General features: G+C 69.5%; 91 protein-coding genes, 7 tRNA genes, 1 rRNA gene, 2 pseudogenes and 1 riboswitch (1 of these 102 cut by a window edge). Of the genes and pseudogenes, 55 read left to right on the top strand and 46 right to left on the bottom strand.

Annotated features, from left to right (window positions below):
* Nucleotides 1-19: 19 nt before the first annotated feature.
* Both G4Z16_RS18160 and G4Z16_RS18155 read right to left on the bottom strand, forming a co-directional pair.
* Nucleotides 20-1546, bottom strand: a 16S ribosomal RNA gene (locus tag G4Z16_RS18160).
* Nucleotides 1547-2110: 564 nt separating this feature from the next.
* The gene (locus G4Z16_RS18155) at nucleotides 2111-2656 is read right to left on the bottom strand and encodes a MarR family winged helix-turn-helix transcriptional regulator (RefSeq protein ID WP_037977614.1); all 546 of its coding nucleotides are present in this window, start codon (nucleotides 2654-2656) and stop codon (nucleotides 2111-2113) included.
* 134 nt (nucleotides 2657-2790) lie between these two features.
* Between G4Z16_RS18155 and G4Z16_RS18150 the strand changes: the two genes are divergently transcribed.
* Nucleotides 2791-4137, top strand: a complete 1347-nt coding sequence (locus G4Z16_RS18150; protein ID WP_197354728.1) for an MFS transporter — start codon at nucleotides 2791-2793, stop codon at nucleotides 4135-4137.
* Nucleotides 4138-4225: 88 nt separating this feature from the next.
* Here the strand turns inward: G4Z16_RS18150 and G4Z16_RS18145 are convergent, their stop codons facing one another.
* Together G4Z16_RS18145 and G4Z16_RS18140 are read right to left on the bottom strand one after the other, a co-directional pair.
* Nucleotides 4226-6094: an ATP-binding SpoIIE family protein phosphatase gene (locus G4Z16_RS18145; RefSeq protein ID WP_197351795.1), complete on the bottom strand. Its 1869-nt coding sequence runs from the start codon at nucleotides 6092-6094 to the stop codon at nucleotides 4226-4228.
* A 211-nt stretch (nucleotides 6095-6305) separates the two neighbouring features.
* Nucleotides 6306-7700 (bottom strand): NAD(P)/FAD-dependent oxidoreductase, encoded by a 1395-nt coding sequence (locus tag G4Z16_RS18140; RefSeq protein WP_246531318.1) that lies wholly within the window; start codon nucleotides 7698-7700, stop codon nucleotides 6306-6308.
* Nucleotides 7701-8103: 403 nt separating this feature from the next.
* On the opposite strand from G4Z16_RS18140, the gene G4Z16_RS18135 reads away from it, so the two are divergent.
* On the top strand, nucleotides 8104-8997 hold the full coding sequence (locus tag G4Z16_RS18135; protein WP_197351793.1) for a TetR/AcrR family transcriptional regulator: 894 nt from the start codon (nucleotides 8104-8106) through the stop codon (nucleotides 8995-8997).
* A 256-nt stretch (nucleotides 8998-9253) separates the two neighbouring features.
* Here G4Z16_RS18135 and G4Z16_RS18130 read toward each other — a convergent pair whose 3' ends face one another.
* The gene (locus tag G4Z16_RS18130; RefSeq protein ID WP_197351792.1) at nucleotides 9254-9688 is read right to left on the bottom strand and encodes an Lrp/AsnC family transcriptional regulator; all 435 of its coding nucleotides are present in this window, start codon (nucleotides 9686-9688) and stop codon (nucleotides 9254-9256) included.
* A 114-nt stretch (nucleotides 9689-9802) separates the two neighbouring features.
* On the opposite strand from G4Z16_RS18130, the gene G4Z16_RS18125 reads away from it, so the two are divergent.
* A complete protein-coding gene (locus G4Z16_RS18125) occupies nucleotides 9803-10882 on the top strand; it encodes an EamA family transporter (RefSeq protein WP_197354727.1) in 1080 nt (359 codons plus the stop codon).
* Between the two features lie 31 nt (nucleotides 10883-10913).
* Here G4Z16_RS18125 and G4Z16_RS18120 read toward each other — a convergent pair whose 3' ends face one another.
* Nucleotides 10914-13517, bottom strand: a complete 2604-nt coding sequence (locus G4Z16_RS18120) for an asparagine synthase-related protein (RefSeq protein WP_197351791.1) — start codon at nucleotides 13515-13517, stop codon at nucleotides 10914-10916.
* Nucleotides 13518-14980: 1463 nt separating this feature from the next.
* Between G4Z16_RS18120 and G4Z16_RS18115 the strand changes: the two genes are divergently transcribed.
* The 3 genes from G4Z16_RS18115 to trmB all read left to right on the top strand — a co-directional run bounded on the left by G4Z16_RS18115 (nucleotide 14981) and on the right by trmB (nucleotide 19005).
* Nucleotides 14981-16468 carry an NsdA family TPR-like regulatory protein gene (locus tag G4Z16_RS18115; protein WP_197351790.1) on the top strand — a complete coding sequence of 496 codons (1488 nt, stop codon included), beginning with the start codon at nucleotides 14981-14983 and terminating at the stop codon, nucleotides 16466-16468.
* 227 nt (nucleotides 16469-16695) lie between these two features.
* Nucleotides 16696-18021, top strand: coding sequence for an L-2-hydroxyglutarate oxidase (lhgO, locus tag G4Z16_RS18110; protein ID WP_197354726.1), 1326 nt, complete (start codon nucleotides 16696-16698; stop codon nucleotides 18019-18021).
* A gap of 204 nt (nucleotides 18022-18225) precedes the next feature.
* Complete coding sequence (gene trmB / locus G4Z16_RS18105) at nucleotides 18226-19005, top strand: tRNA (guanosine(46)-N7)-methyltransferase TrmB (protein ID WP_197354725.1); 780 nt, start codon at nucleotides 18226-18228, stop codon at nucleotides 19003-19005.
* Nucleotides 19006-19150: 145 nt separating this feature from the next.
* Here trmB and G4Z16_RS18100 read toward each other — a convergent pair whose 3' ends face one another.
* Complete coding sequence (locus G4Z16_RS18100) at nucleotides 19151-20080, bottom strand: PRC and DUF2382 domain-containing protein (protein WP_197351789.1); 930 nt, start codon at nucleotides 20078-20080, stop codon at nucleotides 19151-19153.
* Nucleotides 20081-20905: 825 nt separating this feature from the next.
* On the opposite strand from G4Z16_RS18100, the gene G4Z16_RS18095 reads away from it, so the two are divergent.
* On the top strand, nucleotides 20906-22258 hold the full coding sequence (locus G4Z16_RS18095) for a PrsW family intramembrane metalloprotease (RefSeq protein ID WP_197351788.1): 1353 nt from the start codon (nucleotides 20906-20908) through the stop codon (nucleotides 22256-22258).
* Nucleotides 22259-22463: 205 nt separating this feature from the next.
* Complete coding sequence (locus tag G4Z16_RS18090) at nucleotides 22464-22934, top strand: SseB family protein (protein ID WP_246530924.1); 471 nt, start codon at nucleotides 22464-22466, stop codon at nucleotides 22932-22934.
* Between the two features lie 44 nt (nucleotides 22935-22978).
* On the opposite strand, the gene G4Z16_RS18085 is transcribed toward G4Z16_RS18090, so the two are convergent.
* Complete coding sequence (locus tag G4Z16_RS18085; RefSeq protein ID WP_281393697.1) at nucleotides 22979-23755, bottom strand: PIG-L deacetylase family protein; 777 nt, start codon at nucleotides 23753-23755, stop codon at nucleotides 22979-22981.
* Between the two features lie 179 nt (nucleotides 23756-23934).
* Here G4Z16_RS18085 and G4Z16_RS18080 point away from each other — a divergent pair, with 179 nt between their 5' ends.
* Nucleotides 23935-27081, top strand: a complete 3147-nt coding sequence (locus tag G4Z16_RS18080; RefSeq protein WP_197351786.1) for a DEAD/DEAH box helicase — start codon at nucleotides 23935-23937, stop codon at nucleotides 27079-27081.
* Between the two features lie 9 nt (nucleotides 27082-27090).
* Here G4Z16_RS18080 and G4Z16_RS32585 read toward each other — a convergent pair whose 3' ends face one another.
* Both G4Z16_RS32585 and G4Z16_RS32580 read right to left on the bottom strand, forming a co-directional pair.
* Nucleotides 27091-27516 (bottom strand): (deoxy)nucleoside triphosphate pyrophosphohydrolase, encoded by a 426-nt coding sequence (locus G4Z16_RS32585; RefSeq protein WP_246531317.1) that lies wholly within the window; start codon nucleotides 27514-27516, stop codon nucleotides 27091-27093.
* Between the two features lie 66 nt (nucleotides 27517-27582).
* Nucleotides 27583-27996, bottom strand: a pseudogene (locus tag G4Z16_RS32580) (ATP-binding protein); the annotation flags it as partial.
* A gap of 120 nt (nucleotides 27997-28116) precedes the next feature.
* Here G4Z16_RS32580 and G4Z16_RS18070 point away from each other — a divergent pair.
* From G4Z16_RS18070 to G4Z16_RS18060, 3 genes are all read left to right on the top strand, one after another.
* On the top strand, nucleotides 28117-28965 hold the full coding sequence (locus tag G4Z16_RS18070) for a helix-turn-helix domain-containing protein (protein WP_197351784.1): 849 nt from the start codon (nucleotides 28117-28119) through the stop codon (nucleotides 28963-28965).
* Nucleotides 28949-29161, top strand: coding sequence for a DUF397 domain-containing protein (locus tag G4Z16_RS18065; protein WP_028437605.1), 213 nt, complete (start codon nucleotides 28949-28951; stop codon nucleotides 29159-29161). The genes G4Z16_RS18070 and G4Z16_RS18065 overlap by 17 nt, the downstream gene beginning before the upstream one ends.
* A gap of 62 nt (nucleotides 29162-29223) precedes the next feature.
* Nucleotides 29224-29652, top strand: a complete 429-nt coding sequence (locus tag G4Z16_RS18060) for a PPOX class F420-dependent oxidoreductase (RefSeq protein ID WP_197354723.1) — start codon at nucleotides 29224-29226, stop codon at nucleotides 29650-29652.
* A 101-nt stretch (nucleotides 29653-29753) separates the two neighbouring features.
* On the opposite strand, the gene G4Z16_RS18055 is transcribed toward G4Z16_RS18060, so the two are convergent.
* Together G4Z16_RS18055 and G4Z16_RS18050 are read right to left on the bottom strand one after the other, a co-directional pair.
* On the bottom strand, nucleotides 29754-30764 hold the full coding sequence (locus G4Z16_RS18055) for an aldo/keto reductase (RefSeq protein WP_197351783.1): 1011 nt from the start codon (nucleotides 30762-30764) through the stop codon (nucleotides 29754-29756).
* Between the two features lie 677 nt (nucleotides 30765-31441).
* Nucleotides 31442-32386: a M23 family metallopeptidase gene (locus G4Z16_RS18050; protein WP_197354722.1), complete on the bottom strand. Its 945-nt coding sequence runs from the start codon at nucleotides 32384-32386 to the stop codon at nucleotides 31442-31444.
* A gap of 338 nt (nucleotides 32387-32724) precedes the next feature.
* Nucleotides 32725-32883: riboswitch (cyclic di-AMP (ydaO/yuaA leader) on the bottom strand.
* Nucleotides 32884-33625: 742 nt separating this feature from the next.
* Here G4Z16_RS18050 and G4Z16_RS18045 point away from each other — a divergent pair.
* Nucleotides 33626-34552, top strand: coding sequence for a Rieske (2Fe-2S) protein (locus G4Z16_RS18045; RefSeq protein ID WP_197351782.1), 927 nt, complete (start codon nucleotides 33626-33628; stop codon nucleotides 34550-34552).
* 175 nt (nucleotides 34553-34727) lie between these two features.
* Nucleotides 34728-36008, top strand: a complete 1281-nt coding sequence (locus tag G4Z16_RS18040) for a PP2C family protein-serine/threonine phosphatase (protein WP_246530922.1) — start codon at nucleotides 34728-34730, stop codon at nucleotides 36006-36008.
* Between the two features lie 238 nt (nucleotides 36009-36246).
* On the opposite strand, the gene G4Z16_RS18035 is transcribed toward G4Z16_RS18040, so the two are convergent.
* Entirely contained in the window at nucleotides 36247-37158 is a 912-nt protein-coding gene (locus tag G4Z16_RS18035) for a D-alanyl-D-alanine carboxypeptidase family protein (RefSeq protein ID WP_197351781.1), read from the bottom strand.
* 194 nt (nucleotides 37159-37352) lie between these two features.
* On the opposite strand from G4Z16_RS18035, the gene G4Z16_RS18030 reads away from it, so the two are divergent.
* The gene (locus G4Z16_RS18030; RefSeq protein WP_197351780.1) at nucleotides 37353-38180 is read left to right on the top strand and encodes an SDR family NAD(P)-dependent oxidoreductase; all 828 of its coding nucleotides are present in this window, start codon (nucleotides 37353-37355) and stop codon (nucleotides 38178-38180) included.
* Nucleotides 38181-38232: 52 nt separating this feature from the next.
* Here G4Z16_RS18030 and G4Z16_RS18025 read toward each other — a convergent pair whose 3' ends face one another.
* From G4Z16_RS18025 to G4Z16_RS18005, 5 genes are all read right to left on the bottom strand, one after another.
* A complete protein-coding gene (locus G4Z16_RS18025; protein WP_197351779.1) occupies nucleotides 38233-39717 on the bottom strand; it encodes an APC family permease in 1485 nt (494 codons plus the stop codon).
* Nucleotides 39714-41324 (bottom strand): GMC family oxidoreductase, encoded by a 1611-nt coding sequence (locus tag G4Z16_RS18020; protein WP_197351778.1) that lies wholly within the window; start codon nucleotides 41322-41324, stop codon nucleotides 39714-39716. Before G4Z16_RS18020 ends, G4Z16_RS18025 begins: the two co-directional genes overlap by 4 nt.
* A gap of 42 nt (nucleotides 41325-41366) precedes the next feature.
* On the bottom strand, nucleotides 41367-42833 hold the full coding sequence (locus tag G4Z16_RS18015; protein ID WP_197351777.1) for an aldehyde dehydrogenase family protein: 1467 nt from the start codon (nucleotides 42831-42833) through the stop codon (nucleotides 41367-41369).
* 441 nt (nucleotides 42834-43274) lie between these two features.
* A complete protein-coding gene (locus G4Z16_RS18010; protein WP_197351776.1) occupies nucleotides 43275-44033 on the bottom strand; it encodes a MerR family transcriptional regulator in 759 nt (252 codons plus the stop codon).
* Nucleotides 44034-44144: 111 nt separating this feature from the next.
* Entirely contained in the window at nucleotides 44145-45422 is a 1278-nt protein-coding gene (locus tag G4Z16_RS18005) for a citrate/2-methylcitrate synthase (RefSeq protein WP_197351775.1), read from the bottom strand.
* Nucleotides 45423-45529: 107 nt separating this feature from the next.
* On the opposite strand from G4Z16_RS18005, the gene G4Z16_RS18000 reads away from it, so the two are divergent.
* The 3 genes from G4Z16_RS18000 to G4Z16_RS17990 all read left to right on the top strand — a co-directional run bounded on the left by G4Z16_RS18000 (nucleotide 45530) and on the right by G4Z16_RS17990 (nucleotide 49720).
* Nucleotides 45530-46696 carry a citrate synthase/methylcitrate synthase gene (locus G4Z16_RS18000; protein WP_197351774.1) on the top strand — a complete coding sequence of 389 codons (1167 nt, stop codon included), beginning with the start codon at nucleotides 45530-45532 and terminating at the stop codon, nucleotides 46694-46696.
* Between the two features lie 68 nt (nucleotides 46697-46764).
* Nucleotides 46765-47649, top strand: coding sequence for an FkbM family methyltransferase (locus G4Z16_RS17995; protein ID WP_197351773.1), 885 nt, complete (start codon nucleotides 46765-46767; stop codon nucleotides 47647-47649).
* 367 nt (nucleotides 47650-48016) lie between these two features.
* Nucleotides 48017-49720: a glycosyltransferase family 2 protein gene (locus tag G4Z16_RS17990; RefSeq protein ID WP_197351772.1), complete on the top strand. Its 1704-nt coding sequence runs from the start codon at nucleotides 48017-48019 to the stop codon at nucleotides 49718-49720.
* A gap of 139 nt (nucleotides 49721-49859) precedes the next feature.
* On the opposite strand, the gene G4Z16_RS17985 is transcribed toward G4Z16_RS17990, so the two are convergent.
* The 4 genes from G4Z16_RS17985 to G4Z16_RS17970 form a co-directional block, all read right to left on the bottom strand.
* Entirely contained in the window at nucleotides 49860-50393 is a 534-nt protein-coding gene (locus tag G4Z16_RS17985) for a hypothetical protein (RefSeq protein ID WP_197351771.1), read from the bottom strand.
* Nucleotides 50394-50491: 98 nt separating this feature from the next.
* On the bottom strand, nucleotides 50492-51745 hold the full coding sequence (locus tag G4Z16_RS17980) for a putative T7SS-secreted protein (protein WP_197351770.1): 1254 nt from the start codon (nucleotides 51743-51745) through the stop codon (nucleotides 50492-50494).
* Nucleotides 51746-51755: 10 nt separating this feature from the next.
* Nucleotides 51756-52070 carry a WXG100 family type VII secretion target gene (locus G4Z16_RS17975; RefSeq protein ID WP_197351769.1) on the bottom strand — a complete coding sequence of 105 codons (315 nt, stop codon included), beginning with the start codon at nucleotides 52068-52070 and terminating at the stop codon, nucleotides 51756-51758.
* 259 nt (nucleotides 52071-52329) lie between these two features.
* On the bottom strand, nucleotides 52330-53016 hold the full coding sequence (locus tag G4Z16_RS17970; RefSeq protein ID WP_197351768.1) for a hypothetical protein: 687 nt from the start codon (nucleotides 53014-53016) through the stop codon (nucleotides 52330-52332).
* A gap of 221 nt (nucleotides 53017-53237) precedes the next feature.
* Between G4Z16_RS17970 and G4Z16_RS17965 the strand changes: the two genes are divergently transcribed.
* On the top strand, nucleotides 53238-54029 hold the full coding sequence (locus tag G4Z16_RS17965; protein WP_197351767.1) for a hypothetical protein: 792 nt from the start codon (nucleotides 53238-53240) through the stop codon (nucleotides 54027-54029).
* Nucleotides 54030-54093: 64 nt separating this feature from the next.
* Here the strand turns inward: G4Z16_RS17965 and G4Z16_RS17960 are convergent, their stop codons facing one another.
* Nucleotides 54094-54408, bottom strand: a complete 315-nt coding sequence (locus G4Z16_RS17960) for a DUF4333 domain-containing protein (protein ID WP_197351766.1) — start codon at nucleotides 54406-54408, stop codon at nucleotides 54094-54096.
* Between the two features lie 400 nt (nucleotides 54409-54808).
* Complete coding sequence (locus G4Z16_RS17955; RefSeq protein ID WP_197351765.1) at nucleotides 54809-56002, bottom strand: CdaR family transcriptional regulator; 1194 nt, start codon at nucleotides 56000-56002, stop codon at nucleotides 54809-54811.
* Nucleotides 56003-56219: 217 nt separating this feature from the next.
* Here G4Z16_RS17955 and G4Z16_RS17950 point away from each other — a divergent pair, with 217 nt between their 5' ends.
* The 3 genes from G4Z16_RS17950 to G4Z16_RS17940 are packed head-to-tail and all read left to right on the top strand — an operon-like array spanning nucleotide 56220 to nucleotide 59725.
* A complete protein-coding gene (locus G4Z16_RS17950) occupies nucleotides 56220-57590 on the top strand; it encodes an MFS transporter (protein WP_197351764.1) in 1371 nt (456 codons plus the stop codon).
* Nucleotides 57587-58846, top strand: a complete 1260-nt coding sequence (locus tag G4Z16_RS17945; protein WP_197351763.1) for an NAD(P)/FAD-dependent oxidoreductase — start codon at nucleotides 57587-57589, stop codon at nucleotides 58844-58846. Before G4Z16_RS17950 ends, G4Z16_RS17945 begins: the two co-directional genes overlap by 4 nt.
* 54 nt (nucleotides 58847-58900) lie before the next feature.
* Nucleotides 58901-59725, top strand: a complete 825-nt coding sequence (locus tag G4Z16_RS17940) for an alpha/beta fold hydrolase (RefSeq protein ID WP_197351762.1) — start codon at nucleotides 58901-58903, stop codon at nucleotides 59723-59725.
* A gap of 150 nt (nucleotides 59726-59875) precedes the next feature.
* On the opposite strand, the gene G4Z16_RS17935 is transcribed toward G4Z16_RS17940, so the two are convergent.
* From G4Z16_RS17935 to G4Z16_RS17910, 6 genes are all read right to left on the bottom strand, one after another.
* Nucleotides 59876-59948, bottom strand: a tRNA-Lys gene (locus tag G4Z16_RS17935).
* A gap of 77 nt (nucleotides 59949-60025) precedes the next feature.
* A complete protein-coding gene (locus G4Z16_RS17930; RefSeq protein ID WP_197351761.1) occupies nucleotides 60026-61861 on the bottom strand; it encodes a DEAD/DEAH box helicase in 1836 nt (611 codons plus the stop codon).
* A 221-nt stretch (nucleotides 61862-62082) separates the two neighbouring features.
* Nucleotides 62083-62664, bottom strand: coding sequence for a hypothetical protein (locus G4Z16_RS17925; RefSeq protein WP_197351760.1), 582 nt, complete (start codon nucleotides 62662-62664; stop codon nucleotides 62083-62085).
* A 69-nt stretch (nucleotides 62665-62733) separates the two neighbouring features.
* The gene (gene crcB / locus G4Z16_RS17920) at nucleotides 62734-63108 is read right to left on the bottom strand and encodes a fluoride efflux transporter CrcB (protein ID WP_197351759.1); all 375 of its coding nucleotides are present in this window, start codon (nucleotides 63106-63108) and stop codon (nucleotides 62734-62736) included.
* The gene (locus tag G4Z16_RS17915; protein WP_246531316.1) at nucleotides 63105-63557 is read right to left on the bottom strand and encodes a fluoride efflux transporter FluC; all 453 of its coding nucleotides are present in this window, start codon (nucleotides 63555-63557) and stop codon (nucleotides 63105-63107) included. The genes crcB and G4Z16_RS17915 overlap by 4 nt, the downstream gene beginning before the upstream one ends.
* A gap of 119 nt (nucleotides 63558-63676) precedes the next feature.
* Nucleotides 63677-64039, bottom strand: coding sequence for a metallopeptidase family protein (locus G4Z16_RS17910; protein ID WP_197354720.1), 363 nt, complete (start codon nucleotides 64037-64039; stop codon nucleotides 63677-63679).
* Nucleotides 64040-64129: 90 nt separating this feature from the next.
* Here G4Z16_RS17910 and G4Z16_RS17905 point away from each other — a divergent pair, with 90 nt between their 5' ends.
* From G4Z16_RS17905 to G4Z16_RS17880, 6 genes are all read left to right on the top strand, one after another.
* Entirely contained in the window at nucleotides 64130-65857 is a 1728-nt protein-coding gene (locus tag G4Z16_RS17905; RefSeq protein WP_197351757.1) for a metallophosphoesterase family protein, read from the top strand.
* A gap of 84 nt (nucleotides 65858-65941) precedes the next feature.
* Nucleotides 65942-66014, top strand: a tRNA-Glu gene (locus G4Z16_RS17900).
* Between the two features lie 39 nt (nucleotides 66015-66053).
* Nucleotides 66054-66128, top strand: a tRNA-Asp gene (locus G4Z16_RS17895).
* Between the two features lie 63 nt (nucleotides 66129-66191).
* Nucleotides 66192-66265 (top strand) — tRNA-Phe (locus tag G4Z16_RS17890).
* 250 nt (nucleotides 66266-66515) lie between these two features.
* Nucleotides 66516-66863 carry a VOC family protein gene (locus G4Z16_RS17885; RefSeq protein ID WP_197351756.1) on the top strand — a complete coding sequence of 116 codons (348 nt, stop codon included), beginning with the start codon at nucleotides 66516-66518 and terminating at the stop codon, nucleotides 66861-66863.
* 77 nt (nucleotides 66864-66940) lie between these two features.
* Nucleotides 66941-67165 (top strand): hypothetical protein, encoded by a 225-nt coding sequence (locus G4Z16_RS17880; protein ID WP_197351755.1) that lies wholly within the window; start codon nucleotides 66941-66943, stop codon nucleotides 67163-67165.
* A 100-nt stretch (nucleotides 67166-67265) separates the two neighbouring features.
* Here G4Z16_RS17880 and G4Z16_RS17875 read toward each other — a convergent pair whose 3' ends face one another.
* Together G4Z16_RS17875 and G4Z16_RS17870 are read right to left on the bottom strand one after the other, a co-directional pair.
* The gene (locus G4Z16_RS17875; RefSeq protein ID WP_197351754.1) at nucleotides 67266-67496 is read right to left on the bottom strand and encodes a hypothetical protein; all 231 of its coding nucleotides are present in this window, start codon (nucleotides 67494-67496) and stop codon (nucleotides 67266-67268) included.
* A gap of 219 nt (nucleotides 67497-67715) precedes the next feature.
* Nucleotides 67716-69977 (bottom strand): phosphoinositide-specific phospholipase C-related protein, encoded by a 2262-nt coding sequence (locus G4Z16_RS17870; RefSeq protein WP_246530921.1) that lies wholly within the window; start codon nucleotides 69975-69977, stop codon nucleotides 67716-67718.
* Between the two features lie 675 nt (nucleotides 69978-70652).
* On the opposite strand from G4Z16_RS17870, the gene G4Z16_RS17865 reads away from it, so the two are divergent.
* Both G4Z16_RS17865 and G4Z16_RS17860 read left to right on the top strand, forming a co-directional pair.
* On the top strand, nucleotides 70653-71711 hold the full coding sequence (locus tag G4Z16_RS17865) for a family 2 encapsulin nanocompartment cargo protein terpene cyclase (RefSeq protein WP_197351753.1): 1059 nt from the start codon (nucleotides 70653-70655) through the stop codon (nucleotides 71709-71711).
* Between the two features lie 57 nt (nucleotides 71712-71768).
* Nucleotides 71769-72644, top strand: a complete 876-nt coding sequence (locus tag G4Z16_RS17860; RefSeq protein WP_197351752.1) for a geranyl diphosphate 2-C-methyltransferase — start codon at nucleotides 71769-71771, stop codon at nucleotides 72642-72644.
* Nucleotides 72645-72818: 174 nt separating this feature from the next.
* On the opposite strand, the gene G4Z16_RS17855 is transcribed toward G4Z16_RS17860, so the two are convergent.
* Nucleotides 72819-74291, bottom strand: a complete 1473-nt coding sequence (locus G4Z16_RS17855; RefSeq protein ID WP_197351751.1) for a VCBS repeat-containing protein — start codon at nucleotides 74289-74291, stop codon at nucleotides 72819-72821.
* A 314-nt stretch (nucleotides 74292-74605) separates the two neighbouring features.
* Here G4Z16_RS17855 and sph point away from each other — a divergent pair, with 314 nt between their 5' ends.
* Nucleotides 74606-75661: a sphingomyelin phosphodiesterase gene (gene sph, locus G4Z16_RS17850; RefSeq protein ID WP_197351750.1), complete on the top strand. Its 1056-nt coding sequence runs from the start codon at nucleotides 74606-74608 to the stop codon at nucleotides 75659-75661.
* Between the two features lie 118 nt (nucleotides 75662-75779).
* Here the strand turns inward: sph and G4Z16_RS17845 are convergent, their stop codons facing one another.
* Both G4Z16_RS17845 and G4Z16_RS17840 read right to left on the bottom strand, forming a co-directional pair.
* Nucleotides 75780-75989, bottom strand: coding sequence for a hypothetical protein (locus G4Z16_RS17845; RefSeq protein WP_197351749.1), 210 nt, complete (start codon nucleotides 75987-75989; stop codon nucleotides 75780-75782).
* A 121-nt stretch (nucleotides 75990-76110) separates the two neighbouring features.
* Nucleotides 76111-77112: an ABC-2 transporter permease gene (locus tag G4Z16_RS17840; protein ID WP_246531314.1), complete on the bottom strand. Its 1002-nt coding sequence runs from the start codon at nucleotides 77110-77112 to the stop codon at nucleotides 76111-76113.
* Between the two features lie 320 nt (nucleotides 77113-77432).
* On the opposite strand from G4Z16_RS17840, the gene hrpA reads away from it, so the two are divergent.
* The 3 genes from hrpA to G4Z16_RS32575 all read left to right on the top strand — a co-directional run bounded on the left by hrpA (nucleotide 77433) and on the right by G4Z16_RS32575 (nucleotide 82198).
* Nucleotides 77433-81557 (top strand): ATP-dependent RNA helicase HrpA, encoded by a 4125-nt coding sequence (gene hrpA / locus G4Z16_RS17835; RefSeq protein ID WP_197351747.1) that lies wholly within the window; start codon nucleotides 77433-77435, stop codon nucleotides 81555-81557.
* Between the two features lie 91 nt (nucleotides 81558-81648).
* A tRNA-Asp gene (locus G4Z16_RS17830) sits at nucleotides 81649-81723 on the top strand.
* Between the two features lie 298 nt (nucleotides 81724-82021).
* The gene (locus G4Z16_RS32575) at nucleotides 82022-82198 is read left to right on the top strand and encodes a DUF6274 family protein (RefSeq protein ID WP_246530920.1); all 177 of its coding nucleotides are present in this window, start codon (nucleotides 82022-82024) and stop codon (nucleotides 82196-82198) included.
* A gap of 578 nt (nucleotides 82199-82776) precedes the next feature.
* On the opposite strand, the gene bldC is transcribed toward G4Z16_RS32575, so the two are convergent.
* Nucleotides 82777-82983: a developmental transcriptional regulator BldC gene (gene bldC, locus G4Z16_RS17825; RefSeq protein WP_027749187.1), complete on the bottom strand. Its 207-nt coding sequence runs from the start codon at nucleotides 82981-82983 to the stop codon at nucleotides 82777-82779.
* A gap of 539 nt (nucleotides 82984-83522) precedes the next feature.
* Complete coding sequence (locus G4Z16_RS17820; protein WP_197351746.1) at nucleotides 83523-84398, bottom strand: DUF8083 family protein; 876 nt, start codon at nucleotides 84396-84398, stop codon at nucleotides 83523-83525.
* Nucleotides 84399-84666: 268 nt separating this feature from the next.
* Here G4Z16_RS17820 and G4Z16_RS17815 point away from each other — a divergent pair, with 268 nt between their 5' ends.
* Nucleotides 84667-85797, top strand: a complete 1131-nt coding sequence (locus G4Z16_RS17815; protein WP_281393811.1) for a Leu/Phe/Val dehydrogenase — start codon at nucleotides 84667-84669, stop codon at nucleotides 85795-85797.
* A gap of 258 nt (nucleotides 85798-86055) precedes the next feature.
* Nucleotides 86056-86307, top strand: a complete 252-nt coding sequence (locus G4Z16_RS17810) for a DUF3073 domain-containing protein (protein WP_197351745.1) — start codon at nucleotides 86056-86058, stop codon at nucleotides 86305-86307.
* Between the two features lie 150 nt (nucleotides 86308-86457).
* Here the strand turns inward: G4Z16_RS17810 and purM are convergent, their stop codons facing one another.
* Nucleotides 86458-87537: a phosphoribosylformylglycinamidine cyclo-ligase gene (gene purM, locus G4Z16_RS17805; RefSeq protein WP_197351744.1), complete on the bottom strand. Its 1080-nt coding sequence runs from the start codon at nucleotides 87535-87537 to the stop codon at nucleotides 86458-86460.
* A gap of 76 nt (nucleotides 87538-87613) precedes the next feature.
* Complete coding sequence (gene purF, locus G4Z16_RS17800; protein ID WP_197351743.1) at nucleotides 87614-89215, bottom strand: amidophosphoribosyltransferase; 1602 nt, start codon at nucleotides 89213-89215, stop codon at nucleotides 87614-87616.
* 311 nt (nucleotides 89216-89526) lie between these two features.
* Between purF and G4Z16_RS33300 the strand changes: the two are divergent.
* A pseudogene (locus tag G4Z16_RS33300) lies at nucleotides 89527-89865 on the top strand (aromatic-ring hydroxylase C-terminal domain-containing protein); the annotation flags it as partial.
* Nucleotides 89866-89888: 23 nt separating this feature from the next.
* Here the strand turns inward: G4Z16_RS33300 and G4Z16_RS17795 are convergent.
* Nucleotides 89889-90707, bottom strand: a complete 819-nt coding sequence (locus G4Z16_RS17795; protein ID WP_197351742.1) for a maleylpyruvate isomerase family mycothiol-dependent enzyme — start codon at nucleotides 90705-90707, stop codon at nucleotides 89889-89891.
* A 104-nt stretch (nucleotides 90708-90811) separates the two neighbouring features.
* A complete protein-coding gene (locus G4Z16_RS17790) occupies nucleotides 90812-91819 on the bottom strand; it encodes a LacI family DNA-binding transcriptional regulator (protein ID WP_197351741.1) in 1008 nt (335 codons plus the stop codon).
* 496 nt (nucleotides 91820-92315) lie between these two features.
* On the opposite strand from G4Z16_RS17790, the gene G4Z16_RS17785 reads away from it, so the two are divergent.
* The 4 genes from G4Z16_RS17785 (at nucleotide 92316) to arfA (ending at nucleotide 97018) form a co-directional block, all read left to right on the top strand.
* Nucleotides 92316-93611 carry an extracellular solute-binding protein gene (locus G4Z16_RS17785; RefSeq protein WP_197351740.1) on the top strand — a complete coding sequence of 432 codons (1296 nt, stop codon included), beginning with the start codon at nucleotides 92316-92318 and terminating at the stop codon, nucleotides 93609-93611.
* Complete coding sequence (locus G4Z16_RS17780; protein WP_197351739.1) at nucleotides 93608-94522, top strand: carbohydrate ABC transporter permease; 915 nt, start codon at nucleotides 93608-93610, stop codon at nucleotides 94520-94522. The genes G4Z16_RS17785 and G4Z16_RS17780 overlap by 4 nt, the downstream gene beginning before the upstream one ends.
* A gap of 5 nt (nucleotides 94523-94527) precedes the next feature.
* On the top strand, nucleotides 94528-95421 hold the full coding sequence (locus G4Z16_RS17775; protein ID WP_028437564.1) for a carbohydrate ABC transporter permease: 894 nt from the start codon (nucleotides 94528-94530) through the stop codon (nucleotides 95419-95421).
* A 67-nt stretch (nucleotides 95422-95488) separates the two neighbouring features.
* A complete protein-coding gene (gene arfA / locus G4Z16_RS17770; RefSeq protein WP_197351738.1) occupies nucleotides 95489-97018 on the top strand; it encodes an arabinosylfuranosidase ArfA in 1530 nt (509 codons plus the stop codon).
* Between the two features lie 175 nt (nucleotides 97019-97193).
* Here the strand turns inward: arfA and G4Z16_RS17765 are convergent, their stop codons facing one another.
* From G4Z16_RS17765 to purS, 5 genes are all read right to left on the bottom strand, one after another.
* The gene (locus G4Z16_RS17765; RefSeq protein ID WP_197351737.1) at nucleotides 97194-98258 is read right to left on the bottom strand and encodes a tartrate dehydrogenase; all 1065 of its coding nucleotides are present in this window, start codon (nucleotides 98256-98258) and stop codon (nucleotides 97194-97196) included.
* 70 nt (nucleotides 98259-98328) lie between these two features.
* Complete coding sequence (locus G4Z16_RS17760; protein WP_197351736.1) at nucleotides 98329-98547, bottom strand: hypothetical protein; 219 nt, start codon at nucleotides 98545-98547, stop codon at nucleotides 98329-98331.
* Nucleotides 98548-98762: 215 nt separating this feature from the next.
* Nucleotides 98763-101042: a phosphoribosylformylglycinamidine synthase subunit PurL gene (purL, locus tag G4Z16_RS17755; protein WP_197351735.1), complete on the bottom strand. Its 2280-nt coding sequence runs from the start codon at nucleotides 101040-101042 to the stop codon at nucleotides 98763-98765.
* Entirely contained in the window at nucleotides 101039-101725 is a 687-nt protein-coding gene (gene purQ, locus G4Z16_RS17750) for a phosphoribosylformylglycinamidine synthase subunit PurQ (protein WP_197351734.1), read from the bottom strand. The genes purL and purQ overlap by 4 nt, the downstream gene beginning before the upstream one ends.
* Nucleotides 101722-101979, bottom strand: a complete 258-nt coding sequence (purS, locus tag G4Z16_RS17745) for a phosphoribosylformylglycinamidine synthase subunit PurS (protein WP_028437559.1) — start codon at nucleotides 101977-101979, stop codon at nucleotides 101722-101724. The genes purQ and purS overlap by 4 nt, the downstream gene beginning before the upstream one ends.
* Before the next feature lie 382 nt (nucleotides 101980-102361).
* On the opposite strand from purS, the gene G4Z16_RS17740 reads away from it, so the two are divergent.
* The 14 genes from G4Z16_RS17740 to G4Z16_RS17675 all read left to right on the top strand — a co-directional run.
* Nucleotides 102362-102679: a histone-like nucleoid-structuring protein Lsr2 gene (locus G4Z16_RS17740; protein ID WP_028437558.1), complete on the top strand. Its 318-nt coding sequence runs from the start codon at nucleotides 102362-102364 to the stop codon at nucleotides 102677-102679.
* Between the two features lie 140 nt (nucleotides 102680-102819).
* A tRNA-Gly gene (locus G4Z16_RS17735) sits at nucleotides 102820-102891 on the top strand.
* A 102-nt stretch (nucleotides 102892-102993) separates the two neighbouring features.
* Nucleotides 102994-103069: transfer RNA gene (locus tag G4Z16_RS17730), tRNA-Gly, on the top strand.
* Nucleotides 103070-103330: 261 nt separating this feature from the next.
* On the top strand, nucleotides 103331-104317 hold the full coding sequence (locus G4Z16_RS17725) for an ABC transporter ATP-binding protein (protein WP_197351733.1): 987 nt from the start codon (nucleotides 103331-103333) through the stop codon (nucleotides 104315-104317).
* The gene (locus tag G4Z16_RS17720; RefSeq protein WP_197351732.1) at nucleotides 104314-105126 is read left to right on the top strand and encodes an ABC transporter permease; all 813 of its coding nucleotides are present in this window, start codon (nucleotides 104314-104316) and stop codon (nucleotides 105124-105126) included. The genes G4Z16_RS17725 and G4Z16_RS17720 overlap by 4 nt, the downstream gene beginning before the upstream one ends.
* A 22-nt stretch (nucleotides 105127-105148) precedes the next feature.
* Entirely contained in the window at nucleotides 105149-106486 is a 1338-nt protein-coding gene (locus G4Z16_RS17715; protein WP_246530919.1) for a sensor histidine kinase, read from the top strand.
* Complete coding sequence (locus G4Z16_RS17710; protein WP_484600481.1) at nucleotides 106483-107136, top strand: response regulator transcription factor; 654 nt, start codon at nucleotides 106483-106485, stop codon at nucleotides 107134-107136. The genes G4Z16_RS17715 and G4Z16_RS17710 overlap by 4 nt, the downstream gene beginning before the upstream one ends.
* Before the next feature lie 731 nt (nucleotides 107137-107867).
* Nucleotides 107868-108041 (top strand): hypothetical protein, encoded by a 174-nt coding sequence (locus G4Z16_RS17705; RefSeq protein ID WP_158677079.1) that lies wholly within the window; start codon nucleotides 107868-107870, stop codon nucleotides 108039-108041.
* Between the two features lie 106 nt (nucleotides 108042-108147).
* Nucleotides 108148-108327, top strand: coding sequence for a hypothetical protein (locus G4Z16_RS17700; protein ID WP_028437555.1), 180 nt, complete (start codon nucleotides 108148-108150; stop codon nucleotides 108325-108327).
* Nucleotides 108328-108639: 312 nt separating this feature from the next.
* Nucleotides 108640-110577, top strand: coding sequence for an alpha/beta fold hydrolase (locus G4Z16_RS17695; protein WP_197351731.1), 1938 nt, complete (start codon nucleotides 108640-108642; stop codon nucleotides 110575-110577).
* Nucleotides 110574-111290 carry a hypothetical protein gene (locus G4Z16_RS17690; protein WP_197351730.1) on the top strand — a complete coding sequence of 239 codons (717 nt, stop codon included), beginning with the start codon at nucleotides 110574-110576 and terminating at the stop codon, nucleotides 111288-111290. Before G4Z16_RS17695 ends, G4Z16_RS17690 begins: the two co-directional genes overlap by 4 nt.
* A gap of 289 nt (nucleotides 111291-111579) precedes the next feature.
* Complete coding sequence (locus G4Z16_RS17685) at nucleotides 111580-112338, top strand: class I SAM-dependent DNA methyltransferase (protein WP_197351729.1); 759 nt, start codon at nucleotides 111580-111582, stop codon at nucleotides 112336-112338.
* 7 nt (nucleotides 112339-112345) lie between these two features.
* On the top strand, nucleotides 112346-114367 hold the full coding sequence (locus G4Z16_RS17680) for an ABC transporter ATP-binding protein (RefSeq protein WP_197351728.1): 2022 nt from the start codon (nucleotides 112346-112348) through the stop codon (nucleotides 114365-114367).
* Nucleotides 114364-115025 carry the 5' end (the start) of a phytoene desaturase family protein gene (locus G4Z16_RS17675; protein ID WP_197351727.1) on the top strand. Its footprint extends 805 nt past the window's final position, so only the first 662 of its 1467 coding nucleotides appear in the window; the start codon lies at nucleotides 114364-114366; its stop codon lies beyond the right edge, outside the window. The genes G4Z16_RS17680 and G4Z16_RS17675 overlap by 4 nt, the downstream gene beginning before the upstream one ends.

Raw genomic sequence — 115025 nt, 5'->3', positions numbered from 1 at the left:
GACGCCACATGCTCCTTAGAAAGGAGGTGATCCAGCCGCACCTTCCGGTACGGCTACCTTGTTACGACTTCGTCCCAATCGCCAGTCCCACCTTCGACGGCTCCCTCCCACGAGGGGTTGGGCCACCGGCTTCGGGTGTTACCGACTTTCGTGACGTGACGGGCGGTGTGTACAAGGCCCGGGAACGTATTCACCGCAGCAATGCTGATCTGCGATTACTAGCGACTCCGACTTCATGGGGTCGAGTTGCAGACCCCAATCCGAACTGAGACCGGCTTTTTGAGATTCGCTCCACCTCACGGCATCGCAACTCATTGTACCGGCCATTGTAGCACGTGTGCAGCCCAAGACATAAGGGGCATGATGACTTGACGTCGTCCCCACCTTCCTCCGAGTTGACCCCGGCAGTCTCCCGTGAGTCCCCAGCACCACAAGGGCCTGCTGGCAACACGAGACAAGGGTTGCGCTCGTTGCGGGACTTAACCCAACATCTCACGACACGAGCTGACGACAGCCATGCACCACCTGTACACCAACCACAAGGGGGGCTGTGTCTCCACAGCTTTCTGGTGTATGTCAAGCCTTGGTAAGGTTCTTCGCGTTGCGTCGAATTAAGCCACATGCTCCGCCGCTTGTGCGGGCCCCCGTCAATTCCTTTGAGTTTTAGCCTTGCGGCCGTACTCCCCAGGCGGGGCACTTAATGCGTTAGCTGCGGCACGGACAACGTGGAATGTCGCCCACACCTAGTGCCCAACGTTTACGGCATGGACTACCAGGGTATCTAATCCTGTTCGCTCCCCATGCTTTCGCTCCTCAGCGTCAGTATCGGCCCAGAGATCCGCCTTCGCCACCGGTGTTCCTCCTGATATCTGCGCATTTCACCGCTACACCAGGAATTCCGATCTCCCCTACCGAACTCCAGCCTGCCCGTATCGAATGCAGACCCAGGGTTAAGCCCCGGGCTTTCACATCCGACGTGACAGGCCGCCTACGAGCTCTTTACGCCCAATAATTCCGGACAACGCTCGCACCCTACGTATTACCGCGGCTGCTGGCACGTAGTTAGCCGGTGCTTCTTCTGCAGGTACCGTCACTTTCGCTTCTTCCCTGCTGAAAGAGGTTTACAACCCGAAGGCCGTCATCCCTCACGCGGCGTCGCTGCATCAGGCTTCCGCCCATTGTGCAATATTCCCCACTGCTGCCTCCCGTAGGAGTCTGGGCCGTGTCTCAGTCCCAGTGTGGCCGGTCGCCCTCTCAGGCCGGCTACCCGTCGTCGCCTTGGTAGGCCATCACCCCACCAACAAGCTGATAGGCCGCGGGCTCATCCTGCACCGCCGAAGCTTTCCACCCCCAAGGATGCCCAAGGAAGTAGTATCCGGTATTAGACCCCGTTTCCAGGGCTTGTCCCGAAGTGCAGGGCAGATTGCCCACGTGTTACTCACCCGTTCGCCACTAATCCACCCCCGAAGAGGCTTCATCGTTCGACTTGCATGTGTTAAGCACGCCGCCAGCGTTCGTCCTGAGCCAGGATCAAACTCTCCGTGAATGCATACTCGACATCACGTAAGAGCGGCACAACCAGGAGGAATAATCCCAGTCGTGCACAGCGTCCTCGCTGTCATCAAAGAAATCCACACCCCCAAAAACCCGGGGATGCGGGGTATCAACATATCTGGCGTTGACTTTTGGCACGCTGTTGAGTTCTCAAAGAACGGACGCTTCCATCACAACCCTGTCACAGGCCACTCCGGGCGCTTCCCTCTCGGTGATCCCGACACTATCAGATCTGAATTCCCGCTCCGAACGGACCGGAATTTTCTGCTCTGATTCCCCTGCCGGGAGGGGGCCGTCTTCCGACGCGGCCGCCACAGTAGAGGAACTCCCCCGGCACCTCAAAATCGAGACGCCTCACAACCCACACCGAACTGATTTCCGCACACACAGGCACACGAAAAACAGCCCCGCGGGACGGGGAGAACACTTCAGTAGAGACTGCCATCGGAAGGCAAGAGTGTTGCCTCGGAAGCCCTAGGGCTCCGTGGCAACCCGGAGGACAATACGGATCGCCGCGTGCCGTGTCAACTTGCTGCCAGCCGCCGGCCCACGGCCCTCAGTCCAGGTCGGTCAGACGGCCGCCGGCATCGGGCTGGGCGTCCTCCACGCGGCGCAGGAGGCGTGTGAGCAACTCGCCCAGCAGCACCCGCTCCACTTTGGTCAGGTCCTGGAGCAGCTCCTCCTCGAAGACCGAGGCCTTGCGCATCACTTGGATCCACTTCTCACGGCCTTCGTCGGTGAGCCCGATGATGACCCGAACGCGGTTCTCCGGATCCCGCTCCCTGGTCACGAGGCCCTGAGCGAGCATGCGGTCGATCCGGTGTGTCATGGCGGCGGGCGTCAGTCCGAGGCGCTTGGCGATCGTGCCGGGCCACAGCTGGTACGGCGAGCCCGTCATCACGAGTTCCCTGAGGACCTCCCACTCGGCGTGGCCGAGTCCCAAAGTCCCGAGCTGTCGCCCGTACGCGACGTTCATCCGCCGGTCGAGGCGGCTGAGCGCGTTGACGACCTTCTCCACCTGCGGGTCCAGGTCGCGGTACTCGCGCTGGTAGATGGCGATCTGCTCGTCGAGGGTGGGCTGTCGGTCCGGCACTGGAGGCATGGCCCCGGAGTATCCCACGTGAAGTCGTTCGACATGAAGCCTTGCTCTGTGTAGTCTTTAGATTCGAAGTTTAGCTTTGAAGTCTCCTCGTGGATCGAGGACTTGATCAGAGGTAGGTGAGTGTGACCAGGGCGATGGGCGCTGCGCTGCGCCGGATCCAGTTCGGGAACGCCCTCGCGGCGTTCGGCAACGGCTTCACCGCGCCGTTCCTGTTCGTGTACGCGTCCCGCGTGCGAGGCCTGGGCGACGGCACTGCCGGCGCTGTGCTGGCGGTGTTCGCCGTCGTCGCGCTCGTGGTGCTTCCGTTCACGGGGCGGGTGATCGACCGGCGGGGGCCGATGCCTGTGGCCTTCGTGGGTTCGGCCTTCGGCATGGTCGGTGCGCTGGGGTTCGGCATATCCGAGAGCGCGGCCTCTGCCCTGGCCTCGTCGGCGCTCATGGGAGCGGGGGTGGCTGTTCTGCAGCCCGCACTCGCAACCATGATCGTTTCGTGCTCGACGACCGTGACTCGTTCGCGCGCGTTCGCGACGCAGTTCTTCCTGAACAACCTCGGCCTGGGTGTCGGCGGGCTCCTCGGAGGGCTGATGGTCGATGAGCACCGTCCGGCCACTTTCACGCTGCTGTTCGTCATCGAGGCCGCCATGTTCGTCGTGCTCGCGACGGTGCTGGCGACTGTCCGGCTCCCGCTCCCCCGAACAGGTGAGATGGACGCCCACGCCGCGGCGGCGCGCGAGTCGGCGGGCGGCAACTGGTCGGTGCTGCTGCGGGACCGGCCGATGGTGCTGCTGTGCGTGCTCGGCTTTGTGCTGTTCTTCGCCTGCTACGGCCAGTTCGAGTCGGGGTTGTCGGCGTACGCGGTGGAGGTCACTCGAATATCGACGGCGACGCTGGGCATCGCACTCGCTGCCAACACAGCCATGATTGTCCTGGCGCAGTTCGTGGTCCTGCGGCTGGTTGAGCGCCGGCGGCGAAGCCGGGTCATCGCTCTGGTCGGTGTCATTTGGGCCGTGGCCTGGGTGGCTGCCGGTGCCTCCGGTCTGGTTCACGGGACGCAGGCGGCGGCGACTGCGCTGCTCATCACGACGTACGCGCTCTTCGGGGTCGGCGAGACCATGCTGTCGCCGACGGTTGCGCCCCTGGTGGCCGACTTGGCCCCGAGGCGGCTCGTCGGCCAGTACAACTCGGCGTTCGCGCTGGTGAAGCAGCTGGCTCTGGCCGTGGGTCCGGCTGTTGGCGGGCTGCTGGCTGCCGTCGGCGCGTACGGGGTCTACATCGTGATGCTGGTGGGCTGCTCTCTGATGGTGAGCCTGCTCGCGCTGTGGCTGGGCCGGCGCCTGACGGTCGCGCAGGACCGGCCGTACCGGTCCCTCGTGGTTGCGGGCAGCAGCGGTCAGCAGCACACGGCCGAAACAGGAAAGGACATGTCGGCGGGCCTCATAGCTGAAGAGCGCGCGCCACGGGCCACGGTCCGCGTGGGCTGAAGGGCGCTCCAGTCAGCGCATTCGGCAAGTACGTCCGGAGGAGGCGAACAGGAGGCCGACGCCTCAGCAGCGCGGTCTCACCGTCGCGTCAGGTCGTCGGGAGGGTGAATTCGCACCACACCGACTTGCCTCCTCCGGGGGTCCTTCTCGAACCCCATGCCGAGGCGATGGTGGCGACGATGGAGATACCGCGTCCCGCTTCGTCCACGGCATCGGCGGCGCGCCGTCGCGGCAGGTGCTCGTCGCCGTCGGTGACCTCGACGATGAGACGCCGGTCCGTACGGCGCAGGCGCAGGCGCATCGGCGGGGTGCCGTGCTGGAGGGAGTTGGCGACGAGTTCGCTGGCTGCCAGTACGCCGAGGTCGTGCAGCTCCCTCGGGAATCGCCAGGACGAGAGCACTCCGGAGGCGAACGCACGGGCGCGAGGGGCTGCTTCGGTGCCGCCGAGCAGGTCGAGGGCGGCGTTGTGAAACAGCTCCGCGTCGTGGCCGGTACGGGCTGGGTGCTGGAGGACGAGGACGGCCACATCGTCGTCGTGTTCCGCGGTGATGCCGAGTGAGCGCAGCAGGCGGTCGCAGACGATGTCGGGGGAGCCGGTGGCGCCTGCGAAGGCTCGTTCAAGCTTGGAGACTCCGGCGTCGATGTCGGCGTCGCGCCGTTCGACGAGGCCGTCGGTGTAGAGAACGGCGGAACCTCCGGGCGGGAGCGGCAGCGAGTTGGAGGTGTGCACCCAGCCGCCCGTGCCCAGCGGGGGTCCGGTCGGTTCGGGGGCACGCTGGACCGTGCCGTCCGCATCGCGCACGATGATCGGCGGGTGGCCTGCGGAGGCGTAGTGCAGGAGCCCCTCGTTGGGGTCGTGCACGGCGTATACGCAGGTGGCGATCTGGCTGGGGTCGATCTCGGCGGCCAGCCCGTCCAGCAGCTGCAGGACCTCGTGCGGGGGGAGGTCGAGGCGGGCGTATGCGCGTACGGCGGTGCGGAGTTGGCCCATCACGGCCGCGGCGCGTACGCCGCGGCCCATGACGTCGCCGATGACGAGCGCCGTGCGGCCGGCGCCGAGGGTGATGACGTCGTACCAGTCGCCACCGACGGCCGCTTCCGTACCGCCCGGCTGGTATGTGGCGGCGACCCGCAGATCGTCAGGCTGCTCCAGTTCTTGGGGCAGCAGGCTGCGCTGGAGCGTGACGGCGGCCTCGCGCTGGCGGCGTTCGCTGGCGCGCAGCCGCTCGGCGGCTTCGACCTGGTCGGTGACTTCGGCGGCGAAGATCAGCACGCCGTTCTCGCCGTCTGCGGTGATGGGAGTGCAGGTGAAGGTGTAGAAGGCATCCCGGCTGTCACGCGAGTCGGCTGTGCGGGGTACCCGGCGCGACTTGACGGTGCGGGGCTTGCCGCTGCGCAGCACCTGGTCCATCAGGGGAAGCAGGCCGAGCTCGACGAGTTCGGGGAGGGCGTCGCGGGCGGCGTCGCCCTGGGTCCGGTGACCGAAGACAGCGATGTAGGCGTCATTGATGTAGGCGATGCGGTGGTCGGCGCCATGTACGACGGCGGCCAGAGCGGGGACCTGGCCGAGCAGATCGTGCACGGACAGCGCATCGATGCTGCGGGTTACATGCGCGCTGGAGGCCCCGGTGGTTCCGGATGCTTCGCTGCTCGTACGGGCCGGGGTGGAGGAAGTGGACTCAGGGGACGGGGCGGTCCGGCCCGGCCGGGTGGCCGGGCAGTCGGCATCCACTCCGTCCACGGGCGTGGCGTCGCGGCGCTCGGCCCGCGCCGCGGGGACAGTTCCTGCGCTTGCGGGTGCCGCATCATCGGCGGGGGCGGCAGTGTCGCTGTCGCCGTCGGCACCGTCCCCGGCGGACGCCTCGCGCGCCTGCGCTGCTGTTGCCCTCGCTGCCTGCGCTGCCGAGTTGCGCCGCTGTGTGCCGGGCAGTCGGGCGCTCCAGCGCGTGAAATTCACGGTCGTCCGATTCCTCGCGTAGTTCGGGAAGACGGCCCCCCGCTCGGCCGTCGTGCTGGTCACTGTGTGCGGATGCGAGCCCACTCATGGTCACACGCTCCGCGTGGTGCACGGCGCAGACATTGGATCACGCAACGGCCACCCGTCGGGTCACCCGGCGCCGCTCAGGGAGTCGGCTGCCCCGCCGTTGTGGGGCAGCAGACTCCCGCCCTCAGCTGTCCTCGGGGCGACGTACGCCGCCCGCAGCGAGTTCGAACTCGGCGCGGGGATGTTCGAGTGAACCGAGGGAGACGATCTCGCGCTTGAAGAGTCCCGCCAAGGTCCATTCCGCGAGAACTCGTGCCTTTCTGTTGATCGTCGGAACGCGGCTGAGGTGGTAGGCGCGGTGCATGAACCACGCCGGGTAGCCCTTCAACTTGCGCCCGTAGACGTGCGCGACGCCCTTGTGCAGCCCGAGCGACGCGACGGAGCCCGCGTACGCGTGACGGTAGTCGGTGGCGGGCGCGCCGCGCAGGGTCGCCGCGATGTTGTCCGCGAGACGTCTCGCCTGACGTACGGCGTGCTGGGCGTTGGGAGCGCACAGGGCGCCCTTCTCGCCCTTCTCCTCGGCCAGGACGTCGGGCACGGCGGCCGCGTCTCCGGCCGCCCACGCGTTCTCGACGCCGTCGATGCGCAGTTGAGCCGTGCATTTGAGCCTGCCGCGTCCGTTGAGGGGCATGCCGGCGGCGGCGATGACGGGGTTCGGCTTGACGCCCGCGGTCCACACGAGGGTGCGCGTGGGATGGCGGGAGCCGTCGCTGAGTACGGCGACCCGGTTCTCGCAGGAGTCGAGGCGCGTGTCGAGGCGTACGTCGATGTTGCGGGAGCGCAGCTCGCGCAGGGCGTAGGTGCCCATCTCCTCGCCGACCTCGGGGAGGATCTTGCTCGAGGCTTCGACGAGCAGGAACTTCATCTCCTCGGCCCGCACGTTGTGGTAGTAGCGGCAGGCGTAGCGGGCCATGTCCTCCAGTTCGCCCAGGGCCTCGACGCCCGCGTAGCCGCCGCCGACGAAGACGAAGGTGAGCGCGGCGTCGCGAACCTCGGGATTGCGGGTGGACGAGGCGATGTCGAGCTGTTCGAGTACATGGTTGCGGAGGCCGATGGCTTCCTCAACGGTCTTGAAGCCGATGCCGTGTTCCGCGAGACCGGGGACGGGGAGGGTGCGCGACACGGACCCGGGTGCCAGTACGAGTTCGGTGTAGGGGATCTCGATGGCACCGGTGCATTCCTCCTCCGTGGCGAGGGTCTTGACGTACGCGATGCGCTGTTCGTGGTCGATGGAGAGTGCCTCGCCGACGACGAGCCTGCAGTCGCGCAGCACTCTGCGAAGCGGCACGACGACGTGCCGGGGCGAGATCGAGCCGGCTGCCGCTTCGGGGAGGAACGGCTGGTAGGTCATGTAGGGCTCGGGGTCGACCACGACGACCTCGACTCCACCGGAGCCGGTCGAGCCGGTCGAACCGGTGTCATTGGAGCGGGAGCCGGAGGCGGAGGAGCCGCTGGAACCGTTCGCCGTTCGCCTGAGCTGGTGCTTCAGCTTCTGCTGAAGACGCAAGGCCGTGTACATGCCCACATATCCGCCGCCGATCACGAGAATGCGCGCGGTTCCGTTCTTCGCCTTCGTCACCAGTCCATGACGCACCCGCGACCGGGGGTTTGTCCACAGGCTCAAAGAATTGTGTGACCGACGGAGGGTATGCGTCCGCCACGCTCGAGGGCATGTCATCGGCGAGATATGAGCAGGTCAGATGCAGGATGACGAGAGGCCGGGAAGGGTGCGAGGGGGTGGGCGGGGGCGCCACTCTTGCCGCTCCAAGACGTCCGCGAGAACGCCCTCTTCTCTCTTGACCACGGCTCAACTATGTTCGTGGTCGTCGGAGGTGCGGTACCTGAGGACCACGGTATTGGCACCGCCGGCCGCGACAGCGTGAGGGTCTCCGGGGGGAGACTTGATGACCGGGGGAACATTGATGCGCATTCAGGGTATTCACGGCTCTTCTTCCGTTGCTGCTGCCATGTCGGCAGCTCCGGACAACGGGAGTCAGGGGGCGGGCGACGGCGGCGAACGATTCGGCCGCATCGACGGGACCACCAGTGCGAACAGGGCCGGCAGGGCCCCGCAGCCTGTGGCCGCTCCGCGTCCCACTCCACTGAGGGTGGACGCACAGAGGAATCTGGAACACGTACTGCGGGCAGCCCGCGAGGTCTTCGGTGAGCTGGGCTACGGCGCGCCGATGGAGGACGTCGCGCGGAGGGCCCGTGTCGGCGTGGGCACCGTCTACCGGCGCTTCCCGAGCAAGGAAGTACTGGTCCGGCGGATAGCGGCGGAGGAGACCTCCCGCCTCACCGAGCAGGCGCGGACGGCTCTGGGCCAGGAGCACGAACCGTGGTCGGCCCTCTCGCGCTTCCTGCGCACGTCGGTGGCCTCCGGGGCCGGCCGTCTGCTGCCGCCGCAGATACTGCGCGCCGACGGCTGGGGAGGCGATGCCTCCGTCACGGACGGCACCTCGGCGCGGGTGCCGCAGCAGCGGCAGCCCGCGTACGGGCAGGAGGGCCAGTCCGGGCTGAGGCTGGTCGAGGACGGCACGTCAACGAGCTCCGCCGCCCAGGGGCAGGCAGAGCGTGGCGGTGACGGTCTCGACGGCTTCGAGGACGACTCCGGCTGTGCGGAGTTGCTCAGCGTCGTCGGCCAGATGGTGCAACGCACCCGCGACGCCGGGGAGTTGCGCGACGACGTGACGGTCGGCGATGTGCTGCTGGTGATAGCCACCGCGGCCCCCTCGCTGCCGGATGCGGCGCAACAGGCGGCGGCCTCGAGGCGGTTGCTCGACATACTCCTGGAAGGGCTGCGCCCGCGGCCGTAGCAGCCGTAGGCACCACTGCGGGAGACGGAGCGCCAGCGGCGCAGGCGACGGCGTCGAAGGGCCCGCCCGGGTAGAGCTCAACGGGCGGGCTCCGCCAGGCCCGTACGCGCCGGGCTCCGTCGTGCGCGCTGCACTCACCGGCCGGCCGGCACAGCCGACGTCGGCCGGTGGGCGGCTACTTCTCCGCCGGGGGCCTCGACTCCGCTCGGCGGGCGGCTCGTCCGTCGTCGCCCCTATGCCGTCCGTCCGTGCTGGCTCACCCCAGTCCGGGTGTCCGGGGCTGTACGGGCGTGGACTGAACGATCGAGGTCGTGGTCTGCCCGAACAGGAGGAACCGGTCGAGGACTTCCTCGAAGGAAGCGACGTCCGCCGCGTGGACCTTGATCAGGAAGCAGTCCTCGCCGGTGATGCGGTGGCACTCGCTGACCTGCGGCAGGCTCTGTGCGAGTTCGGCGATCTTCGGTAGCTGTCCGGGCCCGGGCCGTACGCGCACGAAGGCGGCCACGGGGTAGCCGAGCGCCGCCGGGTCCACGTCCAGGTGGTAGCCGCGGATGACGCCGCTCTCGTGCAGCCGTCGCAGGCGGTCCCGAGCGGTCGGCACCGAGACCTCGATCCGTCGGGCCAGTTCGGCGGTCGGCAGACGTGGGTCGGCGTCGAGTTCGGTCAGGATCGCCCGATCCACAGCGTCCATCTTCACCATCGCCAAGTTGAGGAGTGATTTTCAGGGCAGACACGAAACCATTTCATGTCCAGGCTTGCGCTTTCGGCATGGCTGAGCGCATTCATGCTTGCGATCGTGTCAGGCATGGTCAAGGTCTGGCGCTTCCGTCGGGGTGTCTCGGGTGCCGGTGCTGGTTCCGCAGCCGGACGCAGTGCGGCTCGGTCCAGGGCCAGGTCGGCGGCGGGCGGGGCGGCCGCGCGGGCCGACCGTCTGCCACCGTCCGCGTACTTCGTGACCAGCGCGGTCTTCCACTACCTCGGGCCGGCGTTCGCGGTGCTGCTGTTCGCCCGCATCGAGGTGCTCGGGGTCGCCTGGCTCCGCTGCGCCTCGGCTGCGGTCGTCTTCGCGCTCTGGCGTCGGCCGTGGCGGGTGTGGGCGGCGTCCTCGTGGCGGCAACGACGGCTGCTGCTGGCGCTGGGGGCTGTGCTGGGGCTGATGAACAGCTCGTTCTATCTGGCCCTGGACAGGCTGCCGTTGGGGACGGTGGGGGCGATCGAGTTCCTCGGGCCGGTGCTGCTCGCCGCGTTCGGGCTCCGCTCGACGCGCAATGCATGCGCACTCGTCATGGCGGTCGGCGGGGTCTGGCTGCTCACGGACGTGCACTTCTCGGCCGAACCGCTCGGACTGGCCTTCGCGTTCGGCAACTGTGCGCTGTTCGTGCTCTATGTGGTGCTGGGCCACCGGCTGGCCGCTGACGGCGGCGCATCGGGCATCGACCGTCTCGGTGCGGCGATGCTCGTGGCGATGGCCGTTGTCGCTCCCGTCGGCATCGGTGAGGCCGCGATCGCGCTCACATCGCCGGTGCTGCTGGCGAGCGCGTTCGGGGTGGGGGTGTGCTCGTCCGTCATCCCCTACGTCTGCGATCAGCTCGCCATGTCACGGCTGCCTCGTGCGACGTTCGCGCTCATGCTGTCGCTCCTGCCGGCGACGGCCGTACTGATCGGATTCGCCGTGCTCGGTCAGGTGCCCACATGGCTCGAACTTGCCGGTGTCGCACTGGTCATCGGCGGAGTGGCGATCCATCAGGAACGGGCCGCGGGTGAGTCCGCCGAACGGCCTTCGTCCCGGACCGCGCCCCAGGTGTCACGAACCTCACCCGCACCGGCACCGGCACCCGCACCCGCACCCCCACCGCAGTCTCCCCGGCCTTCTGACGGGGGCTAAGCAGGAGAGACCGAAGCAGTAGGGACCGAAGTCAGAGCGCCGGCCGCTTCTGGGCGGCGGGGAGCACGCCCGAGGCGACGGCCCGTTGCCGTGGCGCGGCGGAGCCCGTCCAGCATGTGCCGCGTCGCGAGATGAGCCGCCGCAGCCACAGCTCCGTGGAGACCAGGTCGGCGAGACCGTCGAGGGGCAAGGGCTCGCCCTTGGATGCGGCACGGATGGCCTTCCGTACGACTCTCGCCTCGACGAGTCCCGCGTCGGCGAGCAGTGGGGAGTCGAAGAGGTCGATGAGTTCGCCGGCGGCGGCGCGCAGGCCCGCTCGTGCGGAGGCCGCCTGATACGCGGAGGAGGGGGCGCCCCAGCCCGCGGGCAGATCGTGCACGCCGGCCCCCGCCAGCACAGCGCGCAGCACCGACGCCCGGGCGCCCGGCTTGACGCGCAGGGCCTCGGGAAGGTCGCGGCAGGCCCGTACGACCTGGTTGTCGTAGAAGGGCGCGTGCAGCCGCTGGTTGCGGATCTCGGCGGCCTGCTCGAGCACGCGATGGTCAGCGGCCTGGCGGGCGAGGGCGGCGCGTGCGCGGCGCTCGCCGGGTCGTTCGACCGTCGGCCGGAGTCTGGCCGCGGCCTCGAGCCGTGCGGAGACCTCGGCCAGCGCCTCCCCCGTCAGCCATCGGGCCGCCGGTCCTGGCCGGCACCAGGTGAGAGCGGCGACGGAAGATCCGACCGCACCCTCGCTGCCGTAGCCGCCCGCGCCGCCGAATGGGCCGAGGTCGGCAAAACCTTTCCCCATGTCCGCGTCTGCGTCGGTGCCGGTACCTGCCCCGGCGCCGTTTCCGGCACCGCGCCCCTGACCGGCGCCGTTGCGCCCGTTTCCGTTCCGGCCGGTTCCGTTGCGTGCCGATCCGCCGGCCCGCAGACGCTCGGCGGTGCTGGTGACGCCGTCCCGGTACTGCGTGCGCGCGAGCTTGCGGGCCGCTCTGTAGACCGTCCACGGCACCAGGACCGACCGCCCCGGCGGTACGTCCTCCGATCGGGCCAACGCCGCGACAGGCCGCAGCAGATGGCGCCGGCGGCGGTCCATCAGCAGGTCGGCGAGGCGCGCCGGATGGGCGTCCATGACCTGGCGGGCGCCGTACCCGACGAAGTGGTCCGAGCTGCCGACGGCAAGCCGCTGCCGGTGCCTGTCCGCGACGACCAGGGACGGCCCGGGCTCGTCCGTGAGCGGCCCGTCCAAGTCGGCGTAGGGAAGGGCCTCTTCGCCCGCCGCGACGACGACATGGTGCAGCCGCGGATTCTCGGCGATGCTGCGCGCGCGCTCGAGTTCCGCGGCGGCCGAACCATCCGAACCGGTGCTGGTGGCAAGGTCGTTGAAGGTCACCGCCAGCAGCCGCGCACCCCCTTCAGATCCGTCGAGCGTGCCGTGCACCGTGCCCGGCACGCCCGGAAGGCCTGCGGCGAGAAGGGCGAGGGTGCCGGAGGCCGGTCCGCCGGAGAGGTCGGCCCCCACGCCGGGGGCGGGACCGCCACGTGCGGCGCGCCTGTCGGCCGGACCCATGCCCGGGACGGGGCCGGGGTCGCGGCCGTCCATGCCGTTCGCGGAGCGGGCGTTGCGCGCCCGCGAGGCGCCTTGTGCGGAACCTCCGGCACCGGCACCGGAGTTGCCGTACGCGGCACCTTCATGGAACTGGGGATGCGCGTCGCGTTCGTAGGCATCGTGCAGGTACTCGTCGTGTCCGTAGGCACCGCCGGGATGGACGTCGTCGCTGAACGCCCGCTCGGGGTGGCTCCGTTCGCCGTACCCCTCGTCCCCGTAGGCGGCACCCGGGTAGGAACCACCCGTGTACGCACCGCCGTTCCTCACGTACTCGTTGCCGTCCCCGTACGAACCGCCGTTGCCGTACGGGACGCCGTCGGCTCCGGAGCCGTATCCCAGGTCGCTCTCCGAGGCGTGCCGCGGGGCCGCCAGCCGGGCACGTACCGCTTCGATGAGGGCGTCGCGCACCCGGGCCACGGCGGTCTCCGGGTCGACGGGCGGTGGCGCGGAGACGACGAGCGAGGACGCGGGTTCGTAGCTGGTGATCTCGCGGCTGCCCTCGCGCAGGATCAGCGCGTGCCCCGGCGGTACGCGGCGCACGCCTTCGTACGGGGTGCCGTCGCCGAGCGCCTCGGGTGCGTCGGGGCACGCGAGCAGCGCGCCGAGGTGGCCGATGTCGAGCTGCGCCTCGGTGAGGTCGGCGAGCGGCAGGGCAGCGGTGGCGTAGGCGGTGCCGCCGTCCCACGGAGTATGGAAGACGGGCCGGGCGCCCGCGAGGTCGGCGGCGATGGTGAGCCGGCGGCCGACGCAGGCGACGGCCGTGTAACTGCCGGGCCAGGCGGTCAGGTGCCGGTAGGCGCCGCCGCGTGCCGCGGAAAGACCCAGGCGCAGTTCTTCGTCGCTGGCGCCGCAACATCCGAAGACGGCAAGGCGGTTGGCTGCATCGGCCTCGATGACGCGGACCTCGTCCGGACGCCAGTCCCCCACGGCCCACAGAGGGTCGGGATCACTCCACAGCAGCTGCGCGCCGACCGGCTCCAGGGAGCCCGGTGCATGGCGTCCGCGTCCAGAAGCGGCGCTGCTCCATCCCACCAACCATCGCATCGCCGCCCGCCTCCGCTGCCTGAGTGACGCCGTCCGGGGCGTGCTTTCCCCTGCCTCCGGCCGGGGAGAGCTCCCTGTCTCCGACGGGGTGCCCCGTACTGCCCTGCGGCCATGTTGCCACGAGAAGGGTGCACGAGAGGCGTGAAAGGGGCGCATATCTGGCCTCAACGCGCCGCTCATGAAAGCGGGTTGCATGGCTCGTGCGCCGGGTGGTGCGGCGATTCCCACGGGGTGCGGGCGGGATGTCCGGGGACGCCCGTAAGGCACGGCATATACCTCTGGCGTCAGCGTGCGGCACCGCACGGCTGACCGATGTTATTCGGCCAAGTATGGGAGCGCGGCTGCGCGTTGACGGGCCACCGGCGAGCGATCCGGTGGTCCCGGATTCCTACGCCCTGTGTTCACCGCGCTCGTACGTCCGTGCGGCACTGGTGCCCGTACGGACGACGACAGCGCCTTCTGTGACCAGGCCGCCACGACCCCGTGGGCCGGCCGCGAGGGAGACAGGAAGGCAGCGGGAGAGCGGCATCCCGAACGCGCGCGGCAACTCCTCCGTGGACGGGCCGAGATCGGCAACCGCGCAGCCGCGGGGGCGCCTGGAGCCCGGCACCACCGCAAGCACGGGCAGCGCAGCAAGTCGGCGAAAGAGGGGCACGAAGCGCGGACATCCGGCGCCTGACCACCCATCAGGCGCGGACGGAGGAGTCATCCCGGGGGTTCGCCGGCCCGGGAAGGCTTCTCCAACTTCCCGGGCCGGACCGTCGCCCGCGGGGAGCGGGGCGGCGGTTCCCCCAGCCCGCTGGTCCAGTTCAGCGGGCCGACCCACGCACCTCTCATGGAACCTCCCGCCCGCCGACCGGCAAAGGCGCATGCGCGGGCGCACGACCACACACCCGGAGCACGGGCGGCGCCCCGGAACCACCGTTGCCCGACGACTTCTCCACATGGATTTCGGCCGACTCCCGTGCGCCGTACGGACGTTGGCACGTGACGGACGCACGTACGCGCCCAACGTCAGGCGCACGTCCGCGCATCGGGACAAGCGGTGACACAACCGTCCACACGAAGACACCTCATACGGAAACGGCGACCGCGTGCGCCCGGTCCGTCCGGCCCTCCACGGCTCCACCCTCAGAACCCCTCGCGACCGAACATTCGCGCCCACGGGGACAGTTACGTCCCCCGGATCCGGCAACAGGCAGTACACGGCGGGGCGCCGGCCGATGCCCTGCCGCGCCGCCCTGCGCACGGACACGAATCCCGCCATCCCATCCGGCGCCCCTTAACGGTAGGGATCCGGCGAACTACGCTAAGTCTTCAGTGCGTCCCCGCGTCGTGCCTGTTCCACCGGTCCGGCGTTCAAGGGATGCATCCCGCGACTCTCGCGCGGGTAGCAGGTGCCTTGCCGTCGGTTCGCACCGGCCGGCGGGGCGGCCGTCGGTGTGTGTCAGGGGTGTGCGCGCATGTCCAGGGAGCCACGCGGGCCGAATGAGAAACTCGGCACCGTTCTCGCCCTCGCGGGAATCAGCAACGCCGGACTCGCCCGAAGAGTCAACGACTTGGGTGCCCAGCGCGGACTGACGCTCCGCTACGACAAGACGTCCGTGGCCCGTTGGGTCTCCAAGGGCATGGTCCCGCAGGGTGCCGCGCCGCACCTCATCGCCGCGGCCATCGGCAGCAAGCTGGGCCGCCCGGTGCCGCTGCACGAGATCGGCCTCGCAGATGCCGACCCCGCCCCCGAGGTCGGCCTCGCCTTCCCACGCGACGTACGGGCGGCAGTGAAGGCCGCCACCGACCTCTACCGTCTCGATCTGCACGGCGGCCGGCGCGGCGGAGGCGGCATCTGGCAGTCGCTCGCGGGGTCGTTCGCGGTCAGCGCGTACGCGACGCCCGCGTCCCGCTGGCTGATAACTCCGGCCGACAGCTCCGTCGCCCGCGACCCGGAGACCGCCGCCGCCTCAGGAACGGGCGCGGGAGCGGACGGGTCCGGCAACGGCCCTGACGGGGCAGGCGATTCGGAGCCCGCATCGCCACTGCGCGTCGGGCACACGGATGTCGCGAAGCTGCGCGAGGCCGCCGACGAGGCCCGCCGCTGGGACTCCAAGTACGGCGGTGGCGACTGGCGTTCGTCGATGGTCCCGGAGTGTCTGCGCGTGGACGCGGCACCATTACTTCTCGGCGCGTACACCGACGAGGTCGGCCGCTCCCTCTTCGGCGCCACCTCCGAACTCACGCGCCTCGCAGGCTGGATGGCCTTCGACACCGGGCAACAGGAAGCCGCACAGCGGTACTACATCCAGGCCCTGCGCCTCGCCCGCGCAGCCGCCGACGTCCCCCTCGGCGGCTACGTACTGGCCTCCATGTCGCTCCAGGCCACCTACCGCGGCTTCGCCGACGAGGGCGTCGATCTCGCGCAGGCCGCCGTGGAACGCAACCGCGGCCTGGCCACCGCCCGCACCATGAGCTTCTTCCGCCTCGTCGAGGCCCGCGCCCATGCCAAGGCCGGCGACTCACATGCCTGCGGCGCCGCTCTGTCCGGGGCGGAGAGCTGGCTCGAGCGGGCCCGTGAGGGCGACGCCGACCCCTCCTGGCTGGACTTCTACTCCTACGACCGCCTCGCCGCCGACGCCGCCGAGTGCTACCGCGATCTGAAGGCCCCACGCCAGGTGCGCCGCTTCACCGAGAAGGCCCTCTCGAAGCCGACGGAGGAGTTCGTACGGTCGCACGGGCTGCGCCTGGTCGTGTCGGCGGTCGCCGAGCTGGAGTCGGGCAACCTGGACGCGGCGTGCGCGGCCGGAGCCCGCGCGGTCGAGGTGGCCGGGCGCATCTCGTCGGCACGCACCACCGAGTACGTACGGGATCTGCTCAACCGGCTCGAGCCGTACGGGGACGAGCCTCGCGTGGCCGAGTTGAGGGAGCAGGCACGGCCGCTGCTGGCCGCACCCGCGTGAAATCTGCCCCTCAGAGTGGGTACTGCCTGAGCGGGTACTGCCTGAGCAAGGGCGGCGTCCGAGGGGGCACGATCACATCGTGACCTGCGTCGCAGCACGTTGTCAGTGGCGCGGTTCATGATGGACGACGTGCCCCCCGGCTCGCCCGCCCCGCCCACTCTCGCGCGATGAGCGAGCCGCGCCCGCACGACCCGTCCAGCATCTCCAGCACCACCCCGGGGAGGGCCATGCAGAAGCCGGCGCCCGCGACGCCCGGCGGCTCCCGCCGCGCCCGTCCCCGTCCCGGCTACGACTGCGACGTCGTGATCGTCGGCGGCGGCATCGTCGGGCTCTCCACGGCCTACGCGATCACACGCGCCTCGCCCGGCACGAGCGTCGTCGTCCTTGAGAAGGAGCCCGGCCCGGCCCGGCACCAGACGGGGCGGAACAGCGGTGTCATCCACAGCGGGATCTACTACCGGCCCGGCTCGCTCAAGGCGCGCTTCGCCGTGGAGGGCGCGGCGGAGATGGTCGCCTTCTGCGCCGAGCACGGCGTTCCGCACGAGGTCACGGGCAAGCTGATCGTCGCCACGGGGCGCGAGGAGCTGCCCCGGCTTCACGCCCTGATCCAGCGCGGCAGGCAACACGGCATCCCCGTACGGGAGCTGGGCCCCGCGCAGATCGCCGAGCGGGAGCCGCACGTCCGCGGCCTGGCAGCGATCCACGTCGGCACGACCGGCGTGTGCGACTTCGGCGCGGTGGCCGGGCAGCTGGCCCGGCTCGCCCGCGACGGCGGCGCCGAGATCCGCTTCGGCTCGCAGGTCACGGCCGTTCGGCGACGGCCGGGCGCGGGCGTCGCCCTCCGCGTCGAGACGGACCGCACGGCGGGACTCGGCTCGGCGGTGTCCGCGCCAGGCCCCTCCGTCGTACGGGCCCGCGCGATGGTCAACTGCGCGGGCCTGCACTGCGCGAGGATCGCGCAGCTGACCGGGGACGAGCCGGCGGCGCGCATCGTGCCCTTCCGCGGTGAGTACTTCGAGCTGAAGCGTTCCCGCGAGGATCTGGTGCGCGGCCTGGTGTATCCCGTGCCCGACCCGGCGTTCCCCTTCCTCGGCGTCCACCTCACGCGCGGCGTGGACGGCGGCGTCCACCTCGGTCCGAACGCGGTCCCCGCCCTGGCGCTGGAGGGATACGACTGGAGCACGGTCCGCCCGGCTGAGCTGGCCGGCATCCTCACCCACCCCGGCACGTGGCACATGGCGCGCCGGCACTGGCGTTACGGGGCGGGGGAGTTGCGGCGTTCCCTCTCCAGGCGCGCCTTCACGAGGGCGGTGCAGCGACTGCTCCCCGAGGTCTCCGAGAACGACCTGGTACGGGCTCCCGCGGGGGTGCGCGCGCAGGCGGTGCTCCACGACGGGACCCTCGTGGACGACTTCCTGATCACCGAAGGCCCGCACGCCGTGCACGTCCTCAACGCACCCTCCCCGGCGGCGACGGCCTCGCTGCCCATCGGCCGGGAGGTGGCGTCGCGCGCCCTCAGTGCCCTGAACGCGCTGGAGTCGGTGACGCGCTGAGCAGGCGGACGAGCCGGCACGGCGGGACGCGGGGGAGACGAGGCGCGGAGCCCCGGGAGGCGGGAGCGCGCCGCAAGCCCCGGTGAGCCGTGAGGCCACGCGGCCCGGGAGGCCCGCCGGCGGAAGATCCGGTGAGCAGCTCAAGGCCCTGCGCCGCGCCCGTACAGTGGACGTACTGTGCCTGAGACGCCTGAGAAACCTGCCATGTTCCCGGACGGCACCGGCCCGTCGGCCGACCCGGCCGGATCGCATCACGAGCGCCGCATCCGAAGCTTCCAGCCGCGCCGCAGCCGCGTCACGTCGGGGCAGCGGGCCGCGCTGCGCCGGCTCTGGCCACAGTGGGGCTTCGACATCGACGGGATGCGCCGTATCGACCTGGCCGAGCTGTTCGCGGACCCCGGTCGACCGGGGACGGTGGAGAAGTCCGCCGAGCGGGCCGGGCAGCGGGAGGAGGAGCGTCCCGTCGTCCTGGAGATCGGCTTCGGAATGGGGGAGGCGACGGCGGAGATGGCCGCCGCCGAACCGGAGACCGACCTCCTCGCCGTCGACGTGCACACCCCCGGCCAGGGCAACCTGCTGCGCCTTGCCGAGGAGCGCGGGCTGACCAACGTCCGCGTGGGCAACGGCGATGCGATCATCCTGCTCCGCGAGATGCTCGCCCCCGAATGCCTCTCCGGCCTCCGTGTCTACTTCCCGGACCCGTGGCCCAAGAAGCGGCATCACAAACGGCGCCTGATCCAGTACGAGTTCCTCGATCTCGCTGCGGGACCGCTCCGTTCGGGCGCGCTCGTGCACTGCGCGACGGACTGGGAGCCGTACGCCGAGCAGATGCTCGACGTCTTCTCCGGGCACCCCGCGTACGAGAACACCCAGCTCGACGGCGGGTTCGCGCCCCGGCCGGCGATCCGGCCCCGTACGCGCTTCGAGGAACAGGGCCTGGAGAAGGGGCACAAGGTGCGCGACCTGCTCTTCCGCCGCGTCTGAACGAGGGCCACGGGACGCGGCCAGGCACCTTTCGGGACGCGGCGAGGGCCGGGCATCAACCCGGCCCTGCACCGTTCCTTGTCGGTCGTTCGTTGTCGGTCGTTGTCGGTGTCTGTCCGCCCTGCCGGTCCTGGCGGGCCGTCCGTCAGGCGGCTGCTCCACCGGAGCCGTAGGCGGTCGAATCGTCGATTCCCTCGACCTCGATGCGCTCCTTGCGGACCGTCCCGCGGACGGTCTCCTGGTCGACGTGCTCCTCGGTGACCAGACGGATCCGTTCGACCGGCACCGCCTCGGTCTCCGTGACCGGACGCTCGTCGTGAAGGATGACCTCGTAGGTGTCCTCGGAGATCTCGGGCCCGCTCAAGGCGGCGTCCCTGTTGGCGTCGGTGATCGGCTCACGCTCGAGACGCACCTCTTCGTGGCGCACCGGAACGGTCTGCTCGACCTCCTCCGTGACCACGTACTTCAGCAGGCGCGCACGACCCGTCTCGTACCGTTCCGTGCCGACGCGCAGGTGCTCCTCGGAACGCGTCATGGCATCCTGCCCGGTCGCATAGGCGGGCGCGGCAGCGGCACCTGCCGTATCGCTCCCGTAGGGCATCGCGCCGGCGGGCGCTGCTCGGGTCGCACCGGCCGCTCCTGCCGCGCCGGCTGCTCCCGCCGCACCCGCCTCGGAGCCTTCGGCCGTCTGCGTGCCGGTGCCGGCGGCAGTGCCCTGAGTCTCTGATCCGGCGGCGTCGGGCGCTGCCTGCGACCCGTCCCATGCCAGGCCGTAGAAGCTGTAGAGCTCGCGCTCCTGCTGCTCCGTGAGACGGCCCCTCGAGACGTCCATGTGCGGCGCTTCCTTCACCTTCGTCCTGTGGAAGGGCACCTCGATGTTGTCCCCGACGACTCGGCCTTCATGGATCGGTACGAACGTCTCCTGAGTGCCGAAGAGTCCCGTACGGACCGTCGCCCACTCCGGCTCGCCCGTACGTTCGTCCAGGAACACGTGACGTGCCTCGCCAATCTTCTTTCCGTCGGGGTCGTAGATCATGTGATCCACCACTGCGGGGATCTGCTCCTGGGAGATCATGAAGAGCCTCCTACTCCCAATGGCGTATCGCTCCACTTCCAGGCAAACGCCGCTTGGATCCGCGCGCACGCCGGTACCAGAACATTCGTGAGCAAATCAGGCCAAACGGGTGAATGGCCGGCCCCGCGCGATCTCTCATGGCGGCCCTGTTCGCAGCCCTCGTCCGTCAATCCGGGGCACTCCGCTACAGGCCGTCGCGTGCCTCGTTACTGTCGAGTGGTGGACGACGAACCCTCCGGCGCGCGCGACGCGGCCCCGCACGGGCACGGCCCCTCCCAGGAGGGGCACGACGCAGCAGGTGCGGACACGCCCACGCCGGACCGCAACCGGACGGGCCAGGACGCGACGTCCGCGGCGGACGCGAGAGATACGGCGGCGACGTCCGCGGCGGACTCTGCGGATCCGGCCGAGACGGCTGAGGCGGCTGAGGCGACGGATCCACGGTCGGCAGGCGGCGCTGGCCCTGACGCCTCGGGGGCGTCGGGTGCCTCGGGTGCTGTCCCGCCGCAGCCGCCCCCGGCCACGGCTCCGTCTCCCGCCCAGCACCAGACGCCGCAATCAACACCGGATCCAGCACCGCAGGCAACACCGCAGCCAACGCCTCAACAGCAACACCAGCCGCAGCCGTACGGCGGTCCGCCGCCGCAACCCCAGCCCTACGGCGGCCCGCAGCCGCAGCCTGGCCCGTACACACACCCGTACGACCCGCCCAGGTCGCAATCCGGGTCGCAATCCCGGTACCAGCCGCCGACGCAGCCGGGTCCGCAGCCGCAGCCCCACACGCACCCCGTCCCGGCCTGGGACCAGCAGCCCCAGTTCCCGGCTATGCCCGCCTCCCCCGCCGAGTGGCGCTACCGCATACCCACGACGCCTTCCTGGTGGAGCCGGCACAGTCGCACGCTCCGCCTCCTGGCCCTCATCGCGCTGCTCGCGCTCTGCGGCCTGGTCATCCTCGGCATCGTGCGGGAGCAGACCGGCACGCTCGGCCTCCTGGTCGGCCTCGGCCTGGCCGTCCTGCCCGTGCCTCTGCTCATATCCACTTTCCGCTGGATCGACGGCGTCGAGCCGACACCCTGGCGCAACCATCTCTTCGCCTTCGCGTGGGGTGCGTTCGCCGCGACTCTGGTCGCTCTCCTCACCAACAGCCTCGCCGCCAGCTGGCTCGTGACGTCCTTCGCCGACGCCGACGCGCAGCCCCGCGCGGACCTGCTGGGTTCCGCCGTCGTCGCCCCGGTCGTCGAGGAGACGGCGAAGGGCGCGGCCATCCTGCTGCTCTTCCTGTTCCGCAGGCGGCACTTCAACGGCGTCATTTCCGGCATCGCGCTAGCGGGGATCACCGCCACAGGATTCGCCTTCACCGAGAACGTGCTCTACCTCGGCACCGCCTTCGGCGAGGACCAACTGCTGGGCCCCGAGGCGCTGCACGAGTCGGTGACCGCCATGACCTTCTTCATCCGCATCATCGTGGCGCCGTTCGCCCACCCGCTCTTCACCACTCTGACGGGCATCGCCTTCGGGATCGTCGCCGCGCTGCCGAGTCTCGGACGCACACTGCGCATCCTCATCCCGATCCTGGGGCTGCTGACGGCGTCACTGCTGCACGCGATCTGGAACGGCTCGGCGTCCCTGCCCGACTTCACGTTCCTGTTCGTCTACGCCCTCTTCATGATCCCGGTCTTCACCGCGCTGACATGGCTGGCGATCTGGTCGCGGCGGCTCGAGCTGCGTACGGTCCGCGACACGCTTCCCGCGTACGCCGCTGCCGGCTGGTTCGATACGCCGGAGCCGTGGGGGCTGGCCTCCATGAGGGCGCGTGCGATGGCCCGTACGCTCGCCCGCCGTACGCACGGGCCGACCGGCGCCCGCACCGTCGCCGAGTACCAGCACTTCGCGACGTCGCTGGCGTTGCTGCGTGCCCGTGCGCACCACGGGTCGCCCGCACCCGACTTCCACGCCCGCGAGCAGGAACTCCTGCACCACCTCTGGCACCGGCACAGTGTGGCCGGACCTCCGACGGCGTCGGCCGCGATCAACCTCAACCGCTATCGGCCGCCGCGTCCGCCCCGGCCTCCGGGGTGGGGAGGCCCGCCCGGTGGTGGGCCGGGCGGTCCGCAAGGTGGTGCGCCCGGCGGGGGAGGAATGGCACCGCACGGGCCTCTGCAGTTCCCGGTCCGTTGAAGGTACTTGTGGCCGACCCCGCAACGACGGTGATGCGAACGGCTCCCGCTGCCGGTGCAGTTCGGCATGCGGCGGGCAAAGCGGCCCAAGTTCCCTCACTCCGTGTGCCCGTTGCATCGACTAGCACATACTTGCGGGGACCCTGCATCGCTGCCAGCATGCCCCCCATTGGTACGGGAGTGGCAGCAGAGGGTTGGGGGCGGTCGTGCAACTGACCGACTTGGTGGCTGCCCAGCAGCAGATCCGGGAGGAAGCGGCCGCCGGAGGGCCGGAGTTCGCCGCCTTCCTCAAGGGCATCCGCCACAGCACCCTGCTCGTACCGATGGATGACCAGGGCGGCATCTGGTCCGCCGAAGTCGACGGAATCCGCTGGCTCCTCGCCTTCTCCGACGAGAAGCTCATGGCCGCGTTCGCGAAGAACGGCAGCGACGCCGACCTCGGCATGCGGCAGCCCGGCACCTCCGAGGAGGAGGGCAAGCAGATCTGGGACCACCGCAAGGTGATGGGCTGGAAGCTCCTCGACTTCGTCGTGCCCGCGGCCGGCCGGCCCTGCGGCGTGGCGCTGGACGCCGGCACCGACGACGGCAAGGTGCTGCCGCCGGTGGCGGGCATCGTCCCGGACAGGGCGACGGCCGACGCGTACGCGGCCAACGGAGGCCGCACCAGGAGCCGTTGAGGGCCCATCCGCCCATCCTCTGGCGACTCCGCCGGGACCTGCCTCTACGGGCGCGCACCAGGGCGGCGTTCCCGCCCTGCCTCGACGAACCACTCGCGTCCGAGCAGCAGCCCGAACACCGGTGCCGGCAGCCGCACCAGCGCCCGCATCGCGGGAGCGATCCTTCCTGTCCCCTGCACCTCGCTGCGGTGCGCGGCGAGGGCCGCCTGCTTCTGGCGGGCGTAGCGCCGCACGTCGATCGCGTGGGTGATGTCTGAGCGGGAGCAATAGATGCGGCTCAGCCACTCGGGGTCGTAACGCACGGGGACCCGCAGCAGCCGCACGAGCCTCATCAGCCGGCCGAAGACTTCCCGAGGCATGGTGGCCTCCAACACGCGTGGCGTTTCCGCCAGTTCGGCAGCCCGCTTCCCGACGTGGTGCACCTTCACATGGTCCCGGTGCCCGTATCCGCCGTTGGCGTCGTAGCTGAGCAGCACATCGGCGACTTCCTCACGCAGCACCGCCGCCAACCGCCGCGCGGCCTCTTCGGTGTCCGCCCGTACGAATCGGATCCGGTCCGGCGGATCTGGGTACAGCTCTCTCCCGTGCCCGCTGTCCGCGTACCCGAGGTGCACGACCCGCGCGACGCCAAGCACCGCCGCACTCGCCCTCAACTCGCCCATCCGCGGCGGCTCCTCGCCCTCGGGCGTCTCGCCCATGAGCCCGTCCGTGGCCACGACAACCACGACCCGGTGCCCTTCGGCGGCAGCCCTCGCCAAGGTCCCGCCGGTAAGCAGGACTTCGTCGTCGGGGTGGGCGTGGAGGGCGATGAGGGTGGGCACGGGGGGCATCTTCCCGTCGAGGACGTTTGCCGAAGCAGCCGGGATCCTCTCCGTTGGGAGCACCATCCGTGGGGATCTCAAACCCTTTGCATGAACGACTAGTTGACGTCCCGTCTTGTGTCAGACGTCGATGCTAGACAGGTGGACCTCCCATACCCACTGATCTAGGAGACGTCCCCTTGGCTCACCCCCTCAACAACTCACGGGCCACCGCAGGCATCTATGAGCAACTCGTGACCGAGGAGTTGCGGCAGCGCATAGACCAACTCCGCGATGGCGGTTGGAGCGTCATCGAAGAGGCAGTTGACCCGGAATTAGCCCCACACGCACTCGCCCGATATGTGGGCCGCATGGTGGAACGGGCGCTCTCGGGGCTCACGACTTTTGAACAGGCGCTGGCTGCGAACATGATCCTCAAAGACCTCAGCGCACACACTCAACTCTCGAAAGAAGATCTTCTTCACATCACCGGAGGCGCACGGCAACTCCTTGCGCTGAGCGAGCCTGAGGAAGCTCCCGACCGCTACAGCACCCGCCCCAGCACCCCGTTGTCGGAAACTGCCCTCTTCACCAACGCTCCAGAAGATCCCAGCCTCGGCAACGAGTTGGAACTCGAGATCGCCACCGCCGACCGGATCGATCTCCTCTGTGCCTTCGTGAAGTGGCGTGGTTTGCGTGTCCTAGAAGAGCCTCTCAAGGAGGCGAAGGATCGCGGTGTACCAATTCGCGTCATTACTACCACCTACATGGGAGCCACAGAAAGGGCCGCGCTAGATCGCCTCGTTCGCGAATTCGACGCAGAAGTAAAGATCAACTACGAGGTCCGCTCCACACGCCTGCATGCCAAGGCTTGGATGTTCCGCAGGAATTCTGGTTATGACACGGCCTACGTCGGCAGCTCCAACCTCTCTAAGAGCGCCTTGTTGGAGGGCTTGGAGTGGAACGTTCGAGCATCGTCTGTGGCAACACCGTCGGTAATGAGTAAGTTCGAGGCAACATTCGATGTGTACTGGGGAGACACATCATTCGAAGAGTACGATCCCAATCGCGACGGTGAGCGACTTACCGAGGCTCTAAGGCAAGCTGGACGCGCTGTAGCGACCGGAGCCCAGGCGCTCAGCCTTCCTGGCCGGGCAGTGCGGCCCTTCCCTCACCAAAAGGACATGCTGGATCGACTCACGATCGAGCGGGAAGTGCACGGTACGCACCGGAACTTGCTCGTAGCTGCCACAGGCACCGGAAAAACCGTCATGGCTGCACTCGACTACAAGTCCTTGTGTGAAAAGCATGGCCGATATCTCCGTCTGCTCTTCATCGCTCATCGTAGAGAGATCCTCGACCAAGCGTTGCACACGTACCGCAAGGTGCTGTCTGATAGCAGGTTCGGTGAGCTACTCGTTGGCGGTTCGACACCCCAGAAAAATGATCAAGTGTTTGCCAGTATTCAGACGCTCCAATCCGGCTCTTTGGGCGAAAAATTCGCGGCAGAACACTTCGATGTCATCGTCATCGACGAATTCCATCACAGTGCCGCTCCGACATATGAACGCGTCATCGACTTCTTTCGTCCACAGGAAGAGTTTCTCGGTCTCACGGCCACTCCAGAGCGAGGCGATGGCAACCACGTTCACGAGCTGTACTTCGGGGGTCGTATCGCAGCGGAGATGCGACTCTGGGAGGCCCTTGAAAACGAGCTGCTAAGTCCATTCCACTATTTTGGAATTGCCGATGATACCGACTTGACGACAGTCGAGTGGAAGCGCGGCGGTGGCTACGATATCACTCAGCTCAGTGACCTCTTCACGGGAAATGACCCCAGGGCAGAGCTAATCTTGAGCTCACTCAGGGACAAGGTCACAGATCTCGACTCGATGCGCGCATTGGGCTTCTGTGTGACTGTCAAACACGCAAACTACATGGCACAGTATTTCCAGGATAGAGGAATGCGCGCCGTGGCACTGGACGGCTCGTGGTCGAGAGAAGCGAGGGACCACGCCATCGACGAGTTCAAGGCTGGAAGGCTTCAAGTCCTTTTCTCCGTCGACCTCTTCAATGAGGGACTCGATATCCCTGACGTCGACACCCTTCTACTGCTGAGGCCTACCTCAAGTCCGACTGTTTTCCTACAACAGTTCGGACGCGGGCTCCGCCGTACGGCAAACAAGCCTGTACTGACCGTCCTGGACTTCATCGGCCAACACAGGCGCGAGTACCATTTTGAGCCGCAGTACAAATCTCTGACTGGTCTCAGCCGCAAGCGACTGCTCGCAAGTGCCGAGGCAGGCTTTCCGAATCTTCCGGCGGGCTGCCGGTTGATTCTCGATAAAAAGTCAAAGGAACGAGTGGTCGAGAATATTCGATCCCAAGTCGACGTCAACGTCAAGCGCCTTGCCGAGGAAGTTCGGGAGGTGGGAACCCTTGAACTTGCCGAATACTTGCGAGAAAGCGGCCGGGACCTCAAGGAACTCTACCGCGGGAGGGAGTCTTCGTGGACTGGGCTCCTTCGTCGCGCAGGCTTGTTGCGCACACCCGCCCCGCCAGGCGAGACAGAACTCCTCAAGCGCGTATTCTCCTTTCTTCACGTGGATGATTCACTTCGCGTGCACGCATACAAGCGAATACTCGCGGAAAATGCCACACCCTACGATCAGATGAGTAAAAAGGACCAGTCATTCGCGCGCATGCTGTTCTTTTCCTTGTGGCCTGGAGGTGGCGGGTTTTCCAGCTACGAGGAAGCGTTGTCAACGCTAAGGGAGCAGACCTACTTTCGCGATGAGGTACGGCAGGTTCTGGAGTACAACCTGGAACACACTGAGACGCTACCAATACGCGATGACCGACTTCCAGAAACACTCTTGGTTCACTGTTCATACAGCCGCGAGGAGTACCTCCCCGCCCTGGGCGAGGTTGAGCTGGGTGGCGCCCTCCCGATCAACTTCCGCGAAGGTGTGAAATGGTGCAAGGCAGAGCAGGCGGATGCACTGTTCGTGACGCTCGAGAAAGAGGATAAGGACTTCTCACCAGAGACCCGATACAGGGATTACGCAATGGGCCCGGATCGTTTCCACTGGGAGTCCCAGAACGCCACGTCATCCACGTCTGAGGTAGGGAAGCGGTACCAGAACCATCAGGCGCAAGGGTCGCAAGTCTTGCTCTTCGTACGTCGATACAAGACAACGGACATCGGAAGGCCACATCCATCAACACTTCTGGGGCCGGTAGAGTACGCGCGCCACGAAGGAAGCAAGCCAATGGCCATTGTTTGGAAGCTCAACCACGAACTTCCCGCCGACGTCTTGACTTATTCTTCTATCACTCACACATAACGCTGCCGACTATGGTTGCTGGGACGCTGGGCGCGTAAGCGCCTCCATGACCGCCCCGACGGCCGGGCGGTCTTGGTCCAACCAGTCGACATCGAAGGCTTCGTCAGGGGCGAGCCAACGCAACTCATCATGATCTTGTAGTGGTTGTGGCTCGCCCTTGAGGAGCCGTGCCTGCCAAACGTGCAGGACAAGATCCTGCTTCAAAGGCCACTCGCCCGGTACTCGCGCAATGGCTTCGATTTCGATACCCAGTTCCTCGTGTAGTTCACGCACGAGGGCCTGATCCGGGGTCTCACCTGGCTCGACCTTGCCGCCGGGCAGCTCCCAACGTCCCGCCAGCGCAGGAGGAGCCGTGCGTCGGGCGGCGAGTAGCCGCCCTTGATCGCAGATCGCGCCGCCGACCACCACGCGCGGGGGGTTCGCCTCGTCCGTCATGGTTGGCAGCCTACTTGCCGAGGTAGCGAGGTTTGGCCGACTGTCGAGCTCACACCACACCGTCTTGCTGTGCTTCCCGCTGTCCACGCCACACCTGAGTGTCAGCGCGTCCAGGAGTGCCAGCCCCCGGCCGGACTCCGCATCATCCTCCGCCCGTTGGAGGAGCGGAAGCGCACCCGGGGCCGGGTCCGTGAGGCTGAGACGCGGGCGAGGCCTGGCCATGGAGGCGTGGAGGGTGACAGGGGTGCCAGGACCGACGTGGACGATCGCATTGGTGAGGAGTTCGCTGACGCAGAGGCGGGCCACCTCGGCGAGTTCGGGCAGGCCCCACAGCTCGAAGTAGGCGCCGATGCGGTGGCGTACGGGCGAGAGGGCTTCGGGTTCCGCGAGGAGCGGGATCGTCAGGGTGACGCAGCACCTTCGCGTCAGGTGTTGCCGTTCGAGCTCCGCGAGGGCGGGGCGTTCTTCGCCGCCGGTCATCGATCCACAGCCTTTCGGTGCACTCTGTGACGTATCACTCACAGAGTGGAAGCCCGCTGCGTAATGTGACAGGGGTTCAGGTTCAGCGGCAACCCGTGCTGAATGCGGAGGTCATCAACCATGCCACCACGCAAGGACGTCGATGCGGCGGCGAGCGTTCCCGCGTTCTACGGGGCCGAGTTGCGCTGGAAGCGGGAGAACGCCGGGCTCACACTCCAGGAGTTAGCGGAGGGCTGCTTCTACAGCGTCGCTTTCCTGAGCCAGATCGAGATGGGTGACCGGCGGATGCCACTGGATCTTGCGCGCCACGCCGATCAACTCCTGGACACCGATGGGTTCTTCGAGCGGCGCTGCGACGATGCGAGGAAGGCGAAGCAGAGCGGCCACGCCGAGTACTTCGCCGACGTGGTGGAGCAGGAGAAGCGCGCACGCACCATCGACGAGTGGGCGCCGACTCTGATTCCGGGGCTGTTGCAGACCGATGCCTACGCCCGGGCCGTCGTGCGGGCGCAGTATCCGCTGGATCTGAGTGAGGACGTCGACAAGAAGGTAGCGGCACGGCTGGAGCGCGCGGTCGTCTTCGACGAGCCGAAGAGGCCCGAATACTGGGTGATTCTGCACGAGCTGCTGCTGCATCAGCCGATCATGGAGTCAGGTGCCATGGCCGAGCAGTTCGAGCACATCGCCGCGCTGGCCCGGCGGGGACGCGTCATTACGCAGGTGCTGCCGTTGAACGCCGGGGCGCACCCCTTCATGATCGGATCGGTCATGTTGATGACCTTTGACGATGCTCCTGCACTGGCCTATACGGAGTCGCTGCACAGCGGGCAAACCATCGATGACTTGGCGCTCGTGAAGAAGTACACCAAGTCGTACGATCTGCTGAGGGCCGCTGCGTCACCTCCCAGGGCGTCCCTGACGATGATTGAGGCTGCTGCAGAGGACTACGCAAATGACGACTCACGTTGATCTGAGCGGTGCCGCCTGGCACAAGAGCAGCTACAGCAACGGGGACGGGGGTAACTGCGTCGAGGTCGCGCGTGGCCTGCCCGGTGTCGTTCCCGTACGGGACAGCAAGCGCGCCGGTAGCGTCGGCGCCGTCGTGGTGTTTCCCGCCGGCGGTTGGGGCGCGTTCGTGGACGCCGTCAAGCGTCGGCAGTTCTGACGGGCGCACCCGGCAGCGCCTCCGGGCGGACGGCCCGGACAGACCGAGAGGACAGGCCGAGGATCGTGGACGAAGAACTGCTCGCGCTGTTCGCCGAGCACAAGTTGGGCGTGCTCGTGACTCTCAAGCGGGACGGACGGCCGCAGTTGTCGAACGTCAACTACACCTACGACTCGGCCCGTCGGCTCATCCGGATCTCCGTCACGGCCGACCGCGCCAAGACGCGGAATCTGCTGCGGGATCCGCGCGCGAGCTTCCACGTCAGGAGCGACGACGGCTGGGCGTGGACGGTGGCCGAGGGCAACGCGGAGCTGACGCCCGTCGCCACCGACCCGCAGGACGACACGGTCGAGGAGCTGATCGAGGTCTTCCGCGCGGTCCAGGGCGAGCATCCCGACTGGGACGAGTACCGCGCGGCGATGGTCGCCGACCGGCGCCTGGTCGTGCGCCTCGGCATCGACCACGCGTACGGGCAGCCCCTCCAGCGCTGAGCGAGGTCTTCGGCCGACTCCGGTGATTCCGGGTCCGGCCCCGGGCCCGCCCGACCCGGACTCCTACAAGCCTGCGTCACGGCTCCCCGCCATCAACCGCCCTACTCCGACGCCTCCGTCAGAAGCTTCGTCTCCTCCGGGGTCAGTCGGACCTCGTCGAGCGCCAGCAGCGGCAGGAGTTGCTCGCGTGAGCGGGCGCTGGCGATCGGGGAGGTGACGGTGGGGCGGGTCAGCAGCCAGGCGATGGCGATCGTCGCGTGGGCGACGCCCCGGGCCTCGGCGATCCGGTCGAGGGCGGCGAGTACGCGGGGGCCGCTCTCCGTCTCCAGGTACTTCGAGGCACGCTCGGCGCGCGGGCTTGCTCCCGTGCCCGCCGAACCGCCTTGCTCCGCACGGTACTTGCCGGTGAGGAACCCCATGGCCAGCGCGAAGTACGGCATGACCGCGAGCTGCCGGCGCTCGGCGAGCTCCGCCAGGGGGCCTTCGTAGGTGTCGCGCGAGACGAGGTTGTAGTGCGGCTGGAGCGCGGCGTAGCGGGCCGTGCCGGCGCCGGCCTCGGCGCTGAAGTCGAGGGACGCTTCGAGGCGTTCCGGTGAGATGTTGGACGCGCCGATCTCGCGGACCTTGCCCGCGCGTACGAGATCGTCGAGCGCGGAGACGATCTCGGAGACCTCGGTGCTCTCGTCGTCGAAGTGCGTGTAGTAGAGGTCGATGCGGTCGGTGCGGAGCCGGCGCAGCGAATCGTCGGCCGCGGCCTTGATGTTGGCGGCGGAGAGTCCCCTGCGGTCGGGGTGCGCACCCACCTTGGTGGCGATGACGACGTCGTCGCGGTTGCCGCGCGCCGCCGTCCAGTTGCCGATGACGGTCTCGGAGTCCATGCCGCCGTCGACGCCGTGGCGCCTGCCGGAGTAGACGTCGGCGGTGTCGATGAAATTGCCGCCCGCCGCGGTGTAGGTGTCGAGGACGTCGAAGGATGCGGCTTCGTCGGCCGTCCAGCCGAAGACGTTGCCGCCGAGGCACAGCGGCGATACGGAGAGCCGCCCGAGCGGACGGCGCGAGGCGAGTCCGCCGGTCGTCGGGGCCGTCGGATCAGAGGAGTTGGGCTCAGACATGTGCCGACCGTAGCGCTCTGCCCGATCACCCGCCCATGCCTTTTTCCACGCGGACGCGTCGGCAACCCGCGCCCATCACGAACCCCGAGCCCTCGGGCCGCTCGCCCCGCGCGAACCTCGCGGCCCCGCACCCCTCGCGAACCTCGCGGCCCCGCACCCCTCGCGAACCCGCGAACCCGCGGCCCCGCACCTCGCCGCTCACGCCAACGACATCCACCCCCCTCACCCCGCGCAGGGAAAGACCGACGGCCCTGGCGTCGGGGGGTGGTCCACCAGGGCCGCCGGAACTTGGGGGTGGGGCCGTGCTCGCGTAGGAGAGGGCCCCCGTCCGCCGCCGCCTCGTCCCCTCCTTTGTGTACGCCGAGGGGCATGGGCGAGTCGTGCGTGGTCCAGCGCACCTCGACGGTGCGAGGCGGCGGCGGCGCGATAGGTCATCGCGACGGGCAGTCGTCGTGCATGTGGAGATGTGAGATGCGGAGTACGCCCGGAGGCGGGTATGCCGCAGTGCGTACGCCTTACGCGCGTGAGGCGCGTGCGTACGTGTAGGGGTGCGTATGACGTTGGCGCTGACGGCGGACCGCCGCCGAAGCGGTGTCGGGAATGGTGACGGTGACGGTGTCGGTGTGGCGTACGGGAGGGGAGCCCCGCGGACGGCCGCCCCTCCTGTCGCGGCAGTGTCAGGGCGTGAGGCCCTTGCCCCGCAGCCACGCGGCCGGGTCGATCGCGGCGCCGCCGCCGGGGTGGACCTCAAGGTGCAGGTGAGCACCCGTGACGTTCCCGGTGGAGCCGACGCGGCCGATCATTTCGCCCGTACGGACCTTCTGACCCGCCGAGACGTTCATGGACGACTGATGGGCGAACCAGAGTTCCGTCCCGTCGTCCAGCTGGAGGATGGTGCGGTAGCCGAACGAGCCGGCCCAGCCCGCCTCCTTGATCGTGCCGGAGTGGATCGCGCGGATCGGCGTACCGGAGGAGGCCGCGAAGTCCGTGCCCGTGTGGCCGTTGGACCACAGGCTGCCGGCCTCGCCGAACTGAGAGGTGAGCTGGTAGCCGGAGACGGGAAGCTTGAAGCTCTTGGCGAGCTTGGCCAGGCGGGCCTCCTCCGCCTGCTGGCGCTTCTCGGCCTCGGCCTTGTTCTGGGCCTTCGCGGCCTTGGCCTGGGCCGCCTCGATGGCCGCGTCGCGGGCGGAATCCTCGGCCTGCGACTGCTGCGACTGGGCCTGCTGGAGGATGCGGGAACGCAGCGCCTCGCCCGCGTCGGTCTGGCCCTCCTTGGCGTCACTTGCCGTGAGGGCCGCCTGCGTGAGCGGCTGACCTGCGACGTTCTCGTCGGAACCGCCGGCGAGCAGCTTGACGCCAGGGAGTTCCTTGGCCTTCTCCGCCACATCCGGCATGGAGATCGCCGTTGAGGGCTTCTCCTGCGCGGTGGCGATGCCGCCGGCGCCGACCGCCGCGATCATGCCGACGCCGAGCACGGCACTGCTGCGGGCCATGCTCCCGCCGCGCTGCTTGGCGAGCTTGTGCCGCCCGCGTACGGGGCGCACCGACTCCTCGGTGGGGTTCCACTCCTCGCCGGGGACGGCGCCCGCGGCGGTGTCGAAGGCGTTCGGCACGGGGGGCATCTCGCCCTGGCCGAAGTCGTACGTGCCGAATTCGGGCGAAGGCGCCGCGAACTCCTGCGTGGCGTATGCCCCGTCGGTCCCGTACCCGTAGGTGCCGTCCGTGCCGTACGTCTCGGTCAGCTGCGAGGCGTACGCGTCGTACTGGCCGTACTGGCCCGACGCGTCGAACTGGCTGTACCGGTCGGCCTGTTCGAAGAAGTCGAAGCCGCCGGACTGCTGGTGCGGGTCGTCGTTGCCGTAAGAGCCGTATTGGCCGTATCTGTCGGACTCTTCGTCGTCGAGGTACGGGTCGTACGTGCCCTCGGGGGCATGCCTGTTGGACGCCACGGGGGCGTTCTCCTTTCCTTCCTTCTCGCCTACCGGGTTAGCTGACGGGTTCGGAGCAGGAAGGTCTCCTACGAACTGCCCGCCCGTGGGCGGAACTTGCCGATTCACCCCATCCCTGCCGTGTGGCAGGGGGTGGTTCCCCGGTTCCCTTGGTGCAGCGATATCGAGTTGTGGCTCGGGGTGGTGCACTTTCAGGATTCGGCGACGGCGCACGGAGCCGTCTCTCGTGACGGCAGTGACGACCGCGCTGCGTTATGGAACGTTAATAGAGCCGCAGCTGAGATTCCAAGCGGTTCCGGTGAGATTTGTAGCTGCATGACATGCAGGTTCCTGGACAGTAAGGGCCAATTGGGACACGCGGTCACCCTCCACCACTCGTGAGGTCGCGGTGGGTGACGGGTGAACCGTCCGTGAAGGGCGGTTCCTTCTGCTTCATCTCCCGGCCCGTCCCGCCGGGGAGCAGAACACCGACCGGAACGCCGAACGGACGCCTTGCTGCGGCAGTTCGGTCCGGCTCGTACGCACCCCCGGCCCGCCGACACGGACCGCACCCGCGACAACTGCACCGGCCCCCGGCGGCTGCACCCGCGGCCCCTCGCCAACACCCTTGCGGCGTACGGTCGTTCAGCGGCACGACGATGGGGCGACTCCGCCGACGTCGCCTGCACCGGACCCACGGACGGACGAGCCACGTCCTCGTCCCGCGGGGGAGACCAGGCACACGAGCCGGTCCACCGCCGAGGGCGGCCGGGCCGCCCGGCCCGCACGGGCACCCCGTCCGCCGACCGGCCTCACGCGACCGCGCGAGGCCGGCCCCGCAGCCGCCATCCGACCGGCCCAAGGACCGGGCCACCCGCCCGCCATGCCCTCCTTGTCGCGGTTTGCTCCCGTTCCTGACGGGAACCGGGCTGTATGTCCTACTCACAGAAGCTGCTTGCCTGCGCCAGCGCGCTGCGCGCCGTGCTGCCCGACTCCGAGCGGCAGGGACGCGTGCTCGCCGCCATCGAGAAGACCGAGCACGACACACGGCTGGACCCTCCCCTCCAGGGAATCCAGCGGGCCGTGCACGCACTCCCCCTCAGCGAGGAGGACCGCGACGTACTGCACGGCCACTGGCTCGGCCACCCGCTGCATCCGGCCCTCGTGCAGATCCCGCTCGGCACATGGTTCTCCGCCGCCGTCCTGGATCTGATTCCTGGCAAGCGCAGGCACTACGCGCCCGCGATGCTGATCGCCACGGGGCTCGTCGCCGCCGTGCCCGCCGCGGTGACCGGATGGGTCGACTGGGCCGAGCTGCGCAAGCCGCAGATGCGCGTCGGTCTGGTGCACGCGCTCGCCAATTCCACCGCGATCTTCCTGTACGCGTCCTCGCTGGGCGCACGCGTGCGCGGCCGTTCCGTTCGCGGGCGGGCCCTCGGATACGCCGGGCTCGCGGCCGTCTCGATCGGCGGCGCGCTCGGGGGTCACCTCGCCTACCGGCAGGCGGCGGCCGTCAACCACGCCGAGGACATCCCGGTGCGCACGGAGCCCGGCTGGCACGCGCTCGGCGCGGTCACGGACCTCCCGGTCGGGAAGGCGGTGCGGCGGACCGTCGGCGAGACCCCGGTGCTCGTCGTGCGGGCGAGCGGCAACGCCGTGCACGTACTCGCGGACCGGTGCAGCCACATGGCGGGACCGCTGTCGCAGGGAGAGATCGTCGACGGATGTGTCCGCTGCCCCTGGCACGGGAGCGTCTTCCGGCTCTCGGACGGCTGGAACGTGAGCGGACCCGCCACGTCCCCGCAGCCCGTCTTCGAGACTCGGCACGTGGACGGGCAGGTGGAGGCGCGCCTCGCCTGAGCCGACGGTGGTCCCTCGGCCCGGACCGGCCCGACCCGGACCGTCTCCCGAGCCGTTGCACCCCGTCCGCCGCCCGGACGGGACGCCGAGCCGGATCGGCACCCGTGGCAGAGACTGAGAGGAGGCCGGAGCGGAAGCGACAGCGGCGTACCCCCGTCGGAAGGGAACGACAGACGTGGACGCGGGAGGCACGGGCACCACGCGCATCCTGGAACGCCTGAGGCTTCCGGACGGTGTTTTCGCCAGGCGTGTGGCGGGAGCGAGGCGCACGGACTGGCTGCCGAGATGGGTGAGGGCCCTCCCGCCCGGGCTGGTCGTGCTCGCGCTCGTCCTGGAGCTGCTGACCCCGACGCGCTACTCGTTCGCCTCGTTCCTCACGGCGGCCGTCGTCCTGGCGGCGCTGCTGTCCCGGCCGGCCGCGACGCTCGTCATCGGTGCCCTGTCGATCGGTCTGCTGGCCGGAATGCACGTGGCCCTGACGGACGTGTATCCGGACAACATCGCGGGCCCGGTCATCACCCTCGTCCTGGTCACCGGCTTCTCCGCGCTGCTGGCGATGATCCTCGAACGCACGACGCTTCAGCTCGTACAGGTGCAGGCCGTCGCCGAGGCCACGCAGCGCGCTCTGCTGCGGCCGCTGCCGGAGCGGCTGCGCCATGTGCGCCTCGCGGGCATCTACCGCGCCGCCGACGAGGCCGCTCTCATCGGCGGCGACCTCTACAGCGTCCGGCCGACGCCGTACGGGGTGCGGGCCGTGATCGGCGACGTACGGGGCAAGGGCATCGGGGCCACCGAGGGCGTCGCGACGATCACCTCCTCGTTCCGGGAGGCGGCCATGACCTGCCCGACGCTCTCGGAGGTGGCCGTACGCATCGAGGCGGCGATGGCCATGGACCGGGAGGACATGGAGGTGGGCGGCTCGCTGGCCGTCCCCGTCAGGGGAACGCCGCGCGGCTGGTCCCAGGAGATGTTCGCGACGGCGGTGCTGCTGGAGTTCCCCTCGGACGGAGGGCGCGTGCGGATCCTCAACTGCGGGCATCCGCCGGTCTTCCGGCTCGGTGGCCCGGAGGGCGTCGCCCCCGTGAATCCCGAGCCCGCCCTGCCGCTGGGGCTCGGCGACCTCTCACCGAACGGGCCACCGAGGGAGACGACGTACGAACTGGCCGAGGGCGAGGCGCTGATCGCCTACTCCGACGGGGTCACGGAGGCGCGGAGCCCCGACGGCGGCTTCTACCCGCTGGGGCGGCGGCTCGAGGAGCGCTACGCGGGTGCCTCGAAGGCCGGGAGGAGCGGGGGCGGAGGACACATCCGCGGCAAGCCCGAGACCGTCGATCCGTCGGAGGTCGTCTCCTTCGTGCACAAGGACGTCACGCGATGGGCCGAGTCGATCAACGACGACCTGGTGATCGTCGTCCTCCAGCACGATGCGTCCGCGCACGCGGCCGCCACGCGGTGACCCGCACGGACCGCCGGAACCGGACCGGGGGCGGCCGTTCGGTGACGGCCGCCCCCGGGTGGTGCGGATGACTCGGACGGTGCGGGCCCGGCAGGCCGGAGCGGTGCGGGCCCGGCGGGCCGGAGCGGTGCGGGCCAGGTGCGCCCAGGCCCGGTCCTCGTACCGAAGGAGCCCGGGGGCTCCCGCTCCCCGCACGGCGTGTCCGTCCGCGCGGGGAGCGTCACCCGGCCGGGTCGCGTCAGTCGCGCTCCGCGCCCTCCGGCAGCGAGCGGAGGTCGAGCTTCGGGGTCTGCTGCTCCAGCGACCAGTCCAGCATCTTCTTCGCGTCCGTGTAGCGGGCGCTGCTGTTGAGGATCACTCCGCCGATCGCGCGGCCGTTGCGCTCCGCCGCGAAGACGAGGCACGGCCCGGCCTTGGTGCCTGTGCCGGTCTTGATGCCGATGACGCCCTTGTACGAGCCGAGCAGCTGGTTGGTGTTGTACCAGGTGTAGGTGCGGCCGTTGGTCGCCTTCTGCTTCGTCGACGTGGACTTCGCGACGGCGCGGATGTTCTTGCTGCCCAGCGCGTACTTGCCCAGCGTGGCCATGTCGCGCGGCGTCGACTGGTTCAGCCCCTTCTTCGAGATGCCGTCGAAGGAGTCGAACTGGGTGTTCTTCATGCTGAGCTGGCTCGCCTTCGCGTTCATCTTCCCGATGAAGGAGCTGACGCGGGCGTCCGTGGAGCTGCCCTTGCCGACGGCGTCGGCCAGCGCCATCGCGGCGTCGCAGCCGGAGGGGAGCAGCATCCCGTACAGGAGCTGCCGCAGCTTCAGCTTGTCGCCGGTCCTCAGGTCCGCCGTGCTGCCGCCCCACTTGGCGACGTAGTCGCGGTAGGCCTTCTTGACGGTGATGGTGCGGTCCAGGTCGACGCCGGAACTGACCACGACGGCGGCCGTCATGACCTTCGTGGTGCTGGCCATCTGGCGCTTGGTGTCGGAGCTCTTGCCCCACATCTCCTCACCCGACGCGTTGTCCAGCAGGAAGGCGCCCTTGGCCTTGATGCCGGAGGGGCCGGCCGCCTGCGCCGGGAAGACGAAGGGTCCCGCGGCCAGCAGGGCTCCGGCCGCCACCGCCACAGCGCCGACCCGGCGGGCCCTCTTGGATACACGCATCAACTCGAAGCTCCATCGTCCGTCGCGGGGTTGACGGCCACCCGCGTCCTTGCGGGCGGCCACCCCGTGAATAAAGGTCCGTTGCCCCAAGGACAACGCGACGCGCCGTTTGGTTGCACCGGACCGTCCCGTACATCAGTTCCTCCTGGTCCGCCGGACCGGGCGGTCCGACGACGAGGAGGAAGAGGCATCAGATGAATCCGCGCCCGACGCAAGGCAGAACGATCCTCGTCACCGGCAGCACAAGAGGCATGGGTCACCGCCTCGCCCGCGAACTGGCAGCGGGCGGCGACACATTGCTGCTGCACGGACGGGACCGTACACGAGTGGGGCACGCAGTAGCAGACCTCCGCAGGGCCGTGCCGGAAGCGGATGTGCGCGGCATGGCCGCCGACCTCGCCGATCTGGAGCAGGTGCGCGCTCTCGCGGACGCGCTCCTCGACGAGGGCGGCAGGCTCGACGTGCTGGTCAACAACGCGGCGGTGGGCGGCGGCCCGGACCGGTCGCTGCGCCAAGTCAGCGCCCAGGGCCTGGAGTTGCGCTTCGCGGTGAACTACCTCGCGCCGCTCGTGCTGACGCGGCGGCTGCTGCCGCTACTGGAGGAATCGGCGCCGGCGCGCGTCGTCGGCGTCGCCTCCGCGGGGCAGGAGCCGCTCGACTTCGAGGACCTCATGACGGAACGGCACTACGACGGGCTCCTCGCGTACTGCCGCAGCAAGGTCGCGCTGATCATGTCGGTGTTCGACCTGGCCTCGGAGGAGAAGGCCGACCTTGTCACGGTCAACGCCGTGCACCCCGCCTCGCTCATGGACACCGACATGGTGCGCCAGATCTCGGTGACACCGCAGTCGGACGTGGAGGACGGGGTGAAGGCGGTGCGGCGGCTGATCGACGACCCGGAACTCGAAGGCGTCACCGGGCGCTACTTCCACCGCTTCACCGAGGCCGCTGCTCACAGCCAGGCGTACGACCCGGAGGCGCGGGCCAGGCTCGCGCGGATGACCGCGCGGCTGGCGCCCTGAGCTCCCGTGCACGACCGTCGCGCGCGACCCCGGCGGCCCTGCGCGCGCCGGTTCACGCCTTGGAGCGCTCCGGAATCGCGTCGCCGGCGGGGGCGTCGCTGCGCCCGTAGTGGTGCGTGGTGAACATGTACAGCAGGCCCGCGCCCACGACGATGCCGCCGCACAGCAGCACGATCCAGTTCTCGTACCAGGGCTGGTCCGGGTTGCGCGCCCAGGAGATGTTGATGATCGCGAAGATGCCGTACGCGAGTGCCCCGGCGTTGACGAGCATCCCCCAGCGCCCGAGCTGGAACTCGCCCGAGGGCCGCCAGCCCTTCAACCGAGCGCGCAGGGCGGCGAGGACGACCATCTGGAACGAGCCGTAGATCCCGAGGATGGCGAACGAGACGATCTTGGTGAGGGCGTCCTCGGAGATCAGCGATCCGAAGGCGATGACGGTGGGGATGACGGCGGCGACCAGCAGCGCGTTGTGCGGAACGGCGCGGGCGTAGGAGAAGGAGCGCAGCACCTTGTGCCCGACGACCATCTTGTCCCGCGCGTAGGAGTAGATGAGGCGCCCCGCGGCGGCCTGGAGGCTGACCGTGCAGGACAGGAACGAGATCAGCACGACGGCCATGACCATGCGGGCCCCGAACTCGCCCAGCGCGTCGAAGAGCACGCGCACGACCGGGTCGGTGTCCTTGCCCGCGATCACCGCCTTGTAGTCGGAGACGGCAAGAAGCAGCGACAGGCAGGTGAACGACGCCGCCGCGCCTCCGACGTACACGGTGCGGCGCATCGCCTTGGGGATGACCAAGCCGGGGCGTGCGACCTCCTCGGCTAGGTCGCCGCACGCCTCGAAGCCGTAGTACTGGTAGAAGCCGATGATGGCCGCGGCGAGGAACGCCGGCAGATACGAACCGCCCTCCGTCGCACCGAAGTTGTCGAAGAGGACGCCGAGCCCGTGGAACCGGTGCGTTGCCAGGAGCCACACGCCCACGACGACGGCGCCGATGAGCTCCGCGCTGAAGCCGATGATGGCGGCCTTCGAAAGAGCCTTCGTGCCCGCGTAGTTGATGAGCGCGGCGATGACGATGAGAGCCACGGTGCACAACACGGTGGTGTGCACGGACGCTCCGAAGCCGAAGAGGATCGCGATGAACGGGCCGGCTCCGTACGCGACGGCCGTGATCGTGACCAGCAGCGCCCACATGTAGACCCAACCGGTCATCCACGCCCAGCGGATGCCCCACAGGCGGCGCGCCCACGGGTAGACGCCGCCCGCGATGGGGTACTGCGCGACGGTCTCGCCGAAGACGAGCGCCACGAGGAACTGCCCGGCGCCCGCCAGCACGAACGCCCAGATCATCGGGGGACCGCCGGTGGCCAGCGCCGTCGCGAAGAGGGTGTAGGTGCTCACCACGGGGGAGAGGTAGGTGAAGCCGAGCGCGAAGTTCGCCCAGGGCCCCATCTCCTTGCGGAACTCGGAGCCGTGCTCGGCGCTTCCGCCGCCTCCACCATGTCCGCCTGCCGCGGCGGAACTTCCGGCGTCCGTCATCGCTGCTCCTCTCCCAGCACGTCGCTTCCACCGGCCGGCGCCGGTGGCGGACCGGCCCTGCCGGTGATCAGGTCCACGGCACGCTCGGCGACGAGCAGCACGGTGACCATCGGGTTGACGATCGGCAGGTCCGGGAAGACGGACGCGTCGACCACCCGTACTCCCTCTTCGCCGCGCAGCCGCAGCAGCGGGTCGAGGACCGCGCCCGCGTCGCCGTCGCCGCCCATCCGGCACGTGCCCGCCGGGTGGTAGACGGTGTGCGCCGCCCGTCGCCCGTACTCGGACAGCTCCGCGTCGGTGGTCACGTCGGGACCGGGAGCGGTCTCCCGCACCAGCCAGTCGCGCAGCGGCCCGGTCGCGGCAACCTCACGTGCGATGCGCAGGCCGTCGACGATGGTGCGCTCGTCGTGGCCCTGCGGGTCGGTGAAGTAGCGGAAGTCCAGGGCGGGTTTCTGCCCCGGGTCGGCGCTTCGCAGCCAAAGCCTGCCCCGGGAGCGGGACTTGGGCACGTTCGGCGTCATGCACACCCCGTACGGGGGTGTCGGCAGGCCGAGGCGCTCGGTGTTGAGCGTGAACGGCACCTGGTAGAAGTGGAACATCAGGTCGGGGCCGGGCTCGGCGGCGTCGCGCCGCACGAACAGGCCCGCGTCGGAGTCCATCGCGGAGTTGGGCGGCAGCGGGCCCGCCGTCTCCCAGACGATGACCGACTCGGGGTGGTCGAGCAGGTTCTCCCCCACGCCCGGCAGATCGGTGAGGACGTCGATCCCCAGCGCGCGCAGTTCGTCGGCGGGGCCGATGCCGGAGAGCATCAGCAGCCTCGGGGTGTCGATCGCCCCCGCGCACAGCAGCAGTTCACGTTCGGCGCGCACGCTGCCGTCCGGTCCGTCGGCGTACCGGACGCGTACCCGGGTGAGGCGGCCGTCCCCGTCGCGCAGCAGGCGGTACGCCCAACTCTCCAGCTTCAGCGTCAGGTTGGGACGGTCCATGACCGGATGGAGATAGGCGACGGACGCCGACGAGCGGTGCCCGGTGGCCGGGTCGTAGGCGAGGGAGAAGAACCCGGCGCCCTCGGTGAAGGGGTGGGCGTTGAAGTCGTCGACGACGGGAACGTCGAGAGCGTCGACGGCGGCCGTGACGAAGTCGTGCGCGACGGGGTTGCGGTCCTTCTCGGCCACGGGTCGGATCGAGTTCCGCAGCCGGTGCCGGTACGGAAGCAGCGTCCCGGCGTCCCAGCCCGCCGCGCCCGCCCGCACCCACTCCTCCAGTTCGTGCGGGAAGGGCAGGAAGCTGATGAGGGTGTTGTGGGAAGAGCAGCCGCCGAGCACGCGTGCCCGCGAGTGCAGGATGTGCGAGTTGCCGCGGGGCTGTTCGACGGTGGGATAGCGGTAGTCGTAGTCGGTGTCGAGGAGATTGATCCAGTTCCGCAGCCTCAGCACGTTCTCGTCGCCGACGTCGCTGGGACCGCCCTCGATGACGCACACCCGGCAGTCGGGGTCCTCGCTCAGCCGCGCGGCCAGCACGCAGCCGGCGGTGCCGCCGCCGACGATCACGTAGTCGTAGGCGTCCTCGTCCCTGCCGGACCCGCCCGTTGCCGGCGTGTCTGCCATCTGCGTTCTCTTCTCCGCCGGTGACCGGCCTTGTCCCCTGCCTCAGCCCTTGAACCATCCGGACGGAGCCGGCGAGAGGTTGTGGTAGATGTGCTTGGCCTCCTGGTACTCCCGCAACCCGGTCGGCCCGAGTTCACGTCCGATGCCGGATCTGCCGAAGCCGCCCCACTCGGCCTGGGGGACGTACGGATGGAAGTCGTTGATCCAGACAGTTCCGTGGCGCAGCCTGTTGGCCACGCGCTGGGCACGGCCCGCGTCGTTGGTCCACACGCCGCCGGCCAGCCCGTAACGCGTGTCGTTGGCCAGCTCCAGCGCCTCCTCCTCGGTGTAGAAGCGCTCCACCGTCACGACGGGCCCGAAGACCTCCTCCTGCACGATGCGCATCGTCGACTTGCAGTCGGCGTACACGGTGGGCAACAGGAAGAATCCGCGGGCCAGTTCGGGATCGTCGGGACGCCGGCCGCCGGTCACGAGCCGGGCCCCGTCCATGCGCGCGATCTCCAGGTAGCTCTCCACCTTCGCGCGGTGCTCGGCGGAGACGAGGGGGCCGCTCTCCGTCATCGGCTCCAGACCGTTGCCGAGGCGGATCGCCTCGGCCCTGGAGGCGAGTTCGGACACGAAGCGGTCGTGGACTCCGTACTGGACGATGAGGCGCGAGCCGGCCGAACAGACCTGCCCGGAGTGCAGGAAGGCCGCGTCCAGGGCGTAGTCGAGCGCGGCTTCGAAGTCGGAGTCGTCGAAGATGATGTTGGGGTTCTTGCCGCCCAGTTCCAGGGCGATGTTCTTCACGCCGGACGCCGCGTTCTCCATGATCTTCCGGCCGGTCGCCAGGCCGCCGGTGAAGGAGACCATGTCGACCTCCGGGTGCGAGGTCATGGCCGCTCCCACGGTCGGGCCCGCGCCCAGCACGAGGTTGGCGACGCCCGGCGGTGTGCCGGCCTCCTCCAGTAGTCCCATCAGCGCGATCGTCGTCAGCGGCGTGATCTCGCTCGGCTTGAGAACGAAGGTGTTTCCCGCGGCGAGCGCGGGCGCGACCTTCCACGAGGTCTGGAGCAGCGGATAGTTCCACGGCGAGATCAGCGCGCACACGCCGACGGGCTGGTACACGACCCTGCTCAGCACGTCCGGGCCGACGTCGACGACGCGGCCGGCTTCCTTCCCCACGATCTCCGAGAAGTAGCGGAAGGCGCTCGCGATGTCCTCGATGTCGAGGCGCGACTCGGTCAGCGTCTTTCCGGTGTCCAGGGTTTCCATACGGGCCAGTTGCTCCAGGTCGCGCAGGAGCAGTTCGTGCACCCGGTAGAGGACGTCGGCGCGCCGGCGGGCGGGCGCCCATGCCCAGTCGGCACGTTCGAAGGCCCGCTTGGCGGCCCGTACCGCGATATCGACGTCCGTCTCGTCGCCCTCGGCGACGCTCGTGATGACCCTGCCGTCGAACGGATTGATCACGTCGCGCGATCGGCCCGAGACGCCTCCGGTCCATTCACCGTCGATGTACAGCTCGGCCATCGCGAAGCCCCTCACTTGCCCGTGGTGTTTCGTCGCCCCCGATCTCGGCATGACCGCTCCAACATCGTGCGGGGCGGGTCCGCCTCCTACGGGGCGCACCGGACGGGGGGACTTGGGGAGGGGATGTTGACCCACGTGGTCTAAGAACGGGCGAGCGCATGACCGGAGTTGGCCCAGGCCCGGAACCGCTGCGGGGCGCGCCCGGCAGGGGCCCGCCCGGGCGCGTGGGACGTGGCGGCTTCGTCACGGCGGACAGCGGCCCGGCCCCCGGACGGGTGAGGATGCGGGGCCCGGATGAGTGGACGGGGCCGCACGCCGATCGCCCCTGCCCCGGGAACCCGTCGGACCGCCGGGCTGCCGGACCGCCGGCATGACGGTCCGGCGGGGTTCCCGGAGCGGGGCTTCACACGAGGACCCGGTACCGAACGGGTTCCCCGGAACTCAGACGCGGCGTGCGCCGTTCGCGAGGATCGCGTCCCGCAGGTACTCGGCCATCCCCGGCTTGATCGCCTCGTAGTACGCGGTGAAGCGCTCGTCCGCGACGTACATCTCCCCGAGGCAGGTGTGCATCTCGTACGGGCACTCGTAGAAATTGCGGGAGATCTGCTGCCTGTGCTCCTCGGCCAGGTCCATCGCCGCCTCGGACTCGGGGCCTTCACCGCTGTCCATCTGCTCGGTGAAGCGGCGGCTCCACTCCTCGCCTTCCTCCTTGATCCGCAGCCAGTCCTCTTTGGTGTAGGAGGCCGTTCTGCGCTGCGACTCGCGGTATGCGTCGGTGTCGCCCCAGCGCTGCTGGGTCTCCTCCGCGTACTGGTCGGGGTCGTTGTCCCCGAAGACTTCGAACTTCTCCTCGGGCGTGAGGTTGATGCCCATCTTCCGTGCCTCCATCGCGTGTTCGACGGCGGCGGCCATCTTCTGCAGCTTCTCGATCCTCGAACGCAGCAGTTCGTGCTGCCGCCGCAGGTGTTCCCGCGGATCCGCGTCCGGGTCGTCGAGCAGGGCCGCCACCTCTTCGAGTGGAAAGCCGAGCTCCCGGTAGAAAAGGATCTGCTGGAGCCGGTCCAGGTCGGCATCGCCGTACAGGCGGTGTCCTGCGTGGCTGCGCTCGCTGGGCACCAGCAGGCCGATCTCGTCGTAGTGGTGCAGCGTGCGCACGGTCACTCCGGCGACTCCGGCGACCTTCCCAACGGAGTAGCTCATCTGCGCTCCTCTCTCGTACGCACTTCACGATGAGTCCTCACGTGACGTGAGGTGCAAGCCGAATTTCTCAGGAGGGCCCTCGCCCGTCTGCCGGGCACCGCTCGCCCGGCCCTACTCGCCGGGTGCGGGCAGGGGCCGGGGCGGCCGTGGCCCGGTGTATTGGCCACTGGGCCGCAGACGCAGCGGACGTTCGCCGTACTCCTCGAGCGCGTGGGCGACCCAGCCCGCCGTGCGCGCGACGGCGAAGACCGCCTCGCCCGCCTCGGGGCTCATGCCCGCGCCGAGGGTGAGCACCGCCAGGGCGAGGTCGATGTTGGCCTGCCGCCCGGCCGTCGCCGCGATCTCGTGCGCCGCCGCGAGCGCGCCGGCGCAGGCGGGCACCTCCTCGAGCCATGTGAACAGCGCACGGGCCCGCGGGTCCTCACCGGGATAGATGCGGTGCCCGAGGCCCGGCACGCGGCGCCCGGCCCTGAGGGTCTCGGCCACCACCGCCGTTGCGCTGCCACGCTCCACGACCTCGGCCAGCATGCGGTGGGCACCCGCGCCCGCGGCCCCGTGCAGCGGGGCGTCGAGCGCACCGAGCGCCGCGGAGACGACCGCGTACGGGTGGGCACGTGCGGACGCGGCGACGCGCGCCGCGAGCGTCGACGCCGCCAGGTCGTGGTCGAGGAGAAGGATCATCGCGCGCTCGAGGGTGCGTACGAACGCCTCCGTGGGACGGCGAGCGGTCAGGCGTGGCCACAGCGCACGGACGAGCCCGCCGCCCGCCGCTCCCGCGTCGTCTCCGTCCGGGCCCCTCCCCTGCAGCGGCAGCGCACCCACCATGACGGCCAGCAGGCCGCGGGTCCGGGCGATCACCGCCTCCTCCGCGAGGTCGAAGCGCAGCGGGTCGGCCACGGCCGCCGCGACGACGGCGGCGCGCAGCCGGTCGGTGACGGCGCAGTGTCCGGGCAGCGCGCCGGCGGCCGTACGAGCGGCGTCGAGCAGCGGGGGAGGAGCGGCGAAACGCAGCCCCGGTGTGAGCCGGCCCGTCCACAGCCAGTCGGCCGCCTCCTCGAAGGTGTGCGCCGCGGCCAGCTCACGGGCGTCGACGCCCCGGAACCAGCATCCGTCGGGCTCGATCAGCGTGATGCCCGTCCGTACGGACATCGCATCGGGCGCCGCCTGCCGTGGCGCGGCGGCGGGCCTGCGGGCGGCGTCGGCCAGCGCCTGGACCTCGACGGCGTCGAACGTGCTGCCGCGGCCGCCGGCCGAGCGGCGGCTGCTCAGAAGGCCGCGGCTCACGTACGCGTAGACCGTCTCGGGCTTCACCCCGAGCCGCTCGGCGGCCTGCCGGGTGCTCAGCCGGGGCCGCTCTCCGGGGCTGTCGCTGCCGCCCTGCTCGCTCACACGCACTCACCAGACTTGCATTGATTCAATCAATATTGACGAGATTGAGTAAAGCATGGACAGTCAAATCAAGTAAGAGGTACGGGTACGGGGAAACGGAGATCGACATGGAGCAACAGGGCATCGAGGTCCCGCGCGGACTGTCCGGAGTCGTCGTCACGGACACCACTCTCGGAGACGTGCGCGGACGCGAGGGCTTCTACCACTACCGGCAGTACTCGGCCGTGGAGCTGGCCGAACGCCGCACGTTCGAGGATGTCTGGCATCTCATGTTTCACGGGGAACTCCCCGACCGCGCCGCCCGCGTGGAGTTCACCAAACTCACCGCCGGGCTGCGCCACCTGCCCGGACCCGTGCGCGAGGCGCTGCCCGCCGTCTCCCGGGCCACGGCCGCCTCAGGACCGCTGGCCGGGCTGCGCACGGCGCTCTCGCTGGCCGGTGCGGCAGCGGGATTCCGCCCGGTCTACGACCTCACACCGGGCGAGCGCCGCGAGGACGCCCTCGCGGCGTGCGCGCTCGTACCGACGCTGCTGACCGCGCTGCACCGGCTGGCCCAGGGCCTCGACCCCGTGGAGCCGCGCGACGACCTGCCGTACGCGGCCAACTACCTCTACATGCTCACCGGCGAGGAGCCGGCCCCGCGCGAGGCCCGGGCGGTGGAGCGCTACCTCATCTCCACCGTCGACCACGGCTTCAACGCCTCGACGTTCACCGGACGTGTGATCGCCTCGACCGGAGCCGACGTCGCCGCCTGCCTGACCGGCGCGATCGGCGCCCTCTCCGGGCCGCTCCACGGCGGTTCGCCCAGCCGCGCACTGGACGCGCTGGACGCCATCGGCACCCCGGACCGCACGGACGCCTGGGTGCGTGACCGCGTGCGGTCCGGCGAGCGGATCATGGGCTTCGGGCACCCCGTCTACCGTACGGAGGACCCGCGTTCACGCATGCTGAAGGGGATCGCCCAGGAATTCGGCGGCCCCCTGGTCGACTTCGCGACGCAGGTCGAGGAACGTGTCGAGGCGGTACTGGCCGAGCTCAAGCCGGGGCGTGAGCTGCACATCAACGTGGAGTTCTACGCGGGCGTCGTCATGGAGCTGTGCGGGCTGCCGCGTTCGATGTTCACGCCGACGTTCTGCGCGGCACGCGTGGTGGGCTGGAGCGCCAACATCCTTGAGCAGGCGGGGGATTCGAAGATAATTCGCCCCTCCGCCCGCTACACGGGACCGGTGCCGCCCGCACCGGTGCCACAGCTGCCGTCGGCGCCGGCCGCCTGACCCACCGGCTCCCGGGCGCCCCGCCTCGTGTTTGACAGGGTCGGACGACGCGCGGATAGCCTCACGATATGACAACTATGTTCAGAAAGGCCCTCGGTGTGCTGCCCCGTGTGGGAGTGCAGGTACTCGATCTCGGCCCCGGTGCCGCCGTGGTCTCCCGGCGCGGCGGCTACTCCGCCACGAAGATGAGCGCGGATGCCTGGATGGTCGGCGGGAAGGGGTCGGGTACCCGCACCCCCGCCGACGGATGGGGCTTGCACAAGTCGGCCGCGAGCAGCCTGTGTTCGCGGCACGTCGCCGATCTGCTGGCCAACTACGAGGTCAACTGCGTGTTCGACGTCGGGGCCAACAAGGGGCAGTACGGCAAGCAGCTGCGCGAGTTCGGCTACCGGGGCAGGATCGTCTCCTTCGAGCCCGTTCCGGACGCCCTGGCCAAGTTGCGCAAGGCCGCCGAGCGGGACCGGGACTGGCAGGTCCACCCCTTCGCGCTGGGGCGCAGCGAGTCGGTCGAGAACATGCACCTGGGGTGGAAGACGATGAACTCGCTGCTGGAGCCCAGCGAGTACGGGCAGCAGCGCTACAAGCGGTTCGCCGACACCACCAGCACGACCGAGGTGCAGCTGCGGCGGCTCGACGCGATCATGGACGACGCCCTGGCGGGCATCGCCGACCCGCGGCCGTATCTGAAGATGGACACCCAGGGCTTCGACATGGAGGTCTTCGCCGGCGCCGGGAAGCGCATAGGCGAGTTCGTCGGGATGCAGTCGGAGGTTGCCGCGCTGCAGCTGTACGAGGGAAGCCCTCACATGTCCGAGGCCATCGCCGCCTACGAGGACGCCGGCTTCGAGATCACCGGCATGTATCCCGTCACGCGTGAGGGATCCACAGGGCGAGTCGTCGAATTCGACTGCGTACTGGCCCGCGCCTCGGCGGCACCGGTCCAACTGCCTTGAATCCACCGAGAGTCGGACGGCGTGCCGTGCGCGAGGCGACCACGCGGCACGTCGGTCCGATCCTCCGTTCCGGCAACGCTCCTCGTCTCCCCTGACGGGACGGCGGTCCCGGTGGCGCGCTCCTTTCCAGGACCGGGGCCCGGGAGACGGGCCTGCTTCGCAAGGAAGGAAACGACGAGGTCAGGCCCTGTCGCGAGTGAGATCCCTCACGGCATCACTCGCCGCGGACGTGGGAACCGGACTGCCCGAGGCACGGACGGACGTGGTGGTCACGGCATGACTTCCGGCCTGTGGGCTGCCGTTCACCTTCGCTTCGTACGTTGCGGGCAGACACACAAATGAGCCGTAATCCACTCGAAAGGCAGCAGTGCAAAACACGTCGCCCACGGTCCACGAGTCACCGGTGAAGGTGAGCGTCGTCGTTCCCACCCACAACACCGGGAAGACGGTTCTCACCGGACTGCGATCCTTCCTCGCCCAGACCATGCCGCGCCCGGACTTCGAGGTCATCTACGTCGACGACGGCTCCACCGACGACACGGTCGCACTGCTGGAGGCCGAAGTCGCCGCCCAGGGAGCCGAATCGGTCGTCCGGCTCATACGCATCCCCAACTCGGGGTGGCCCGGCAGGCCGCGCAACATCGGCATGGACGCCGCCCGTGGCGAGTTCGTCCACTTCGTCGACGACGACGACTGGCTCGCCCCCGAAGCCCTTGAGCGCACCTACGCGCGGGCGCAGGAGACCGGCGCCGACATCGTCGCGGGACGGATGGCCGGACACGGGCGGCGGGCCCCCCGCGCCCTGTTCGAGAAGCCCATCGCAGCCGCCGACCTGCGCTCCGACACCGAACTGCTCTCCTCCATGACCGTCCACAAGCTCTTCCGGCGCTCGTTCCTCCAGGAGAACCAGCTGCGCTTCGTGGAGGGCCAAGTGCGGCTCGAGGACCACATGTTCACGCTTCGCGCCTATCTCCTCACCGGGCGCGTGGCCACCGTCCACGACTACACCTGCTACCACTGGGTGCGTCACGAGGGCGAGGACCACAACATCAGCTACGAGAGGATCGAGCCGGGACCCTACGTCGACAGCGTCCGAAGGGTGCTCGCCATCCTCGACGCCCCCGACACCCGCGTCACCCCCGGCCGTCACCGCTACCGGCTGGCGGCGAACTGGTACGGCAAGAAGGCGCTCGCCCGGATCAGCGGACAGCGCTTCCTCGACCAGTCCGGGCCGCGCAAGGCCGAATGGCTCGACGCCGTCGGCGCCCTGGCCGCCGACATGCCGCCCAAGGCGGACGCGGCACTGACGACGCGGCTGCGGATCGTCGCAGCACTCGCCAGGCACCGCGAGCTCGAACCCCTCGTGGAACAGGCGGAGTTCGAAGCCGGAGTGGACCACCGGCCCCGCGTCCGCTCGGCAGGCTGGAAGGACGGCCGGCTCACCGTCAGGTGCGAGACCAGGCTCGTTCGCAGGAAGGGCAGGGGAGCCACCTCCTCGCCCCTCGTCTTCTCCCGCGCGGGGGGCCGCCGTCTGCTGCGGCTGCCGCCCCGCGTCGCCGCCGTGCCGGGAGCATCGGAGGCGGCCGACTTCACCAAGGCCGTGCAGCGCAGCAACGTCCGCGGCCTGCTCCGCCACCGCGAGGGAGGAACGGTGCTCAGCGTGCCGCTGACCCACCGCGTGGTCGAAGTGCCCGTGCGGGACGAGGGCACCGCGGCGGAACCGGTGGCCAGGGCAGCGCGCCGGATGGGGCTGCCGGCAGGGCTCACGTCCCGTCTCCAGGGAACCGGCCGGAACCAGGAGGATCCGGACGCGTGCTCCCTGAGCTTCGAGACCGAGTTCACCGTCGACCCCTCGACGGCCGACAACGGCAAGCCCCTTGCCCCCGGAACCTGGGACCTCCAGCTCCAACTGGGCTGCGGCGGCTGGCGATTCGCGCGGGCGCTGCGGGGCTACTCGATCGACGTTCCGGCGGAGCCGGCGCGGGCGGCTCCGGCGGTGCGCGCGCCGGGCAGGCTTCCACGTCCACGTCCTCTTCGCGGACGGCAGGCCGTCCCCGCGGCCCGCGGGTGACGGAGCAAACGGCGAGGCAAGCGGCGGGGCGAGCGCGGTCCTCGGGCGAGCCCCCGGAACCGACCGCGGGCCCCGGCCACGGGCGGTGGCCGGGGCCCGGACTCACAGATCGGCGGCCCGGCTGGTTCCTGCCGCGGGGTCAGGCCGGCCCGTTGCCCTCCGAGGTGGGAGCGGCCGGGCGGAGGGCGGAGAGGAAGGTCTGGAAGTCCTCGAGGACGTCGTCGAGCTGGCTCATCTTTGCCGTCAACGCCACCTCGATCTCGACGAGTTCACCGCGCTGCTGCTCGTTCTCCAGCAGCAGGATGAACTGGCTCTGCGCGAGCTCCATCGGCTGCTCGTTGACGGTGGCCTGGATGCGCAGGTTCTGCACGATTCCCGGGGCGTCGACGAGGCCCGGCGCCGTGGAGGTGCCCACCTCGGTGCGCTTGACGACATCGACGGCGCCGAGGTTCTCGCGCAGCCGCTGCACCGACTCCTCCGCGAGGCGGTGCAGACTCCCCGAACCCTCGAGGGTGCGGCCGGTGACCGTGATGTTGGGCGTGAAGCCCTGACCCTGAGAGGTCTTGTGCAGCGCGACGAAGGCGGCATGCGGTGCGCCGACCTTGTCCGGGGGTGCCGACTCCCAGCCCTGCGGAAGCTCGACGTTGAGCGGCACCGGAAGTGTGCCCGGCATGGTGGATCAACTCCTTGCGGTACGGATTGCGACGGTACGGGAAACGACGGGGAGTAGCCGCCGGCGGGGAGCCCCGGGCGGGGCCGCCCCGCCGCGGATCAGTCGAACCAGCCGCCGACCGTGTCCTTGGCGCTCGAGCCCCAGTCCCCGACCGCGTCCGCCGCGTCCCCGGCCGCATCGGTGACCTTGCCCGGGTCGATCTCGATCTGACCGCCGAGTTTGCCGCCGAGGCCGAGGCCGACCCCGGCCTCGCCTCCGATGACGAACGTTCCGTCGTCCTTGAAGCCGGCGTCGAACTTGGCCTCGGCACCGACTCCGGCCCAGCCCTCGGCGGTACCACCCACGCCGACACCCGCCACCGAGGCGTGCCCCTCCGCTTCGGCCTTGGCTCCGGCGAAGGCTCCGGCTTGACCGTGGACGCCGTCCATGCCGACGGACCCCTTGGCCTCCGCCTGGGCGCCGGCGAAGGCCGAAGCCTTGCCGGATGCCTCGAAGTAGCCGGCGGTGTACTTGCCTTCGGCCGAGGCCTGGGCCAGGTACGCCTTTCCGGAGGCCGAGGCGGTGGCGTTGCCGTCCTGCAGACCGACGCCTGCCCGCCCCTCGACGCCGAGAAGGTTCACACCGGCCTTGCCGGAGACCTCGCCGCCCGCGAAGTCGCTGCGGCCCTGGGCCTCCGCCCCCCACACGCTCGCGCTTCCGGAGACGGAGGGACCCATGACGACGATGCCGGGGCCCTTGCCGGAGGTTCCCTCGCGCAGTGCCTCCCGCTGCTCAGGCGTCAGGTTCTTGTAGTCGCCCCAGGCTCTGGGGGACGTCAGCGGGTTCATCCGGTCGGTGAACTCGCGGGGTGTGTTCGCCATGGACATCTTGCCCACGTCGCTCTCGGCCGCCTCCGCAGAGAAGAACAGCCAGTCCGGGGCGCCGTCGGCCTTGCCGCCCTGGGCCTCGAACTTCTTCGCCGCGGTGTTGCCTGCCGTCTCCAATTGGGTTCGCGCGGAGTTGAGCGTCGTCTCGGCCCCGGCTTCGTCCCCGCTGTCGTGCTGCCGGATGGCCCGCTCCGCCTGGGACTGGGCCCAGCTGAGGGTTCTGGCGTAGTCGCGCAGGGCCTTCTCGGCCTCGGCCATCGAGTCGGAGCCGCGATGCCAGCGCGCCTTCTGGGGTGAGAAGTCCTTCCAGAAGGCGTCGCTGGCCTTGCCCTCCCAGCTGGGAACGCGGATGGCGCCCAAGTCGTCCCCGATGCCTTCGAGGGTCTTGGACCTGGCGCGGAGCTTGTCGGCCCGGCCAGTGAGGTCTTCGGGATTGCCCGGTATCAGCTCGCGCGGATCGCGGGTCTCGCCGAGTTGTGCCGCCATTGTGTCCCCGTTAGTAGATCGGGCCCGGCACGCCGGCCGCGGGTCCCGTGAAGTGGTTCTGCGACTGCCGCTCGGAACGCTCGTACGACGCGGCGTTGTCGTTGAGCTTGTCCGCGGCGGACTCCGCGTCATCCTTGAGCGTCTTGGTGACGGCCACGTTCCAGGTGGCCATCAGCTCCGAGAAGGCCTTGGCCGCGTCGCCGTGGCCGAAGTCGGCGCCGTTCGCGATCTCGTCGAGCTTGGCGTCGTCGCCCTTGTCCACAGCCTTCTTGATCTTTCCCGATGCCGAGCGGAGCTCGCCCGGTTCCACGCGCACGTCAGTCATGCGCACCCCGTTTCAACTCGTACCCGGGGGTGAACCGCGGTCAGTCCCTCCCCCGATGGTTGACGACCAGTCAAGCATCATCGCGACTCGGTGGCATCGGCAGCGCACAACACCACAGTCCCTGCAAGAGACATTCACACGACGGCCGTTGCACGCGCCGACAGCCACCCGGACGGCATCCGGGGAGCGAGGAGGCGGGAGAAAAGCGTCCCGGAAACCGGCTGACGGTGACCGGGACGTCTGCGTCACGACGTCCGGGCTACGACGTCTGGGCCGGAAGCCTCCCGACGGCGTCCGTGAGGAAGTCCAGCATCACGTCGAGGTTCTCGGTCGAGAGCTTCTCCTCCCGACGCCAGGTGAGCAGGTGTCCGTAGCGCACCTCGAGCGGCCACTCGCCGGCGCGCGGGTCGGAGGTCAGGAACTGGGCCAGCCCGCTGTGCAGCAACGCCCGGGCGCGCTCCTCGTCCTCGGCGACGATGTGGAACTGCTCGTCGACCTGGGGAATCCCCGTGGTGAGCGGAGTGCCCGAGGTGAGCTTGCTGTGCCAACGCCGGTGCAGGATACGGATGTCGGGAACGGGCGCGGTCAACTTCAGTGCCCACACGGGAAAGTAGTGGATCTGCTGCCGCGAGTGGTTGTCCACCCCGGACCCGATGGAGAGGGTGCTCTGGTACTCGAAGGCGCGGAAGGCGAATCCGCGGTGCGTTCCGGTGACGACGTTGCCGCCGGCCACCCCCTTCGCGACGGGCAGCGGCCCGGCGCCGGAGAACTCGTCGATGAGCCCGGGGACCCCGGGCTGGTAGGTCCATCCACGGCCCTCCGCAAGGGATCTCAGCTCGGCCCGGCCCGCCGCGGTCTCCTGCACACGCCGAGCGGAGCGCTTCTTGGACCAGGTGATCAGGGCCCCCAGCGCGACAAAAAACAGCACGTACAACAAGGCTTCCATGACGTCAGCATGCCTCCCTGTGCCGCGGTGGGCCCAGCCCCCGCGCACTCCGATACAACCTGCACCTCAGCCTCACATGCCATCACACGCGTGTTCCCTCCGTCCCATCTCCGCGTCGCGCCGGTGCTCCGGGGTTCCCTACGCTGTGCCGAGCCCAACTCCCCCGCCTGCCGGGGCCGGACGGGCGGACGTGCGGTGCCACACCACCGGAGGGGGATGTCGTGAGCGGGAACTGGACGAGCGGCCGGACCTTTGCCGAACACGGGCCGAACGGCAAGAAGTTCACGCTGGTCGTCGGCAACAAGAGGTACCCGCGACGGGTCGCGGCGCTGGTCATGGGCGGAGTGGTGGTGGTGATGGGCGGGTTCTTCGCCAGCGTCCTCGGGCTCATCTACTGGGGGAAGCAGGTGGATGCACGGAGTGCGGGCGAGGAGGCCGGTCTGGCCCAACTGGCCCGCGAGCACGGATGGTCGTACGAGCCGAGCCGGTCGGGAGTCGTGGACCGGCTGGAGGGCGTGGAGCCGTTCCCCGATGTGAGCACCGGGCTGCTGGTGTCGGACTACACGCACGGCCGGTACAAGGGGCGGGAGTTCCGGTACTTCGAGTACGAGGACGAATCGACGGGCACGGGGGCCGACAGCAGGGAGACGTCGGAGTACTACGCGGTTTTCGCCGTCTCGACACCTGGGGAGGTGCCCCGGACCGTCTTCCGCGAAGAGGGCTTCCTGGACTCGGTGTTCGGCGGCGGGAAGATCGTCGCGACCGGGGACGCGGAGTTCGACGCCGACAACCGCGTGATCGCCGAGGACCGGGCGGCGGCGAAGCAGCTCGCGGCACCGGGGCTGACCCGCTACCTCCTGCACGGGCCCGCGCTGCAGGACCGGCCGCTGCGGTTCGAGAACGGCGAGGTCCTCACCTGGCACGAGGAGCGGCTGCGCCCACGGGACGTGCTGCGCAAGCTCGACTACCTGTCCCGCGTGGTCGACCACTCACCGGCGCGCGCCTGGCAGTAGCCAAGGCCCCCCGAACACCGGCGGAACGTCCGGCGATCGGGGCCCTGGCCTGTCTCACGGAGTTCTATCCGTCGGCCTTGATGTCGTACTTGATGTCGTCGCCGTCGACGGAGGTGACCTTGACCGTCACGCCGAGGCTGCTGCCGTCGCTCGCGGTGAGCTTGCAGCGCAGCGTGGTGCCGACCTTTCCGACGAGATCCTTGGGGCAGGTGACGTCCGGCTTCGGCTGACCCGTCTGCGCGGCGAGCTTCTCGGCCACCGTGTTCGCCACCTTGTCCTTGGGCAGCTTCGCCTCCTCCGACGAACAGCCCACGAGCAGCGCACCGGCGGCTGCGGCCGCGAGGCCCCAAGTAGCAAGGGAAGACAGGGGCTTGGGCATGGGGTGGGCTCCATTCGGGGGCGCGAGGACCTCGAGGGTCGAAGAATGACGGTCGTCGGGATGATTACCTATCAGCCCGGACTGCCCGTCCGGCCGGGTCTTCACATTCCCCTACTCCCGCACGCGAACGATCTTCACGGAAGATCGAAGTCGAAGGGCAGTACGCCCTCGACCCGGCGAACAGGCCCCACCGAAGAATCCAGTCATCGACTTCCATGCCGTCTTTGCTGAACAGAAGGCGGACCGCTTCCCCGGAGCCACGTTGCGCCTGTACGGCCGCGAGTACGTCCTCCCAATAGGGAGGTCAGCGGGATCCTTATTTACGCATGGCGCACCGCCCGTGAGCAGTCAGGAACCGAAGTAGCGGGGGCAAGTCACATGCCACGCCAATCCACTGTGACTATTCCTCGCGCACGCTGTCGATCTGATCGGTCAGACAGGCGAGGTAGAGGCTGATGGCGTCAGAGGGATTTCGAACCGGCCGGCCGGCCAGGCGTGTGATCTTGTCCAGTCGGTAGAGGAGCGTGTTGCGGTGGATGTGGAGCAGTTCCGAGGCACGGATCAGATTGAATCCGCCCTCGACCCATGCCATCAGGGTGGCGCGGAGCGTGTGCCAGTCCCGCTGGGCGGGCAGGCGGCCCAGCGTGATCTCCCGGAAACGCCTGCGCGGGTAGTGCCCCTCTGACGTGAGCAGCTGTTGGAGACGCATCTCCTCGATCGGGAAGACTGCACCACTGCCGGTGCGGGGGCCGATGCGTAGTGCGGTGGCTGCGTCCTGATAGGAGTCGTGCAGCCCGCGAAAGCCGGACGTGACCGCACTGATGCCCACCTGCGCAGTGAGTGCCGCCTGGTTCTCCAAGTTTTCGCACAGGGTCTCTGCGCGTTGAGTGAGCAAGTCGATCGCGTCGCTGCGTGTCCGGTCCTGGGGCATGGAGTGCAGGATGACGATGCGGCCGGAGGTGAGCTCGACAGTCACGTCCTGTACGGCGTCGAAGACTTCTCTGACGATGCGCAGCGGGCGTACCGGCCCCAGCTCCGCACTTGCCTCTGATATTGGATCGAACTTCGCGAGCAGCACCGCACGTCTGATGTCGGGGTCGAAGCCGAGTTCTGCTGCGCGCAGTTCGAGGGCTTCGGGTTCCATCACCTCGGGATCGAAGAACACGATGTCGCGGAGCAGATCTTGCATCGCGTGCTCCCTGAGCATGCGCGATTTTATGATCACTGCCTGCTCGAGGAGGATTTCCGTCTGGCGCCGTACGACCAGGCCGAATTGACGGACGCGGCGGGGAGATCCGGCGATGGCCACGGTGCCGATGGCGGTCCCGTCGATGACGAGCGGAAGAGTGATCCCTGGTCGGACACCCTTCAGGCGCTTGGCTTGCTCGGCGGTGTGCCATGCCGGCGCCTGGGTTCGGAGCACCTCCTTTGACGCCTCGTGGACGCTGCCGACACGCAACGGGTCTCCAGCTCCGATGACGGTGCCGTCGCGGTCGGTGATCAAGACCTGGAAGCCGACGACGCTGCCCGTCTCGCTGGCGATTTCCTGAGCGAGTTCGGCCGTCAGGACCGGCGTCCTGCTGCGCTCAACCATCGGCTCACTCTCCGTTTTGCAGTGTTGGATGGAAAGTACAAATGTGCCGGGGTAAGCCTGCACCGGCTTCGGACGAATCGTACGGTGACGAATTCGTTTGACGTGCCTAGCGTCTCCAAGAACCGTCGGCCGATCCGGCGGAAGCGGCCTGTTGTCCGCAATGGAAGAGCTTTCCGTTCGGTAATGGCGTCGTCGAAAGAATGATCAGGAGACGACTATGGCGAGGTCCCTGGAAAACGTCCGGCCTTCACGAACCCATTGGCTGATCACTATGTACGCCGGCGGTGGGGAGTTCTGCGACGGATTCATCCTCAGCATCATCGGTGTCGCCCTTCCCCTCATCACGGTGTCGTTCGGTATGGACTCGACCCAAGCCGGACTTCTGGGAGCAGCGGCGCTGATCGGGATGGTATTCGGCGGTTTGATCTTCGGCTATGTGACCGACAAGATCGGGCGGCAGAAGGTCTATCTGGCCGACCTTGCAGCATTTGTCGTGCTCTCGGTCCTGCAGTTCTTCGCAACCGATCCGTGGCAGTTGATCGTGCTCCGGTTCGCGATGGGCATCGCCATCGGCGCGGACTTTGCCATCGCGGGCACCATCGCCTCGGAGTTCGCCCCGCAGAAGTCGCGCGGGCCGTTGATGGTCGTGGTGGTCACGATGTGGTCCCTCGGTGCTGCCACAGCATACGGCGTCGGGTGGGCCATGCTCTCTCTCGGACCGGAGGGATGGCGCTGGATGCTCGCCAGCAGCGCTGTACCCGCGGCGCTCATCCTTCTGCTGCGCATCGGCACACCTGAGTCCCCGCGATGGTTGCTGAAGAAGGGGCGCACGGACGAAGCCAAGGCGGTGCTGACCCAGATGCTGGGCCCGGACGCCGACCTGGCCGACGTTGCCGAAGATCCCGGGGTCACGGTGCGCTACCTGGACGTCTTCAGGGGTCCCTACCTGCGCCGGACGATCTTCGTCGCGTTGTTCTGGGCCTGCCAGCTCCTTCCCCTCTACGCGATCAACACCTACGAGCCGGCAATCCTGGGTTCGTTCGGCCTTTCTCACGGCTCCGGGACGTACGTCGGATCCATGGTCATCCAGATTTTCTTCGTACTCGGTTCTCTGTCGGGCATGCTCATGGTGAACCGCGGTCGGAGGCCACTGCTGCTGTGGAGTTTCGGCATATCCGCCATACCACTGCTCGTTCTGAGTCTTCTGTCGTCCCCACCGGCAATGCTCGTCATCGTGCTCTTCGCCGTATACGCGGTCGCGTCGATGTCCAGCCAGTGCATGCAAGTTCTCTATCCGTCCGAGCTGTTCCCCACCGGTGTGCGGGCGACCGCAAACGGTGTGGCCACCGCATTCAGCCGGGTCGGCGCCATGATCGGCACCTACGGTGCGCCGATCCTGCTGGCCTACAGCACAAGTGCGGCGATGTTCGTCGGAGCGGGAATAGCCATCCTCGGCTGCATCACGTCGTTCTTCCTCGCTCCCGAGACCAACGGAATGACGCTCAACGAGGCAAGCGCCTCTGTGCACCACCCTCGCACCGGCCGTTCCCCGGCCGAATCACCGGCGATGCTGGAGGAGACGCAGTGAGCCGTATCGAGAATGTCACCGTGATCGGGGGAGGCTTGATCGGTCTCTTGTGCGCCCACTATCTGCGCGCATCCGGACTCGAGGTGACATTGCTGGAACGCGATCGCGTGGGCAGCGGCGCGGCGCGGGGCAACGCAGGGGGCGTTTGCCCCGACCTCGTCGAGCCGCTCCCCGCGCCGGGCGTGATCGGCTCAGCGGTCAGGCGCCTGCACCGCCCCGACAGCGCCCTTTACATTCGCCCTCAGCTGAGCGCCGATCTCATGCGGTTCCTTTTCGGGTTCCGTCGGCACGCCACCAGGTCCCAGCACCAAGCCGGCGCCTCGGCCCTCGCCGACTTGGCCGTCAACGCCTTCGAGCTGTTCGAAGGGCTCGAAGGTGCCGGAGTGCGGACGCAGGTCAACAAGGACGGCTTCCTCTATGCATTCGCGTCGCGCACCTCGGCGCAGATGGCGCTGCGGGGCTTCACCGAACTGGGAGCACCGGTGGAGCGGGAGATCCTGGGCCCGGGTGAACTGGCCGAGATCGAACCCAGTCTGTCGGCGAGTGCTCGAGCCGGATTCCTCGTCCAGCGTCAGTGGTCCCTCCATCCAGGCCTGTTCGTCGACAGCATGGAGCAACAGCTCCGTGACTCGGGGGTGACGATCCTCGAGGGGGCCCGGGTGACGTCAACTGAGGAAGCGCACGGGCAGGTTCGTGTCCACAGTTCGGCAGGCAGCATCACCAGCGACGCTGTCGTGGTGGCCGCCGGGGTCTGGACCAGGGAGATCTGCCGCCGGACCGGGATCGATCTGAATCTGTTCCCCGGCAAGGGCTACAGCTTCTCGGTGCCCATCGAACGCACCCCGCGCCGTCTCGTGCACCTCGGGGACGCCCACGTGATGATCAACCCGATGCCCGACAGAATCCGCGTTGCGGGAACGATGGAGTTCGACCGGAACCACGACCGCTTCAACCCCCGTCGCGTGCGGGCGATCACCGCGGCAGCTCGCCCGTACTTCAAAGGCGTGAAGTGGGAACACCTCGAAAATGAATGGGTGGGACCACGACCCATGACGCCCGACGGACTACCCGCGATCGGACGGCTGCCCGGACGCGACCGCACCTACATCGCGGCGGGGCACAACATGCTGGGACTGATGCTTGCACCCTCAACGGGTGTCATGATCACCGACCTCCTCACGCTGGGCGAATCGACGCTCGCGAAGCCCTTCGCACCAGAGCGCATTGCGCGACGGACAAAGCACTACATCCGGTAACGATCAGCATGCCTCGGAGCGAGGATGCAGAAATTCAACCTCGAAGGAGCACCAATGGACTTGAGCGAGCGGTTCGAATGGGAAGGACGTCGGATTGCGTGGGGACGGGCGGGCTCCGGACCGGCGGTTGTGTTCTGCCATGGAACCCCCTTCTCGTCGGCGCTCTGGAAGCCCTTCGCGGATGCGTTGAGCCGTGACTTCACGGTGTATCTCTGGGACATGCCCGGTTACGGACAGTCGTCCAAGCACGAGGGGCATCCGGTCGACTTCGGGACTCAAGCTGAGGCGTTTGCCGCACTGATGGCGCACTGGCAGTTGGACCGTCCACATGTGATCGCGCATGATTTCGGAGGTGCGGTGTCACTGCGCGCTCATCTCTTCGGGCGTCTCAACTACTCCTCGCTCATGCTGGTGGACGTCGTCGCCATCCCCCCGAGCGGCTCCCCCTTCTTCCAATTCGTGCACGACAATCCCGAACTCCTGGGTCAACTGCCCGCATACATCCACGAAGCGATCGTCCGCAGCTACATCAGCAACGCCAGCCATCAAGGTCTACGCGATGACACTCTCGATGAGCTCGCAGAACCGTGGACGGGTGAGGTCGGGCAGCCGGCCTTCTACCGGCAGATCGCCGAATACGACGAGCAGTTCCTTCACGAGAACGAGAAGCGCCTCGACAACCTCACCATTCCGGTGCGCGTCGTCTGGGGAACCCAAGACTCCTGGATTCCTCCCGAGATCGCGCACCGCCTGCACGCCCTCATCACGGAATCAACCCTTGCCCTGGTCCCGGACGCCGGGCATCTCATCCATTACGACGAACCGGCGGCCCTCATGGACGAGATCCGCGCTTGGCTGGACATCCAACGCGTCAACTGAGACCTCGTCGGCCAGGATGCCGGGGGTTGCGCACGAGGGCGACCGGACGCATCGCTCACGCAGAGCCTCCCGAAACGACGAAGCGCCCGGACCGATCACTCGGTCCGGGCGCTTCTCGCAGGTCAGAGCCGCACAAAGGGCTTCAGACGGTAGGCCGTGAGGGACTCGAACCCTCAACCAATGGATTAAAAGTCCACTGCTCTGCCAATTGAGCTAACGGCCCGCCCCCGCAGCATAGCCCGGCAGGCCGCCGGGCTTCGAAGGCATTGGCCTTCGTGCTGGGGAGGTGTCAGAAGGCCGTCATCCGTTGCGCTTCCAGCGCGGCTTGTCGGTGCGGCGGTCGAACTGGCGGCCGCCACCGCGGTGATCGTCACGGCGGCCGTACGGGCGCCTGTCGTCGTGGGCACGGGCGTCCCGGCCGTACGAGGAAGAGGGGCGGCGGTCGTCGCGGCGGAAGCCGTTGCGATCGCCGTCGCGGCGCTCGCGGTTGTACGCGGGGCGGGCCTCGCGGCCGTCACGGGGACGGTCCCGGTCCCTGTCGCGGTCCCGTCCGCGGTTGTAGGCCGGACGCCCACCGTCACGCCGGTCGCGGTCGCCGCCGCGCTCGTCGCGCTTCCCGTCCCGGCGCTGCTCGCGCTGGTCCCGCTGCTCACGGTCGCGCTGCTCGCGCTCCTCGCGGCGCTGCTCCCGGCGCAGCTCTCGCTGCACCTCGGCCTCGACCTCCGCGGTCAGAGCCGCCGAGGCCTCGGCGACGGCGGCCTCCGGGTCGTCCCCGCGCTCGCGCGCCGCGCGTGCCGTCAACCGCTCGGACTCCTCGCGGAGTTCGGTCGCGCGCCGCTGCGCACGCTCCAGCTGCCTGCTGAGCTTGGCGACCTCGCGCTCGGCCTGCTTGGCGGCGTTCGCCGTCGAGTCGGCCTGCACCTCGGTCAGCGAACGCGCACCCGTGATCCGCGTCACTTCCTCGTCGAAGACGTCGCCCCGCCCGATGATGTGCCGCGAGGCGTCGACGCCCGCGTCCTCCATCAGCCGGAAGATCTGCCGCCGCTGGTGCGGCAGCGCCAGCGAGACGACGGTGCCGGACAGCCCCGCCCTGGCGGTACGACCGGAGCGGTGCAGGTAGTCCTTGTGGTCGCCGGCCGGGTCGACGTTCAGCACCAGGTCGATGTTGTCGACGTGGATGCCGCGGGCCGCCACGTCCGTCGCGACCAGCACGTTGACCTTGCCGTCCTTGAAGTCGGCCATGGTGCGCGTCCGGGCGCCCTGCGTCATTCCGCCGTGCAGCGCCTCGGCGCCCACGCCGCCCTCGCGCAGCTGCTCGGCAACGCGGTCGGCGCCGAGCTGCGTCCGCACGAAGATGATCGTGCGGCCCTTGCGCGAGGCGATCGCGTTGGTCACGGGCGCCTTGTCACGCGGCTTCACCACGAGCACGTGGTGGCTCATGGTCGTGACCGCGCCCTGGGCGGCGTCGACCTCGTGCACCACGGGCGTGTCCAGGTACCGCCTGACGAGCGTGTCGATCTCCTTCTCCATGGTGGCGGAGAAGAGCATCCGCTGCCCGCCCTGGGGCAGTTGGTCCATCAGCTCGGTGACCTCGGGCATGAAGCCCAGGTCGGACATCTGGTCGGCCTCGTCGAGCACGGCCACCTCGACGTCCTCGAGAGAGCAGGAACCGCGCCCGATCAGGTCGCGCAGGCGGCCGGGGGTGGCGACGAGGATGTCCACGCCGCGTTCCAGAGCCGTGATCTGGTTCGCCATGGACGTGCCACCGCAGACGACCTTGAGCTTCAGGCCGAGCACGTCACCGTACGGCTGGAGCGCGTCGGAGACCTGCATGGCCAGCTCGCGCGTGGGCGTGAGGATGACGGCGCGGGGGCGCTTGCGCTCAGTGCGGCCGCCGGCCAGGCGGTTCAGCAGCGGCAGCCCGAAGGAGAGGGTCTTGCCGGAGCCGGTGCGGCCACGGCCGAGGATGTCCTTGCCCCGCAGCGCGTCCGGGATGGTCGCGGCCTGGATGGGAAAGGGGATGGTCACGCCGTTCTGCGCGAGCTTGCGCACCACGGGCTCGGGGAGCCCGAGATCGGCGAAGGTGACGGTGTCCTCGTCCTGAGGCAGGACAGCGTCGATCGAGGCAACAGACATGCGAAGTGCGAACCTTCCGGAGTTCAGCAGCACGCGCTCAGACTCCGTGAATTCGCAAACGACCGCCTCTATGCGGTCAGCCACGGCTGAGAGAAACGCGCCACGCGGCGCGCTCTGCAAGGGCGCCGGGCAAATGGGATCAAACGATCAACCAGCATACGCACCCCGCAGGGCGCTGCGCAAATGAGATCACGAGGGCTGCGCGGGCGCTCGGGAGGAGACTATCGGCTGGTCGGCGACGTCGGGGCCTCCGACGGGGGCCGCGACTGGGTGGGAGTGGGCTTCGGCACACTCGGCTTCGGCGGCGAGGGCGGCTTCGGACGCGGAGGGCGAGGGGACGCCGGGGAGTCCGGGGCCTTCGGGGTGTCACGCGAACTGTCGTGCCCCGCACCGGACTTGCCGCTCCCGTTCTTGCGGTGCCGCTTGCCGCCGTCCTCCGCCCGGCGCTTGCCGCCGCCGTCCTTCCCGTCGGCGTCGCGGCCGTGGCGTGCCCGGTGGGAGCCGTGCGCGCGCCGGGCGTCCTCGCCGCCGCGCGCGCCCTCACCGTGCCGCAGCACGCTGCCCGAGAATCCGCCCTCGGGCACCTCGCCCCCCGCGCCCGCGTCAGAGGAGGAGCCTCCGCCTCGCCGCTCGTCGCTGCCTCCACCCGCGTCCCCGTGCACCGTCATGCATCCCTGCAGCAGGGCCAGCAGCAGCACTCCGGCGACCGTACGAGCGGCACGCTCGCCAACTCCCGTCAGCCGGACGGGACTTGGCCGGTAAAGGGCGGCCCGGGAACGGAACGGGGAAGTGGACGAGCGCACGGGGGAACCTCCAGGCGCCGGAAACGGGAGCGGCGAGCCCTCTGCTCAACTGCCGCCGTGCGCAACAGGTCACGCCAACACGGCGCGTGCCAGGGCGAGTCCGGCGAACACGGCACCCAGACCGACCAGCACGGACAGCAGGGCGTTCGCCGATGCCAGCCCCCCGCGGCCCCGTTCGGCCAGCCGCAGCGTCTCGTAGGAGAACGTCGAGTACGTCGTCAGCGCCCCGCACAGCCCCGTGCCCAGGAACGCCATGATCCGCGAACCGGCAGCTCCGGAGGCCACGGCGCCCGTCAGCAGGCCCAGCATCAGACAACCGACGGCGTTGACCGTGAAGGTGCCCCAGGGGAAGACCGATTCGCGCCGCGCCTGTACGGCCCGGTCCGTCAGATACCGCAGCGGGGCGCCCACCATGCCGCCCACGGCCACCAGCACCCATGTCACCGCCCACGCACCTCCAGCAGCGCACGCGTGGCCGCCGCACCGGCCCAGACCGCGGCCAGCGCCCCCAGCAGCGTCCCGCCGAGATACGCGCCGGCGATCGGCACCGCGTGCGGCCCCGCCCGGAGCAGATGCGAGGCGTCGACCGCGTAGGTCGAGAAGGTGGTGAAGCCCCCGAGCACGCCGACGCCCAGGAACGGCCTCAGCAGCGCCGGCGCACGGGCGTCGCGACCGCCCTCGCCGACCAGGGCCATCAGCACGCCGATCAGGGCACAGCCCGAGAGGTTGACGACGAAGATCCCCCACGGGAACCCCGTGGCGCCGCGGGCCGGAAGCCACAGGGCGAGCGCGTGACGGCCGAGGGAGCCCAGAGCGCCCCCCGCGCCGATGACGGCGAGCACCACCAGCCCGTGACGGCCCGCGGCCTCGGCCCGCTGAGCCGGTACGTGCAGGTCGACGTCGGGATCGACGGCCTCCTGCCACGGCGGCGGACCGGCGGAGAGGGGCCGGCCGCAGTCTTCCGGGCCGCGCGGTCCTCCCGCCGGGTCCCCGTCCGGCCCGCCCTCTGCGCTCACCCGTACCCCAGCTCGTGCAGCCGCTCGTCGTCGATGCCGAAGTGGTGCGCGATCTCGTGGACGACGGTCACCTCGACCTCGGAGACGACACCGTCACGGCCGCCGTCCTCACCGCCCACCATGCGCAGCGTCGGGCCCCTGTAGACCGTGATCCGGTCCGGCAGCACGCCCGCGTACCACTCGCCCCGCTCCGTCAGCGGCGTGCCCTCGTAGAGGCCGAGCAGCTCCGGGTCCTCCGCCGGTGGCTCGTCCTCGACGAAGACCGCGACGTTGTCCATCAGCCGCGTCAGCTCGGGCGGAATGCGGTCGAGCGCCTCGGCCACCAGCTCCTCGAAGTCCTCGCGCGTCATCTCCAGCACCCGGCCATTGTCGGCCACCGCAGCTCCGCCGTGCACGGCCGGTACCGGCAGCTCGCATAGGTGCGCTGCCCGACGGGCATAGGGGGCCTCATGGGCCGCGATGCCAGGAAGCCCCGTAAACCGCTCTCTCTGCCGCAATGGGTACGCAAACCGTCCGTCCCGAACCCCGTGTCCCTCCTGCGTAATCGCCTCTTCCGCCCTCGGGAGGCCGGCGGCACCCGGAGCGCCCGCGCGGCACGTGCCGCGTCCCCGTACACGCTCGGCCTCGGACCGGCCCCGCGCCCGTACGTACGTGCCCTCGGACTCGTCGCGACCACCCTCGCCGGCGCCTGGCTGGGACTGCTCATCGTCGGCGGCATCGACGCGCCCGTGGGCCCCATGGACACGAAGATGGCGCTGCGGCCCTCCCTCACGGGCGGCACCAAGGTCAACGTCTCGCCGCTCGGCGCCCTGGAGCTGCGCAGCCACGCGGCTCCGCTCCGCCTCGACGTCGATGTCGACCAGCTGGACCAGCAGCGGGCCTCCGCCCTCGTCGACCATCCGGAACGGCTCGAAGGGCTGGAGAGCGAGATCACCTCCGACGTGCAGAAGGGCACGGGTGACCTCGCGCTGCGCTCCGCCGTCGCCGTGGTCGTCGGGGCCGGGGTGCTGGGGCTCGCCGTTTACCGGCGTCCCCGCCGTGCCCTCGCGGCGAGCGGTCTCGCGCTCGCGCTGCTGGCGGTCTCCGGGGCGGCGGCCTACGCGACGTGGAACCCGAAGTCCGTGCTCGAACCGAAGTTCTCCGGGCTGCTGGCCAGCGCGCCCTCCGTCGTCGGCAACGCGCGCAGCATCGTCACCGACTTCGACATCTACCAGCGGGAGTTGGCGCGTCTCGTCACCAATGTGACCAAGCTCTACGAGGCGACCTCCACCCTCCCCGCCTACGAGCCGGACCCCTCCACGACCCGCGTCCTCCACGTCTCGGACATCCACCTCAACCCGGCCGCCTGGCAGATCATCAAGTCGCTCGTCGAGCAGTACGAGATCGACGCGATCATCGACACGGGCGACACGATGGACCACGGCACCTCCGCCGAGAACGGCTTCCTCGAACCCGTGACGGACCTGGGCGCCCCGTACATCTGGGTGCGCGGCAACCACGACTCGGCCGAGACGCAGAAGGCGTTCGAGAAGCTCGCGAAGAAGAAGGACAGCAACGTCCACGTCCTCGACGACGGTGTGCCGCTCAACGTCGCCGGGCTGCGCCTCGCCGGCTGGGGCGACCCGCAGTTCACGCCGGACCGTTCCGTCAAGCCGCAGGGCGACCCGCGCGAACGCAAGGAGGGACGGCGCCTGGCCCTGGCGCTGCGCGCCCAGAAGGCCGCGGACACTCCGGTCGACATCGCCGTCTCCCACAACCCCGTCCTGGTCAAGCAGACCGACGGTCTCGTGCCGCTCGCTCTCGCCGGACACACCCACCAGCGCACCCAGGAGCGGCTGCCGCGGCACACCCGGCTGATGATCGAGGGCTCGACGGGCGGCGGCGGCCTGCGCGCGGTGGAGAAGGAGAAACCGCAGAAGGTCTCCGCCTCCGTCCTCTACCTGGGCCGGGACGACGGCAAGCTGCAGGCCTGGGACGAGATCACCCTCGGCGGGCTGGGCCTGACCACCGCGGAGGTCACCCGCCACCTCGCGGAGGACAAGGTGGACCCCCGGCGCTCGCCCTCGCCCTCACCGGGATCCAGCTCGCCGGGCTCCGGTCCGGACTCGGGTTCGCCCGGCCCCACGTTCAGCTCCCCCGGGCCCACGCCGGCGGCGTCCCCGGCGAACTCCCCGTAACCGTTTTGGCGAACGCTCCGCTATCCCATATGCTTCTCACGTCCCCGACGCGCTGACTCAGCGAAGCGCTCAGGTGGGCCATCAGCCCTCATCGTCTAGTGGCCCAGGACGCCGCCCTTTCAAGGCGGTAGCACGGGTTCGAATCCCGTTGGGGGCACGCACCACCCTGTGCGAGACTGGTGCTCGCGCGATGCTTGGTCCTGTGGAGCAGTTTGGAGTGCTCGCCACCCTGTCAAGGTGGAGGCCGCGGGTTCAAATCCCGTCAGGACCGCTCCCTCGGGTCGCTTCGCCTCCTGAGGGCCATCCCGACCGGGGGCTTCGCCCCTGGATCCCGGGCTGGGTAGCTCAGTTGGTACGAGCGTCCGCCTGAAAAGCGGAAGGTCGCCGGTTCGACCCCGGCCCCAGCCACAACGGTGAACAGCGAGAACGCCCCCTCCGGTCACCGGAGGGGGCGTTTTACTGCCTGTGACATCACCTGCTGACATCGGCCGCTCGCCGAACCGGTAACAGTCGTGCGCAGTCGATCAGCTGAAGGCCCACGAGACGACGCAACCGGCGTCCAGGCGGAAGGTCGCCGGGTCGACCCCGGTCCCGGTCCGCGCCAGTTGACCTGCACTCTGGGCGGCTGGGCCTGAGCCGGGAGAACTAGCATGGCGTGGTGGCAGTGGACCTCTTCGCCGGCATCCCCGTCCGTCACTACTCCCGGGCAGCGGCCTGGTACGAGCAACTCCTCGGCACTCCGCCTTCGTTCGTGCCCGACGACACCGAGGCGGTATGGGAACTCGCCGACCACCGGTTCCTGGTCATCGAGGTGCGGCCCGAGCATGCCGGTCATGCCATGCACACCGTCTTCGTCGACGACTTCGACGACCGCATCGCCCAGATCTCGGAGAGGGGCCTGGAGCCCGTCGCGCGTGAGACCTACGACAACGGGGTCCGCAAGGCCGTCTTCCGCGACCCGGACGGCAACGAGATCGGCTTCGGCGGCGGGCCGGCCCACCTCTGAAGCGGTGCTGGGACTGCTGGGATGAGACTGCTGGGTGACATCCGTGGGACTGCCTACGGCCCTTCTAGACTCCCTCGATGGACAACGTGAGCTGCACCCAGTGCGACACCGACGGTCTCGAGCCGGGCTTCATCGAGGATTCCGGAGAACACTCCCGGGGGTACGCGCGATGGATCGCCGGTCCGCTGGAGCGCGGCATTTTCGGCGGCGCCAAGCGCATGGGCCGCCAGCGCTGGCAGATCGAGGCTCACCGCTGCCCCAACTGCGGGCACTTGGAGCTCTTCGTACGCCAACCTGCGTGATGACAACTGCGGTTCTGGCGGTCCTTACGGCCCCGACGCGCCCGTACGCAGCCGGCAACTGATGCGCATGGCGGACGAGTTTCCTGCCGGGCGGTGAGCATCACGGCCGCGCATGGGTGCGGGCAATCTCCTTGAGCGCCATCCGGGCCTCTGGCGTACCGGCGGTGGTCCGCCAGTACGGGTGGTCGGCGATGCGCCGGGACAGCTGCTGCAGGCGCCGCCTGTGTTCGGTCGTGCCGTGGCTGGACGCGGCGTTCGCGAGCCGCCAGTACGTGGTGTACCAGGCCGTCTGGGCCTCCAGAAGATCGCGAGGGAAGGCGTTGGCATCCATACCCCGAGTAGATCGTATGTTCGATTTCTGGGGCAACCAGGCACGCCGCGTTTTCGCGTCGGGTCCCCACCGAACTGCGTCGGATTCCCGCCGGCTTGACGACGGGGACCCGACGGCCGTACGTCGGTGAGACGGGCGCCCCCTGTTCAGGGCGCGCGCCCCAGTTCCGGGTTCTCCCAGTTCCGGGCCCTCCCAGTTCCCTGACTCCCCCCGGGGACCTCAGCGGGTGCGTGCGGCGTTGATGGCGGCCACCGCTCCGCGGGCGTCGCCGACATTGGCGAAGTCGACGGCGACGAAGTTCACGGGCCTGCCACGTTCGGCCCCGCAGCGGCGGGCGCGGTCCCGCACGAAGTCCTTCGCGTTGACCTGGCCGGCGTCGAGGCGGCTGCCGCCCGCGTCCGTGATGAAGTGGTTGAGCAGGAAGAGCCGCTTGCCGGTACCACCGCGGTTGGGTGCGCAGCTCATCTTCCGGGGATCACGGAAGTCGTACGGGGTCTCCATTCCGTACCGGTAGAAGCCGCGATACCAGGCGGCGGGCCCTCCCGAACCCTCCGAGAAGACCACCAGACGCTTGTTGTCGGCGACCATGTCGCCCAGCGTCGGCCACGGGGTCTTCGGGTCGCGGTCCGGGGTGAACAGCAGGTCCTGCAGACCCGCCTTGCGGAACGCGGAGGCCGTCTGATCGCCGGTGATGCCGCTCTGGACGATCAGCGTGACCACCTCCCCCGGGTGCTGGTCCATCCATGTGCGGATCTCACGCAACGTGTCGACGAGCGGAACCGCGCCGGCGCGGCAGACCGCGTGGCACAGCCATGGACCGGGCCGGGCGGGGCCGGTCCTGTCGATGAGATCCGCGACCTTCCCCCGCATGCGGGGTGCGAAGTCGGACACCTTCAGCCGCTCGGCGACCTGTTCGGAGCGTTCCCAGAGGTGGGTGTCGACGAGCAGCGCGCGGGCGCCGTCGTCCAGCTGGGTCCTGATGTCGCCGTCCTGGAGAGGGCTGATGAACCGGTCGGCGGTCGAGGACATCGAATTGTGCGTCGTCAGATAGGCGGCCTCGTCGTAGCGGAGGCCGCACATCTCGGCCGATCCGTTGCAGTACGTCCTCTCCGGGCCGCCTGCCGCGCTGGGGGCGAACACGACGCCGAGCACGACCGAAGCCGCCAGGGCGACCGAGGAGATGCCCACCAGACGTGTGCGCGTACGCCGGGTCATCGCGACCAGGGCACGGCGCAGGGCCCGGTGGCGCTCCCGTACGTAGGTCGCGGTCACCAGCAGCGCGCCGGCGGCGAACGGCACGACGGCCGCCGACAGTCCCGCGGTGGTGAAGGTGGCGAGGGCGTTGCGCTCCAGGTCCTCCACCAGACCGGCCAGCGACGCCGGCCACGTCGCGGGAGCCTGCCAGAGCAGGTCGTCGGCACCCCGGCGCACCGCCCAGAACAGAGCCGCCGGCAGGGCGCCGCCCACGGCGAGGATCCAGCCGACGGTACGCAGCCGGCGTGTCCGCCGCCCCGGAGGTCCGGACACCCAGAGGAAGACGACGGCGAGACCTCCGACGACGACGGACAGCGTCTGCGCCGGACCCTGCATGAAGCGGGTGGCGTCGCGTGCCGACTCCAGGGCGCCCGTCTCGAAGCCCGCGCCTTTCAGGTCCCGTACGGCGTTCCAGCGGCCGCCGTCGGCCATGCGGAGCAGGTCCCTCCGGCTCTCCTCCCCGCTGCCGGCCTTGCTGCCGGGCAGATGCGGCCCGGCGGCCGCCAGGGCCGTGCCCGCGTCACCCACCGCGAGCGCCCCCTCGACCTGCGGTCGCAGCGAGGCACGCTCCTTCGAAGGCACGCCGGAGAGCAAGGCCGAACTCACCGTGTCCACCGCGCGGTCGCTGAGCTCCACCTTGGGCAGGTCGGCCGGTTTGCGGCCCTCCGCGATCCTGTCGAGGGCCTTGTCCAGGCGGGCGAGCGCTGCCGACACGTCCGACTCCGGCGAGGCTCGTTGCCCGGAGGCCAGATCGCCCAGGTACACCTGCGCGAGCTCGCCGACGTTCGCGAGGACCGGTCGCAGGTTCACCGACACACCCAGGGTGTCGGAGTCGCCACGGAAGTAGCCGACCAGGGCGGCGATCTGCTCGTCCGTCAGCTGCCGGACCGTGGCCGGGGGCAGCACGGTCTTCAGGTTGGCCGTCACCACGGATTCCGGGACGGGCAGCCGGGACAGCAGGCTCTTGGTGACGGGGTGCGAGCGAGGGTCCACGAGGACCTTGTCGTACAGCCGGTCGTACGCACGCTCGTCGTCCAGCACGCCCTGGTAGTAACCGCGCTCCAGCACCGTGGCGCGCAGCGTCGCAGCACCGACGAGGGCCGCGACGCACACGACTGCCACCACGCATGCCAGCACCCGTACGGGCCTCACCCAGCGCGCGTGCCGCCACGCCGCGGGGTGAGCACGACGCAGGAACTCGCTGCGCACGGCGCCAGACGCGGCCATCGTCCGCCCTCCAGCTCTCCGGGTCCGGTCCGGGTCGCGAGCGCCCCGTGGTGCAGGGGCCCGGCCTGGCTGCGTTCCCGAATCCGGACGCCCCCATGCCGATTCCCACTCGACAGCGGTACGGGGAAGCTCGACAGCGGTACGGGGAAGCTCGACAGCGGTACGGGGGAAGGTGGCGGGCGCGGCCACACAGGTGCAGGAAGACGGCACGGCCTCGGCAGACCGGGGGCGGCCTCGGCAGAACCGTGCCCCCTTCGCCGCGTGCCACGGGTGCCACCGAGACGGCGTGCGGCGGGGGGGCAGCGTGCGCCGTCTGACTCGTCACGCCGGTTTATGCGCTCCGCGCGTGCGACCACCCCGTCACGCCCTACCGGCCTGCTCTTCTCGCTTGTTTAGATCATTCTGCGCGCCCGGGTTCGCCCCTCGACGATCCGCCCGAACCGTCCTCGATCAACGTGCCACGGCCCTCGGCCCACACGCCGCGCCCCAACTGACGACGACCACGAGACCGAACTCCGCGAGAACCGAACCCCGGGTGCAGCCCTTGCCGGGCCGGCATCCCCGAGAGGCGCGGCCGATCACCACTCGCCTGCCATTCCCCGTACCGACGCAGCCGGAGTCCTGGAGAACGTCCAGCTCGGCCGGGCTGCGGACCGACCGTGTGGAGTACGCACCATGAGCACGTCCACCAACGTCACCGCCGGGTTCTCACCGCCCCGCGCTCCCGGACCCCCCGGTGCCATGCCGAGCCGGCGGCTGGGAGCCGTCCCCGGACTGACGTACAGGCCCGCCGCACCGGCCGACCCGGAGAAGGTGGCGGAGATCGACCGGCGGCTGAAGGACTGGGCACGAGAGCTGGACCTGTTCCCAGCGGAATGGACGGGGGACTTCACACAGTTCCGGTTCGGCCGGGCCGTGGTCCTCCAGCATCCCGGGGCGGCGGATCTCGAACGCCTCACCGTCGCCGGCAAGTTGCTGCTGGCCGAGAACATGGTCGACAGCTGCTACTGCGAGGAGGACGAAGGCAGGGGCGGCGCGCACCGCGGCCTGGGCGGCCGGCTCGTCGTGGCCCAGTCGGCCCTCGACCCGTTCCACGGCCCGCCCGAACAGGAGGAGGAGTGGCGCCGGGGAGTGCGGGCCGACGGACCGCTGCGCTCGTACCACTGTGCCGTGAAGGACTACGCGGCCATCGCCACACCGAGCCAGACCGACCGGTTCGTGCACGACATCGCCAGGCTGCACCTGGGCTATCTGGCCGAGGCCTCCTGGGCGGAGACCCGCCATGTTCCGCAGATCTGGGAGTACTTGGTGATGCGGCAGTTCAACAACTTCCGTCCTTGCCTGTCCATCGTCGATGCCGTCGACGGCTACGAACTGCCCGAACCGCTCTACGCCCGGCCCGAGATCCAGCGGATCACGGCCCTCGCCTGCAACGCGACGACGATCGTCAACGATCTGTACTCCTTCACCAAGGAGCTGGCGAGCGACCCGGCGCACCTGAACCTGCCCCAGGTGGTCGCAGCGAACGACAAACGCGGTCTCAAGGCCGCCTATCTGAAGAGTGTCGAGATCCACAACCAGGTGATGGAGGCGTTCGAGACGGAGTCCGCGCTGGCCTCCGCGACGTCGCCCCTCATCGAGAGGTACGCCCGCAGCCTGGCGGCCTGGGTGTCCGGCAACCACGAATGGCACGCCACCAACACCGACCGATACAGCCTGCCCAACTACTGGTGATCAGAGCCCACTTGACCGACCGGACGCACTTCTACGCACTACGGCAAGGAGCCATCGTTGGCCACCTCTCACACCGGCACCACCTTCGCGACGGTGCCGAATCAGTCCACGTACCAGTCCCGTGTCGCGGACTACTGGAACGCCGAAGAGAACCCGGTCAACCTCGAACTCGGAAAGGTCGACGACCTCTACCACCATCACTACGGCGTGGGGGAGGCGGACCGGTCGGTGCTGGACGAGCCCGACCCCGACAAACGGAACGAGCGGATCACCCACGAACTGCACCGGCTGGAACACGCCCAGGCCGAGCTGCTCGCCTCCCATCTCGGTGAACTCTCCCCCGCCGACCGCGTCTTCGACGCCGGCTGCGGACGTGGGGGAGGCAGCGTGGTGGCGAACCTGCGGTACGGCTGCCACGCCGACGGGGTCACGCTCTCCACCAAGCAGGCCGACTTCGCCAACGAGCAGGCACGTACGCGCGGCATCGGCGGCAAGGTCCGCTACCACCACCGCAACATGCTCGACACCGGGTTCGACTCGGGTGCGTACGCGGCGTCCTGGAACAACGAGTCCACCATGTACGTCGAGCTGGACCTGCTGTTCGCGGAGCACGCGCGGCTGCTGCGTCGCGGCGGGCGCTACGTGGTGATCACCGGCTGCTACAACGACACCTACGGGCAGGCTTCCCGAGAGGTCTCCCTCATCAACGCCCACTACATCTGCGACATTCATCCCCGCTCGGCGTACTTCCGCGCCATGGCCCGCAACCGGCTCGTCCCCGTACACGTCCAGGACCTGACGGCCGCCACGATTCCGTACTGGGAACTGCGTCGAGAGGCCGATCACCTGGCCACGGGCATCGAGGACACCTTCTTGAACGCGTACCGCAACGGCAGTTTCCAGTACCTGCTGATCGCCGCCGACCGGGTGTGACGCTCCCGTTCCCGAGGTGCGTCCCCAGCCGCAGTGCCGGGGACGCACCCTGGCTCCGGCCGGGACGCGGATCCCCCCGCGGATCCTGAGCACCGGAGAACTCAACAGACCGGCACCGGGCCCGCCGAGAGGCAGACCCGGTGCTGTCCACTTCGCCGCCGGAGCGGCCGCCGCTTACGGCGCGTAGAGGAACGTGCCCGGCTCGTTGGAGAAGGCGTAGCCGAAGCCTGCGCCGGTGGCCGGGGTGCCGAGGTCCACCGGGTTGAAGGCGAGCGAGCCGGTCGCGGTGAGGCCGCTCGACGTGCCGCGCAGCGACCAGACCGCCCCCGTCTTGTTCTCCTCCGGTGCGGAGACGGCCAGTTCGGCCTTGGCATCCTTCGTGACGTCCAGCAGACGCACCGCCCCGCCGAAGCGGTCACCGGCCTCGGCCACGCCCGGGATCCCGGACGTGTCCTGGTGGAAGGCCTGCGCGCCGGTGCCGCTCAGGCCGCCGGAGCGTCCCTTCAGCAGGACGACGCCGCCCGCTGCCTTCTTCGTGCCGATGGCTTCGAAGGGGACACCGGCGGCGAGGTCCGCGTAGCCGTCGCCGTTGACGTCGCTCGCGTCGAGCCGGGCGCCGAACTGGTCGCCCTTCTCGCTGCTGCCCGGGACGCCCGTGGTGTTCTGCGTGATCGTCCGGGTGCGGGTGGTGCTCGGGCCGTCCGCCGTGCCGTAGTAGATCTTCACGGTGCCGGCGTCGTACGGAAGGTCTTCCGTGATGCCGTTCGGGACCGTGCGGGTCGCCAGGTCGCCCTTGCCGTCCTTGTCGAAGTCGCCGACGACCGCGGCGGCCGCTGAGCTCAGCTGCTTCGCGTCCGTCGAGAGGCCGGAAGCGGTGCCGGGCCAGAACCGGCCGCCCTCTGCATGGTTCTGGTAGACGTAGAACGTGGCCAGGTCGTCGATGCCGTCGCCCGTCACGTCACCCGCGGTGGTGACGTAGATGTCGTTGTCGGTGGTGAACATGTCGATCTGCTGCTCGTCCGCCGCCTCGCCGTCGCGGGTGAACGGACCGGAGAGCACCGAGCGGAACTCCCAGTCGTCGCCGTACTGCATGAACAGGTCGGTGCTGCCGTCGCCGTCGAAGTCGCCGGCGGTCAGGTTGGCCCCGACCTGCCAGTACTCGGTGGCCGGGGCCGCGATGGTCGCCGAGTCCTGCCCGCTGATCGCGCCCGTACGGCCCCAGAGGACGGTCACCGAGCCGTAGCCGTTGGTGACTTGTTCGCCCGACGACCGCACGGCGAGGTCGGTGAGGCCGTCGCCGTCGAGGTCGCGGGCGATCAGCTTGGCGCCGAAGTAGTCCTCGGCCTCCGCCGTGCCCGGGACGCCCGCGGTGTTCTGGTTGATGTACGTGCTGTTGCCGGCGTGGAGCCCGGACGCGGAGCCGTAGGTGACGACGACATATCCGGCCCTGGCCTGCCCGGCGATCGTTGCCCCGGGGGCCGCGGTGGCCACGTCCTGATATCCGTCCCCGTTGAAGTCCTCCTGTACGGAAGCCTTCATCGCCGCCTTCCCCCCGGCGGTCTCCGCCTGGCCGGTCGCCGATGCCGCTCCTCCTGTGAGCGCGACGGCGAGCCCTGCCACGACTGCACACAGTGTGCGAACGCGCATTGCCCCTCCAAGTCCCCCCGATGCGCCTGGTGGCGCCGGTACGAGTGAGACTCGCGCCATGCCCGAAAAGTTGTGCGCCAACTGGTTCGTCCTCAATCAGGAGCAACGTTCCAACCCTCCCGATCCGCCTCCGAGTTGCGGCCCGACCGGCCATGTCCGGCCCTGACCGGCCTGACCGGCCCTTGGTCCGCCCCGACTCCGCTCCGACTCGGCCCCGTCGAAGCAACTTTGGCGCGCGAGCACGGTGACAGGAATCAAGCTTGCTTGCTTGGATATGAGTCGTACGTATCCCCACCCCCCCACGGGAGACGAACATGCCACCCTCAGCATCCGCCGATCCCACGCCCGCACCCCCGCCCCGCAGACCGGGAAGACTGCGCGGCCTCAAGGGACTTGCCGCCGCCGGCGCCCTCGCCGCGACAGCGCTCGTGGCGACCGGTTCATCGGCCACGGCGGCACCCGAAGCGACCGCCCGGCCGGGCGAGAAGGCCGCGGCCGAGGCCCCGGGCCTCAAGGTGCTCAGCTACAACACGTTCCTCTTCAACAAGCTGATCTATCCCAACTGGGGCCAGGACCACAGGGGAGATGCGATCCCCGACGCCGACTTCTTCCAGGGCAACGACGTGGTCGTGCTCCAGGAGGCGTTCGAGAACTCCGTCTCCGACAAGCTCCAGGAGAAGGCCGCGGGCCAGTACCCGCACCAGACACCCGTGCTGGGCCGCAGCAAGAGCGGCTGGGACGCGACGGGCGGTTCGTGGTCGGACATCGCACCAGAGGACGGCGGCGTCACGATCCTCAGCAAGTGGCCGATCGTCCACAAGGAACAGTTCGTCTACGACCACGGATGCGGCGCCGACTACCTCTCCAACAAGGGCTTCGTGTATGCCGTGCTCGACGTCGGCGGCACCAAGGTGCACGTCGTCGGCACCCACGTCCAGGCGGGCGACTCGGCCTGCGGGGACGGCGAGGCGAAGGAGATACGAGCCGAGCAGTTCCGCGCGATCGACTCCTTCCTCGACGAGAAGAAGATCCCCGCGGACGAACAGGTCATGGTCGCGGGCGACTTCAACACCGACTCGCGGGGCGACGAGTACGCGTCCATGCTCGCCAACGCCGACCTCGCCCCCGCCGACGCCCGCACCGGACACCCCTACTCCTCGGACCACCAGACGAACTCGATCGCCAAGGGAAGGGACCCCGACGGCGGCCGGTCCGACCTGGACTACGTGCTGCACCGCAACGGCCACGTCCGTCCCGCCGGCTGGCAGAACGAGGTCATCAAGGAGGAGTGCGCACCCTGGGAGACCTCGGAGGGCACGTTCACGAATCTCTCCGACCACTATCCGGTGATCGGCGGCCCCGCCTCATAGAGCGCCCATGAGCAGCGACGGACCCCCGGCCCAGTGTGCCGGGGGTCCGTCGGATCGGTATCGGTCTGCGGGGTCCGGGAAGGCGGGTCTCAGGTGCTGCGCCGGCTTCGCGCCGGTCTCAGGCCGGGACCGGGCACAGGGCTTCGGACGCCCTCAGCTTGCCGCTCGGCACGATCATCCACGGCGGCAGTTCGTCCTCACCGTTCGCTTCCGCGGGCCGCTGCCGGCCGTTCGAGGATTTCAGCGAAACGACGGCGCTCACGATGGCGGCCACGGCGCTGACGACGGCACTGAGCGAATTGACGAGATCGAGTGGTTCCATCGTCATCGCCCTCCCTTCGTCCGCAGTGAGTTGCCTGGTGACACGATGTCAGCTCAGCGGACCGGTGCGACAGATGATTTTGCGACGACTGGGCCTCAGTGACGCAAACGTTCCTGTCGTCCCCGCGTCACCGCTCCGCGGCCTGCCGCCGGTGGTCCAGCGCGAGGAAGACGCCCATGCCCGCCAGCGCCCACGCGGCGAGCACCAGATAAGGCAGCGCGTGCTCGTGGCCCGCGAAGTAGACGGCCGTGTGCTGGGCGTTGACGGACGCCCCCGGGGGGAGCCAGCGTCCGACCGCGCCCAGCGCCGAGGGGAGCAGCGGCCAGGAGACCGCACCGCCCGAGGACGGATTGCCGAGGAGCACCATCAGCAGCCAGGTGGGGATCATCGCCCATCGTCCGATGAGGGCGTTGAACATCACGAAGACCATGCCCGAGGTGAACATGGTGAGCGCGAGGATCGTCCAGGAGTGCACGAACGGCAGATGCACGGCCTGCAGGAACCAGCCCACCATCGCGGCGATGATGAAGCCGCCGATCAGCGCGTAGGCGGTGATGAAGGAGATCCGGGCGACCGGGGTGAGTTCCGGGACGTTGAGGGTGAGCTGGATCGCGCCGATGAAGCCGATGACGTCGGCGGCAAGCGTCATGTAGAAGATCGTCAGTCCGCGCGGGTCGCCCCTGCCGAGCGGCTTGAGATCCTTGACGGTCACGCTCACGCCCACCTCTTTCCCGACCTTCGGCGCGGTCTGCTGCAGCACCTCGGCCACCGAGGCGCCGGCGGCGCTCGCGAGGTTCAGCTCGACGCGGTCCCGGGCGTCCGCCCGCAGCACCGCGAACACCTTCTGGTCGTCGACGGCATCCTCGGCCTGGGCGAATGTGCGGTAGCGGTGCACCTTGAGCGACGAGCCGAGCGCCTTCTCCAGGCCGTCGATGAAGGCGCGGGCACTGCGTTCACCCGCGGGGCGTTCCACGACCGCCGCCGGGATGGTGCGGGGCGTGGGGTCGGCCATGGCATAGATGTAGGAGCTGGCGAAGAGGCCGGCCGCCGCGGCGACGATGAGCGCCAGCACGGTCGCGGGGAAGAACGGCGTGTGCCTGAAGGTCCGCCATCCGGAGCGCGCGCCCATCGGCGGGCGCTGCACGCCCCGCGCACCGTGCCGCCCCGGCGGAGCATGGGAGTCGTCCGCGCCGTCCGGAGCCGTCGAGCCGTCCGGCGGCTGCGGATCACGCGGATCGTGCGGCTCCGGCTCGCGCGGTTCACTCATGCGCGCCACCCTAGGTCCGATTTGCACCGTTCACGGGCTTTGCTGCTTCGCTTCCCGTGTCCGCGTGCGGCGCCCACCGGTGCCCTCACCGGCCCCTCGGCGAGGGCTCCGGGAGACCGCCTGGGGCGCCGGGGGGAATTGGTTGGCCGGTGGATTCGGTGAAGTGCGATCCTGGATCCGGTATGCCGACATCCACGTCCCCCTCCCCGTCCTTCGACGCTCTGCGCGAGCGCCTGCCCGAGCTGATGCTGCGCGACCAGCAGCGGCTGGGGCGGCGCCTCGACGGCGCACGCAAGATCCGCAAGCCGGAGGCGCGCGACTCGGTGCTGGCGGAGATCTCCGCGGCCATGGACGACTCCGAGCTGAAGGTCGCATCCCGCCGCGAGTCCCGGCCCGCGATCACGTATCCGGAGCAGCTTCCGGTCAGCCGCAAGAAGGACGAGATCCTCGAGGCGATACGGGACCACCAGGTCGTGATCGTCGCGGGTGAGACCGGCTCGGGCAAGACGACGCAGATCCCGAAGATCTGCATGGAGCTGGGACGCGGCATCCACGGCGTCATCGGCCACACCCAGCCGCGCCGGCTCGCGGCCCGTACGGTCGCTGAGCGCGTCGCCCACGAGCTGAAGTCACCGCTGGGCGAAGCCGTCGGCTGGAAGGTCCGCTTCACCGACCAGGTGGGGGAGAACACCCTGGTCAAGCTGATGACGGACGGCATCCTGCTCGCCGAGATCCAGCAGGACCGCGAGCTGCGGCAGTACGACACGATCATCATCGACGAGGCGCACGAGCGCAGCCTCAACATCGACTTCCTGCTCGGCTACCTCGCGCAACTTCTGCCCAGACGCCCGGAGTTGAAGGTCGTCATCACCTCCGCGACGATCGACCCGGAGCGCTTCTCACGGCACTTCGGCGATGCTCCGATCGTCGAGGTCAGCGGGCGTACGTACCCCGTGGAGGTGCGCTACAGGCCCCTCCTCGAAGAGGGTGCCCCTGAGTCTGACGGCCAGGGAGGTGCCACCGGGGAGAAGGACCGCGACCAGACGACGGCGATCTGCGACGCGGTCGACGAGCTGCAGTCCGAGGGCCCCGGCGACATCCTGGTCTTCCTCTCCGGCGAGCGTGAGATCCGGGACACCGCGGACGCACTGGAGAAACGCATCGCCGGCAAGGGCCGCAAGGCGGGCGCGGGAGCCGGCGGCGACACCGAGATCCTCCCCCTCTACGCCCGCCTCTCCCACGCCGAGCAGCACCGCGTCTTCCAGAGCCACCAGAACCGCCGCGTCGTCCTCGCCACGAACGTCGCGGAGACCTCCCTCACCGTCCCCGGCATCAAATACGTCGTGGACCCGGGCACCGCCCGCATCTCGCGCTACAGCCACCGCACCAAGGTCCAGCGGCTGCCCATCGAGCCGGTCAGCCAGGCCAGCGCCAACCAGCGCAAGGGCCGCTGCGGCCGCACGTCCGACGGGATCTGCGTCCGGCTCTACTCCGAGGAGGACTTCCTCTCCAGGCCGGAGTTCACGGACGCCGAGATCCTGCGCACGAACCTCGCCTCCGTCATCCTCCAGATGACCGCGGCCGGCCTCGGGGACATCGAGAAGTTCCCCTTCATCGACGCGCCCGACCACCGAAGCATCAAGGCCGGCGTCCAACTCCTCGAAGAACTGCACGCGTTCAGCGCCTCCCCCGCGTCCCGCACCTCGAAGGGCGGCAACCGCCTCACCGGTACGGGCCGCAAGCTCGCGCAGCTCCCCGTCGACCCGCGGCTCGCGCGCATGGTGCTGGAGGCCGAGCGGAACGGGTGCGTGCGCGAGGTGATCGTGATCGTCGCGGCCCTGTCCATCCAGGACCCTCGCGAGCGCCCCTCGGACAAGCAGCAGCAGGCCGACCAGCAGCACGCGCGCTTCCGCGAGGAGGGCAGCGACTTCCTCGCCCTGCTGAATCTGTGGCGCTACGTGCGCGAGCGGCAGAAGGAGCTGTCCTCGTCCGCGTTCCGCCGCATGTGCAAGGCGGAGTTCCTCAACTACCTGCGCATACGGGAGTGGCAGGACATCTACGCCCAGCTGCGCCAGGTGGCCAAGGCGATGGACATCCTTCCTGCCTCGTCCTCCCAGGAGGCGTCGGCCGACGCCGTGCACCAGTCCCTGCTGGCCGGCCTCCTCTCCCACATCGGGCTCAAGGACACCGACAAGAACGAGTATCTGGGCGCCCGCAGCGCGAAGTTCGCCGTCTTCCCCGGCTCGTCGCTCTTCAAGAAGCAGCCCCGCTGGCTGATGTCCGCCGAACTCGTGGAGACGTCGCGGCTGTGGGCCCGCGTCAACGCCAAGGTCGAGCCGGAATGGATCGAGCCGCTCGCGGAGCACCTGGTGAAGCGCACGTACAGCGAGCCTCACTGGGAGCAGAAGCAGGCCGCCGTGATGGCGTACGAGCGCGTGACGCTCTACGGGGTACCGCTCGTGGCGCAGCGCAAGGTCAACTACGGGCGTATCGACCCGGAGACGTGCCGGGACCTGTTCATCCGGCACGCCCTGGTCGAGGGCGACTGGCGCACGCACCACCGTTTCTTCCATGACAATCGCAAACTCCTCGACGAGGTAGAGGAGTTGGAGCACCGCGCGCGCCGCCGCGACATCCTCGTCGACGACGAGACGCTGTACGACTTCTACGACGAGCGCGTCCCCGAACACGTCGTGTCCGGCGCCCACTTCGACTCGTGGTGGAAGAAGCAGCGTCGCGAGGACCCGGACCTGCTCAACTTCGAGAAGTCGATGCTCATCAACGAGCAGGCGGAGGAGATCAGCCGCAGCGACTACCCGGACGTGTGGCAGCAGGGGCAGCTCACGCTGCGCGTCACCTACCAGTTCGAGCCCGGCACTGACGCCGACGGCGTGACCGTGCACGTCCCGCTGCAGGTCCTCAACCAGATCACGCCGGCCGGGTTCGACTGGCAGATCCCCGGCCTGCGCGAGAGCCTCGTCACCGAGCTGATCCGCTCGCTTCCCAAGGCCGTCAGGCGGCACTACGTCCCGGCGCCCGACTTCGCCGCGCGGTTCCTGCGCGTCGCGACGCCGGGGCAGGAACCGCTGACCGCCACGCTCGCGCGCGAGTTGCGGGGAATGGTCGGAGTGCCTTTCGAGGCCGGCGACTTCGACCCGGAGAAGGTCCCCGACCACCTCAAGGTCACCTTCCGGGTCACGGACGAGCGGCGCCGCACCCTGGCCGAGTCCAAGGACCTGGAGGAACTGCAGCACCAGCTGCGGGACAAGACGCAGGCCGCCATCGCCCGGGCATTCGAGTCGTCCGCACGCGCGCAGCGTAAGGAGGCGGGGGAGCGGGACACGAACTCGCCGTCGGCACAGGAGCCCGCACCCGGGCCCGGATCAGGCGAAGCGGCACCGGCCCTGTCCTCACGCTCGGGCCTGACCGAGTGGACGATCGGCTCCCTTCCCCGCGTCTTCGAGACGCGTTCCCGGGCGTCGGGCGGGAAGGGCCCCGTCGGCGCCCAGCCCGTGAAGGCCTACCCGGCGCTGGTGGACGACGGCGACTCCGTGTCCGTCCACCTCTTCGACACCGAGGCCGAGCAGCAGCAGGCCATGTGGCGCGGGACGCGCCGGCTGATCTTGCTCAACATCCCTTCCGACCCTGCCAAGTTCGCCGCCTCGAAGCTGTCCAACCCCCAGAAGCTCGCCCTCTCCCGGTCCCCACACGGCAGCGTGCAGGCGCTGTTCGAGGACTGCGTCACGGCCGCCGCCGACCGCCTCATCACGGGGCACGGCGGACCGGCCTGGGACGAGGAAGCTTTCCGGAAGCTTTTCGACGCCGTACGTACGGACTTGGTCGACACCACGCTCAAGACGGTCAAACAGGTTCAGGAAGTGCTGGCCGCCTGGCACTCGTGCGAGACGCGTCTGCGCGGCATCACGAGCCCTGCCCTCGCGGATTCCGCCGACGACGTCCGCCGTCAGCTCGCCGACCTGGTCAGCCCCGGCTTCGTCACGCGGCACGGCGCGGCCCGGCTGCCGGACTTGCTGCGCTATCTCGTCGCCGCCGACCGCCGCCTCCAGCAGATGCCGAACAACGCAGAACGCGACCGCACGCGGATGGCCAAGGTCAAGGAGATGCAGGACGAATACCTCTGGCTGCTGGAGCAGTTCCCCCGCGGACGGCCCGTGCCGCAGGCGGCGCTGGAGATCCGCTGGATGATCGAGGAGCTGCGCGTAAGCTACTTCGCCCATGCGCTCGGCACCGCCTACTCCGTCTCGGACAAACGCATCATGAAGGCGGTGGATGCGGCGGCGCCCTGAGCGGTGACGAGCCCGTCGCACAACGTGAGTTCGCGCCGCTCGGCGGGCTGCTGTAGAGTCTCGGTCGCGCCTGCTCGCCGGGTGCACGCAAGGTCCTGTGGAGCAGTTTGGAGTGCTCGCCACCCTGTCAAGGTGGAGGCCGCGGGTTCAAATCCCGTCAGGACCGCAGAGGAACAGAAGAAGATCGAGTCAGCGCCGCGGCCCGTCCCCGTACACAGGGGGGCGGGCTGCGGCGCTGTTGCAGAGGGACGGAACCGCCTGAGCGGCGCTCTGAGGGCGCGTGGACGGCTCCACGACGAGCCCGGCCACTGACGCCCCGTCAGTCCCGCCCGGGCCGTCACAGGCGCTCTCAGCGTCTCCCCAGGCAGTCCGTGCGCCGTGCCCGATGCTCCGTGCGCCCCCGTCCGGATTCCTTGACGGCGAACCGTCCGGCCGGTACTTCTCGAAAGGGAGGTGGAGCATCAATGGGGACAACTCCGCGCGACTCTCGGCCACATGAGACGAGGGCCCTCCTGCGTGCTCACCTGGCGGCAGCCACCCGCTACCGGCATGTGACGCGCCACTGCCCCGTCTGCCACAGGCTGCTGCGCCTGGCGATGGAGCACACTGCACAGGAGCCCGCGGGCGGACCCAGGGAGTGAGCCGAAGGACCACGGCGGGTCCCGCGCCGGCCCGGCGCATGCGCCGGCCGCGTCCAACTAGTCAACGCCCGTTCCGCATAAGGGCGTTCGGTGATGTGCTGTGAAGCTGCAGCGAACCGGGCCCTGGAGCCCGTCGCAATATCGGAGAGTGATCGTTCTCCACAACCGGCATCCGATGTGACAGGAGTCACCGACTCTGTTCCGGATGTGGGGGAACTTACGCCCTTCTCACCACCCGCCAATTTAATATGTGCAATTGCACTACGCCCCATTGGTGTCCGCGGCGGTCCGCACGAGGCGTAGCCCGGGCACCAACTCCCCCTCCCGCGGCACCAGTCGGACGCCTCCGACCATGCGGTTCCCGCTCGCCGGCGGGTCCGTCCGGATGCGGCAGATCCGGGCACGACCAGTCCGGACACGGCCGATCCGGGCACAAAAAGATCGCGCCGGACCCGGCGGAGTCCAGCGCGATCAACGATCAAGCGCCGTTGGGGACAGCGGCCTGATGTCTGTTGCCTTGGGCGTCGATCGGGGATGAGGGCCCCGAATGCGCCCGGATATGCAGTTATTTCGCCTGATCAAACTTCACTGCGCTGCTGCGGGATGCCCGCCAGCAGTGCGCGCACCTCCGCCTCGCGGTATCGGCGATGACCGCCGAGCGTGCGGATCGACGTGAGCTTGCCTGCCTTTGCCCAGCGTGTGACCGTCTTCGGGTCCACGCGGAACATCGTGGCAACCTCCGCTGGGGTCAACAGCGGCTCGGCATCAGGGGTGCGAGCGGTCATGAGCGGCCTCCTCGAAGGAACCGAACCTTACGGTTCTTTCCCAAAATTCTGCACCTTGGCCCACGCCGCCCGATATGGACGTACGCGAGCCGAGTCGGTTATAGGACGAACGGCTTGTCCTCGGCACTACAACTACACCATCTGTCCAGCCACGTCGGCCAAACCGATGGAATTGCCCTCTGAGGTGGTGAACCTCAACGGATGCCGATGGACCAGCCCATAGCGGACAGTCACCCCATCGTGACGATCAGTCACAGGGTGACTTACTGGCATCAGCCCCACCAAGGTGGGCAATACCGATCTTTCCGGCCACAGTTGGATGGAAGGAGCCCCCGTCGAACTCCTTGTCCTATTTTGACACGAGGGAGTGCTCTGAGAGCAAGGCCCAAGAAAGTGCTGTCCGTCACGCTTGAGGCTTTGGCCCCTTTCGGGACCTTGGTCCTGGAGGTCCGTGACGTGCACCACCCCGTAGGCCCCGGACCGCGTTCAGTTCACGAACACAACCACGTACGTGAACCCCACGGACCGAACCCGCGTTGTCAGTTGGCGAACTGCAGTTCTCTCACAGCCCGCCAGCGGTCCGTGAGCCGCTCGTAGGCGACGCCGGCCCGCTCCCCGTCCCCTGCGCGCAGTGCCGCGATGCCCTCCGCCACGTCCGCGGCGGAGTCGTCGTCGGCAAGCTGCTCCTCAGAGATCGCGTGCGCCAGACCGCCGTAGTCCAGTTCGACGAGGGACCGGGGATGGAATTCCTCCAGCCATCGGCCCACGTCGACCAGGCCGTCGACGAGCGGCCCCTCCTCCAACTCCTCGCGGAGAACCTTCAGGCCACGAGCGAGGCGGCGCCTCGCCTGCACCATCGGGGTGCGATAGCGGAGGACGGACTGCTGAACGCTCTCCTCACCGCTTCCGGGCTTCGCAAACTCTTTCTCTTCCGAAGAAAAAAGAACGAACCATCGCACGGGCACGTGCCAAAGCGCCGTGCGGATCCACGGACGGGCATCGGGATTGCGGGTCAACCAGCGCTCATAGTCCGCGGCGGCCTGCCGGCGGACGACCGGCGGCACGGCCGCGTCCAGCACCGTCTGCGGCATCGCGACCTCCTGTTCGCCCGCCGCCTGGGTCAGGGCCGCAAGCGCCTGCCAGCCGCGCAGCCGGGTCCGCCAGGGGCAGACGCAGACCACTCCGTCCACCTCCGCCACGAAGGCGTCCGCGCTCTCGCGCACGGGCACGGCCACCGGCGGCACGGGAAGCAGATCGGCCAGCGAACGCCTCAACTCGTCCTGGGCGGTGGGCACCCGGTCCCGCTTCGCGTACCGCACCCAGTGCGCCCGCTCCGGTTCGGGAAACGCGGCCAGTGGCTCGTACACCCGCAGATACGCCGCGTACGGGACGATGACCGACGCCTGGTGACCCACGCGTTCTCCTCCAGATTTCGGGAAAGACGGCTCCGGCAGGAGCCCCGGCCCGCGCCCTGCCGGGCGGGCCCCGAGGACAGTTGACTACCACCGATCGTGGCACCGCAACGATCCGGCCGCGCGCAGGTCGTACCCTGCTGTCGACCGGCCCTCCCCGCCGTCCTCGCCACAAGCCCGGACGGCGACCAAGAGGGCGTACAACCCGACATCAGGAGTCACCACCGTGGCTGACGTACGTCCCTCCCCGCAGCACACCCCGGCGCCCACCATCAGCGCCGACGGAGCCAGCGGCACAGGGATTCTGCGGACTCTCTTCCGGTCCGAGCTCGGCGGGCACGAGCAAGTCGTGCTGTGCCAGGACCGCGCCAGCGGTCTGAAGGCGGTCATCGCCCTCCACTCCACCGCTCTCGGCCCCGGCCTGGGCGGGACGAGGTTCCACGCCTACTCGGGGCACGAGCAGCCCGAGGAAGCCGCGCTCATGGACGCGCTGAACCTCGCTCGCGGCATGTCGTACAAGAACGCGATGGCCGGCCTCCCCCACGGCGGCGGCAAGGCCGTGATCATCGGCGACCCCGAGAAGGTCAAGACGGAGGAGCTGCTCCTCGCCTACGGCCGCTTCGTCGCCTCCCTCGGAGGCCGCTACGTCACGGCATGCGACGTCGGCACGTACGTGCAGGACATGGACGTCATCGCCCGTGAGTGCCCCTGGACGACGGGACGCTCCCCCGAGCGGGGCGGAGCGGGCGACTCCTCGGTGCTCACCGCCTACGGCGTCTTCCAGGGCATGCGCGCCAGCGCACAGCACCTGTGGGGGGCTCCCACGCTCCGCGGCCGTACGGTCGGCATCGCGGGGGTCGGCAAGGTCGGCCACCACCTGGTGGAGCACCTGCTGGAGGACGGCGCACGCGTCGTGGTCACGGACGTGCGCCCGGAGACGATCGAGCGGGTGCGCTCCTCGCACCCGGATGTCGAGGCCGTCGCGGACGCCGCCGCGCTGGTCCGCTTCGCCGGGCTCGACGTCTACGCGCCCTGCGCCCTCGGTGGCGCGCTGGACGACAAGACCGTGCCGGTCCTGACCGCCAAGGCCGTGTGCGGGGCCGCCAACAACCAGCTGGCCCACCCGGGCGTCGAGAAGGATCTCGCCGACCGCGGGATCCTCTACGCGCCGGACTACGTCGTGAACGCGGGCGGCGTGATCCAGGTCGCGGACGAGCTCCTCGGCTTCGACTTCGCACGTGCCAAAGCAAAGGCTGCAAAGATCTTCGACACCACGCTTTCGATCTTCGAACGTGCCACGACGGACGGCGTACCGCCCGCCGCGGCCGCGGACCGGATCGCCGAGATGCGTATGGCGAGCGGCAGGCCGGACGGTGAAGGCTCCGAGGAGTCCGGAAGCTGAGCCCGTCGGGGGTCTTCTCACGACCCCTCGGCGGGTCGACACTCGGACGCACGGTAAAATGAGAGCTGACCAGCGAAGAGAGAGCCACCGGACGCGTCTGCCGGCGGCCGTGTCGTGCGGGCGGCGTACCGTACGGCCACGGAAGCAGGTACCGTTGAAGCCCTACGGGCCGGTCTCTCCTTCGAGGGTCCGCTCTGAATTGTGAACGCGTGTCAAGACTCTGGGGCCGTCGAGCCCCGTCGTTGAGGGGGTCGAGCCATGGGGCGCGGCCGGGCCAAGGCCAAGCAGACGAAGGTCGCCCGCCAGCTGAAGTACAACAGCGGTGGGACGGACCTGTCGCGCCTGGCTGAGGAGCTGGGCGCATCGACCTCGAACGAGCCGCCGAACGGCGACCGCTTCGAGGACGATGAGCGTGACGACGACCCGTACGCACAGTACGCGGACGTGTACAACGACGAGGAGGACGAGGGCGAGTCCTCCGACTCTTCGGCGCAACGGCGCCGGAGCTGACGTCCACAGATCCCTGCCCGGTCCGGCTGATGCCGGACCGGGTTCTGTGCTGTTCCAGGAAGTGCGCGTGCGGCTGGTATCAACGCCCGCGACGGTTCCGGGAGGACTGCGTGGTCTTCGCTTCCACCCGGTTCACCGCCGTCGCCGGAGTCACGCTGCATAGTCACCTGTGAGCGTCACCGCTTCCCCGCCCGCCGGGCGTTCAGTGATCTCCCCCGCCACCCAGGCTTCGACTCCGCGGTCGGTGAGGGTGGCGAGCGCCACCTCTACCGACTCCTGCGGCACGACGGCGACCATGCCGACGCCCATGTTCAGGGCGCTCTCCAGTTCACGGCGCTCGATGTCCCCGGCCCGGCCGACCAGGTCGAACACGGCACCCGGCGTCCACGTCCCGCGGTCGACGTGCGCCTGCAGTTCGTCGGGCACCACCCGCGCGAGGTTGCCCGCGAGTCCACCGCCGGTGATGTGCGAGTAGGCATGCACCTGCGCCGTACGCGTCAGGGCGAGGCAGTCCAGCGAGTAGATCTTGGTGGGCTCCAGCAGTTCCTCGCCGAGCGTGCGCCCGAACTCCGGGACGTGCCTCTCCACGGCCCAGCCCGCCCGCTCGAAGAGCACATGCCTGACCAGCGAGTACCCGTTCGAGTGAAGGCCGGAGGAAGCCATGGCGATCACGGCGTCCCCCGTACGGATACGATCCGCGCCCAGCACCGCATCGGCCTCGACGACGCCGGTGCCGGCGCCCGCGACGTCGTACTCGTCGGGGCCGAGGAGGCCCGGGTGCTCGGCGGTCTCACCGCCGACGAGGGCGCAGCCCGCCAGGACGCAGCCCTCGGCGATGCCCTTGACGATCTGGGCGACGCGCTCGGGGACGACCTTGCCGACGCAGATGTAGTCCGTCATGAAGAGCGGTTCGGCGCCGCAGACCACCAGGTCGTCAACGACCATCGCCACCAGGTCGTGGCCGATGCTGTCGTGCTGGTCCATGCGCTGAGCGATGGCGACCTTCGTGCCGACGCCGTCGGTGGCAGAGGCCAGCAGGGGCCGCTCGTAGCGCTTGAGCACGGATGCGTCGAAGAGCCCGGCGAAGCCGCCGAGCGTGCCCACCGACTCGGGGCGCTGGGCCTTCTTCACCCACTCCTTCATGAGCTGGACGGCGCGGTCGCCGGCCTCGATGTCCACGCCGGCGGCCGCGTAGGTCGCGCCGGAAGATTCAGCAGGCTCGGCAGGCATCTTGGTCGGCTCTCTCAGGTCGTGGGGGCATGCGGGCGGGAGGCTGCGGGAATGCGGGCCGGCACGGGCGGCCCCGCTACGGGCGTCGCAGGGCATCGGTGCCGCCGACGCCCGCGGTGAGGCTGCCCACGCCGTCGACATCGGGCACGGAGGCCCGCTCGGTGCCCGGTTCGCCGGCCGCGTGCCCGGCGCCCGTCGCGTCCGGTTCGCGCAGGTGCTTGCCCAGCAGCTCGGGGTCGGGCAGCGGCATCGGGTACTCGCCGTCGAAACAGGCGCGGCACAGCTGCGACTTGGGGATAGTCGTCGCCTCGGTCATGCCGTCGATGGAGATGTACGCCAGGGAGTCCGCACCCAGGGACTTGCCGATCTCGTCGACGGTCAGGCCGTTCGCGATCAGCTCGGCGCGGGTGGCGAAGTCGATGCCGAAGAAGCACGGCCACTTGATGGGCGGGGACGAGATCCGCACATGGACCTCGGCCGCACCCGCCTCGCGCAGCATCCGCACCAGGGCGCGCTGGGTGTTGCCGCGGACGATCGAGTCGTCCACGACCACGAGGCGCTTGCCGCTGATGACCTCCTTCAGCGGATTGAGCTTCAGACGGATGCCGAGCTGCCGGATCGTCTGGCTCGGCTGGATGAACGTGCGGCCCACGTAGCTGTTCTTGACCAGGCCGCTGCCGTAGGGGATGCCGCTCGCCTCGGCGTAACCGATCGCGGCGGGGGTGCCGGACTCCGGTGTCGCTATGACCAGGTCGGCGTCGGGGGCGGGCGCCTCCGCGGCGAGCTTGCGGCCCATCTCCACGCGGGAGAGATAAACGTTCCGCCCGGCGATGTCGGTGTCCGGACGGGCCAGGTAGACGTACTCGAAGACGCAGCCCTTGGGTTTCGCTTCCGCGAACCGGGTGGAGCGGAGGCCGTCCTCGTCGACGGCGATCATCTCGCCCGGCTCGACCTCGCGGATGAAGCTCGCGCCCACGATGTCCAGCGCCGACGTCTCGCTCGCGACGACCCAGCCGCGCTCCAGCCGGCCGAGGACGAGGGGGCGCACGCCCTGGGCGTCGCGCGCGGCGTAGAGGGTCTGCTCGTCCATGAAGACGAAGGAGAAGGCGCCCTTCACCTGGGGCAGCACGACGGGAGCCGCCTGCTCGACGGTGAGGGGATTGCCGTCGTCGTCGGTCTGGCCTGCGAGGAGGGCGGTCACCAGGTCGGTGTCGTTGGTGGCCGCGACGCGCGAGGCACGGCCGTTGCTGCCCGTCGACTGCTGGGCGACGAGGTCCGCGAGTTCGACGGTGTTGACCAGGTTGCCGTTGTGGCCCAGCGCGATCGAACCGTGCCCGGTGGCACGGAAGGTGGGCTGGGCGTTCTCCCACACGGACGCGCCCGTCGTCGAGTAGCGGGCGTGACCCACGGCGATGTGGCCGCGGAGGGAGCCGAGGGAGGTCTCGTCGAAGACCTGCGAGACAAGGCCCATGTCCTTGAAGACAAGGATCTGCGAGCCGTTGCTGACTGCGATGCCCGCGGACTCCTGACCGCGGTGCTGCAGCGCGTACAGACCGAAATACGTGAGCTTCGCGACCTCTTCCCCGGGGGCCCAGACTCCGAAGACGCCGCATGCGTCCTGGGGGCCCTTCTCGGAGGGAAGCAGATCGTGACTTAGTCGTCCGTCACCACGTGGCACGAGAACGAGTCTAGGACAGGAGGCGCGTTGCTCCGAATCGGGGACACCCCCGCCGAATCGGGGTGACATCACCACTACCAGGGGTTACGGGGCCGCTGGGGCGAGTGGGGCGGTGGCGGCGGGGTCGAGGCGGAGTTCACGGCCTCGGTGGCCGAGCGCACGGGCACCGACGCCGAGCGGGATCTGTACCCGGGGCTGATGCCGGGGCGGTCGGCGGCGCGGGCTGCTGGAGGAGCCCGTCGTCGGGCGCATCGCGGGCATGATGAGCGGCGTGGACGTCCGCCACGGCATGGGGGCGGACAGCGACGTGCATCCGCTCACCGGCGCGTGGGCACCCGAGTCCGTCGTGGACGCGGCGGGGGCCCGTACGGCTCGCGGAGCTGACGAGGAACGGCCCGCTGCTGCTGGACCTGGGCGAGGACGCCTCGTTCGCGGAAGCGGTACGGCCGCGGGGCGACCGGGTGGACACCGTGACCGCACGTGTGGCGGCGGCAACGGGGATCGCACCTGGAGCAGGGGCCCGCACCGGCTCCCACGCAACGGTGACCGCCATGCTGCTGCGTCCGGACTGCCACCTCGCCCTGGCGTCCTCCTCGGCCCGCCCCGGCGGGAGCGAGCATGCGGCCCTGCGCGCGGCGGCCGCACGCTGGTTCGGCCCGGCGGAGGTTCTCTCTCAGCCGAGCAGCGGCAACAGGCCGCTGAGGTCGGCCCGTTCGCCGCTCGCGGAGACCGCGGCCGCCTTGCGGGCCTGCTCCCAGCCGACGCGTCCGGTGGCGAGCCTGATCCAGGTGAGCGGATCGGTCTCGACGACGTTGGGAGGCGTGCCCCGCGTGTGCCGCGGCCCCTCGACGCACTGGACGACGGCGAACGGCGGCACCCGCACCTCGACCGAGGACCCCGGCGCCTTCACGGCAAGGGTGTCGGTGAGCACCCGTACCGTGCCGGCGAGCGCCTGTCGGTCGAAGGTGACGGCGGTGCCGGTGGCGCGGGCCAGATCGTCGCTGTGGACGACGAGTTCGACGAGCCTCGTCACGGTGAAGTCGAGCATCCGCATCGCCCCGGCGCCGTGCGGGATCAGCAGGTCGCCGCGTACCGCTTCCTCCAACACGGGTTCCAGCTGTGCGACGGCGTCGTCGATGCGGGCGGCGCCGCCGCGGGCCGCGCGGTCGGCCTCCTCGCGGGTCTCCAGGTCCAGTTCGGCGGCGGCGCCGGCGGTGGAGAGCGCCCAGGTCGGCAGGTCCACCTCGGGGGCCGCCGCCTTCGACTCTGGCCCGGCGAGGAAGCGGGGCACCGCGTCGATCTGCAGCGCGATGTGGACGAGGAGGCGGTGCACGTCCCAGCCCGGCAGGCCTGACGGGCGTTCGCGCTGCTCGTCGGTCAGCTCGTGCGCGGCGGCCGCGACGGCCTCGACCTGGCCGATGAGTGCCTGGCGGACACGGGCGGGGTCGTAGTTGCGCCTTGCGGGGGCCTTGCTGCGTTTGGCGGGCGGCATGGTCAAGAGGTTAGAGGCTGGAGGGACGGCCGGTGAGCGGAGCCTGCCAGGTCACCCGGGACACGGTAGGTCGCGCGGCCCCGTGGGTCGCAAGGTCCGACGACCTACGCCGTGCTCTCCCTGGCGACCAGGCGGTGCTCGGCGTGCAGCGTCGTGTGCGGCGCCTCCGGGTCCCCCGCTATGCGCGCGAGCAGGGCCTCGACAGCGAGCTGGGCCACCTGATGCTTGTCGGGTGCGACCGTGCTGAGGGAGGGGACGCTGAACCTGGTCTCCTCGATGTCGTCGAAGCCGATCACCGCGATGTCGCGCGGCACGGTGCGACCCGCGTCGTACACGGCCCGCACGACGCCCGAGGCGAGCAGGTCGGAGAAGCAGAAGACGGCGTCCGGCGGCTCGCGCAGCGCCAGCAGCCCGCGCATGGCCGTCATGCCGTCGGTACGGGTGAACGCGGGCACGAGGGGAGTGAGCTCCGGCTGGTGCGGCAGGCCGGCCGACTCGAGGGCCTTGAGATAGCCGCGTGCGCGCTGCTGCGAGGTCGTGAAGAGCGGGTCGGACTGGAAGCCGACGGCGGCGATGCGGCGCCGGCCGCCCGCGATCAGATGCGCCGTGGCCTCCTGCGCGGCGAGGACGTTGTCGATCAGCACGTGGTCGGCGGGCACCTCGTAGTCGCGCTCGCCGAGCAGGACGAGCGGCACGCGGCGTTCACGGCGCGCGAGCGTGAACTGGTCGAGCCGCTGGGGGGAGAGCAGCACGCCGTCGATGAGCGGGTCGGACAGGCCGCAGGCGACGCGCAGTTCGGCCGCCGGGTCGCCGCCGGTGTCCTCTATCAGGACGGAGACGTCGTGCTCGCGTGCGGCGTCGATGACGGCCGTGGCGAGTTCGGCGAAGTAGGGCTGCACGAGCTCCGGCACGGCGAGGGCGATGACGCCGCTGCGGCCGGTGCGCAGATGGCGGGCCGAGGCGTTGGGACGGTAGTCCAGCTCCTGGATGGCGCTCAGTACGCGCTGACGGGTGGGCTCGGCGACTCGCACATTGCCGCGTACCACGTTGGAGACGGTCTTGATCGATACGCCCGCACGCTCCGCGACATCCTTGAGCCTCGTCCCGGCCATTCCGCTCCCCTCGTACGGGCTGCTGCGTGCCCGCGCCCGCCCCCTCGTCGCACTCTCGGTCTGCCGGGCCTCCCGGCACCGGGCGGTCTCGGCGCTCGGCCGGCGCCGGGCGGCGGCGCTCGCAGACGCTCCGGGCACCCATTGCCGTACACGGCGGACAGAAGCCCATCCCATGTGTTGACGACAGACTATCGCCATGAGTACAACGTTGGAACTTCGTTTCCGGCAAGCCTGCCTGGGGCGGGACCCGCTTTTCGTCGATGAGCGTCCAGCCGCCGCACGGCTCCACGTAGAGCACGAGCGTGGCGTTGTGCTCGGCCGGACCGGCCAGACCGTTGCCGTCTCATGTTGGTCCCGTACGTCACAGGCATTGCCGTGACCGAACAGGATCGCTATCTTCCCAACGAAATACCGCACGTTGCACGATATTTCGAACAGACCCCGACGCTGAATGGGCGTGGTGCGTGTGCATGGCAGGAGGAGGTTCCTCGGCGCCGTGGGCTCACTCACGGCCGCGGGGGCGCTCGGCGGGTGCAGCAGCCCGGTCGGGCAGGCGTTCACGGGCTCCGCGGGGCCGGCGTCGCTGCTCAATTTCTGGCATCCGTTCACCGGCGGCGACGGCGCACAGCTGGTGACGATGCAGAGCGGCTTCCGCAAGTCCAGCCCCGACGTCGAGCTGAAGTCGACCACGCTGGTCTGGGGCTCCCCGTACTACACGAAGCTCACCCTGGCGACGCTCGGCAACCGCCCGCCGCAGGTGGCGATCACCCACGTCTCCCGGCTGCCCACGCTGGCCGCCTCCGGGCTGCTGCGGGAGATATCCAGCTCCGAGCTGGACGAACACGGCCTGAAGCCGGACCGGTTCGCCAAGGGCGCCTTCGAGTCGGCACACCACGGAGGCAAGCTCTACGCGCTGCCGCTCGACACCCACCCCTTCGTGCTCTACTACCGCACCGACGTCGCGAAGAAGGCCGGGCTCCTCGACGACAAGGGCCAGCTGACGGACGTCGACGGGCCCGACAAGTTCCTCGACGCGATGCGGGCCGCCAAGGAGGTCACCGGCGTCTGGGGCGGCTCCATCGCCACCGTCAAGGACCCCGCCACCTGCTGGCGCCTCTTCTGGTCCCTCTACCGGCAGCTCGGCGCCGACCTGGTCACCGACGGCGGCCGGAAGGTCGTCATGGACGTGGGTGCCGCGGAGGAGGCGCTCGCCTTCATCCGGCGCATGTCGGCGGAGAAGCTCATCCCGCCCGGCGCGGACGGCGACGGCGGCGCGATCACGCTCCTCACCTCGGGCAAGGCCGGGTTCCTGATGGACGGTGAGTGGCAGCTCCTGGCCGTCCAGGGAGCGGTGAAGGACAAGTTCGACATGCGGACCTTCCCGCGGATCTTCCGCGACGCCCCGTACGCGTGCGCCGCCGACTCGCACGCCTTCATCCTGCCGAAGGCACCGTCAGAGAAGGCCCAACGGGCCGACCACGCACTGGACTTCTCCCGCTCGATGCTGGAGGCGAGCCTCGACTGGGCCAAGGGCGGCCACATACCGGCCTGGCAGCCGACGGCGAAATCGGACGCGTACCAGCGGCTGCTGCCGCAGGCGCACTACGCCGACGCGGCCGAGGGAGCGGCCTACGACCCGGCCGCCTGGTACTCCGGCGCGGACAGCAACCTCTACCGGCGCTTCAGCGACGTCGTCGCCTCCGTCGTGGGCGGCCACACCCGCCCGGGCCCCGGCGCGACGCGCATGCTCGCCGCCGCGAAGGATCTGGCAGGGATGGAGGCGCCGGTATGAGCACGGCCACGAGTGCCGGGACCAGCGCGCGCACCGCGGGGTCCACCCGGTGGACGGCGTCCGGGATGCTGCTGCCCTTCGGCGCGTTCTACGTGATGTTCCTGCTGGGCCCGCTCCTCTACACGGCGGTCGCGGGCTTCTTCAACGACAGCCTCGTCAAGGACGGCCCCGGGAAGTGGGTCGGGACGGCGAACTACGCGGAGGCGCTGGGCTCCCCGGAGTTCTGGTCCAGCCTCGGCCACACGCTCTGGTTCACCGTGCTGACGACGGTGCCGCTGATGCTGCTCGCGCTGACGCTGGCGCTGATGACGGACCGCTTCTCGCGCGGCAAGTGGTTCTTCCGGCTGGCGTTCTTCGCCCCGTTCATGCTGCCCTCCTCGGTGATCGCTCTGCTCTTCATGTGGATCTACGCGGACCAGATCGGGCTGGCGCAGGGCGTGGTCAAGTGGTTCGGCGTGCAGGCGGCGCCGTCCTGGCTGGGTGACCCGAACTGGGCGATGATCTCGATCGCCGTCGCGACGATCTGGTGGACGATCGGCTTCAACTTCGTCATCTACCTGGCCGCGCTCCAGGAGATCCCGCGGGACGTGCACGAGGCCGCCGCGATCGACGGCGCGGGCCCGTGGCAGCGGATCCGGCTCGTGATCGTCCCGATGCTGGGGCGTGCGACCACGCTGGTGGCGGTGCTCCAACTCGTCGCGTCGCTCAAGGTCTTCGACCAGATCTACATGATGACGAACGGCGGCCCCGACGATGCCACCCGGCCGTCTCTGCTGTACATCTTCCAGACCGGCTTCACCGACGGCCGCGCAGGCTACGCCTCGACGGTCGCGCTGCTTCTCTTCCTGATCATCCTGCTGATCTCGCTCGTCTGGTTCGCGCTGATCCGGCGCACCGAGAAGGAGGTCTGAGCGCGATGACGACCCTCACCCCCGCGGCGAGCCGCACCACCACAGAAGCGGCACCCTCCGAGCCCCGCCGCAAGCGCACCGACTCGGAGAGCCTGTTCAACCGCGTGACGCTGGGCGTGCTCATCGCCCTCGCGCTGCTGTGGCTGGTCCCGATCGCGTGGGCCCTGGCCACGTCCCTGCGACCGCCCAACGACATCGCCACGAACCCGACTTCGTGGGTCTCGGACAACCCGACTCTCTCCTCGTACCAGGAGATCCTCTCGGCCGGGCGCATCCAGTACTGGTACCTGAACAGCTTCATCACCTCGTCGCTGACGACGCTGCTCGCGGTGTGCACCACGTCCCTGGCGGCCTTCGCGCTGTCCCGGCTGAAGTTCCGCTACCGGCGACCGGTGTTCCTGGTCATCCTCGCCGGCGTCATGATCCCGCCGCAGCTGCTGATGATTCCGCAGTTCCTGACGCTGCAGTCCACCGGGATGCTCAACACGTACTGGGCGGTGATCCTGCCGCAGGTGCCCAACGTCGTCTCCGTCTTCGTCTTCAAGCAGTTCTTCGACGGCATCCCCGTCGAGCTGACGGACGCGGCGCGCGCGGACGGCGCGAGCTGGCTGCGGATCTACTGGCAGATCGTGATGCCGCTGTCCCGCCCCGCCATATCCGCGGTGACGATCTTCGTCTTCGTGTGGTCCTGGAACAACTTCCTCTGGCCGCTGCTGGCCGTCACGGACCCGCAGATGATGACGCTGCCCGTCGGCCTCAACTCCGTACAGGACGCCTTCGGGCTGCCGCAGGCCCAGCTGATGGCCTCGGCGGTGCTCGGCGCCCTGCCGCTGCTGACCGTCTTCCTCTTCTTCCAGCGGCGGATCGTCGAAGGCATCGCGGGCACCGGCCTGAAGTGACAGCGGCGCAGCGCCCGTTCATGAGAGAGCCCGGACCAGGAACAGCAGCGAGAGAGGCACCCACCGCATGACCGAACAGCCCGCCGGCACCGCCCGCGTCACCATCGACCCCGACTTCACCCTCGGCACCGTGGACCCACGCGTGTACGGAACGTTCGTCGAGCACATGGGCCGCTGCGTCTACACGGGCATCTACGAGCCGGACCACGACACCGCCGACGAGCACGGCTTCCGCGGCGACGTGGCCGAGCTCGTACGCGAGCTGGGCACGCCCCTCGTGCGCTACCCCGGCGGCAACTTCGTCTCCGGCTACCGGTGGGAGGACGGCATCGGCCCGGCCGCGGAGCGTCCCCGCCGCCTCGACCTGGCCTGGCGGAGCATCGAGTCCAACCAGGTCGGCACCGACGAGTTCCTCGGCTGGACCCGCCGTCAGGGCCTGGAGCCGATGATGGCCGTCAACCTGGGCACCCGCGGCATCGACGCGGCCCGCGCCCTCGTCGAGTACTGCAACATCCCCGGCGGCACCGCCTGGTCCGACCTGCGGGTGAAGCACGGCGTACGCGATCCGCACGGCGTGAAGCTGTGGTGCCTGGGCAACGAGATGGACGGCCCCTGGCAGACCGGCCACAAGACGGCCACGGAGTACGGACGGCTGGCCGCCACCGCGGGCAAGGCGATGCGCCAGGTCGACCCGACCATCGAGCTTGTGGCGTGCGGCAGTTCCAATGCGCGGATGCCGACCTTCGGCGAGTGGGAGCGGCAGGTCCTGCACGAGACCTACGACGAGGTCGACTACCTCTCCCTGCACGCCTACTACGAGGAGACCGAGGGCGACCGGGCCAGCTTCCTCGCCAGCGGCGCCCAGATGGACGCCTACATATCCGACATCGTCGCCACCGCCGACCATGTGCGGGCCGTGCGCCGCTCCTCGAAGCGGATGATGCTCTCCTTTGACGAGTGGAACGTCTGGTACCAGTCCCGCTTCCCCGGCGAGCGCGCGCTGCCGCTCGAGGAGCAGCCCCGGCTCATCGAGGACACCTACAGCGTCACGGACGCGGCCGTGGTCGGCTCCCTGCTGATGACGCTGCTGCGCCATGCCGACCGGGTCCCGGTCGCCTGCCTCGCGCAGCTCGTCAACGTCATCGGTCCGATCCGCAGCGAGCCGGGCGGCTCCAGCTGGCGGCAGACCACCTTCCATCCCTTCGCGCTGACGGCCCGGCACGCCCGGGGCAGCGTGCTGCGGACCGAGGTGTCCGGGCCCGTCGTCGAGACGCCGCGGTACGGGCCCGTGCAAGCGCTCGACACGGCCGCGACGCTCGACGAGGAGACCGGCGAGCTGACGGTGCTGGCCGTCAACCGCGACCAGGAGCAGCACCTGGGCCTGCGGGCGGCGCTCCGCGGGCTGGCAGCGCCGTACCGCGTCGTCGAGCACCTCCTGATCGCCGACGACGACCCGGACGCGGTCAACACGCAGGCCGAGCCCGAGCGCGTCACGCCGCGGCCCGTACCTCAGACGGCGGTGAGCGCCGAGGGCGAGCTGGAGGCCGTGCTGCCGCCCGTCTCGTGGAGCTTGATCAGGCTGACGCCGCAGCGGTGACGGCCCCCGAGCAGTAGGGCTCCGGAGCCGTGAGGACGCCGGGGCCGTACGGGCTCCGGAGCCGTGAGGACCCCGGGGCCGTGCGGGCTCCGGGGTCCTGAGGACGCCGGTCCCGCTGCGCGGCGCGGCGCGCACCTCTCGCTCCGGGCCCGCCCGGTGCTCCGAAGTACAGGCCCTAACGGCCGGCGATGCCCTCGAGCACCAGGTTGGTGAAGTCCTTGGTGCCGGCCGTCCCGCCGAGGTCGCGCGTGCGGACGTCGGTGGTGGCGAGCACGGAGGCGAACGAGTCGAGGACCTCGGCGCCGGCCTCGGGGTGACCGAGGTGGTCGAGCATCATCGAGGCGCTCCAGATCGCACCGAGGGGATTGGCGACGCCCTGGCCCGCGATGTCGGGGGCGGAGCCGTGTACGGGCTCGAACATCGAGGGGTGGTCGCGCTCGGGGTTGAGGTTGGCCGCGGGAGCGATGCCGATGCTGCCGGCGACGGCGGCCGCGAGGTCGGAGAGGATGTCGCCGAACAGGTTCGAGCCGACGATGACGTCGAACCGGGACGGATCGAGGACGACCTTCGCGACGAGGGCGTCGATGTGCTCCTGCCGCCAGGTCACGTCGGGGAACCGGTCACCGGCCTCCTTCACCAGCTCGTCCCAGAACGGCATGGTGTGGATGATGCCGTTGGACTTGGTCGCGGAGACCACGTCGCCGCTGCGCCGCTGAGCGGTGGTGAAGGCGTAGTCGAGGATGCGCTCGACGCCGGGCCGGGTGAAGACGGACTGCTGGATGGCCATCTCGTCGGGGAAGCCGCGGCCCAGGCGGCCGCCGATCTCGGAGTACTCGCCCTCGACGTTCTCGCGCACGACGACGAAGTCGACGTCGCTGGTGGCCTTCGCCAGCGGGCTGGGGACGCCCTCGAGGACCTTGATCGGACGCAGGTTCACGTACTGGCGGAACTGGCGGCGGATGGGGATGAGCAGACCCCACAGGGAGACGTGGTCGGGCACGCCGGGCCATCCGACGGCGCCGAGGAGGACGGCGTCGTGGTGCCGGATGCGGTCGAGGCCGTCGGCGGGCATCATCGCGCCCTCGGCGGCATAGCGCTCACAGGACCAGTCGAACGAGTCGTAGGTGAACGTGAGTCCATGACGCTTGCCGACGGCGTCGAGAACGGCACAGGCGGGCGGCAGCACCTCGGCGCCGATGCCGTCGCCGGGGATCAGGGCGATGCGGTAGCGAGTGGTCATGGTCCCCATGGAACGCCCAGGGAATCGCGGCTGTCCAAGTCCTGTTTGCAACCCTTTCGATAAGGCTTGCCTATCGGTTGCGGCGGGTCCTGCCCTCGCCGGTGCCCTGCTCACCGGTGCCCTGCTCACCGGTGATGGCGGCGAGGAACGCCGCGGCGGCCGGGCTGAGCCTGTGGCGCTGCCGGACCAGGCCCACGTCGAGGGCGTCATCCACGGCAAGCCGCCGTACGCGCAGCCCGACCGCCTCGGCGAGCGGGCCCCAGGAATCGGCGACGACGGCCGCTCCCACCCCGCTGAGGACCAGGGGCAGGCGGTCATCCCGCTGCCCATCGTCCTCACGATCTCGTTGTTCGTCCGAGGTCGCCCGAGGGCCGGGGGTCCGGCAGCGTCCGGGGCCTCGACGCTGGCGGCAACGGCCGTGCCACGACCGGCCGTTGCCGCCCCGCGTCTCGTCGTCCGGTCCCGCCGGGCACGCTCCTGCCCGACGGTCCGGACGGGACGGCGCTAGCCGAAGAGCGCCGGGAGCGTGCCCTCGTGAGCCTCGCGCAGCTCACGCAGTGACACGCTGAACTGGCCCTGGACCTCGATCTCTTCGCCGTCCACCACGCCGATCCGCGCCGCCGGCAGGCCACGCGCACCGCACATGTCGTTGAAGCGGACCTCTTCGCTGCGCGGCACGGCGACCAGCGCGCGCCCCTGCGACTCGGAGAAGAGGAAGACGAACGGGGACAGCTCGTCCGGCACGACGACACGCGCCCCGTTGCCGCCCTTCAGGCAGGACTCGGCCAGCGCCTGGATCAGGCCGCCGTCGCTCAAATCGTGCGCGGCGTCGATCATTCCGTCGCGGGACGCGGCGATCAGGATCTCCGCGAGCAGCCGCTCCCGCTCCAGGTCGACGGCCGGCGGCAGCCCGCCGAGATGCCCGTGTGCGACCTGGGACCAGGCGGAGCCGCCCAGCTCCTCCCGGGTCTCGCCCAGCAGGTAGAGCAGCTGGCCCTGCTCCGCGAAGGCGATCGGCGTACGGCGGTTCACGTCGTCGATGACACCGAGGACTCCCACGACCGGCGTCGGGTGGATCGCCGCGTCGCCCGTCTGGTTGTAGAGGGAGACGTTGCCGCCCGTCACCGGAGTGCCCAGCGTGCGGCAGGCATCGGCGAGCCCGCGGCACGCCTCGGCGAACTGCCACATGGCCGAAGGGTCCTCCGGGGAGCCGAAGTTGAGGCAGTCGGTGACGGCGAGCGGGCGGGCGCCCGTCGCCGCGACGTTGCGGTACGACTCGGCCAGCGCGAGCTGAGCGCCCCGGTAGGGGTCGAGCTTGGCGTAGCGGCCGTTCCCGTCCGTCGCGACCGCGACCCCCAGACCCGTCGAGTCGTCGACGCGGATCATGCCGCCGTCCTCGGGCTGCGCCAGAACGGTGTCGCCGAGTACGTAGCGGTCGTACTGGTCGGTGATCCAGGACTTGGCGGCCTGGTTGGGGGAGGAGACCAACGCCAGTGCGGCGGCCCGCAGTTCCTCACCCGTGCCGGGACGGGGCAGCGCTGCCGCGTCGTCGGCCTGCAGCTGGTCCTGCCACGGCGGACGCTCGTAGGGACGCCGGTAGACCGGGCCCTCGTGGGCGACGGTGCGCGGCGGTACGTCGACGATCTGCTCGCCGTGCCAGTAGATCTCCAGCCGCTCGCCCGGCGTGACCTCGCCGATGACCGTGGCGATCACGTCCCACTTCTCGCAGATCTCCAGGAACCGGCCCACCTTGTCCGGCTCCACCACCGCGCACATCCGCTCCTGCGACTCGCTCATCAGGATCTCCTCGGGGGAGAGCGAGGAATCGCGCAGCGGGACGGTGTCCAGTTCGACGCGCATGCCGCCGCTGCCGGCGCTGGCCAACTCGGAGGTGGCACAGGACAGTCCGGCGCCGCCCAGGTCCTGGATGCCGGCAACCAGCCTCTCCTTGAAGATCTCCAGGGTGCACTCGATGAGCAGCTTCTCCTGGAAGGGGTCACCGACCTGGACGGCCGGGCGCTTGGCCGGTCCCTCCGCCTCGAAGGTCTCCGAGGCGAGTACCGATACGCCGCCGATGCCGTCGCCGCCGGTGCGGGCTCCGTAGAGGATGACCTTGTTGCCGGTGCCGGATGCCTGCGCGAGATGGATGTCCTCGTGCTTCATCACCCCGACGCACAAGGCGTTGACCAGCGGATTCCCCTGATAGCAGTCGTCGAAGACCACTTCACCGCCGATGTTGGGCAGCCCCAGGCAGTTGCCGTAGCCGCCGATGCCCGAGACGACGCCGGGCAGCACGCGCCTGGTGTCCGGGTGGTCGGCGGCGCCGAAGCGCAGCGGGTCCATCACGGCGACGGGACGGGCGCCCATCGCGAGGATGTCGCGCACGATGCCGCCGATGCCGGTGGCCGCGCCCTGGTAGGGCTCGACGTAGCTGGGGTGGTTGTGCGACTCGACCTTGAAGGTGACGGCGTAGTCCTGGCCGATGTCGACGACGCCGGCGTTCTCGCCGATGCCCACGAGCAGCGCGTCGCTCTCGGGTGCCTTCTCGCCGAACTGCTTCAGATGCACCTTGCTGCTCTTGTACGAGCAGTGCTCCGACCACATCACCGAGTACATGGCCAGCTCGGCCCCGGTGGGGCGGCGGCCGAGGATCTCACGGATGCGCTCGTACTCGTCCTGCTTGAGGCCGAGTTCGGCCCACGGCTGCTCGGTGCCGGGGGTGTCGGTGGCGTGCTTGACGGTGTCGAGAGCCGTGCGGTGATTGGGCTGCGCGGACGGAGTCATGCGGTGACCAGCCTCTTGAGTACCGAGGTGAAGAAGCCCAGCCCGTCGGTCGTCGGCCCGGTGAGGGTCTCGACGGCGTGCTCGGGATGCGGCATGAGACCGACCACGTTCCCGGCCTCGTTGGAGATGCCCGCGATGTCGCGGCGGGAGCCGTTGGGGTTGCCGTTCAGGTACCGGAAGACGACGCGGCCCTCGGCCTCCAGGGCGTCGAGGGTGTGCTCGTCGGCCACGTAACCGCCCTCGCCGTTCTTCAGCGGGACGGTGATCTTCTGGCCTTCGGCGTAGTCGGACGTCCAGGCGGTGTCCGTGCGCTCGACGCGCAGCTTCTGGTCGCGGCAGATGAAGTGCAGGTGGTCGTTGCGGGTGAGCGCGCCCGGAAGCAGATGCGACTCGCACAGCACCTGGAAGCCGTTGCAGATCCCGAGCACCGGCATGCCCGCGCGTGCCTGCTCCAGCAGGGGTTCCATGACGGGCGAGAAGCGGGCGATGGCACCGCAGCGCAGATAGTCGCCGTAGGAGAAGCCGCCCGGCAGCACGACCGCGTCCACCTGACGCAGGTCCTTGTCGCGGTGCCACAGTTCGACGGGCTCGCCGCCCGCGAGGCGCACGGCGCGCCGGGCGTCGCTGTCGTCGAGTGATCCGGGAAAGGTGACGACGCCGATGCGTCCGAGACCGCCGCTCACGCAGCGGCCCCCTCTTCGACGCGCACCGTGTAGTTCTCGATCACTGTGTTCGCGAGGAAAGTCCCCGCCAGTTCGTGGATACGGGCGAGCGCCTCGTCGGTGACGGGCTCCGCCACCTCCAGTTCGAAGCGCTTGCCCTGGCGTACGCCCTCGATGCCCTCGAAGCCGAGACGCGGCAGTGCTCGCTGCACCGCCTGTCCCTGCGGATCGAGGATCTCCGGCTTCAGCATGACGTCGACTACGACGCGAGCCACAGGTACTCCCGGTGATGGTGATTTTGCTGAGCGTTGGTGCGTGCTGCCAGCGAAGCGACGCGCCAGCCAGCCTACCGGCCACGAAAATCTACGCGCGTGGATATCTGCCCCGCCCACTCGCCGCACACGCTTTCCACGACCCTCCGCCGGTTCCGGCACCCGCCGGAGCTCTGGGAAAAATGCCGTGAAAAAAGTATGGTCCCGATTGCGGTCTGACACGCGAGTCGAAATACTCTCGCTTCACATTGCAAAGTCCACAGCTGTACAAAAGAAAAGTCCCACCTCAATCCTGCGGATCACTCGCAGCTCCCCCTGGTCCTTGCATGTCAGCGCGGAGAATCCTGTGATCCAATTCGCGATCCTGATGGAAGGTCCGATATCCGTGGCACAACGTGTAGTGGTCACCCTCTCCGACGATCTTGACGGCGGAGAAGCATCGGAAACGGTCTCCTTCGGGCTCGACGGGAAGTCGTACGAGGTAGACCTCAACATCGAGAACGCGAAGAAGCTGCGTGAGGACCTCGCGCGCTTCGTCGAAGCGGGCCGCAAGCGGGCCAAGTCCGGCAAGGCCTACCACCGCACCGCCGTCGCTCCCGACCCGCGCGCCGTTCGCGCCTGGGCCGAGTCCAACGGCTTCGAGGTACCCGCCCGCGGCCGCATCCCGAAGAAGGTCTACGACGCCTTCAACGCCTCCCGTTGACCTCCGTGCCCGGCCCGTGCGGCACGCTTGCGGCGTACGCGCCGCACACGTACCGCGGGCCGGGCGGCCCGACTTGCCACGGACCCCGGGTGATCCGCTAGAGTCGGGCCCGTCGCCGCGAGGGAAACCTCACGGAGCGCGCGGGTGTAGCTCAGTAGTAGAGCGCCCCCTTTCCAAGGGGGAGGCGCAGTGTGCGATTCCTGTCACCCGCTCTCGTTCTCACAGGACCGGCATCGGTAACGATCAGGTACAGTGGGGGCGCACCACTCAGCAGGGCCTCCCGGGAAGTCGGGAAGAATGTCGGGTGGAAGCACGCGGACGTAGCTCAGTTGGTAGAGCGCAACCTTGCCAAGGTTGAGGTCGCGAGTTCGAGCCTCGTCGTCCGCTCCAAGCTCATCGGGATCCGGTTCCACGGGATCCGCGATTCAGCAGTGAGAGAACCCCGGTCCCCGGACCGGGGTTCCTTCCGTTTCCGGACCGGAATCCGGCCGCCCCGTATCCGCGGCCCGAAAGACCGTTCTCCAGGCGCGCCTCTCGCCCACCGGCGCGCGGCCGCCGTGTGAAGCCGCCCTGCCCGCGCATGAGGTTCGTCATGCGCACTCGTGACAGCACGCACCGGGTGACAGCGGGCGCCCGCGGAAAACTGAGGACATGGATGCGATCGAGGTCGACGGACTCAAACGGCGATACGCGAAGGGCTTCGAAGCCGTGCGCGGTGTCTCGTTCTCCGTACGGGAGGGCGAGATCTTCGCGCTGCTGGGCACGAACGGAGCGGGAAAGACCTCCACGGTCGAGCTGCTGGAGGGCCTGGCACGGCCCAGCGGCGGCAACGTGAGAGTGCTCGGCTTCGACCCGTACTCGGAGCGCACCGCGGTGCGGCCCCGTACCGGAGTGATGCTCCAGGAAGGCGGTTTTCCCTCCGAGTTGACGGTCACCGAGACCATACGGATGTGGGCCGGCTGCACCAGCGACGCCCGTCCGATCGGCGAGGTGCTGGCGCAGGTCGGGCTCTCCGACCGGCGCGCGCAGGTCCGGGTGAAACAGCTCTCCGGCGGTGAACGACGGCGCCTGGACCTGGCGATGGCACTCGTCGGGCACCCGGAAGTGCTCTTCCTGGACGAACCGACCACCGGCATGGACCCCGAAGGGCGCCGGGACACCTGGGACTTGGTGCGTGAGCTGCGCAGGGCCGGCACGACGGTACTGCTGACCACGCACTACCTGGAGGAGGCCGAGGAGCTGGCCGACCGGCTGGCCATCATGCGTGCGGGACGCATCGTCACCACCGGCACTCCCGAACAGGTCGTCGCGGAGCGGCCGTCCAGCATCCGCTTCACGCTGCCCGACGGACTCTCGCCGGCGCATCTGCCGACGACGCTGCCGCAGCCCACCCTGCGGGAGGGACGTGTGGAGATCCGTACGCCGCAGCTGCAGTCGGCGCTGACGGATCTGCTGATCTGGGCGCGGCAGGCGGGCGTCGAACTGCCGGGGCTGCACGCCCGCACCGCGACCCTCGAAGAGGTGTTCCTGGAGATCGCGCAGCTTCCCGACGAGGCGGACGAGGACAGCCAGGCCGGCGGACCCGGCAAGCACCGGGCAGGAGCGGCATCCGGCGGCATGGAGGTGGAGCGGGTATGAGCAGCACGGACGCGGCCACGGTCAAGGCGCCGGGCAGGGTGGACACTTCGGCGATGTGGAGCCGCCTGCGCGCGCTGGGGCGTGCCGAACTCACGCTCCTGATGCGCAACAAGGCGATGCTCTTCGTCGCGCTGGCCACCCCGGCCCTGCTGACGGTCCTGATGCGCCAGACCGCCAGCGGCATGAACCTGGAGGGCACGGGCCTTTCCCTGGGGACGGTGCTGGTCCCGGGCTCGATCGGCTACGTGCTGGTCTTCGCCGTCTACGCCAATCTGACCGGCATCTACGTCACGCGTCGCGAGGAGCTGGTGCTCAAGCGGCTGCGCACCGGTGAGGCCAGCGACGGCGAGATCCTGACGGGCAGCGCGCTGCCGTCCCTGGTGCTGGCGCTCGGGCAGTGCGTCCTGCTGCTCGGCGGCGGTGCGGTCCTGCTCGACCTCGCGCCGCCGGAGCGGCCGGAGCTCGTCGCCGCCGGTCTGCTGCTGGGGCTGCTGCTGATGGTGCTGCTGGCCGCGGTGTCCGCCGCCTTCACGCGCACGACAGAAGCCTCGCAGATCACCACATTCCCGTTCATGGCGATCTCTTTCGTGGGGTCCGGAGTCGTGGTCCCGCTGGACGTCATGCCGGACGTGCTCGCCAATGTGTGTTCTCTGCTCCCGGTGTCACCGACGATGGAGCTGGTACGCAACGGCTGGGTCGGCACGCTGAGCGGCATGGACACCGTGAAGGCGCTGACCGTCCTGGTGGTGTGGATCATCCTCGGGACCGTCGCCGTGCGGCGCTGGTTCCGCTGGGAGCCGCGACGCTAGAGAAGGTGAGGAGCACGGGCCCGTGATCGGCTGGTGGGGGGTGGCCCCGAAGTACCGCCGCTGGCAGGAGCGCAGCAGCCACGAACAGGTGGAGGCGTCGACGCGGTGGATGCTCGTCGCGTACGCCTGGCTGACACTCGTGGGCTTCGTCGTGCAGCTGGTGCCGAACGCGGGTCCCGGTGCTCTTCCCCGCACCCTCGCCTGGACGGTCCTCGGGCTGGGCCTGGTGCAGTGCCTGCTCTGTACGGGCGTGCTGCACCGGGCCATCGACAGCTATCTCGGCACGCGCACCGTCACGGATGCCCGGCTCGCGCTGCCGGCCGTGCTGATGGCCTCGATGACCGCCCTCACGGTCGTGCTTGTCGCGATCCGCGCGGTCGAGGTCGGGCTGGAGGTGGGCCTGGGGCTGCACGGGGCGCTCGCACCGTTCGCCGTCACCTTCGGTGTGGCGGTGCCGAGGCGTACGGCGGCGCTCGCGCTGTCCGGCTACCTCGCCGCCACGACGGCCGCTCTCGCCGCGGCGGGGCTGCCCGGGGCGGACCTGCTGGCGGCACTGGTCGTCGTGGGCCTCGGCGGTCTCCTGTCCGTCTTCACCGGCCGCTCCTCCGCCTGGTACATCGCCGTCATCAGGGAGCTGGAGGAGGCCCGCGGCGTACAGGCGAGGCTGGCCGTCGCCGAGGAGAGGCTGCGCTTCAGCAGGGACCTGCACGATGTGATGGGCCGGAACCTGTCGGCCATCGCTCTCAAGAGCGAGCTGGCGGCACAGCTGGTGCGGCGCGGGTCCGAGACCGAGGCCTCCGTCGGCCAGATGACCGAGGTGCAGCGCATCGCCCGCGAGGCTCAGTCGGAGGTGCGGGCGGTGGTCCGCGGCTACCGCGACGTGGACCTGCCCACCGAACTCGCCGGCGCGCGCGGGATCCTGCGCGCCGCCGGCGTCGACTGCCGTACCGACAACGGCGGTTCGCAGCTGCCGGCTCCCGTGCAGGCCGCGCTCGGCTGGGTCGTGCGGGAGGGGGCGACGAACGTGCTGCGGCACGCGGACGCGACCTGGTGCACGGTGTGGGTGGGCACGGACCCGGCGGGCCGCAGCGCGCTGCTGGTCATGGAGAACGACGGCACACGCGGCCAGGCCCCGGGAGGGAGCGCCGGCTCCGGGCTCGCGGGGCTGCGCGAACGTCTCGACGGGGTCGGCGGCACGCTGCGCGTGGCACGGGACGGCGAGAGCGGTACATTCCGGCTGACGGCCGAGGTCCCGCTGGCAGCCGGGAACGACGCGACCGCGGACGAGGCGGTCACGGACCCGGCAGGCACGGCCGGCACCCACGGCAGCGGCACGGACGGGAAGGACTCGGCGGAGTGAGCGGCGCGCAGGGCGGGCGGAACGACGAGGGCGGGCCGGGCGGCGGCATCCGGGTGCTGCTCGCCGACGACGAGCATCTGATCCGCGGCGCGCTGACCGCTCTCCTCGCGCTGGAGGAGGACCTCACCATCGTCGCGGAGGCGGCCTCCGGCCCCGAGGCGGTCGCCATGGCACGCGCACACGCGCCGGACGTGGCCGTACTGGATCTGCAGATGCCCGGGGCCGACGGCGTACAGGTCGCGACGCAGCTGCGCGACGAACTGCCCGCGTGCCGGACGATGATCGTGACGAGTCACGCCAGGCCGGGCCATCTCAAGCGCGCGCTCGCGGCAGGCGTACGGGGCTTCGTGCCGAAGACCGCTTCCGCGCAGCAGCTCGCCGAGATCATCCGGGCCGTGCACGGGGGAACCCGCTATGTGGACCCCGAGTTGGCGGCGGACGCCATCAGCACCGGCGACTCGCCACTGACCGCCCGCGAGACGGAACTGCTGGCCCTTGCGGCCGGCGGTGCCCCCGTCGCGGACATCGCGGAGCGCGTCTCCCTCACACCAGGGACCGTCCGCAACTATCTCTCCGCCGCGACCGCGAAGCTGGGCGCGGAGAACAGGCACGCGGCGGCGCGCAAGGCACGCGAGCGCGGCTGGCTCTGAGCGGCGAGTCCGGGGCCCCGGCCGTACCGAAGCATCGTCCGTATCGGCCGTACCGAAGCACCGGCCGACGCCCCGGCCCGAACTGCCTCCACCGAGGGGCCCTGGAACGTGCTCCGGTCCGGCGCCGCGAACCTCAACTCGCCCCCGGCTACGGTCTGTACGCGCCGTCCACGCCCGGAGTCCGCGGTGCGCGTCGATGCACCGGGGACACCGCCGGGCTGCGCGGGGCGGCACCGGGACGGCCGGGATCCGCCAACAACCCTCACACCCGGACGAATTCGGACCATTCCGAGGTGGCAGGCCATGACAGGACATGCATTCCGGAGGTGGATATCTTTCGCTTTCGGTTACTTACTCTTGTGTCAATTCTCAAAGATTGAGGTTTACTTGAGCTTGCTGAGCGGCAAACCGTAAACAGGCTCTGACCAGCGGCGCGATGGTCCAGGCCATTTTCTGCCGTGGCATGAAGATGACGCTTCGCGTTGCATAAAACTGTCACGGATTCCCCTTCTGCCGCGCACCCCGTGCTGGCATCTTCATTCCTGCGGAAGCGAACCTGGGCATTCACGGGGAGGCAAGCGTGCGCTAGACCCGCTTCGCTGCAGTTTACGGTGACGACCGAAAGCTCAATCGACGGGGGCTCCGCGCCCGATGACCACCCTGAGCTACCTGGCTTCGACCACTTTCGCGAGAAACAGCCAGTCATGTCTCACAGGCTCGGAGGAAATCCCATGCTGGAAGAGAAGCTGAATCTTCAAATTCAGGACCAGCTGCACGAGGCCCACGAGGGCGAGATCGCCGAAGAAGCAGCTCCGGTTCTCGCCACCCCCGCCCTCGCGGGCGCCTTCGTCGGCGGCGCGGCCGTCGTGACGGGCGCCTACGCGGCCGGCAAGGCCGTCGGCTGACCACAGGCACCATCCCCGGCCGGCCAACTCGGTCCGGCCGTCGACCACTTGCTCCCCGGGGGACACGCGTGCTCCGGAGGGTCCAGAACAGAACAGGAGTGCACACATGAAGGATGTGACTTCGCAGATCAACGAGTCGGCGGAGCTCGCCTCTGTCGCGATCACCGACGCCGAGGGTGTCGTCTTCACCGACTACACCCCGGTGATGGGCACCCCCGGCGCCTTCCTCGGCGGCGTCGCCATCGCCTCGGCGACGGTTGCGGCCTTCGAAGCGGGCCAGGACTGATCCCGGCTCGAACCCGCTAGTCGCACGGCCCCGCGGTACCCCCTTCTGCAGGGCCTTGTGAGATCGGGGCTCCGCCCGGTCGGCCGGTCCTGACACCGGCCGGCCGGGTCCCACACCATCACCTCTGAATGTTTCTTTCAAGTCGTCGCACAGCCCGCTGCCAGGGCTTTTCCAACTCCTTCCTGTTTCTTTGCAGTTGTCGAACCAATTGAACTTCGCACCACGCCAGACATCTTTCACGCGATTCAGACCACCACCCCCCCACTCCGACCGCCACCCCCGCTCCGGAACACGGGAACCGAGGAGACCGACGTGAAATCGCTTGCCAAAAAGCTGACCTCGACATTTCTCGGGCCCGTTCCGGTCTCCCGCAGCCGTGCACTCGCCATATCCGAGCGGCTGACGGCGGTGACGTCGCTGACGTCGAGCCTCGAATACATCACCCACCAGCGGCAGATACGGCGCGGCGGCCTCAACGACTGGACGATCGCGCGCGGAATGCACGCCTCGTCGACCCGGCCCACACGGCGCCTTCTGGATGCGGTCGGAAATCCCAGGACCACCAAGGCACTTCACGTCGCACGCATCGCTGCGAGCGCGGCCCTGCTGGCGCCCGGAAACGCCCGCTGGCGCGGCGCCGCCAACGTGTTCCTCGGACTGAGCAACGCGGCTCTCTATCCGCGCCACCGCTACGGCACGGACGGCTCGGACCAGGTCTCCTCGTTCGTGCAGACGGCCGCCGGTCTCGCCCGCCTCTCGTCCCAACCGGCCGTCCAGGACGCCCTGTTGTGGTACGTGGCGCTGCAGGCGAACCTCTCCTACCTGGTCTCCGGCTGGGTGAAGCTGCTGGGCGAGCCCTGGCGTGACGGCTCCGCGCTCAACGGCATCATGCGTACCCGCACGTACGGGCACGAGGGGCTGTGGAAACTCACCAACCGCTACCCCGTCCCCGCCCGTTACCTCGCTCACGGCGTGCTCGCCCTGGAGTGCCTCTTCCCTGTGGCCTACCTCAAGGGCGGAATGCTCGCACGGCCCGTCATGGCGAGCGCCGCGGCGTTCCACGTGGCCAACGGCTACTTCATGGGGCTGGGCCGCTTCATCACGGCCTTCGAGGCGATGCACCCGATGGTCGCCTACACCAGCGCACCGAAGAGCCACCCCGCTGTGGCCGGGCGCGACGACCGGATGCTGAAGGCCACGGCGTCCATGGCCGCGATCGGCGTGACCGTCGCCGGATTCCTCGCCGCGATGCGCCGCATGCGGGCCACCGACCCCTGGCCCCACGGCCGGGTGCTCACCACCCGCCATGGCAACGAACTGCACTACAACGAGCGGGTCTCGGAGGACGACAGCTCTCCGGTGCTGGTCTTCGGCACCGGAATGATCTCCACGATGGAGCACTTCGGCTGGATCACGGACAAGCTGGTCGAGGAGAGCGACTACGGGATCATCACCTACAGCCGCGCGGGCTACGGACCGAGCAAGCGCCGCAGCAGCAGCCCGTTCACCCTCCAGGAATCGGTGGACGACCTGGTCGACCTGGTCGAGGGCGCCGTGGCGAAGGGCCGGCCCGTGTACCTGGTCGGACACTCGCTGGGCGGCGAGATCGGCCGGCGGGCGGCAGCCGAACTCGGCGACCGCATACGCGGCGTGATCTATCTCGACAGCTCGCACCCGGACGAGCTGACCCGCTCCAAGCAGCAGCAGGACTCCGCCGACCGGCTCAAGGACGGCCTGAACATGCTGAGCGGCAGCCTGCGCGCCGGTCTCGGGGCCACGCTGGTGCGTCCCCGCTGGGTCCATGACCTGCCCGCGGAGGTGCGCAGCCGCGCCTTCGCGCAGTACGCGGACAGCAGGCTGTGGCGGGCCGGGTTGCGCGAATGGGACGCCACCGAGGCCGACTTCCACCGGTTCAGCGGTGACCTGCCGGCGATCAGCGCACACGCGCTGGTGCTGTCGGCGCAGCGGACCGTCGACCGCGACCCCGAGCAGCTGCTGATGCACAACGAACTCGGCGCGGCCCACCGGGGCGAGGGGCGCATCGTCCACAACTCCGTGATCGAGGGAGCCGATCACGACACCATGCTCACCGACGCCCGGCTGGGCGGGGACGTGGGCCGCCGGATCCTGGAGTTCCTGCGCGAGGTCGAGGGTCACGACGGCGACGCCGACAGCGCGGCCGGGGGAAGCCGCGGATCGGCCAAGGGCACTCACGGCTCCAAGGGGAACCAGTCCAAGGAGGCACGATGACCAGCACCCCAACTCCGGCTGTTCCCGGCGCGGTCGCCGGGACCCTGGTCCGCGCGGCCCGCGGGGCCCGGTCCGGTCTCTCCCGCGCGTTCACCGGGCCGGGCGGCCTGACGCGCGCGGCGGGGGCGGCGCTGTTGCTGGGCACGCTGTCGGCGCAGCATCCCAACCCGCTGTTCAACAAGGCCCAGAAGATGGACATCTTCTCGGGGATGTTCCCCAACTGGCGCTTCTTCGCGCCCACTCCGGCGCAGCACGACTACCACATCCTGTACAGGACGCTGAACCACGAAGGGGAGACCTCCCCCTGGCGGATGGTGGAGGTCATCGTCGGCCGCAAGCTCCCGCAGATCTTCTGGTTCCCGGGACGCCGCCCCGAGAAGGCCATCTTCGACATCGTCACCGAGCTCATCACCCAGCTGGACAAGGGCTTCAGCGGAATGATGAAGCTGCCCTCCTACCGGATCCTCTGCGCCTATCTGCGCCACCGCATCCGTGAGGACGGCAACGCCGAAGGCGTGAAGGGCTTCCAGTTCACGCTCGTGCGGGCCACCGGTTACGAGGAGACCGACCCCGAGGTCGTCTTCGTCTCCCCGTACACCCAGATGAAGGGCCCGGACGAGGCGGCTGCCGGCGGGACCTCCGGCTGGGGGCCCTCCTACGACTCGCACATAAGGGACGACTCGCGCGGGGAGGTACCCGCACAGCCGGCCTGACCAGCAGTACGCACAAGTGTCCGCCTGCGCGCCTGCGCCGGCGGGTGAACCAGCACCGGATTCCGAAAGGGGTCGAAGCACATGTCCATGGGCTCGATCGTCATCTCCGTCATCGCCATCATCGTCGTCGCCGCCATCGCGCTGAACGTCTCCAAGAACAGCAAGAAGAAGTAGCCCGCCCCGGCTCCCCGAACCACCGGAAGCCGGACGACCGGAAGGCCAGGGAGCCGGAAACCCCCGGCGAAGCACAGCGGAAGGCCCGCACCACAAGACCGAGAGGGGGCCCCTGATGAGCTCTGTGGACGACATAGGCTACGGGCGGCAGTTCGGAGACTTCTACGACCGGATCTTCCCGAGCGGCGCGTACACCGAGCCGACCGTGCGCAAGCTCGCCTCCCTGCACCCCGACCCCGGTGAACGCGCCCTCGAACTCGGCGTGGGCACCGGCCGGGTGGCGATACCCCTGGCCCAACGGGCCTTTCCCGTGACAGGCGTCGACTCCTCGCCCGAGATGCTCGAACAGCTCACGGCGAAGGCGAAAGAGGCGAACGCCGACGTCGAAGCGGTGCACGGCGACATCCGCAAGTACACCGACGACACGAAGTACCAGCTGGTCTACTGCGTCTGCGCGACCTTCTCGATGATCCTCGAGGCCGACGACCAGCGGGCCGTCATGCAGCACGCCGCGGACCGGCTCGCTCCCGGCGGCGTCCTCGTCGTGGAGACGTCGAACCCGGGCGGCCTGCGGGCCCTGCACGAGGGGCAGCAGCGCACCTCGTACTTCATCCCCTACCCGGAGCCGAACACGGGTCTGCTGACGTACTCCACCGTCTTCGAGGACCGCAGTCTCTGGCACGCCTCGCACATCTGGTTCGAGGACGGCAAGTCCTCCGTCGGCTCCGAACTGGCCCGGCTCACCACGCCGGAGGAGGTGGACGAGTACGCGGCAGCCGCCGGCCTGAAGCCGGTCGACCGCTGGGCGGACTGGGAGGAGACGCCCTACGCGGAGGACTCCCCCATGTTCGTCAGCACCTACACGGCGAGGTGACCCCGGCATGAGCAGCACCGTGGAGGCGAAGGACACGACGGTTTCCGAGACTCCCCGTGCGGAGGAGCCACCGGAGCACCTTGGCCCGGCGCACGCGCGCAGACGGCGGGGCGGCACCAGTCCGGCCGCCGTCTGGTACCTGGCGCGGCGCCACCGCGGGCTACTCGCCGCGGGCATCGTCATCGGCCTGATCGGTGTGACGGCGCAGCTCGCGCAGCCGTACGCGATCGGTGAACTGATCAAGCAGGCGGCCGCGAACAAGCCACTCGCCACGGCGGTCCTGATCCTCGTGGGCCTGTTCTGCGTCGACGGCGCGTTCTCGGCGCTCCAGTCGTATCTGATCGGCCGGGCCGGCGAGAACGTCGTCTACGACGTGCGCATGCTGCTCACCAGACGCCTGCTGCACGTGGACCTGTCCGCCTACAGCAAGCAGCAGCAGGGCGACGTCCTCACACGTACGGTCTCGGACACCTCGCTCGCGAAGATCGCGCTGTCGCAGAGCCTGGCGCAGCTCGTCATCAACGGATTCACGGTGGCGGGCGGCGTCGTCGTGATGTTCCTGATCGACGTGTGGATGATGCTGATCACGCTGGCCTGCCTCGGCATCGCCAGCGGCGTCTCACTGATGCTGGCGCGCAGCGTGCGCAGGGCGGCGGTCGTCAACCGCGAGGACACCAGCGCCTACGGCTCGGACGTGCAGCGCGCGCTGTCGGCTCTGCCCACCGTCAAGGCATCCCGCGCGGAGGACCGCGAGACGAACCGCATCGGCCTGCTGGCCTGGCGCGCACGCAACTCCGGGGTGCGGGTCAACGGCCTCAACGCGCTCTTCATGCCCGCCATGAACGTGGGTACGCAGGCGGCGCTCGCCGTCGTCGTCGGCGTCGGCATGACGCGGGTGACCCGCGGGACGATGTCGATGGCGGACCTCACCGCCTTCGTGATGTATCTCTTCTACATGGTCTCCCCCCTGGTGCTCTTCTTCCTGGCCATCGGCCAGTTCCAGCAGGGGCGCGCCGCGATCCGCAGGGTCGACGAGCTCACCACCCTTCCGCAGGAGGGCGGCGTGCTCGACAGGATGCGGCACCGGCCGAAGCCTCCGTCCACTTCGTCGCTCTCGGCGGACCAGGACGCCGTGGAATTCCGCTCCGTGCACTTCAGCTACGGGGGCAAGGACGAGAAGAACGGCGAGGGCGGCGAGGGAAGTTCGGGCGGCGACGCCCAGCAGCCGGCCGAGACGCTCTCCGACGTCACCTTCTCGGTGGCCGCCCGCGGAATGACCGCGGTCGTCGGCCCGTCCGGCGCCGGGAAGACCACGCTCTTCCAGCTGATCGAGCGTTTCCACGCGCTGGACTCCGGAAGCATCACGGTCGGCGGCAAGGACATCGAGACGATGCCGCTGTCCACGCTCCGGGGACTCGTCGGCTACGTGCAGCAGGACACCGCGGCCATGCGCGGCTCCGTGCGCGACAACGTGGTGTACGCGACGCCCGACGCCAGCGACGAGGACGTACGCCAGGTCATCGAACTGGCCGGACTCACCAAGGTCGTCAGCGAGCTGCCCCAGGGGCTGGACACCGAACTGGGCGACCAGGGCAGCGGCCTCTCCGGCGGGCAGCGGCAGCGCCTGTGCATCGCGAGGGCGCTGCTGCAGAAGCCCGCGGTGCTCCTCCTCGACGAGGCCACCTCCCATCTGGACTCCGACTCCGAACGGGAGTTCCGCGAGACGCTGCGCAAGGTCTCCGCCCGCTGCGCCGTGATCGCGATCGCGCACCGCATCTCGACCGTCGTCGACGCCGACATGATCGTGGTGATGAACGAGGGCCGTGTGCAGGCCGTGGGCCAGCACGACGAGCTCATGAAGCGGGACGCGCTCTACTACCGGCTCGCCAACTCGCAGCTGCAGGCCGCCACTTCGACCGCTTCCTGGCCCACGGACCCGACCGGCATGCCGGGGTTCGCGGGTGCCGCGGGTCAGAACGGGAACGGGACGCCGGTGCACAACGGCACGCCCGTCGGCGGGTCGCGGTGACGCAGACCGTCGATGCGGCGATCGTCGGCACCGGTCCGAACGGGCTCGCCGCCGCGGTGACGCTGGCACGGGCCGGCCTGCGGGTCGAGCTGCACGAGGCCGCCGCCTCCATCGGCGGCGGCCTGCGCGGCGAGGCGTACTTCGACAGCGACGTCCGGCACGACGTGTGCTCCGCCGTCCATCCCATGGCCGCCGCCTCCCCGTTCTTCCGCGAGTTCGACCTCACGGCCCGCGGCGTGGAACTCCTCGGCCCCGAGATCGGCTACGCGCATCCGCTGGACGACGGACGCGCCGGCCTGGCATACCCCGACCTGGACGCCACCTGCGACGGCCTCGGGGAGGACGGCCGGCGCTGGCGGCAGCTGATGGAGCCGCTGGTCGAACACAGCACGGGCCTGGTGGACTTCATCATGAGCGGCCAGCGGTCCCTGCCGGGCGATCCCGCCGCCGTCCTGCTGCTCGCGGCGCGGCTGCTTCCCCGAAGGGCGCTCAGCGGCTTCCGCGGGGATGTCGCCCCGGCGCTGCTCGCGGGAGTCGCCGCGCACGCCGTGGGCAAGCTGCCCTCCCTCGCCGCGGACGCCGTCGCGATGCTGCTGGGTCACCTCGCGCACGCGACCGGCTGGCCGCTGCCGCGCGGGGGCAGCGAACGCATCGCCCG

Origin of the sequence: Streptomyces bathyalis (assembly GCF_015910445.1) — a bacterium.
In the GTDB taxonomy this organism is placed as follows: domain Bacteria; phylum Actinomycetota; class Actinomycetes; order Streptomycetales; family Streptomycetaceae; genus Streptomyces; species Streptomyces bathyalis.
The sequence above is the reverse complement of the archived record's forward strand: the minus strand, read 5'-3'. Positions and strand labels throughout refer to the sequence as shown.

Bases quoted from the DNA above. Each gene is read 5' to 3' on its own strand.
- G4Z16_RS17690 (WP_197351730.1), top strand. From the start codon at position 110,574: ATGACCAGCACCCCAACTCCGGCTGTTCCCGGCGCGGTCGCCGGGACC.
- G4Z16_RS17960 (WP_197351766.1), bottom strand. From the start codon at position 54,408: ATGCCCAAGCCCCTGTCTTCCCTTGCTACTTGGGGCCTCGCGGCCGCA.
- hrpA (WP_197351747.1), top strand. From the start codon at position 77,433: ATGCCGACATCCACGTCCCCCTCCCCGTCCTTCGACGCTCTGCGCGAG.
- lhgO (WP_197354726.1), top strand. From the start codon at position 16,696: ATGCAGAAGCCGGCGCCCGCGACGCCCGGCGGCTCCCGCCGCGCCCGT.
- G4Z16_RS18000 (WP_197351774.1), top strand. From the start codon at position 45,530: ATGGAGCAACAGGGCATCGAGGTCCCGCGCGGACTGTCCGGAGTCGTC.
- G4Z16_RS17775 (WP_028437564.1), top strand. From the start codon at position 94,528: ATGACGACCCTCACCCCCGCGGCGAGCCGCACCACCACAGAAGCGGCA.
- G4Z16_RS17780 (WP_197351739.1), top strand. From the start codon at position 93,608: ATGAGCACGGCCACGAGTGCCGGGACCAGCGCGCGCACCGCGGGGTCC.
- purL (WP_197351735.1), bottom strand. From the start codon at position 101,042: ATGACTCCGTCCGCGCAGCCCAATCACCGCACGGCTCTCGACACCGTC.
- G4Z16_RS17970 (WP_197351768.1), bottom strand. From the start codon at position 53,016: ATGGAAGCCTTGTTGTACGTGCTGTTTTTTGTCGCGCTGGGGGCCCTG.
- G4Z16_RS18130 (WP_197351792.1), bottom strand. From the start codon at position 9,688: ATGGACGCTGTGGATCGGGCGATCCTGACCGAACTCGACGCCGACCCA.
- G4Z16_RS18100 (WP_197351789.1), bottom strand. From the start codon at position 20,080: ATGATCTCCCAGGAGCAGATCCCCGCAGTGGTGGATCACATGATCTAC.
- G4Z16_RS18150 (WP_197354728.1), top strand. From the start codon at position 2,791: ATGGGCGCTGCGCTGCGCCGGATCCAGTTCGGGAACGCCCTCGCGGCG.
- G4Z16_RS18015 (WP_197351777.1), bottom strand. From the start codon at position 42,833: ATGGCCGAGCTGTACATCGACGGTGAATGGACCGGAGGCGTCTCGGGC.
- G4Z16_RS17840 (WP_246531314.1), bottom strand. From the start codon at position 77,112: ATGGGCGCGCGCTCCGGATGGCGGACCTTCAGGCACACGCCGTTCTTC.
- G4Z16_RS18045 (WP_197351782.1), top strand. From the start codon at position 33,626: ATGTCCTACTCACAGAAGCTGCTTGCCTGCGCCAGCGCGCTGCGCGCC.
- G4Z16_RS17905 (WP_197351757.1), top strand. From the start codon at position 64,130: ATGGGCCGCGATGCCAGGAAGCCCCGTAAACCGCTCTCTCTGCCGCAA.
- G4Z16_RS17855 (WP_197351751.1), bottom strand. From the start codon at position 74,291: ATGCGCGTTCGCACACTGTGTGCAGTCGTGGCAGGGCTCGCCGTCGCG.
- G4Z16_RS18065 (WP_028437605.1), top strand. From the start codon at position 28,949: ATGACGACTCACGTTGATCTGAGCGGTGCCGCCTGGCACAAGAGCAGC.
- G4Z16_RS17810 (WP_197351745.1), top strand. From the start codon at position 86,056: ATGGGGCGCGGCCGGGCCAAGGCCAAGCAGACGAAGGTCGCCCGCCAG.
- G4Z16_RS17930 (WP_197351761.1), bottom strand. From the start codon at position 61,861: ATGTCTGTTGCCTCGATCGACGCTGTCCTGCCTCAGGACGAGGACACC.
- G4Z16_RS32575 (WP_246530920.1), top strand. From the start codon at position 82,022: ATGGGGACAACTCCGCGCGACTCTCGGCCACATGAGACGAGGGCCCTC.
- G4Z16_RS18155 (WP_037977614.1), bottom strand. From the start codon at position 2,656: ATGCCTCCAGTGCCGGACCGACAGCCCACCCTCGACGAGCAGATCGCC.
- trmB (WP_197354725.1), top strand. From the start codon at position 18,226: ATGTTCCCGGACGGCACCGGCCCGTCGGCCGACCCGGCCGGATCGCAT.
- G4Z16_RS17980 (WP_197351770.1), bottom strand. From the start codon at position 51,745: ATGGCGGCACAACTCGGCGAGACCCGCGATCCGCGCGAGCTGATACCG.
- G4Z16_RS17725 (WP_197351733.1), top strand. From the start codon at position 103,331: ATGGATGCGATCGAGGTCGACGGACTCAAACGGCGATACGCGAAGGGC.
- G4Z16_RS18050 (WP_197354722.1), bottom strand. From the start codon at position 32,386: ATGCCCCCCGTGCCGAACGCCTTCGACACCGCCGCGGGCGCCGTCCCC.
- G4Z16_RS18115 (WP_197351790.1), top strand. From the start codon at position 14,981: ATGTCCAGGGAGCCACGCGGGCCGAATGAGAAACTCGGCACCGTTCTC.
- G4Z16_RS17720 (WP_197351732.1), top strand. From the start codon at position 104,314: ATGAGCAGCACGGACGCGGCCACGGTCAAGGCGCCGGGCAGGGTGGAC.
- purM (WP_197351744.1), bottom strand. From the start codon at position 87,537: ATGCCTGCCGAGCCTGCTGAATCTTCCGGCGCGACCTACGCGGCCGCC.
- G4Z16_RS17705 (WP_158677079.1), top strand. From the start codon at position 107,868: ATGCTGGAAGAGAAGCTGAATCTTCAAATTCAGGACCAGCTGCACGAG.
- G4Z16_RS17765 (WP_197351737.1), bottom strand. From the start codon at position 98,258: ATGACCACTCGCTACCGCATCGCCCTGATCCCCGGCGACGGCATCGGC.
- arfA (WP_197351738.1), top strand. From the start codon at position 95,489: ATGACCGAACAGCCCGCCGGCACCGCCCGCGTCACCATCGACCCCGAC.
- G4Z16_RS17700 (WP_028437555.1), top strand. From the start codon at position 108,148: ATGAAGGATGTGACTTCGCAGATCAACGAGTCGGCGGAGCTCGCCTCT.
- G4Z16_RS17680 (WP_197351728.1), top strand. From the start codon at position 112,346: ATGAGCAGCACCGTGGAGGCGAAGGACACGACGGTTTCCGAGACTCCC.
- G4Z16_RS17790 (WP_197351741.1), bottom strand. From the start codon at position 91,819: ATGGCCGGGACGAGGCTCAAGGATGTCGCGGAGCGTGCGGGCGTATCG.
- G4Z16_RS17865 (WP_197351753.1), top strand. From the start codon at position 70,653: ATGAGCACGTCCACCAACGTCACCGCCGGGTTCTCACCGCCCCGCGCT.
- G4Z16_RS17950 (WP_197351764.1), top strand. From the start codon at position 56,220: ATGGCGAGGTCCCTGGAAAACGTCCGGCCTTCACGAACCCATTGGCTG.
- G4Z16_RS32585 (WP_246531317.1), bottom strand. From the start codon at position 27,516: ATGACGGACGAGGCGAACCCCCCGCGCGTGGTGGTCGGCGGCGCGATC.
- G4Z16_RS18125 (WP_197354727.1), top strand. From the start codon at position 9,803: ATGGTCAAGGTCTGGCGCTTCCGTCGGGGTGTCTCGGGTGCCGGTGCT.
- G4Z16_RS18035 (WP_197351781.1), bottom strand. From the start codon at position 37,158: ATGCGTGTATCCAAGAGGGCCCGCCGGGTCGGCGCTGTGGCGGTGGCG.
- G4Z16_RS17795 (WP_197351742.1), bottom strand. From the start codon at position 90,707: ATGCCGCCCGCCAAACGCAGCAAGGCCCCCGCAAGGCGCAACTACGAC.
- sph (WP_197351750.1), top strand. From the start codon at position 74,606: ATGCCACCCTCAGCATCCGCCGATCCCACGCCCGCACCCCCGCCCCGC.
- G4Z16_RS17870 (WP_246530921.1), bottom strand. From the start codon at position 69,977: ATGGCCGCGTCTGGCGCCGTGCGCAGCGAGTTCCTGCGTCGTGCTCAC.
- G4Z16_RS17845 (WP_197351749.1), bottom strand. From the start codon at position 75,989: ATGACGATGGAACCACTCGATCTCGTCAATTCGCTCAGTGCCGTCGTC.
- G4Z16_RS17985 (WP_197351771.1), bottom strand. From the start codon at position 50,393: ATGCCGGGCACACTTCCGGTGCCGCTCAACGTCGAGCTTCCGCAGGGC.
- G4Z16_RS18070 (WP_197351784.1), top strand. From the start codon at position 28,117: ATGCCACCACGCAAGGACGTCGATGCGGCGGCGAGCGTTCCCGCGTTC.
- G4Z16_RS17995 (WP_197351773.1), top strand. From the start codon at position 46,765: ATGACAACTATGTTCAGAAAGGCCCTCGGTGTGCTGCCCCGTGTGGGA.
- G4Z16_RS18055 (WP_197351783.1), bottom strand. From the start codon at position 30,764: ATGTCTGAGCCCAACTCCTCTGATCCGACGGCCCCGACGACCGGCGGA.
- G4Z16_RS18020 (WP_197351778.1), bottom strand. From the start codon at position 41,324: ATGGCAGACACGCCGGCAACGGGCGGGTCCGGCAGGGACGAGGACGCC.
- G4Z16_RS17975 (WP_197351769.1), bottom strand. From the start codon at position 52,070: ATGACTGACGTGCGCGTGGAACCGGGCGAGCTCCGCTCGGCATCGGGA.
- G4Z16_RS17880 (WP_197351755.1), top strand. From the start codon at position 66,941: ATGGACAACGTGAGCTGCACCCAGTGCGACACCGACGGTCTCGAGCCG.
- G4Z16_RS18120 (WP_197351791.1), bottom strand. From the start codon at position 13,517: ATGCGATGGTTGGTGGGATGGAGCAGCGCCGCTTCTGGACGCGGACGC.
- bldC (WP_027749187.1), bottom strand. From the start codon at position 82,983: ATGACCGCTCGCACCCCTGATGCCGAGCCGCTGTTGACCCCAGCGGAG.
- G4Z16_RS17875 (WP_197351754.1), bottom strand. From the start codon at position 67,496: ATGGATGCCAACGCCTTCCCTCGCGATCTTCTGGAGGCCCAGACGGCC.
- G4Z16_RS17940 (WP_197351762.1), top strand. From the start codon at position 58,901: ATGGACTTGAGCGAGCGGTTCGAATGGGAAGGACGTCGGATTGCGTGG.
- G4Z16_RS18010 (WP_197351776.1), bottom strand. From the start codon at position 44,033: ATGAGCTACTCCGTTGGGAAGGTCGCCGGAGTCGCCGGAGTGACCGTG.
- G4Z16_RS18030 (WP_197351780.1), top strand. From the start codon at position 37,353: ATGAATCCGCGCCCGACGCAAGGCAGAACGATCCTCGTCACCGGCAGC.
- G4Z16_RS17955 (WP_197351765.1), bottom strand. From the start codon at position 56,002: ATGGTTGAGCGCAGCAGGACGCCGGTCCTGACGGCCGAACTCGCTCAG.
- G4Z16_RS18095 (WP_197351788.1), top strand. From the start codon at position 20,906: ATGCCCGCCTCCCCCGCCGAGTGGCGCTACCGCATACCCACGACGCCT.
- G4Z16_RS18140 (WP_246531318.1), bottom strand. From the start codon at position 7,700: ATGTACACGGCCTTGCGTCTTCAGCAGAAGCTGAAGCACCAGCTCAGG.
- G4Z16_RS17685 (WP_197351729.1), top strand. From the start codon at position 111,580: ATGAGCTCTGTGGACGACATAGGCTACGGGCGGCAGTTCGGAGACTTC.
- G4Z16_RS18135 (WP_197351793.1), top strand. From the start codon at position 8,104: ATGCGCATTCAGGGTATTCACGGCTCTTCTTCCGTTGCTGCTGCCATG.
- G4Z16_RS18025 (WP_197351779.1), bottom strand. From the start codon at position 39,717: ATGACGGACGCCGGAAGTTCCGCCGCGGCAGGCGGACATGGTGGAGGC.